Annotated in this window: 115 protein-coding genes, 4 tRNA genes and 3 rRNA genes (2 of these 122 running past the window's edge); 31 read left to right on the forward strand and 91 right to left on the reverse strand. The window is 62.1% G+C overall.

What is annotated here, in order from left to right; translation table 11 throughout:
• Positions 1-91: the 5' end (the start) of a DUF2017 family protein gene (locus BLT92_RS02650; RefSeq protein WP_092102877.1), read on the reverse strand. The gene continues 485 nt to the left of window position 1, outside the view; only the first 91 of its 576 coding nucleotides appear in the window; it begins with the start codon at positions 89-91; its stop codon lies beyond the left edge, outside the window.
• Positions 92-94: 3 nt separating this feature from the next.
• Entirely contained in the window at positions 95-400 is a 306-nt protein-coding gene (gene clpS, locus BLT92_RS02655) for an ATP-dependent Clp protease adapter ClpS (protein ID WP_092102880.1), read from the reverse strand.
• A gap of 52 nt (positions 401-452) precedes the next feature.
• Here clpS and BLT92_RS02660 point away from each other — a divergent pair, with 52 nt between their 5' ends.
• The gene (locus tag BLT92_RS02660; protein WP_092102883.1) at positions 453-1,772 is read left to right on the forward strand and encodes a nicotinate phosphoribosyltransferase; all 1,320 of its coding nucleotides are present in this window, start codon (positions 453-455) and stop codon (positions 1,770-1,772) included.
• An 11-nt stretch (positions 1,773-1,783) separates the two neighbouring features.
• Here the strand turns inward: BLT92_RS02660 and BLT92_RS02665 are convergent, their stop codons facing one another.
• Complete coding sequence (locus BLT92_RS02665; RefSeq protein ID WP_092102886.1) at positions 1,784-3,565, reverse strand: DEAD/DEAH box helicase; 1,782 nt, start codon at positions 3,563-3,565, stop codon at positions 1,784-1,786.
• A complete protein-coding gene (locus tag BLT92_RS02670; protein ID WP_092102889.1) occupies positions 3,566-3,820 on the reverse strand; it encodes a DUF3039 domain-containing protein in 255 nt (84 codons plus the stop codon).
• Positions 3,821-3,851: 31 nt separating this feature from the next.
• Between BLT92_RS02670 and BLT92_RS02675 the strand changes: the two genes are divergently transcribed.
• Complete coding sequence (locus BLT92_RS02675; protein WP_092102892.1) at positions 3,852-4,367, forward strand: flavin reductase family protein; 516 nt, start codon at positions 3,852-3,854, stop codon at positions 4,365-4,367.
• 126 nt (positions 4,368-4,493) lie between these two features.
• Here BLT92_RS02675 and gdhA read toward each other — a convergent pair whose 3' ends face one another.
• Positions 4,494-5,840, reverse strand: coding sequence for an NADP-specific glutamate dehydrogenase (gene gdhA, locus BLT92_RS02680; protein WP_092102894.1), 1,347 nt, complete (start codon positions 5,838-5,840; stop codon positions 4,494-4,496).
• 194 nt (positions 5,841-6,034) lie between these two features.
• Between gdhA and BLT92_RS02685 the strand changes: the two genes are divergently transcribed.
• Positions 6,035-6,640, forward strand: coding sequence for a GNAT family N-acetyltransferase (locus tag BLT92_RS02685; protein ID WP_092108710.1), 606 nt, complete (start codon positions 6,035-6,037; stop codon positions 6,638-6,640).
• Between the two features lie 124 nt (positions 6,641-6,764).
• Here BLT92_RS02685 and rrf read toward each other — a convergent pair.
• The 4 genes from rrf to BLT92_RS02705 all read right to left on the reverse strand — a co-directional run bounded on the left by rrf (position 6,765) and on the right by BLT92_RS02705 (position 13,400).
• Positions 6,765-6,883 (reverse strand): 5S ribosomal RNA (gene rrf / locus BLT92_RS02690).
• A gap of 162 nt (positions 6,884-7,045) precedes the next feature.
• A 23S ribosomal RNA gene (locus BLT92_RS02695) occupies positions 7,046-10,159 on the reverse strand.
• Between the two features lie 413 nt (positions 10,160-10,572).
• Positions 10,573-12,113: ribosomal RNA gene (locus BLT92_RS02700) — 16S ribosomal RNA — on the reverse strand.
• The 16S, 23S and 5S rRNA genes sit together here, the layout of an rRNA operon.
• A gap of 612 nt (positions 12,114-12,725) precedes the next feature.
• Positions 12,726-13,400, reverse strand: a complete 675-nt coding sequence (locus BLT92_RS02705; RefSeq protein WP_231938984.1) for an SOS response-associated peptidase — start codon at positions 13,398-13,400, stop codon at positions 12,726-12,728.
• Positions 13,401-13,452: 52 nt separating this feature from the next.
• Between BLT92_RS02705 and BLT92_RS02710 the strand changes: the two genes are divergently transcribed.
• The 5 genes from BLT92_RS02710 (at position 13,453) to BLT92_RS02730 (ending at position 18,271) form a co-directional block, all read left to right on the forward strand.
• Positions 13,453-13,968 carry a MarR family winged helix-turn-helix transcriptional regulator gene (locus tag BLT92_RS02710; protein WP_092102901.1) on the forward strand — a complete coding sequence of 172 codons (516 nt, stop codon included), beginning with the start codon at positions 13,453-13,455 and terminating at the stop codon, positions 13,966-13,968.
• 194 nt (positions 13,969-14,162) lie between these two features.
• Positions 14,163-15,329 (forward strand): acyl-CoA dehydrogenase family protein, encoded by a 1,167-nt coding sequence (locus BLT92_RS02715; RefSeq protein WP_092102904.1) that lies wholly within the window; start codon positions 14,163-14,165, stop codon positions 15,327-15,329.
• Position 15,330: 1 nt separating this feature from the next.
• Entirely contained in the window at positions 15,331-16,389 is a 1,059-nt protein-coding gene (locus BLT92_RS02720) for an enoyl-CoA hydratase/isomerase family protein (RefSeq protein WP_092102907.1), read from the forward strand.
• Positions 16,386-17,162, forward strand: a complete 777-nt coding sequence (locus BLT92_RS02725) for an enoyl-CoA hydratase (RefSeq protein WP_092102910.1) — start codon at positions 16,386-16,388, stop codon at positions 17,160-17,162. The genes BLT92_RS02720 and BLT92_RS02725 overlap by 4 nt, the downstream gene beginning before the upstream one ends.
• Before the next feature lie 140 nt (positions 17,163-17,302).
• Complete coding sequence (locus BLT92_RS02730) at positions 17,303-18,271, forward strand: NAD(P)H-dependent flavin oxidoreductase (protein ID WP_092102913.1); 969 nt, start codon at positions 17,303-17,305, stop codon at positions 18,269-18,271.
• 24 nt (positions 18,272-18,295) lie between these two features.
• On the opposite strand, the gene BLT92_RS02735 is transcribed toward BLT92_RS02730, so the two are convergent.
• Positions 18,296-19,345: an App1 family protein phosphatidate phosphatase gene (locus BLT92_RS02735; protein WP_092102917.1), complete on the reverse strand. Its 1,050-nt coding sequence runs from the start codon at positions 19,343-19,345 to the stop codon at positions 18,296-18,298.
• Positions 19,346-19,394: 49 nt separating this feature from the next.
• Positions 19,395-20,393, reverse strand: a complete 999-nt coding sequence (gene trpS / locus BLT92_RS02740; protein WP_092102920.1) for a tryptophan--tRNA ligase — start codon at positions 20,391-20,393, stop codon at positions 19,395-19,397.
• A gap of 120 nt (positions 20,394-20,513) precedes the next feature.
• Here trpS and BLT92_RS02745 point away from each other — a divergent pair, with 120 nt between their 5' ends.
• A complete protein-coding gene (locus tag BLT92_RS02745; RefSeq protein ID WP_197679659.1) occupies positions 20,514-20,909 on the forward strand; it encodes a DMT family transporter in 396 nt (131 codons plus the stop codon).
• The gene (locus BLT92_RS02750; RefSeq protein ID WP_092102923.1) at positions 20,906-21,238 is read left to right on the forward strand and encodes a DMT family transporter; all 333 of its coding nucleotides are present in this window, start codon (positions 20,906-20,908) and stop codon (positions 21,236-21,238) included. Before BLT92_RS02745 ends, BLT92_RS02750 begins: the two co-directional genes overlap by 4 nt.
• Positions 21,239-21,369: 131 nt before the next feature.
• On the opposite strand, the gene BLT92_RS02755 is transcribed toward BLT92_RS02750, so the two are convergent.
• On the reverse strand, positions 21,370-22,182 hold the full coding sequence (locus BLT92_RS02755; protein ID WP_172802543.1) for an exodeoxyribonuclease III: 813 nt from the start codon (positions 22,180-22,182) through the stop codon (positions 21,370-21,372).
• An 84-nt stretch (positions 22,183-22,266) separates the two neighbouring features.
• Here BLT92_RS02755 and BLT92_RS02760 point away from each other — a divergent pair, with 84 nt between their 5' ends.
• On the forward strand, positions 22,267-22,755 hold the full coding sequence (locus BLT92_RS02760) for a GNAT family N-acetyltransferase (RefSeq protein ID WP_092102929.1): 489 nt from the start codon (positions 22,267-22,269) through the stop codon (positions 22,753-22,755).
• 122 nt (positions 22,756-22,877) lie between these two features.
• On the opposite strand, the gene BLT92_RS02765 is transcribed toward BLT92_RS02760, so the two are convergent.
• Together BLT92_RS02765 and glyA are read right to left on the reverse strand one after the other, a co-directional pair.
• Complete coding sequence (locus tag BLT92_RS02765) at positions 22,878-23,765, reverse strand: bifunctional methylenetetrahydrofolate dehydrogenase/methenyltetrahydrofolate cyclohydrolase (RefSeq protein ID WP_092102932.1); 888 nt, start codon at positions 23,763-23,765, stop codon at positions 22,878-22,880.
• On the reverse strand, positions 23,765-25,039 hold the full coding sequence (gene glyA, locus BLT92_RS02770) for a serine hydroxymethyltransferase (protein WP_092102935.1): 1,275 nt from the start codon (positions 25,037-25,039) through the stop codon (positions 23,765-23,767). Before glyA ends, BLT92_RS02765 begins: the two co-directional genes overlap by 1 nt.
• Positions 25,040-25,206: 167 nt before the next feature.
• Between glyA and purU the strand changes: the two genes are divergently transcribed.
• Both purU and putP read left to right on the forward strand, forming a co-directional pair.
• On the forward strand, positions 25,207-26,058 hold the full coding sequence (gene purU, locus BLT92_RS02775) for a formyltetrahydrofolate deformylase (RefSeq protein WP_092102938.1): 852 nt from the start codon (positions 25,207-25,209) through the stop codon (positions 26,056-26,058).
• Positions 26,059-26,349: 291 nt separating this feature from the next.
• The gene (gene putP, locus BLT92_RS02780; RefSeq protein ID WP_092102941.1) at positions 26,350-27,870 is read left to right on the forward strand and encodes a sodium/proline symporter PutP; all 1,521 of its coding nucleotides are present in this window, start codon (positions 26,350-26,352) and stop codon (positions 27,868-27,870) included.
• 423 nt (positions 27,871-28,293) lie between these two features.
• On the opposite strand, the gene rplQ is transcribed toward putP, so the two are convergent.
• The 7 genes from rplQ to BLT92_RS02815 all read right to left on the reverse strand — a co-directional run bounded on the left by rplQ (position 28,294) and on the right by BLT92_RS02815 (position 32,958).
• On the reverse strand, positions 28,294-28,836 hold the full coding sequence (gene rplQ, locus BLT92_RS02785; protein WP_092102944.1) for a 50S ribosomal protein L17: 543 nt from the start codon (positions 28,834-28,836) through the stop codon (positions 28,294-28,296).
• A 23-nt stretch (positions 28,837-28,859) separates the two neighbouring features.
• Entirely contained in the window at positions 28,860-29,858 is a 999-nt protein-coding gene (locus tag BLT92_RS02790) for a DNA-directed RNA polymerase subunit alpha (protein WP_092102947.1), read from the reverse strand.
• 151 nt (positions 29,859-30,009) lie between these two features.
• Positions 30,010-30,414 carry a 30S ribosomal protein S11 gene (gene rpsK, locus BLT92_RS02795; protein WP_009884958.1) on the reverse strand — a complete coding sequence of 135 codons (405 nt, stop codon included), beginning with the start codon at positions 30,412-30,414 and terminating at the stop codon, positions 30,010-30,012.
• 51 nt (positions 30,415-30,465) lie between these two features.
• Complete coding sequence (gene rpsM, locus BLT92_RS02800) at positions 30,466-30,834, reverse strand: 30S ribosomal protein S13 (protein WP_092102951.1); 369 nt, start codon at positions 30,832-30,834, stop codon at positions 30,466-30,468.
• A 188-nt stretch (positions 30,835-31,022) separates the two neighbouring features.
• Positions 31,023-31,136, reverse strand: coding sequence for a 50S ribosomal protein L36 (gene rpmJ, locus BLT92_RS02805; RefSeq protein WP_009884960.1), 114 nt, complete (start codon positions 31,134-31,136; stop codon positions 31,023-31,025).
• 61 nt (positions 31,137-31,197) lie between these two features.
• Entirely contained in the window at positions 31,198-31,419 is a 222-nt protein-coding gene (gene infA / locus BLT92_RS02810) for a translation initiation factor IF-1 (protein ID WP_092102954.1), read from the reverse strand.
• Between the two features lie 276 nt (positions 31,420-31,695).
• Positions 31,696-32,958 carry an MFS transporter gene (locus tag BLT92_RS02815; protein WP_231938985.1) on the reverse strand — a complete coding sequence of 421 codons (1,263 nt, stop codon included), beginning with the start codon at positions 32,956-32,958 and terminating at the stop codon, positions 31,696-31,698.
• Between the two features lie 187 nt (positions 32,959-33,145).
• Here BLT92_RS02815 and BLT92_RS02820 point away from each other — a divergent pair, with 187 nt between their 5' ends.
• Complete coding sequence (locus tag BLT92_RS02820; protein ID WP_092102957.1) at positions 33,146-34,291, forward strand: MalY/PatB family protein; 1,146 nt, start codon at positions 33,146-33,148, stop codon at positions 34,289-34,291.
• An 18-nt stretch (positions 34,292-34,309) separates the two neighbouring features.
• Here the strand turns inward: BLT92_RS02820 and BLT92_RS02825 are convergent, their stop codons facing one another.
• Positions 34,310-35,194 (reverse strand): PaaX family transcriptional regulator, encoded by an 885-nt coding sequence (locus tag BLT92_RS02825; protein ID WP_092102959.1) that lies wholly within the window; start codon positions 35,192-35,194, stop codon positions 34,310-34,312.
• A gap of 79 nt (positions 35,195-35,273) precedes the next feature.
• On the opposite strand from BLT92_RS02825, the gene BLT92_RS02830 reads away from it, so the two are divergent.
• Positions 35,274-35,519 carry a hypothetical protein gene (locus tag BLT92_RS02830; RefSeq protein ID WP_092102961.1) on the forward strand — a complete coding sequence of 82 codons (246 nt, stop codon included), beginning with the start codon at positions 35,274-35,276 and terminating at the stop codon, positions 35,517-35,519.
• Between the two features lie 29 nt (positions 35,520-35,548).
• Here the strand turns inward: BLT92_RS02830 and map are convergent, their stop codons facing one another.
• The 27 genes from map to rpsL form a co-directional block, all read right to left on the reverse strand.
• On the reverse strand, positions 35,549-36,385 hold the full coding sequence (map, locus tag BLT92_RS02835) for a type I methionyl aminopeptidase (RefSeq protein ID WP_092102963.1): 837 nt from the start codon (positions 36,383-36,385) through the stop codon (positions 35,549-35,551).
• A complete protein-coding gene (locus BLT92_RS02840) occupies positions 36,382-36,948 on the reverse strand; it encodes an adenylate kinase (protein ID WP_092102965.1) in 567 nt (188 codons plus the stop codon). Before BLT92_RS02840 ends, map begins: the two co-directional genes overlap by 4 nt.
• 40 nt (positions 36,949-36,988) lie before the next feature.
• Complete coding sequence (gene secY, locus BLT92_RS02845; protein ID WP_092102968.1) at positions 36,989-38,290, reverse strand: preprotein translocase subunit SecY; 1,302 nt, start codon at positions 38,288-38,290, stop codon at positions 36,989-36,991.
• 288 nt (positions 38,291-38,578) lie between these two features.
• On the reverse strand, positions 38,579-39,031 hold the full coding sequence (gene rplO, locus BLT92_RS02850) for a 50S ribosomal protein L15 (RefSeq protein WP_092102971.1): 453 nt from the start codon (positions 39,029-39,031) through the stop codon (positions 38,579-38,581).
• A 1-nt stretch (position 39,032) separates the two neighbouring features.
• Positions 39,033-39,215: a 50S ribosomal protein L30 gene (gene rpmD, locus BLT92_RS02855; RefSeq protein ID WP_092102973.1), complete on the reverse strand. Its 183-nt coding sequence runs from the start codon at positions 39,213-39,215 to the stop codon at positions 39,033-39,035.
• The gene (rpsE, locus tag BLT92_RS02860; RefSeq protein ID WP_092102976.1) at positions 39,215-39,898 is read right to left on the reverse strand and encodes a 30S ribosomal protein S5; all 684 of its coding nucleotides are present in this window, start codon (positions 39,896-39,898) and stop codon (positions 39,215-39,217) included. Before rpsE ends, rpmD begins: the two co-directional genes overlap by 1 nt.
• On the reverse strand, positions 39,895-40,275 hold the full coding sequence (gene rplR / locus BLT92_RS02865) for a 50S ribosomal protein L18 (protein ID WP_092102979.1): 381 nt from the start codon (positions 40,273-40,275) through the stop codon (positions 39,895-39,897). Before rplR ends, rpsE begins: the two co-directional genes overlap by 4 nt.
• A 2-nt stretch (positions 40,276-40,277) precedes the next feature.
• Entirely contained in the window at positions 40,278-40,814 is a 537-nt protein-coding gene (gene rplF, locus BLT92_RS02870) for a 50S ribosomal protein L6 (protein WP_092102982.1), read from the reverse strand.
• Between the two features lie 16 nt (positions 40,815-40,830).
• Positions 40,831-41,229, reverse strand: coding sequence for a 30S ribosomal protein S8 (gene rpsH, locus BLT92_RS02875; protein ID WP_009883556.1), 399 nt, complete (start codon positions 41,227-41,229; stop codon positions 40,831-40,833).
• A gap of 69 nt (positions 41,230-41,298) precedes the next feature.
• Complete coding sequence (gene rplE, locus BLT92_RS02880; protein WP_092102985.1) at positions 41,299-41,868, reverse strand: 50S ribosomal protein L5; 570 nt, start codon at positions 41,866-41,868, stop codon at positions 41,299-41,301.
• Positions 41,868-42,236 carry a 50S ribosomal protein L24 gene (rplX, locus tag BLT92_RS02885; protein ID WP_092102988.1) on the reverse strand — a complete coding sequence of 123 codons (369 nt, stop codon included), beginning with the start codon at positions 42,234-42,236 and terminating at the stop codon, positions 41,868-41,870. Before rplX ends, rplE begins: the two co-directional genes overlap by 1 nt.
• Positions 42,237-42,238: 2 nt before the next feature.
• The gene (gene rplN, locus BLT92_RS02890; protein ID WP_009883559.1) at positions 42,239-42,607 is read right to left on the reverse strand and encodes a 50S ribosomal protein L14; all 369 of its coding nucleotides are present in this window, start codon (positions 42,605-42,607) and stop codon (positions 42,239-42,241) included.
• Positions 42,608-42,751: 144 nt separating this feature from the next.
• The gene (gene rpsQ / locus BLT92_RS02895; RefSeq protein ID WP_092102991.1) at positions 42,752-43,039 is read right to left on the reverse strand and encodes a 30S ribosomal protein S17; all 288 of its coding nucleotides are present in this window, start codon (positions 43,037-43,039) and stop codon (positions 42,752-42,754) included.
• Entirely contained in the window at positions 43,039-43,290 is a 252-nt protein-coding gene (rpmC, locus tag BLT92_RS02900; RefSeq protein ID WP_009883561.1) for a 50S ribosomal protein L29, read from the reverse strand. The genes rpsQ and rpmC overlap by 1 nt, the downstream gene beginning before the upstream one ends.
• A 2-nt stretch (positions 43,291-43,292) precedes the next feature.
• Positions 43,293-43,709 carry a 50S ribosomal protein L16 gene (gene rplP / locus BLT92_RS02905; RefSeq protein ID WP_092102994.1) on the reverse strand — a complete coding sequence of 139 codons (417 nt, stop codon included), beginning with the start codon at positions 43,707-43,709 and terminating at the stop codon, positions 43,293-43,295.
• 3 nt (positions 43,710-43,712) lie between these two features.
• Positions 43,713-44,528 (reverse strand): 30S ribosomal protein S3, encoded by an 816-nt coding sequence (rpsC, locus tag BLT92_RS02910; RefSeq protein WP_092102997.1) that lies wholly within the window; start codon positions 44,526-44,528, stop codon positions 43,713-43,715.
• Positions 44,528-44,914: a 50S ribosomal protein L22 gene (gene rplV, locus BLT92_RS02915; protein ID WP_092102999.1), complete on the reverse strand. Its 387-nt coding sequence runs from the start codon at positions 44,912-44,914 to the stop codon at positions 44,528-44,530. Before rplV ends, rpsC begins: the two co-directional genes overlap by 1 nt.
• A gap of 42 nt (positions 44,915-44,956) precedes the next feature.
• The gene (rpsS, locus tag BLT92_RS02920; RefSeq protein ID WP_092103002.1) at positions 44,957-45,238 is read right to left on the reverse strand and encodes a 30S ribosomal protein S19; all 282 of its coding nucleotides are present in this window, start codon (positions 45,236-45,238) and stop codon (positions 44,957-44,959) included.
• A 15-nt stretch (positions 45,239-45,253) separates the two neighbouring features.
• A complete protein-coding gene (gene rplB, locus BLT92_RS02925) occupies positions 45,254-46,090 on the reverse strand; it encodes a 50S ribosomal protein L2 (protein WP_092103005.1) in 837 nt (278 codons plus the stop codon).
• A 30-nt stretch (positions 46,091-46,120) separates the two neighbouring features.
• Entirely contained in the window at positions 46,121-46,420 is a 300-nt protein-coding gene (gene rplW / locus BLT92_RS02930; protein ID WP_092103008.1) for a 50S ribosomal protein L23, read from the reverse strand.
• Positions 46,417-47,070: a 50S ribosomal protein L4 gene (rplD, locus tag BLT92_RS02935; protein ID WP_092103011.1), complete on the reverse strand. Its 654-nt coding sequence runs from the start codon at positions 47,068-47,070 to the stop codon at positions 46,417-46,419. Before rplD ends, rplW begins: the two co-directional genes overlap by 4 nt.
• Positions 47,071-47,075: 5 nt before the next feature.
• The gene (rplC, locus tag BLT92_RS02940; RefSeq protein ID WP_092103014.1) at positions 47,076-47,750 is read right to left on the reverse strand and encodes a 50S ribosomal protein L3; all 675 of its coding nucleotides are present in this window, start codon (positions 47,748-47,750) and stop codon (positions 47,076-47,078) included.
• Positions 47,751-47,761: 11 nt separating this feature from the next.
• The gene (rpsJ, locus tag BLT92_RS02945; RefSeq protein ID WP_009379191.1) at positions 47,762-48,070 is read right to left on the reverse strand and encodes a 30S ribosomal protein S10; all 309 of its coding nucleotides are present in this window, start codon (positions 48,068-48,070) and stop codon (positions 47,762-47,764) included.
• A 519-nt stretch (positions 48,071-48,589) separates the two neighbouring features.
• A complete protein-coding gene (gene tuf / locus BLT92_RS02950) occupies positions 48,590-49,783 on the reverse strand; it encodes an elongation factor Tu (RefSeq protein ID WP_092103017.1) in 1,194 nt (397 codons plus the stop codon).
• A gap of 115 nt (positions 49,784-49,898) precedes the next feature.
• Positions 49,899-52,004 carry an elongation factor G gene (fusA, locus tag BLT92_RS02955; RefSeq protein WP_092103019.1) on the reverse strand — a complete coding sequence of 702 codons (2,106 nt, stop codon included), beginning with the start codon at positions 52,002-52,004 and terminating at the stop codon, positions 49,899-49,901.
• A 97-nt stretch (positions 52,005-52,101) separates the two neighbouring features.
• Entirely contained in the window at positions 52,102-52,572 is a 471-nt protein-coding gene (rpsG, locus tag BLT92_RS02960; RefSeq protein WP_092103022.1) for a 30S ribosomal protein S7, read from the reverse strand.
• On the reverse strand, positions 52,572-52,946 hold the full coding sequence (gene rpsL, locus BLT92_RS02965) for a 30S ribosomal protein S12 (protein ID WP_092015674.1): 375 nt from the start codon (positions 52,944-52,946) through the stop codon (positions 52,572-52,574). Before rpsL ends, rpsG begins: the two co-directional genes overlap by 1 nt.
• Positions 52,947-53,423: 477 nt before the next feature.
• On the opposite strand from rpsL, the gene BLT92_RS02970 reads away from it, so the two are divergent.
• Together BLT92_RS02970 and katG are read left to right on the forward strand one after the other, a co-directional pair.
• The gene (locus BLT92_RS02970; RefSeq protein ID WP_092103025.1) at positions 53,424-53,900 is read left to right on the forward strand and encodes a Fur family transcriptional regulator; all 477 of its coding nucleotides are present in this window, start codon (positions 53,424-53,426) and stop codon (positions 53,898-53,900) included.
• A gap of 78 nt (positions 53,901-53,978) precedes the next feature.
• Positions 53,979-56,186 (forward strand): catalase/peroxidase HPI, encoded by a 2,208-nt coding sequence (katG, locus tag BLT92_RS02975; RefSeq protein ID WP_092103028.1) that lies wholly within the window; start codon positions 53,979-53,981, stop codon positions 56,184-56,186.
• Between the two features lie 39 nt (positions 56,187-56,225).
• Here katG and BLT92_RS02980 read toward each other — a convergent pair whose 3' ends face one another.
• Positions 56,226-56,624: a glycosyltransferase gene (locus BLT92_RS02980; protein WP_157691307.1), complete on the reverse strand. Its 399-nt coding sequence runs from the start codon at positions 56,622-56,624 to the stop codon at positions 56,226-56,228.
• Between the two features lie 119 nt (positions 56,625-56,743).
• Here BLT92_RS02980 and BLT92_RS02985 point away from each other — a divergent pair, with 119 nt between their 5' ends.
• Positions 56,744-57,430, forward strand: a complete 687-nt coding sequence (locus tag BLT92_RS02985; protein WP_092103034.1) for a DUF1707 SHOCT-like domain-containing protein — start codon at positions 56,744-56,746, stop codon at positions 57,428-57,430.
• Positions 57,427-58,452 (forward strand): ATP-dependent 6-phosphofructokinase, encoded by a 1,026-nt coding sequence (locus BLT92_RS02990; protein WP_092103037.1) that lies wholly within the window; start codon positions 57,427-57,429, stop codon positions 58,450-58,452. Before BLT92_RS02985 ends, BLT92_RS02990 begins: the two co-directional genes overlap by 4 nt.
• Before the next feature lie 301 nt (positions 58,453-58,753).
• On the opposite strand, the gene BLT92_RS02995 is transcribed toward BLT92_RS02990, so the two are convergent.
• The 3 genes from BLT92_RS02995 to BLT92_RS03005 form a co-directional block, all read right to left on the reverse strand.
• Entirely contained in the window at positions 58,754-62,626 is a 3,873-nt protein-coding gene (locus BLT92_RS02995; protein ID WP_092103040.1) for a DNA-directed RNA polymerase subunit beta', read from the reverse strand.
• 68 nt (positions 62,627-62,694) lie between these two features.
• The gene (rpoB, locus tag BLT92_RS03000) at positions 62,695-66,174 is read right to left on the reverse strand and encodes a DNA-directed RNA polymerase subunit beta (protein ID WP_092103043.1); all 3,480 of its coding nucleotides are present in this window, start codon (positions 66,172-66,174) and stop codon (positions 62,695-62,697) included.
• A gap of 196 nt (positions 66,175-66,370) precedes the next feature.
• Complete coding sequence (locus BLT92_RS03005) at positions 66,371-67,429, reverse strand: GNAT family N-acetyltransferase (RefSeq protein WP_092103047.1); 1,059 nt, start codon at positions 67,427-67,429, stop codon at positions 66,371-66,373.
• Between the two features lie 24 nt (positions 67,430-67,453).
• On the opposite strand from BLT92_RS03005, the gene BLT92_RS03010 reads away from it, so the two are divergent.
• Positions 67,454-68,266, forward strand: a complete 813-nt coding sequence (locus BLT92_RS03010; protein ID WP_092103051.1) for an MBL fold metallo-hydrolase — start codon at positions 67,454-67,456, stop codon at positions 68,264-68,266.
• On the opposite strand, the gene BLT92_RS03015 is transcribed toward BLT92_RS03010, so the two are convergent.
• The 17 genes from BLT92_RS03015 to BLT92_RS03095 form a co-directional block, all read right to left on the reverse strand.
• Positions 68,238-69,395 (reverse strand): hypothetical protein, encoded by a 1,158-nt coding sequence (locus BLT92_RS03015; protein ID WP_092103054.1) that lies wholly within the window; start codon positions 69,393-69,395, stop codon positions 68,238-68,240. The genes BLT92_RS03010 and BLT92_RS03015 overlap by 29 nt on opposite strands.
• The gene (locus tag BLT92_RS03020) at positions 69,392-70,183 is read right to left on the reverse strand and encodes a hypothetical protein (RefSeq protein ID WP_092103057.1); all 792 of its coding nucleotides are present in this window, start codon (positions 70,181-70,183) and stop codon (positions 69,392-69,394) included. Before BLT92_RS03020 ends, BLT92_RS03015 begins: the two co-directional genes overlap by 4 nt.
• Positions 70,180-71,415 carry a hypothetical protein gene (locus BLT92_RS03025; protein WP_231938986.1) on the reverse strand — a complete coding sequence of 412 codons (1,236 nt, stop codon included), beginning with the start codon at positions 71,413-71,415 and terminating at the stop codon, positions 70,180-70,182. Before BLT92_RS03025 ends, BLT92_RS03020 begins: the two co-directional genes overlap by 4 nt.
• A 152-nt stretch (positions 71,416-71,567) precedes the next feature.
• Positions 71,568-71,951, reverse strand: coding sequence for a 50S ribosomal protein L7/L12 (gene rplL / locus BLT92_RS03030; protein WP_092103060.1), 384 nt, complete (start codon positions 71,949-71,951; stop codon positions 71,568-71,570).
• Positions 71,952-72,008: 57 nt separating this feature from the next.
• Positions 72,009-72,542, reverse strand: a complete 534-nt coding sequence (gene rplJ / locus BLT92_RS03035) for a 50S ribosomal protein L10 (RefSeq protein WP_092103063.1) — start codon at positions 72,540-72,542, stop codon at positions 72,009-72,011.
• 405 nt (positions 72,543-72,947) lie between these two features.
• On the reverse strand, positions 72,948-73,967 hold the full coding sequence (gene adhP, locus BLT92_RS03040; RefSeq protein WP_092108716.1) for an alcohol dehydrogenase AdhP: 1,020 nt from the start codon (positions 73,965-73,967) through the stop codon (positions 72,948-72,950).
• 85 nt (positions 73,968-74,052) lie between these two features.
• Positions 74,053-75,576, reverse strand: a complete 1,524-nt coding sequence (gene exaC / locus BLT92_RS03045; RefSeq protein WP_092103066.1) for an acetaldehyde dehydrogenase ExaC — start codon at positions 75,574-75,576, stop codon at positions 74,053-74,055.
• A gap of 126 nt (positions 75,577-75,702) precedes the next feature.
• Positions 75,703-76,971 carry a GAF domain-containing protein gene (locus BLT92_RS03050; protein ID WP_231938987.1) on the reverse strand — a complete coding sequence of 423 codons (1,269 nt, stop codon included), beginning with the start codon at positions 76,969-76,971 and terminating at the stop codon, positions 75,703-75,705.
• A 179-nt stretch (positions 76,972-77,150) separates the two neighbouring features.
• Entirely contained in the window at positions 77,151-77,849 is a 699-nt protein-coding gene (gene rplA / locus BLT92_RS03055; RefSeq protein WP_092103072.1) for a 50S ribosomal protein L1, read from the reverse strand.
• 64 nt (positions 77,850-77,913) lie between these two features.
• Positions 77,914-78,351 carry a 50S ribosomal protein L11 gene (gene rplK, locus BLT92_RS03060; protein ID WP_092103075.1) on the reverse strand — a complete coding sequence of 146 codons (438 nt, stop codon included), beginning with the start codon at positions 78,349-78,351 and terminating at the stop codon, positions 77,914-77,916.
• Positions 78,352-78,556: 205 nt separating this feature from the next.
• Positions 78,557-79,456 carry a transcription termination/antitermination protein NusG gene (nusG, locus tag BLT92_RS03065; protein ID WP_092103078.1) on the reverse strand — a complete coding sequence of 300 codons (900 nt, stop codon included), beginning with the start codon at positions 79,454-79,456 and terminating at the stop codon, positions 78,557-78,559.
• A 94-nt stretch (positions 79,457-79,550) separates the two neighbouring features.
• Positions 79,551-79,826, reverse strand: a complete 276-nt coding sequence (secE, locus tag BLT92_RS03070) for a preprotein translocase subunit SecE (protein WP_092103081.1) — start codon at positions 79,824-79,826, stop codon at positions 79,551-79,553.
• Positions 79,827-79,924: 98 nt separating this feature from the next.
• A tRNA-Trp gene (locus tag BLT92_RS03075) sits at positions 79,925-79,997 on the reverse strand.
• 126 nt (positions 79,998-80,123) lie between these two features.
• Positions 80,124-81,755 (reverse strand): metallophosphoesterase family protein, encoded by a 1,632-nt coding sequence (locus BLT92_RS03080; protein WP_092103084.1) that lies wholly within the window; start codon positions 81,753-81,755, stop codon positions 80,124-80,126.
• Positions 81,756-81,819: 64 nt separating this feature from the next.
• Positions 81,820-82,899 (reverse strand): UDP-N-acetylmuramate dehydrogenase, encoded by a 1,080-nt coding sequence (locus BLT92_RS03085; protein ID WP_092103087.1) that lies wholly within the window; start codon positions 82,897-82,899, stop codon positions 81,820-81,822.
• A complete protein-coding gene (locus tag BLT92_RS03090; RefSeq protein WP_092103090.1) occupies positions 82,896-83,339 on the reverse strand; it encodes a MaoC/PaaZ C-terminal domain-containing protein in 444 nt (147 codons plus the stop codon). Before BLT92_RS03090 ends, BLT92_RS03085 begins: the two co-directional genes overlap by 4 nt.
• Positions 83,336-83,785, reverse strand: a complete 450-nt coding sequence (locus BLT92_RS03095) for an FAS1-like dehydratase domain-containing protein (protein WP_092103093.1) — start codon at positions 83,783-83,785, stop codon at positions 83,336-83,338. The genes BLT92_RS03090 and BLT92_RS03095 overlap by 4 nt, the downstream gene beginning before the upstream one ends.
• A 278-nt stretch (positions 83,786-84,063) precedes the next feature.
• Between BLT92_RS03095 and BLT92_RS03100 the strand changes: the two genes are divergently transcribed.
• Together BLT92_RS03100 and BLT92_RS03105 are read left to right on the forward strand one after the other, a co-directional pair.
• Positions 84,064-85,788 (forward strand): biotin carboxylase, encoded by a 1,725-nt coding sequence (locus BLT92_RS03100; RefSeq protein WP_092103097.1) that lies wholly within the window; start codon positions 84,064-84,066, stop codon positions 85,786-85,788.
• Positions 85,789-85,845: 57 nt separating this feature from the next.
• Entirely contained in the window at positions 85,846-87,057 is a 1,212-nt protein-coding gene (locus tag BLT92_RS03105; RefSeq protein WP_092103100.1) for a serine hydrolase domain-containing protein, read from the forward strand.
• A gap of 10 nt (positions 87,058-87,067) precedes the next feature.
• Here BLT92_RS03105 and BLT92_RS03110 read toward each other — a convergent pair whose 3' ends face one another.
• The 11 genes from BLT92_RS03110 to BLT92_RS03160 all read right to left on the reverse strand — a co-directional run bounded on the left by BLT92_RS03110 (position 87,068) and on the right by BLT92_RS03160 (position 98,870).
• Positions 87,068-88,303 carry an MFS transporter gene (locus tag BLT92_RS03110; protein ID WP_092103103.1) on the reverse strand — a complete coding sequence of 412 codons (1,236 nt, stop codon included), beginning with the start codon at positions 88,301-88,303 and terminating at the stop codon, positions 87,068-87,070.
• Between the two features lie 33 nt (positions 88,304-88,336).
• A complete protein-coding gene (locus BLT92_RS03115; protein ID WP_157691308.1) occupies positions 88,337-89,503 on the reverse strand; it encodes an NAD(P)/FAD-dependent oxidoreductase in 1,167 nt (388 codons plus the stop codon).
• Between the two features lie 310 nt (positions 89,504-89,813).
• On the reverse strand, positions 89,814-91,223 hold the full coding sequence (locus BLT92_RS03120) for an FAD-dependent oxidoreductase (RefSeq protein WP_092103109.1): 1,410 nt from the start codon (positions 91,221-91,223) through the stop codon (positions 89,814-89,816).
• A gap of 28 nt (positions 91,224-91,251) precedes the next feature.
• Entirely contained in the window at positions 91,252-91,578 is a 327-nt protein-coding gene (gene fdxA / locus BLT92_RS03125) for a ferredoxin (RefSeq protein WP_092103112.1), read from the reverse strand.
• Positions 91,575-92,375, reverse strand: a complete 801-nt coding sequence (cobA, locus tag BLT92_RS03130) for a uroporphyrinogen-III C-methyltransferase (protein ID WP_092103115.1) — start codon at positions 92,373-92,375, stop codon at positions 91,575-91,577. The genes fdxA and cobA overlap by 4 nt, the downstream gene beginning before the upstream one ends.
• Positions 92,372-93,703, reverse strand: a complete 1,332-nt coding sequence (locus BLT92_RS03135) for a sulfate adenylyltransferase subunit 1 (protein ID WP_092103118.1) — start codon at positions 93,701-93,703, stop codon at positions 92,372-92,374. Before BLT92_RS03135 ends, cobA begins: the two co-directional genes overlap by 4 nt.
• On the reverse strand, positions 93,703-94,629 hold the full coding sequence (gene cysD, locus BLT92_RS03140) for a sulfate adenylyltransferase subunit CysD (RefSeq protein WP_172802544.1): 927 nt from the start codon (positions 94,627-94,629) through the stop codon (positions 93,703-93,705). Before cysD ends, BLT92_RS03135 begins: the two co-directional genes overlap by 1 nt.
• Complete coding sequence (locus BLT92_RS03145; protein ID WP_092103124.1) at positions 94,626-95,399, reverse strand: phosphoadenylyl-sulfate reductase; 774 nt, start codon at positions 95,397-95,399, stop codon at positions 94,626-94,628. The genes cysD and BLT92_RS03145 overlap by 4 nt, the downstream gene beginning before the upstream one ends.
• The gene (locus tag BLT92_RS03150; RefSeq protein WP_407922873.1) at positions 95,396-97,120 is read right to left on the reverse strand and encodes a nitrite/sulfite reductase; all 1,725 of its coding nucleotides are present in this window, start codon (positions 97,118-97,120) and stop codon (positions 95,396-95,398) included. Before BLT92_RS03150 ends, BLT92_RS03145 begins: the two co-directional genes overlap by 4 nt.
• A gap of 154 nt (positions 97,121-97,274) precedes the next feature.
• Positions 97,275-97,994: a sirohydrochlorin chelatase gene (locus BLT92_RS03155; RefSeq protein ID WP_092103127.1), complete on the reverse strand. Its 720-nt coding sequence runs from the start codon at positions 97,992-97,994 to the stop codon at positions 97,275-97,277.
• Positions 97,995-98,870, reverse strand: coding sequence for an aldo/keto reductase (locus BLT92_RS03160; protein ID WP_197679660.1), 876 nt, complete (start codon positions 98,868-98,870; stop codon positions 97,995-97,997).
• Positions 98,871-99,024: 154 nt separating this feature from the next.
• Here BLT92_RS03160 and BLT92_RS03165 point away from each other — a divergent pair, with 154 nt between their 5' ends.
• Positions 99,025-99,612, forward strand: a complete 588-nt coding sequence (locus BLT92_RS03165) for a hypothetical protein (protein ID WP_092108721.1) — start codon at positions 99,025-99,027, stop codon at positions 99,610-99,612.
• Here BLT92_RS03165 and BLT92_RS03170 read toward each other — a convergent pair.
• Positions 99,609-100,553: a squalene cyclase gene (locus tag BLT92_RS03170; RefSeq protein ID WP_092103130.1), complete on the reverse strand. Its 945-nt coding sequence runs from the start codon at positions 100,551-100,553 to the stop codon at positions 99,609-99,611. The genes BLT92_RS03165 and BLT92_RS03170 overlap by 4 nt on opposite strands.
• 97 nt (positions 100,554-100,650) lie before the next feature.
• Here BLT92_RS03170 and BLT92_RS03175 point away from each other — a divergent pair, with 97 nt between their 5' ends.
• Positions 100,651-100,902 carry a hypothetical protein gene (locus BLT92_RS03175; RefSeq protein WP_092103132.1) on the forward strand — a complete coding sequence of 84 codons (252 nt, stop codon included), beginning with the start codon at positions 100,651-100,653 and terminating at the stop codon, positions 100,900-100,902.
• Between the two features lie 54 nt (positions 100,903-100,956).
• Here BLT92_RS03175 and BLT92_RS03180 read toward each other — a convergent pair.
• The 3 genes from BLT92_RS03180 to BLT92_RS03190 form a co-directional block, all read right to left on the reverse strand.
• Positions 100,957-101,030: transfer RNA gene (locus BLT92_RS03180), tRNA-Met, on the reverse strand.
• Positions 101,031-101,057: 27 nt separating this feature from the next.
• Positions 101,058-101,130: transfer RNA gene (locus BLT92_RS03185), tRNA-Thr, on the reverse strand.
• 78 nt (positions 101,131-101,208) lie between these two features.
• Positions 101,209-102,009, reverse strand: coding sequence for a glycerophosphodiester phosphodiesterase (locus tag BLT92_RS03190; protein WP_092103134.1), 801 nt, complete (start codon positions 102,007-102,009; stop codon positions 101,209-101,211).
• 249 nt (positions 102,010-102,258) lie between these two features.
• On the opposite strand from BLT92_RS03190, the gene BLT92_RS03195 reads away from it, so the two are divergent.
• Complete coding sequence (locus tag BLT92_RS03195; protein WP_092103136.1) at positions 102,259-103,431, forward strand: hypothetical protein; 1,173 nt, start codon at positions 102,259-102,261, stop codon at positions 103,429-103,431.
• On the forward strand, positions 103,428-104,633 hold the full coding sequence (locus BLT92_RS03200) for a M20 metallopeptidase family protein (protein WP_092103138.1): 1,206 nt from the start codon (positions 103,428-103,430) through the stop codon (positions 104,631-104,633). Before BLT92_RS03195 ends, BLT92_RS03200 begins: the two co-directional genes overlap by 4 nt.
• On the opposite strand, the gene BLT92_RS03205 is transcribed toward BLT92_RS03200, so the two are convergent.
• Both BLT92_RS03205 and BLT92_RS03210 read right to left on the reverse strand, forming a co-directional pair.
• On the reverse strand, positions 104,630-105,133 hold the full coding sequence (locus BLT92_RS03205; RefSeq protein ID WP_172802545.1) for a DnaJ family domain-containing protein: 504 nt from the start codon (positions 105,131-105,133) through the stop codon (positions 104,630-104,632). The two genes, BLT92_RS03200 and BLT92_RS03205, sit on opposite strands and share 4 nt — an antisense overlap.
• A 123-nt stretch (positions 105,134-105,256) precedes the next feature.
• Positions 105,257-105,338: transfer RNA gene (locus BLT92_RS03210), tRNA-Tyr, on the reverse strand.
• 145 nt (positions 105,339-105,483) lie between these two features.
• Here BLT92_RS03210 and BLT92_RS03215 point away from each other — a divergent pair.
• The gene (locus BLT92_RS03215; RefSeq protein WP_157691309.1) at positions 105,484-105,975 is read left to right on the forward strand and encodes a YajQ family cyclic di-GMP-binding protein; all 492 of its coding nucleotides are present in this window, start codon (positions 105,484-105,486) and stop codon (positions 105,973-105,975) included.
• A gap of 74 nt (positions 105,976-106,049) precedes the next feature.
• Here the strand turns inward: BLT92_RS03215 and BLT92_RS03220 are convergent, their stop codons facing one another.
• From BLT92_RS03220 to BLT92_RS03230, 3 genes are all read right to left on the reverse strand, one after another.
• Complete coding sequence (locus BLT92_RS03220) at positions 106,050-106,661, reverse strand: TetR/AcrR family transcriptional regulator (protein ID WP_092103142.1); 612 nt, start codon at positions 106,659-106,661, stop codon at positions 106,050-106,052.
• Between the two features lie 71 nt (positions 106,662-106,732).
• Entirely contained in the window at positions 106,733-107,647 is a 915-nt protein-coding gene (locus BLT92_RS03225; protein ID WP_092103144.1) for a GTP pyrophosphokinase, read from the reverse strand.
• Between the two features lie 99 nt (positions 107,648-107,746).
• On the reverse strand, positions 107,747-109,165 hold the full coding sequence (locus tag BLT92_RS03230) for an FAD-dependent oxidoreductase (protein WP_092103146.1): 1,419 nt from the start codon (positions 109,163-109,165) through the stop codon (positions 107,747-107,749).
• A 139-nt stretch (positions 109,166-109,304) separates the two neighbouring features.
• Between BLT92_RS03230 and rarD the strand changes: the two genes are divergently transcribed.
• The 4 genes from rarD (at position 109,305) to BLT92_RS03250 (ending at position 112,391) form a co-directional block, all read left to right on the forward strand.
• A complete protein-coding gene (gene rarD / locus BLT92_RS03235; protein WP_092103148.1) occupies positions 109,305-110,219 on the forward strand; it encodes an EamA family transporter RarD in 915 nt (304 codons plus the stop codon).
• Between the two features lie 118 nt (positions 110,220-110,337).
• Positions 110,338-110,739: a GntR family transcriptional regulator gene (locus BLT92_RS03240; RefSeq protein ID WP_172802546.1), complete on the forward strand. Its 402-nt coding sequence runs from the start codon at positions 110,338-110,340 to the stop codon at positions 110,737-110,739.
• 3 nt (positions 110,740-110,742) lie between these two features.
• On the forward strand, positions 110,743-111,651 hold the full coding sequence (locus tag BLT92_RS03245; RefSeq protein ID WP_092103150.1) for an ABC transporter ATP-binding protein: 909 nt from the start codon (positions 110,743-110,745) through the stop codon (positions 111,649-111,651).
• On the forward strand, positions 111,648-112,391 hold the full coding sequence (locus tag BLT92_RS03250; RefSeq protein WP_092103152.1) for a hypothetical protein: 744 nt from the start codon (positions 111,648-111,650) through the stop codon (positions 112,389-112,391). The genes BLT92_RS03245 and BLT92_RS03250 overlap by 4 nt, the downstream gene beginning before the upstream one ends.
• A 9-nt stretch (positions 112,392-112,400) precedes the next feature.
• Here BLT92_RS03250 and BLT92_RS03255 read toward each other — a convergent pair whose 3' ends face one another.
• On the reverse strand, positions 112,401-112,775 hold the final stretch of the coding sequence (locus BLT92_RS03255) for a permease (RefSeq protein ID WP_231938989.1). 687 nt of this gene lie beyond the right edge of the window; the window shows 375 of its 1,062 coding nt (coding positions 688-1,062); its start codon lies beyond the right edge, outside the window — the gene reads right to left on this strand; the stop codon is at positions 112,401-112,403.

The following is a 112,775-nucleotide window of genomic DNA, read 5'->3' on the forward strand; positions in this document are numbered from 1 at the left end:
CCAGGTCGGTGAAGACGGTGACCATGAGGGATCGTTCGTTGTCCTCGAGTCTGAGGACAACCTCGTCCCCACTCGCGTCGATGGCTGCCATGTGTCAGTCGGATCCTGTTTCAGGTTGGCACGCGGCCCACAGGCCGTATTCGTGCATGGCTTGGGTGTCCCTCTCCATGGCTTCGCGTCCGCCCGTGGCAACGACGGAGCGGCCATTCTCATGGACTTCGAGCATCAGCGAGTGAGCCTTCTCGGTCGAATACCCGAAGTAGGCCTGGAAGACGTAGCTGACGTAGCTCATGAGATTGACGGGGTCGTTGAAGACGACGGTCTTCCATGGCTTTGCCTGTTCTGTCGCCGGTCGAATGTCGACCTCCGGTTCCAGAACTGGAGTCGTTGGATTGCTCACGTTTCCACCTTACGGCAGAACACTGACGCTGTCGTGACGTAGTATCGCGCCTATGAGTGATCTCACACGGACCGGTTCGACGGCTTTTTACACGGATCAGTACGAATTGACGATGGTCCAGGCGGCGCTGGAATCGGGTGCCGCTGACCGCAGGAGCCTGTTCGAAGTCTTCGGTCGCAGCCTGCCCATCGGTCGCCGCTACGGAGTTGTCGCCGGCACCGGCCGCATCCTCGAGATGCTCAGGGATTTCCGCTTCGGCGATGAGGAGCTCTCGTTCCTCAGCCGTGAGCAGATCGTCGATTCGAGAACCATCGACTGGTTGGCCGACTACTCCTTCTCCGGCAGCATCCGAGGATATGCGGAGGGCGAGATCTACTTCCCCGGCTCCCCACTGATGACGATCGAGTCCACCTTCGCGGAAGGGGTCATCCTCGAAACGCTCATCCTCTCGGCGATGAACTACGACAGTGCGGTCGCCTCGGCGGCGTCACGCATGGCCCAGGCTGCCGGAGATCGACCCTGCGCGGAGATGGGTGGTCGCCGCACCAACGAACATGCTGCTGTCGCCGCCGCCAGGGCCGCTGTCATCGGCGGGTTCGCCTCGACGTCGAACCTCGCCGCTGGGCTCAGGTATGGTCTGCGCACGATCGGCACCTCCGCTCATTCCTTCACGCTGCTCCACGATTCGGAGCAGGAGGCCTTCGCCGCCCAGCTCAGATCATTGGGCACCGACACGACTCTGCTCCTGGACACCTATGACGTCGAAGAGGCCCTGGCGACGGCTATCCGCTTGGCCGGTGAGAATCTGGGCGGGGTGCGCATCGACTCGGGCGACCTCGTCGAACAGGCCAGCGAAGTCCGGGCCGGCCTCGACCGCCTCGGCGCTCATGACACCAACATCACGGTCACCAGTGACCTCGACGAATATGCGATCGCTGCTCTCGCCGCCTCCCCCGTGGATTCCTATGGTGTCGGAACGCGAGTGGTCACCGGCTCGGGTGCTCCGGCCGCCGGGCTGGTGTACAAGCTTGTGGCCCGTGCCGACGAGTCGGGGGCCTGGACCTCGGTGGCGAAGAACTCCACCGGCAAACCCTCGCGTGGCGGCCACAAGGACGCCTTGCGCCTCATCGACGGTGCCATCGCGGTCGAAGAGGCCGTCGGCATCCCGACTCTGCCCGGAGATCTTGGCGATGGTCGTTCGCTGACGGTTGACCTCGTGGTCGATGGTGAGATCGACGAATCGTATATCGGTGCCGACGGCGTCACGAAGGCCTGTGCCCGGCACGACGAATCCCTGGCCGAGCTGCCCCGTTCGGCCAGGCGCATGCAGGACGGCGAACCGGCGATCCCCACGGTGTTCTATCCGAAGTGAGGGAGTTCTCCTCACTTCTTGCCGACGAACCAGCCTTGGAGCTTCTTGATCCGAGCCTGGATCTGTTCTCGGGTCGCCTGCGCCACGGCCGGTCCCCCGCAGGCCTTGCGCAGCTCGACGTGGACGGTTTTGTGCGGTGAGCCGGTCCGCCGTGACCAGGCACCGACGAGGCTCTGGAGCTGGTTGCGCTCCTCTTTCATCGCTCGGTGGTCCAGCTCGCTGGGCTCCGGCTCTGGTGCCGCTGGTGCGGACGCAGTCTTCCGCTTCGCCTGACGGGCCTGTTGGGTGCGCAGCAGCTCGTGGACCTGGTCGGGTTCGAGCAGGCCGGGAATGCCGATGAAGTCGAGTTCGTCCTCGGAGCCGATCGCTCCGCCGGTGCCGAACTCGCCGCCGTCGAAGAGCACCCGGTCGAAGAGCGCCTCGGCGCCGAGTGCTTCGAAGGAGCCAAGCTGATCAGATGCCCCCTCCTCGCGGTTCGCCTGTTCCATGGCCTGGTCGTCGAAGACGACGACATCGTTCTCGTCCTCATTCTTCGGTCGGTCCAGGGCGTGATCACGTTCGACTTCCATCGTGTTCGCCAGAGCCATGAGGATCGGGACGGAGGGCAGGAACACCGAGGCGGTCTCGCCGCGTTTGCGTGCACGGACGAAACGTCCGATTGCCTGCGCGAAGAACAGCGGGGTCGCCGATGACGTCGCGTAAACCCCGACGCACAGTCGTGGCACGTCAACGCCTTCGGAGACCATGCGGACGGCGACCATCCACCGGTCGGTGGAGTTCTGGAACTGCTCGATCCGCGCCGAGGCGCCCGCTTCGTCGGAGAGCACGACCGTGGGTGCCTCACCGGTGAGTTCGCGCAGCACCTTGGCATAGGCGCGTGCATTGTCCTGGTCCGTGGCAATGACGAGCCCACCGGCGTCGTGCACGGTCCGCCGCACCTCCGTCAGGCGCAGATCGGCGGCCTTGAGCACCGCCGGGATCCAGTCGCCGGCAGGGTCGAGTGCCGTCCGCCATGCCTGAGCATTGATGTCCTTCGTCGTCTCTTCTCCGAGCACGTGCGACATCTCGTCACCGGCTCTGGTCCGCCAGGACATGGCGCCGGCATAGGCGAGGAACAGGACTGGGCGGACGACAGAATCCTTCAGAGCACGTCCGTACCCGTAGGAGTAGTCCGCCACCGAGGTGCGAATGCCGTTCTCGTCGGGCGCATAGGTGACGAACGGGATCGGTGAGGTGTCCGATCGGAAGGGGGTCCCGGTCAGGGAGAGTCTGCGCACTGCAGGACCGAATGCCTCCCGGACAGCATCGCCCCAGGACAATGCGTCTCCTCCGTGATGGACCTCGTCGAGGATGACGAGCGTACGGCCCGCTGCGGTGCGGTTGTGGTGGAGCACCGGCTTGGCGGCCACCTGCGCGTAGGTGATGGCGACACCGTGATAGCCGGGGGCGTGTTTGCCCTGAGCGTTCTTGAACTGGGGGTCGAGTTTGATGCCGACGCGTGAAGCCGAATCGGCCCACTGCACCTTGAGGTGTTCTGTGGGTGCAACGACGGTGACTCTGTTGACGACTCGCTGCGCCAGCAGCTCGGCGGCGACTCGCAGTGCGAATGTCGTCTTGCCTGCGCCCGGTGTCGCGACTGCGAGAAAGTCCTTCGGCTGATCCCGAAAATACTGTTCCAGAGCCTCAGCCTGCCAGGCGCGCAACTTTCCGGCCGTTCCCCAAGCGGCACGCTCGGGAAAGGCCGGTGGCAGTTGTTCGGCAGCGGAGGTCCCTGGGAGACGTTCCGCGGCCATTTACTCCTTGGGTCCTTCAGACATCGTTGAGTAGATCTCTTTGCACCGCGGGCACACAGGGAACCGCTCGGGGTCTCTGGTGGGCACCCACACCTTTCCGCACAGGGCGATCAGCGGTGTGCCCGTGACCATGGATTCCATGATCTTGTCTTTGGGTGCGTAGTGGCTGAAACGTTCGTGGTCTCCGGGTTCAACACGTTGCTCGGACTGTTCACGCTCGATCGTTGCTGAACCACCTGATGCTGGATAGGTCATGGCTCCATTGTAGTTCCCTAGAATGAGTGCCATGGACAGAACTCACGAGGATTCCCTCACAGAACGCTACCGCGAACTCAGCGACGATATTGCTGCGGCCGTGGCTTTGGTCTCAGCCAAGCGCGGCAACGCCCTTCACGCGATCACCGTCGACTCGTTCCTCGATGTGTCCTATGATCCGCCGACCATGGCCGTCAGCATCTACGGCGGATCACGGATGATGGAGACGCTGGAGACGAGTGACCATTACGCCATCTCTGTGCTCAACTCCTCACAGCGAGACGTCTCCGAGCGGCTGGGCGCGCCCGGTCAACCGCTCTACGGTGCGCTCAAGGGCATCGACACGTTCCCCGCACCCCATTCGGGCCAGCCTGTGCTCACAGATGCGATCGCCTGGTTCGAGCTGCGGACGACGGAGGTCCTCGAAGTGGCTACTCATAGCCTCGTCGTCGGAGAGGTGGTGTCTCTGGGAGCCGGCGCCGACAGCAATAAAAGCAAACCATTGCTGCGGTGGCGCAAGGGCTACGGAACCATCGGGCCGCGCTGATCGGAGCTTGCGGATAAATGCCAGCGGCCCTCCGATCCTCCTCAGCTGCGTTGAAAGCTGTCGGAGGATCGGAGGGCCGCTGCGCGCCGGTCGGTCCCGGCCGCTTCCTGCAGCTCCTCAGTCAGCTCAGACGACGCCTTGTGCCAGCATCGCTTCGGAGACACGGGTGAAGCCTGCGATATTAGCACCGGCCACATAGTCACCCGGGGAGCCGAATTCTGCGGCGGCAGCGGCACAGCTGTCGTGGATGTCGCCCATGATCTCGGCCAGGCGAGCCTCGGTGAAGTCGAAGTCCCAAGTGTCGCGGCTGGCGTTCTGCTGCATTTCCAGAGCGCTGGTCGCCACACCACCGGCGTTGGCTGCCTTGCCCGGGGCGAAGAGCACGCCGGCCTCGGAGAAGGTCTTCACGGCCTCGGGTGTGCACGGCATGTTCGCTCCTTCGGCAAGGGCGATGACTCCGTTCCGGACCAGAGTCTGTGCCGAATCGGCATCGAGTTCGTTCTGGGTGGCGCACGGAAGCGCGACGTCGACTTCGACATCCCAGACGTTGCCGCCCTCGTGGTAGCTGGAGCGACCTCCACGTTCGTCGACGTATTCGGCAATACGACCGCGCTGTTCGAACTTGATGCGTTTGACGATGTCAGTGTCGATTCCGTCCGGGTCGTGGATGAAACCGCTGGAGTCGGACATCGTGATCACGGTGCCGCCGAAGGCTGTGGCCTTCTCCGCCGCGAAGACTGCGACGTTTCCCGATCCGGAGATCGCGATCGTGCGTCCGTCGATGTTCTTCTTCGCTGCTGAGAGCATGTCCTTGAGGAAGTAGACGACACCGAACCCGGTAGCTTCAGTGCGGACCATGGATCCGCCGTAGGACAGGCCCTTACCGGTGAGGACGCCGGCCTCGTATTCGTTCTTCATCCGCTTGTACTGGCCGAACAGGTAGCCGATCTCGCGCCCTCCGACACCGATGTCACCGGCCGGAACGTCACGGTATTCGCCGATGTGGCGGGAGAGCTCTGTCATGAATGATTGGCAGAAGCGCATGATCTCAAGGTCGCTGCGTCCCTTGGGGTCGAAGTCCGAACCGCCCTTGCCGCCGCCGATGGGCAGTCCTGTGATGGCGTTCTTGAAGATCTGTTCGAAGCCGAGGAACTTCACGATACCGAGGTTCACCGACGGGTGGAAGCGCAATCCGCCCTTGTAAGGACCCAGAGCGGAGTTGAACTGGACGCGGAACGCGCGATTGATCTGGACGACGCCCTGATCGTCAATCCATGGAACACGGAAGATGATCTGCCGTTCCGGTTCACAGAGACGCTCGAAGGCCGAGAGTTCGAGGTATTCGGGGTGTTTGTCAACGACAGGCCCCAAGGAATGGAGTACTTCCTGTACCGCTTGATGAAACTCCGACTCTCCGGGATTGCGATGGAGCACAGTGTCGAAGATTGGCTGCAGTGATGGATGTAAGCTCATGGGAACAACTTACCGTGACCCGCATAACATGAGCTGGTGCGACCGAATAATGGACAACACGGTGTCGGAAAGCATATGTGGTATAAGCCGAATCTTGGCGACTATCGGTAACAGACACTAACCGACGGTAGTATCAGGAGATGGAGTTGGAAGAAGTTTGGCCGCCATTTGCCCTGAGAATTCGCTGTGGCGACATGGAATTGTCCCCGGTTCGCGAATCCGACTATTCGGAATTAGCCGACATCGCCGACGGTGGGGTCCGCCAGCATAACCTACCGGCTTTTCTCGTCAATTGGGATTCGGGCACTCGTGAGGAAATCGCACGGTCCATGGCGCAGTATCAATGGAATACGCGAGCGAACTTCCAGGTCAATGATTGGACGATCGAGTTCACCGTCCGGGTCGGCAGTCGTGTTGTCGGTGTACAGGGTGTCAGTGCACAGCACTTTCCGCACACACGATCGGTGTCAACGGGCTCGTGGTTGGCCCTGCACGAGCAGGGTCAGGGGTACGGCACCCGGATGAGGAGGATCGCTGTGACGGCGTTTGCCGATCATTTCGACGCGGTCTCCTTCCACTCCGGATTCTTCGAGGGCAATGAGGCCAGTCGCAAGGTCTCAGAAAGGCTGGGTTACTCCCCCAACGGGGTGAAGACCATCGTCGCTCAGGACGGTTTGGCACATGTTGAGCGCCAAGTCATTCTGACAGCTGCGAATATCGAACGAGGTCCAGATCCGGTGGAAGTAGTCGGGGCCGAACAGGTCCGCCGCTTCCTCGGCCTCGAACTTTCGCGGGGGTAGACTCAAGAACCTCTTGCACCTGGGTCGCTCAGTTGCAGGCGAATCGTCGCCCCACCGTGTGAATGCAATAAAGAGGAGAGGACCACCCCGTCAAAACGGAATGACCCTCCCCTCTCAAAGAATATTGCGGCAGTCACCTACTCTCCCACAACCACCAAGTTGCAGTACCATCAGCGCGAATGGGCTTAGCTACCGGGATCGGAACGGTTAACCGGGCGTTTCCCCACCACTATCACCACCGCAAAACCAACAAACCACCACCACCCCAAGACTTCATCAATCTCAAAGGGCAGGTAGCAGTCCAAGAACCGCACAGCGAACGCGAACACCACACATAATGTGACCCGTAAAAACGTCTCGTAAAACCTACAGTGTTACCCGCACACACCAACCACCAAAAAAGTGTTGGATGAGTGATCGGCGTATTAGTACCAGTCAACTCCACACCTCACAGTGCTTCCATACCCGGCCTATCAACCCCATAATCTATAGGACACCTCACCCCCAAAACGGGGTTGGAAATCTCATCTCGAAGCAGGCTTCCCGCTTAGATGCTTTCAGCGGTTATCCTTCCCGAACGTAGCCAACCAGCCATGCACCTGGCGGTACAACTGGCACACCAGAGGTTCGTCCGTCCCGGTCCTCTCGTACTAAGGACAGGCCTCCACAAATTTCCTACGCACGCAGCGGATAGGGACCGAACTGTCTCACGACGTTCTAAACCCAGCTCGCGTACCGCTTTAATGGGCGAACAGCCCAACCCTTGGGACCGACTACAGCCCCAGGATGCGACGAGCCGACATCGAGGTGCCAAACCATGCCGTCGATATGGACTCTTGGGCAAGATCAGCCTGTTATCCCCGAGGTACCTTTTATCCGTTGAGCGACCACGCTTCCACAAGCCATGGCCGGGTCACTAGTCCCAGCTTTCGCTCCTGCTCGACACGTCCGTCTCACAGTCAAGCTCCCTTGTGCACTTACACTCGACACCTGATTGCCAACCAGGCTGAGGGAACCTTTGGGCGCCTCCGTTACTCTTTAGGAGGCAACCGCCCCAGTTAAACTACCCATCAGGCACTGTCCCTGAACCCGATCAGGGTCCGAAGTTAAGAAATCCAGTATAGTCAGAGTGGTATTTCACCAACGACTCCACCACAACTAGCGTCGTAGCCTCACAGTCTCCCACCTATCCTACACAAACCACACCGAATCCCAATACCAAACTATAGTGAAGGTCTCGGGGTCTTTCCGTCCTGCTGCGCGTAACGAGCATCTTTACTCGTAATGCAATTTCGCCGAGTTCGTGGTTGAGACAGCAGAGAAGTCGTTACGCCATTCGTGCAGGTCGGAACTTACCCGACAAGGAATTTCGCTACCTTAGGATGGTTATAGTTACCACCGCCGTTTACTGGGGCTTAAATTCTCCGCTTCACCCCCAAAGGGGTTAACGAGTCCTCTTAACCTTCCAGCACCGGGCAGGCGTCAGTCCGTATACATCGACTTACATCTTCGCACGGACCTGTGTTTTTAATAAACAGTCGCTTCTCTCTGGCCTCTGCGACCACCACCAGCACATCCCAGAGCAAGTCTGGTTCACCGGGATGGTCCCCCTTCTCCCGAAGTTACGGGGGCATTTTGCCGAGTTCCTTAACCACGATTCTCTCGATCACCTTAGTATTCTCTACCTGACCACCTGTGTCGGTTATAGGGTACGGGCAACACACACCCTCACGCCGATGCTTTTCTCGGCAGCATAGGATCACCAGATCACCCCACCAAAGTGGGGCGCCCATCAGCTCTCACACCATATGCGGGGACGGATTTACCTACCCCCACGTGCTACGACCTTAGACCACGACTACCATCGCGTGGCCTGGCTACCTTCCTGCGTCACACCTCGCGCTTACCGACTCCACACTCAGGTCCCACAATCAACACCAACACCCAGTCCGAAGACCAGAAGGGCATCTCTCGTGGTTAGTATCATATGTTTTAGTATTGTCGGTTGTGCGTCGGTACCAGAATATCAACTGGTTGTCCATCGACTACGCCTGTCGGCCTCGCCTTAGGTCCCGACTTACCCAGGGCGGATTAGCCTAGCCCTGGAACCCTTGGTCATCCGGTGGACGGGATTCTCACCCGTCTTTCGCTACTCATGCCTGCATTCTCACTCGTACCGGCTCCACCACTCGTTCACACGGCGACTTCACTGCCAGCACGACGCTCCCCTACCCAACACCCCACCATTACGGCTATACGGGATGCTGCCACAACTTCGGCGGTGTACTTAGCCCCGCTACATTATCGGCGCTCAATCACTTGACCAGTGAGCTATTACGCACTCTTTCAAGGATGGCTGCTTCTAAGCCAACCTCCTGGTTGTCTTCGCAACTGAACATCCTTTCCCACTTAGCACACGCTTAGGGGCCTTAGTTGATGGTCTGGGCTGTTTCCCTCTCGACAATGAAGCTTATCCCCCACTGTCTCACTGCCACGCTGAACCTTACCGGCATTCGGAGTTTAGTTGACGTCAGTAACCCGTTGGGGCCCATCAGCCATCCAGTAGCTCTACCTCCGGCAAGAACCACGTAACGCTGCACCTAAATGCATTTCGGGGAGAACCAGCTATCACAGAGTTTGATTGGCCTTTCACCCCTAACCACAGGTCATCCCCTCCATTTTCAACTGAAGTGGGTGCGGGCCTCCACGCGCTCTTACACACGCTTCACCCTGCCCATGGCTAGATCACTCCGCTTCGGGTCTAGGACACGCGACTCAAATCGCCCTATTCGGACTCGCTTTCGCTACGGCTACCCCACACGGGTTAACCTCGCCACGCACCGCTAACTCGCAGGCTCATTCTTCAAAAGGCACGCCATCACCCCAACAAGGAGGCTCTGACGGATTGTAAGCACATGGTTTCAGGTACTCTTTCACTCCCCTCCCGGGGTACTTTTCACCATTCCCTCACGGTACTATCCGCTATCGGTCATCAGGAAGTATTTAGCCTTACCAGGTGGTCCTGGCAGATTCACACGACATTCCACGAGTACCGTGCTACTCGGGCATATGCACAACGCCGGGGCCACATGTTTCGTCTACGGGACTCTCACCCACTCCGGTACTGTTTCCCACCAGCTTCGACTACACGCAACACACTCAACGTCTTGGCCATGCTGGACCAAATCACGCATACCCCACAACACCGTCTCAGCAACACCAGCACGCTTGACACTGACACGGTTTAGGCTCATCCGGTTTCGCTCGCCACTACTCCCGGAATCATGTTTTATTTTCTCTTCCTACGGGTACTGAGATGTTTCACTTCCCCGCGTTCCCCCCACACACCCTATATATTCAGATGCGGGTCACCACACTCTCATGCGGCGGGGTTTCCCCATTCGGACACCCTCGGATCACAGCCCGTTTATCGGCTCCCCGAGGCTTATCGCAGATTTCCACGTCCTTCATCGGCTCCTGATGCCAAGGCATCCACCATGCGCTCTTACACACTCACCACAACCACATTCATGGTCATCATGCGTGTGTGCGAAAATTTCACACTAAAGATTTCACAAGAAAAATCACATTACATAACAACACAACAAAGTTGTGTTGTTGATGCTCGCGTCCACTATACGATTCTCAAACCACTACCAAACACCACCCCGCAAACCCTGCGCGCTGCACAGGACTCACGGACTAGGTCGGTCCGTTGGATGAAACCACACACACAACCATTGCTGGCTGGATTGTGATTCCAGGACCCAATAACGTGTCAGTTCCTATTCGCCCACGCTCACCGCCACACGAGGCACATACCCCGAAGCGACGCTGTGTGAACGAGCCAGATAGATGATGTTCCACCCTTGAGCTCTCACCCAGTAACACGAATGGTCACTGCGATGAGGATCTTAATGTGTGCTCCTTAGAAAGGAGGTGATCCAGCCGCACCTTCCGGTACGGCTACCTTGTTACGACTTAGTCCCAATTGCCAGTCCCACCTTAGACGGCCCCCTCCCCACAAGGGGGTTGGGCCACCGGCTTCGGGTGTTACCGACTTTCGTGACTTGACGGGCGGTGTGTACAAGGCCCGGGAACGTATTCACCGCAGCGTTGCTGATCTGCGATTACTAGCGACTCCGACTTCACGTAGTCGAATTGCAGACTACGATCCGAACTGAGACTGGCTTTAAGGGATTCGCTAAAACCTCACGGTCTCGCATCTCTCTGTACCAGCCATTGTAGCATGCGTGAAGCCCAAGACATAAAGGGCATGATGATTTGACGTCATCCCCACCTTCCTCCGAGTTGACCCCGGCAGTCTCCTATGAGTTCCCACCATCACGTGCTGGCAACATAGAACGAGGGTTGCGCTCGTTGCGGGACTTAACCCAACATCTCACGACACGAGCTGACGACAACCATGCACCACCTGTACACCAACCCCAAAGGGGAAGGACTGTTTCCAGCCCGGTCTGGTGTATGTCAAGCCTTGGTAAGGTTCTTCGCGTTGCATCGAATTAATCCGCATGCTCCGCCGCTTGTGCGGGCCCCCGTCAATTCCTTTGAGTTTTAGCCTTGCGACCGTACTCCCCAGGCGGGGCACTTAATGCGTTAGCTACGGCGCGGAGAACGTGGAATGTCCCCCACACCTAGTGCCCAACGTTTACGGCATGGACTACCAGGGTATCTAATCCTGTTCGCTCCCCATGCTTTCGCTCCTCAGTGTCAGTTACAGCCCAGAGTCCCGCCTTCGCCACCGGTGTTCCTCCTGATATCTGCGCATTTCACCGCTACACCAGGAATTCCAGACTCCCCTACTGCACTCTAGTCAGCCCGTACCCACTGCACGCGCAACGTTAAGCGTTGCGTTTCCACAGCAGACGTGACCAACCACCTACGAGCTCTTTACGCCCAATAATTCCGGACAACGCTCGTACCCTACGTATTACCGCGGCTGCTGGCACGTAGTTAGCCGGTACTTCTTCTGCAGGTACCGTCACCACCAAAGGTGGCTTCTTCCCTGCTGAAAGCGGTTTACAACCCGAAGGCCGTCATCCCGCACGCTGCGTCGCTGCATCAGGGTTTCCCCCATTGTGCAATATTCCCCACTGCTGCCTCCCGTAGGAGTCTGGGCCGTGTCTCAGTCCCAGTGTGGCCGGTCGCCCTCTCAGGCCGGCTACCCGTCGTCGCCATGGTGGGCCATTACCCCACCATCTAGCTGATAGGCCGCGAGCCCATCCCCAACCGAAAAAACTTTCCACCATCCCTCATGCGAGGAACGGTCATATCCGGTATTAGACCCAGTTTCCCGGGCTTATCCCGAAGTCAGGGGCAGGTTACTCACGTGTTACTCACCCGTTCGCCACTCATCCACCCCGGTGCAAGCACCAGAGCTTCAGCGTTCGACTTGCATGTGTTAAGCACGCAGCCAGCGTTCGTCCTGAGCCAGGATCAAACTCTCCATAAAAAAATTATGTAACGAATCAATCCCAGCAAGACAGCCAACACACGATCACGGGGTGATCGTCGTTGACCCAAAAAAATCATGCCCACACACGCTGACATGACCACCCGGCGAAGGGCAGCCACAAATGTGTGGACATGTGATTGTCTTACCAGAAAATATTAATGTTTCTGGCATCACTATCTGTTCAAACAAACACGCTATTGGATTCTCAAACCACAAACACTCACCCGTCACCACACCAAAAAACAGTGCGTTCACCAGGGGTGTCAGTTTCATTTGTGTACTTTTCGCCTTGCGGCTCGCTGTACCAGCGGATATCTACTCTACAGTGTTGTTTCGACCTTCGCAACTTGAAGTTCATCTTCAATTCGCTGGGATCAAACCTGATCGGAGTGACCGTTGCCGTTCCTTGCGGGCTGGCAACTCGGTACACACTACACACATCCGAGACCGTGTGCAAAATGGGCCGATTCGACCCTTCCCAACAGAGAATTGGCCGCGGTCGGCGATGCTCTTCACCACCCCCTGCACCGTCGCCGATCTTGCCCTGCACGCCCAGCAGTTCCGCCTCGCTCTGCAGGGGTGCGCTCAGCCACCGGTGCAGACCTGCGCTCACGCCACCGGTGCAGTCAGCTCTGGGCCGTCGTTGCGGACGTTTCCCACGCTCCTGCCGACCTTGTGCCGAGTCACACTCGCTGGGTCGACCTGCGACAGGGTTGATTCCACCAGCGGAGGAACGTTGCTGCTCGGCACCGCGGGATCGATCCAGTCATCGACGGCGCCGCGGTTGAGGAAGACCGGCATCCGATGGTGCACATCCTGCAGATGCCCTGCCGCCTCCATCGTCAGAATCGTCGTCGACACCAACCAGGACTGGTCTGGCTGCTTCCAGAACTCGAAGAGGCCGGCCATGAAGAGCGGGCCGCCACCTGCTGCGGACATCATCCACGGTTGTTTGCCGTCTTCCGTGGTCTCCCACTCGTAGTAGCCGGGGACCGGAACTGCGCAGCGGCGCCTCTTGATGGACTGCCGGAACATCGGTTTCTCGAGGACAGTCTCCGACCGCGCATTGAATGCTTTGAACCCGATCTTCGTGTCCTTCGCCCACCCAGGCACCAATCCCCAGGAAGCAGTCTCCAGTCGCCGCGTCAGCTGTCCCTCATCATCCAATCGCTCGACGACGATAGGCACGAAGGAGCCTGGTGGCACGTTGTACCTGGGTGTGTAGTCATAGGAGACGACGTCAAGGCGAAGCTCATCGGCGAGATCTGCCGGATCGAGAGACATATTGAGTCGACCGCACATGCGCTTATCTTCTCACTTCACTACACTGTCGACAATGGCGGCGGAAAAGACATCAGCGAGCAGACTCGACCCGATCGAGGAGTCCAGGAAGCAGTGGCTCGCCCACGGGTGGAACGATTCCACCGATGGCATGACGACCGTGATCTCAGTGATGAGGGTCCATCAGCTGTTTCTCGCCAAGGTCGATGCCGCGCTCAAACCATTCGCGCTGACGTTCTCGCGATACGAGGTCCTCACACTTCTGTCCTTCACCAAGTCGGGGACATTGCCGATGTCGAAGATCTCGGCCCGCCTCCAGGTTCATGCCACGTCGACGACGAATTCGGTCGATCGGCTCGAGAAGGCCGGTCTCGTGAAGAGACGCAGCCACCCCGACGACCGTCGCACCACACTCGTCGAGCTCACCGACACCGGCCGTGCGCTGTCTTCACGCGCCACGGCCGCCCTCAATGACGAGGTATTCAGCTCACCTGCACTGGCCGGGGCCGACTTGGGCGGACTACTGCCCCATCTCGAATCTCTGCGGTCCGAACTCGAAGGCCGAGGCTGACGCTCCTCTTCTCTTCCCACTACGGGCCCTGCCTTTCCGCTGCGTCCCCTGCATCTCTCCCCTATCGGCCGACTCTGCGACGAAGCAGCTGTCCTGAATTAGTTGGACGTCCAAGTAATTTCTCCGTATCGTGGTTAACGTCATCACGTATGCGACACGCCTCAAACGTGAATAGCCCTATCCGTGGAGGAACAATGTCCCGCAGCACAGCAGCTGCCCTGCCGTTCGGTCTCACCGAAGAACAACAGACGATCTCCGGCATGGTGCGCGAATTCGCCGATTCCGAGATCGCTCCGCACGCTCTGGAGTGGGACGCCGAGCACCACTTCCCTGTCGACGTGATCAAAAAGTCCGCCGACTTGGGCATGGGCGGAATCTACGTCAGCGAAGAGGCCGGGGGCACCGGGATGGGCCGCATGGATGCCGCCCTCATCTTCGAAGCGATGTCGACGGGCTGTCCCTCGGTCGCCGCGTACATCTCCATCCACAATATGGTGGCCTGGATGATCGACAAGTACGGCAGTGCCGAACTGAAGGAGAAGTACCTCGCGCCCCTCGTGTCGATGGACAACCTCGGCAGCTATTGCCTCACCGAACCGAATGCAGGCTCCGACGCCGCCGCTCTGCGCACCTCGGCGAGAGAAGACGGTGACTCCTACGTCCTCAACGGCGTCAAACAGTTCATCTCCGGAGCCGGCGCCACCGAGACGTACCTGGTGATGGCGCGTACCGGCCAGGACGGATCGCGCGGAATCTCCGCATTCATCCTCGAAAAGGGCATGGAGGGCCTCTCCTTCGGCCCGAATGAACAGAAGATGGGATGGCGAGCTCAGCCGACCCGACAGGTCATCATGGAAAACGTGCGCGTGCCGAAGGAGAACCTCCTCGGCGAACCCGGTCAGGGTTTCAAGATCGCGATGTCCGGACTCGACGGAGGCCGGCTCAACATCGGAGCATGTTCGCTGGGCGGCGGGCAGTCTGCGTTGGAGAAGGCCATCGACTACATGGGCGAACGACAGGCCTTCGGCACCGAGCTCTCAGCTTTCCAGGCCCTGCGATTCGAGGTCGCGGAGATGCAGACCAAGCTCGAAGCGGCTCGCTCCCTCCTGTGGCGTGCCGCCAACGCCTACGACGCAGGCGATCCGAACACCTCACTGCTCTCGGCAATGGCGAAGCTGACAGCCACGGATTCGGGCTTCGACGTCGCCAATAGGGCACTCCAGTTGCACGGCGGCTACGGCTATCTGACAGAGTATGGAATTGAGAAGCTGGTGCGTGACCTGCGCGTCCACCAGATTCTGGAAGGCAGTAACGAAATCATGCGCGTGATCATTTCGCGCAAGAGCACAGGAGTGGGCTGATATGACAACTGAAGCTGCGGCACCGCCAAGCGAAACCTCCGTCATCACCTCGAGCCACAACAGGGTGGGACGCATCGAACTCAACAAACCGAAACTGATCAATGCATTGGGCCAGGACATGGTGGGCGCCATCGACGACGCTCTCAAGAGCTGGCGCAACGATGACTCGATCACAGCAGTCCTGGTCACCGGACGGGGCGAACGTGGGCTGTGCGCCGGCGGCGACATCAAGGCCGTCTACAACGACATCGTGGCCGGCACCGATGAGAATGCCCGGTTCTGGAATCGCGAATACAAGATGAACCATGCGATCTCCGAATTCCCCAAGCCCTATGTCGTGATCATGAATGGCATCACCATGGGCGGCGGGGTCGGGATCTCCTCTCACGGCTCACACCGCATCGTCACCGACTCCACGAAGATCGGAATGCCGGAGACCGGGATCGGCCTGTTCCCCGACGTCGGCGGCACACACCTGCTGGCCAACGCCCCGGGCGAACTCGGCACCCACCTGGCACTGACCGGACAGCCGGTCGGCGCCGGAGCCGCACTGGCCATGGGCCTGGCCGACTACTACGTGCTCGATGCCGATGTCCCGGGACTCATCGCCGAGCTCGAAGCCGGAGGTGATGTCGAGGAGACGATCACCCGCCACGCCTCCGAGGCTCCAGAGAACGAACTCGCCGAGGCTGCAGCCTGGATCAACGAGTGCTACGCCGCAGACCGCGCCGAAGACATCGTCGCAGCTCTGGCCGCGCATGCGAATCCCGATGCCAATGCCGCAGCGAAGCTGATCGGGACCAAGGCCCCCACCTCGGTGAAGGTGACCCTGGCCGCCGTCCGCAACGCCGGGAACATGTCCTTGGCCGAGGTCCTCGAGCAGGATTACCGGGCAGCCGTCGCGCTGACCCGGCGCCCCGATCTCAAGGAGGGCATCCGCGCTCAGGTCATCGACAAGGACCGCAACCCGCAGTGGTCGCCTGCCACGCTCTACGAGGTCAGCGACGAAACAGTCCACGAGATTCTCACCACCGATCACGAAGAGAAGGTGTTCGCATGAGCAACTACGAAACAATCCTCACATCCGTCGACCAGGGTGTTGCCACCATCACGCTCGATCGCCCGAAGGCTCTCAACGCGCTGAATATGCAGGTGCTCACCGACGTCACCGACGCTGCCACCGCATTCGATGCCGACGATGAGGTCAAGGCGATCATCATCACCGGCAGCGGCAAGGCCTTCGCCGCGGGTGCCGACATCAAGGAGATGTCCGACCTCAACTTCGCGACCGCGTTCAAGGCCGACTGGTTCGCCGGCTGGACCCGCCTGACTGACGTGCGCAAACCGGTCATCACCGCGGTCAACGGCTTCGCGCTCGGCGGCGGCTGTGAGCTGGCGATGATGGGCGACATCCTCATCGCGTCGACGAAGGCGAAGTTCGGCCAGCCCGAGATCAACCTCGGCGTCCTTCCCGGCATGGGCGGATCTCAGCGTCTGACTCGCGCGATCGGCAAGGCGAAGTCCATGGACATGTGCCTGACCGGCCGCATGATGGACGCCGAGGAGGCCGAACGCTCCGGTCTCGTCGCACGCCTCGTCGAGCCCGAGGAACTGCTTCCCACAGCAAACGAGATCGCGCAGACGATCGCGTCGAAGTCCCGCATCGCCTCGGCGATGGTCAAGGAAGCGGTCAACACCGCGTTCGAAACGACGCTCGAGCAGGGATTGCGCTACGAACGTCGCCTCTTCCACTCCACGCTGGCCACGAATGACCAGTCCGAGGGCATGGCCGCATTCGTCGAGAAGCGGGATGCGAACTTCACGGATTCCTGACCGCCGCGAAACGCGTATGGGTGCACCGATGGCGCAGACGAGTCGATCTCGTCTGCGCCATCGGTGTTTCTGCCCACATGATCACTTTTAACAATCGTTCAGTTAGAGTGGAAAACGACTATCCACCCACAGGAGGCACCATGAATTCTTTCGCCAATATTCTCCCCCAACTGCGGCTCCCGGTCCTCGGTTCCCCCATGTTCATCGCATCGGGCCCCGAGCTGGTCAAGGCCCAGTGCCAATCCGGCATCATCGGCTCCTTCCCCACCCTCAATGCTCGCCCGGCCTCGATGCTCACCGACTGGTTGGACGAGATCCGTGAATCCAACGCCGCGTTCACCGCAGCGAATCCGACTCGGCCAGCGGCGCCGTTCTCCGTGAACCTCATCGTTCACCGTTCGAACAACCGTTTGGAGTCTGACCTCGCCGAGGTGGTCCGGCAACAGGTACCCATCGTGATCACCTCGCTGGGCGCACGAGAAGAGGTCAATGAGGCCGTGCACTCCTACGGCGGCATCGTCCTCCACGACGTGATCAACAACAAGTTCGCGCACAAGGCCGTGGAGAAGGGCGCCGACGGCGTCATCGCCGTGGCCGCAGGTGCCGGCGGACATGCCGGGGCACTCTCACCGTTCGCCTTGGTCCAAGAGATTCGGTCCTGGTTCGACGGTCCGCTGCTGCTCTCGGGAGCGATCGCCCACGGCCGTTCGATCCTCGCGGCTCTGGCCGCCGGCGCGGACTGCGCCTACGTAGGCTCGGCCTTCCTCTCGACGACAGAGGCCAATGTCACCGAAGACTACAAGCAGATGATCGTCGACTCCGCGGCCGAGGACGTCGTCTACTCGAGCTACTTCACCGGGGTCAAGGGCAACTACCTGCGCGGGTCGATCACAGCCTCGGGCCTCGATCCCGACAACCTTCCCGACGCTGACCCGACGAAGATGGACTTCGGCACGAAGGAGGGCTCGGACTCGAAGGCGTGGAAGGACATCTGGGGCTCGGGCCAGGGCATCGGGGTCCTCGACTCCAAGTGCACCACTGCCGAACTCGTCGAGGACCTGGCGACTCAGTTCGAGGCCGCGAAGAAGGACTTCACCGCTCGCCTCTGAGGCGAGTTCAGCGAGTGAGCGAGTTCAGATCGTGGAGATGATGCCCCGTTCGGTCAGGCGCGATGACAGTCCTGCACCGTCCGGGGCATAGATCCACGGCACGCCCTGGCCCCGACCATGGCGCTTCGAACGTCCGCCGGCCCACACGGCTTCGCCGACGGTGAGCTGGCGGATGGCGACAGCGGCGACGTTGTCAGGGTGATTGTCCACGAACTCGCCGTAGACCTCTTCGTCCTTCTGCCCGTCATCGCCGATGAGCAGCCATTTCATCCACGGAAACTCTCGCGACAGCCGCTCCAGGGAATTGCGTTTGTGCTCCTTGCCGGAACGGAACACCCGAGTTGTCGTCGGTCCCCAGTCGGTGAGCAGCAGGGGGCCCATCGGGTAGAGATTGCGGGACAGGAACCGTTTGATCGTCAGAGCCGAGTTCCAGGCCCCGGTCGACAGGTAGACCATCGGAGAGTTGGGGCGCATATAGGTGATCCGGTCATAGAGAACTGCCATTCCCGCGACCGGCGACCTAGCATGCTCGCTGAGGACGAAGGTGTTCCAGGCGGCCAGAAACGGCCTGGGCAGGGAGGTGACCATGACTGTGTCGTCGATGTCGGAGATGATGCCGAACGTCGAGTCCTCACCGATGATCCGCACGGCCGCGGAATCGACGAGCGACCCGTCGGTCCACAGTTCGATCTCCGTCTCACCGGGTTGGAAGTCCCCTGGAATGACCGTATCGATGATGCCGCCCCTGTCGGCGGTGACCATGTGCTCCTCGTCGTTGACGCGCACCCATGCCGTGTCATTGGGCAGGGGCACATTGACGAAGGACTTCCAGCCCCGGATGCTGGCCTGCAGATCCGTCGCCGGCTGCCCGGTCGGTGTCAGGACCAGACGGCCGAGCACCCTCACCCACCCGGTCCCGCCATAGGTGTCATAGGCGATGACCGTGCGCTGATAGGTGTGATCGGTGGCGCGATTCTGCAGCCAGCCGTTGAAACGGTCTTCCATCCGTGCCGCGGTATGCAGCATGTCCGGTGTGAGATTCAGCGGTCCCTCTTCGGGTTTCTTCTTCGCCACGGTTCTTCCTTCACACTCGCACGTCAGGTCGGATCGGGTTGAAGTCGGCTCAGACGAATCCGACCTTGTCGTAGACGTCTCGCAGGGTCACCTCGGCGATCTCATTGGCCTTGGCTGCACCGGCATCGAGGATTGCCTGGAGCTGGGCCCTGTCCTGCAGGAGCTCTTCGGTCCTCTCACGAACGGGGGCGAGCGATTCGACGGCGATCTCGGCCAGGTCGACCTTGAGGTGGCCGTACATCTTCCCCTCGTAGTCGGCGACGATATCGTCCACCGGCCGCGAGGTCAGAGAGGAGTAGATCGTGAGCAGGTTGGACACTCCGGGCTTGGCCTGCGGATCGTAGGCGATCTCCTTGCCGTCATCGGTGACGGCGGATTTGATCTTCTTCGTCAGCGACTTCGCGTCATCGAGGAGGTCGATGCGGCCCTGAGGGCTGGGCAGAGACTTCGACATCTTCGCACCCGGGTTCTGCAGGTCGTAGATCTTCGCGGTCGCCTTGAGGATCTGTGCCTCGGGAACGACGAACGTCTCACCGAACCGATAGTTGAAGCGTTCGGCCAGATTCCTCGTCAGCTCGAGATGCTGACGCTGATCCTCACCGACGGGCACCATCTGCGGGTTGTAGAGGAGGATGTCGGCGGCCATCAGCGCGGGGTAGGTGAGCAGGCCCAGGGACACATGCTCCTGCTTGGCCGACTTGTCCTTGAACTGCGTCATCCGGCTGGCCTCACCCATCGAGGTGGTGCATTCGAGGACCCACGACAGTTGTGGGTGTGCCGGCACCTGGGACTGGACGAAGATCGTAGACTTCTCCGGATCGAGGCCCGCCGCAATGAACTGCGCTGCGGTGCGCAGGGTCCTCTCGCGCAGGTCCGTGGGGTCCTGCTCGACGGTGATCGCGTGCATGTTCGCGATGAAATAGAAGGCATCGTGTGACTCCTGATGCGCCACGAACTGCTGCAGAGCTCCGATGAAGTTCCCCAGGTGCAGGGAGTCGGAGGTGGCTTGAATGCCGGAAACGGTGCGTGGCAGAGAAGAAGTCGTCATGTGACTATGATGCCACTTCATCACCTCGTCTTCGCAGACCACCCCATGCGCGCCGAGGACGTTGAAGGGAGAGTCGCCGTCCCATTTCGGCCGCAGGTGCCCATGCTCGATAATTGTCCTGTGCGCAAATGGTTCTTTCTCTCTGGCGCCATCATCGCCGAGGTCACGGGTACTCTGGCGCTGAAAGGGGCCCTCGATTCCCCCGCCCTCTACTTCCTCGTGGCGCTCAGTTACGCTGCGGCCTTCGTGTTCTTGAGCCTCACGCTGCGCGTGGGTATGCCGCTGGGCATCGCCTACGGGATCTGGGGTGCTGCGGGTGTCGCACTGACCGCCGTGTGCTCCCTGATCATCTTCGCCGAGCCGCTGACCCCGGTGATGATCACGGGAATCGTCTTCGTCATGGCCGGAGTCATCCTCGTCGAGGCCGGCAATCGTGACGATGACGAGCACCTGGCTGCGCCGGATCTGCCCGCGGTCGAGCAAGGGGACGCGGTCGAGCCAGGGGACGAATCATGATCATCGGATGGATTCTGCTCGCCGTCGCGATCATTCTCGAAGTCGCGGCCACAATCAGCCTGCGAATGGCTTCGGTCGGCGGAAGCAGATGGTGGTATGCAGGCGTGGCAGCCGCGTACCTCGTCTCGTTCAGCTTGCTCAGCCTCACCCTGCGCACCGGCATCCCCTTGGGCGTGGCCTATGGGATCTGGGCCGCCACCGGGGTGGCACTGACCGCCTTGGCCGGTCGAGCACTCTTCAAGGAGAAGCTGACGCGGAAGATGCTCCTCGGCATCGGCCTCATCCTCATCGGCGTGCTGCTCATCGAGCTCGGCTCCTCATACGCCTGAGAGGCCCAGCCCCGGCGACATTGAGCAACCGTGAGCAACCCCACGGTCGTTGAGCACCCCACAGCGGGGTTGCCCAGCGGCCGAGGGGTTACCGAGAAGGTTCCTCCATCAGGTCTGGACTGTTCGTGACCCTACTTCGGGGCGGGCAGATCGTAGTCGATGACGAGTGGAGCGTGATCGGACCAGCGCTCGGCCCAGCTGTCGGCCTTGTCGACCGTGGCCTTGGCTGCCGCCTCGGCGAGTGTCGGCGTCGCCATCTGGTAGTCGATGCGCCAACCGGCATTGTTGTCGAAGGCCTGACCGCGCATTGACCACCATGTATAGGGGCCGTCGACATCGCCGCTGAGGCCGCGGTGCACATCGACGAAGCCCACCTCGCCGAAGAAGCCGTCGAAGTAGGCCCGCTCCTCGGGCAGGAACCCGGCCTTCTTGCGATTGGCCTTCCAGTTCTTCAAATCGCGCTCGGTGTGGCAGACGTTGAGGTCGCCGGTGATCAGCACGTGATCGGCGTGGTCAGCGAGTTCAGGCAGGCGTACGGTCATCCGGTCGAGGAACCGGTATTTGTCCTCCTGTTTGGGGGTGTCGACCTCACCGGAATGGACGTAGGCCGACACGAGAGTCAGCAGCGATCCGTCGCCGAGGCGGTAGTCCGTCTCCAGCCATCGACCGGCCCGATCGAAGTACCCGTCCGTTCCGAGCCCTTCGCGGGTTTCGACCGGTTGGGTGCGTGCCATGACGGCGACTCCGGCACGCCCTTTGGCATCGGCGTCGTGACTGATCGTGGTGTAGCCCGTGTCCTCGAGCACCTTGAGTGCGATGTCGTTGGCGGCCCGGACTTCCTGCAGCGTGATGAAGTCAGGCTTCGCACTGTTTACCCAGGTGGGCATCCCCTTTCTCCATGCCGCCCGAACTCCGTTGACGTTGACTGATGCAATACGAATCATGTGTTCTATCATGGCATGAGCGCACTACTCATCCGGGCCTGGGCGTTATACAGTGATGGAAAGAAACATATTTCAGGAGGCGCAATGGCCGTAGACGAGACTTTCGATTCTGAGCAGCTGAGCATCAGCCCGCTCGACGAAGTAGACGCCCGTGAGATGCGAGAGTTCCTGGTCGGTGCGCAGGAGAACTTCTGGGGAGATCGAGACTTGAGCGGCGATCACGACGCCTATTGGTTCCGCCAGTTCGTGACCTCGGGACTGGTCGCCAGATACCGTTCGGAGATCGTCGGCTACCTGCTCGGCGTCATCCCTCATGACGGCCCCGCGTACATTCACCTCGTTGCCGCCCGCACGGATTTCCGCCATCAGGGAATCGGTCGACGCCTGTACCAGCACTTCATTCAGCGCTCGCGGGATTTGGGTGTCTCATCGGTGCAGGCCGCAACCCTGCCGGATTCGTCCGCAGCGATCTCGTTCCACTCCTCGCTCGGGTTCAGCGGTGAACTCGTCGAGGACTATGCCGGTGCCGGAGATCCTCGTGTGTTCTTCGAGCTCAAACTCTTGGAGGAATGAGCCTTCTCGGAGCAGTGAGCCGAAGGGCGCACACGCACGAGTTCACACAGCACGACAGAGACCGACGGCCTCCCACACAGGTATGTGGGAGGCCGTCGGTTTCTCGAATCAATCCGCTTCGCTCAGACGTCTGCCACCGCTCGCTGAGCCACGTCGACGACATTCTTCAGCAGCAGTGCCCGGGTCATGGGCCCGACACCGCCGGGATTGGGTGAGACCCAAGCCGCCACCTCGGCGACGGCAGGATCCACGTCTCCGACGATCTTCGACTTCCCGGTCTCCGGATCCTCTTCGCGAGAGACTCCGACGTCGAGGACGATCGCGCCGGGTTTGACCGCATGGGCGGTCACGATCCGGGCCGACCCCGCTGCGGCGACGATGATGTCGGCCTGAGCCAGCAACTCGTCCAGATTCGTCGTTCCCGTGTGGGTCAGCGTCACCGTGGCGTTGTACTCGCGGCGGGTCAGAAGCGCACCGATCGACCGGCCGACGGTGACACCGCGGCCGACGACCACAACGTGCTTACCGGCCAGTTCGATCCCATTGCGCAGCATCAGTTCGATGACTCCGCGTGGGGTGCACGGCAGTGGAGTCGTGATCTCGCGATTGACGTTGAGCATGAGCCGACCGAGGTTGGTCGGATGCAGACCGTCCGCGTCCTTGGCAGGGTCGATGCGTTCGAGGACGGTGTCCGTGTCGATGTGGGACGGCAACGGCAGCTGCACGATGTATCCGGTGCATTCGTCATCGGCATTGAGCTCGTCGATGACCGACAGGAGCTCGTCCTGACTCACCGACTCCGGGAGGTCGCGTCGGATGGAATGGATGCCCACCTCGGCGCAGTCACGGTGCTTGCCGGCCACGTACCACTTCGATCCCGGATCCTCACCGACGAGGACCGTCGCCAGGCCTGGGACGATGCCCCGCTCGGCCAGGTTCGCCACGGTGGTCCGCAGCTCTTCCTTGATCTCCTTCGCACAGGCCTTGCCGTCAAGGATCTGTGCTGCCATCAGTACTGCTCCAGATCTTCGTAGAGGGGGAAGTTGTCGCTGAGCTTCTTGACCCGAGCGCTGAGTGCCTCGACGTTCGCACCGGGCTTGAGCGCCTCGGCGATGACGTCGGCCACCTCGGTGAACTCGGCATCGCCGAACCCGCGGGTGGCCAGCGCGGGGGTGCCGATGCGCAGACCGGAGGTCACCATGGGCGGGCGCGGGTCGAACGGCACGGCGTTGCGGTTGACGGTGATGCCGACCTCGTGCAGGAGGTCTTCTGCCTGCTGTCCGTCGAGAGCCGAGTTGCGCAGGTCGACGAGGACCAGGTGGACGTCGGTTCCGCCGGTCAGGACCGTGGCCCCGGCCTTGGCGACGTCGTCGGCCAGAAGACGCTCGGCCAGGATCTGTGCTCCGTGCACGGTGCGCTCCTGGCGGGCCTTGAATTCTTTTGCGGCTGCGAGCTTGAACGCCACAGCCTTGGCCGCGATCACGTGCATCAGCGGGCCGCCCTGCTGTCCCGGGAAGACTGCGGAGTTCAGCTTCTTCGCGTACTCTTCCTTGCCGAGGATGAAGCCCGAGCGGGGGCCGCCGATGGTCTTGTGCACCGTCGATGACACGACGTCGGCGAAGGGCACGGGGTTGGGGTGCAGGCCGGCGGCGACGAGGCCGGCAAAGTGCGCCATATCGACCCAGAGCTTCGCTCCGACCTCGTCGGCGATGTCGCGGAAGGCCTGGAAGTCGAGCTGGCGCGGGTAGGCGGACCAGCCTGCGACGATGACCTCGGGACGGTGTTCGAGCGCCCGCTCCCGCACCTTGTCCATGTCGATGCGGTAGGTGTCGGGATCGACTTCGTAGGAGGCGACGTCGTAGAGACGACCCGAGAAGTTGATCTTCATGCCGTGGGTGAGGTGACCGCCGTGGGCCAGCGAGAGGCCGAGCATCTTGTCACCCTGGCGAGCCAGCGCATGCATCACTGCGGCGTTGGCGGAGGCACCGGAGTGCGACTGCACGTTCGCGTATTCGGCTCCGAAGAGGCTCTTGGCCCGGTCGATGGCGAGAGTCTCAGCGACATCGACGTATTCGCAGCCACCGTAGTAGCGCTTTCCCGGATAGCCCTCAGCATACTTGTTGGTCAGCACCGACCCCTGTGCCTGCAGCACTGCGCGGGGCACGAAGTTCTCCGAGGCGATCATCTCGAGAGTCGAACGCTGGCGGCCCAATTCCTGGTCGAGGACTTCCGCGATCTGGGGATCGATGTCTGCAAGCGAGGCCTGCATCGAATTATCAGTCATGTGTACACTCCTGTGGCATCCAAAGTGATGATTGGGAAAGCGCGATCGGCCCGCGAACACCCGGAAGCAATGTTAACAGCGAACCAGATCACATCGTGGGGCTGCTCGCCATCCGGATGGTGAGCCCGGTTCAGGGCGCAGCGGGCCCGACCATTAGAATCGAGCCCATGAGTCGAGAATGGATCCTGCGAGTCACCTGCCCAGACGCAACCGGAATCGTCCACGCCGTGACCGGGGTCCTGGCCTCACTCGGCGCGAACATCACCGAGTCCCAGCAGTTCTCCTCCCCCGATTCCCTGCAGTTCTTCCTGCGGGTCCAATTCGTCACGAGCGATGATTCCGAGGCCGGGACCCTGGAGTCGACCCTCGCCGAGGCGGCCCACCGTTTCGATATGACTCTCAGCCTCCAGCCCGTGGAGAAGAAGACGAGAACCCTCGTCCTCGTGTCCAAGGCCGCGCACTGCCTCAACACGCTGCTGTTCCAGCAGAGCTCGGGTCAGCTGCCGATCGACATCGTCGGCGTCGCCGGCAATCACGACTCTCTGCGTGCGCTGGCCGAATTCCATGGCCACGACTTCCACCACATTCCGATCACCCGCGAGACCAAGGACGCCGCCGAGGCGAAGCTGAGCCGACTCGTTGCGGAGCTCGACGTAGAGCTCATTGTCCTGGCCCGCTACATGCAGATCCTCTCCCCCGATCTCTGCGCTCGGTTGGAAGGTCGCGTGATCAACATCCACCATTCGTTCCTGCCGAGCTTCAAGGGCGCCAAGCCCTATCACCAGGCACATGCCCGCGGAGTGAAGATCATCGGTGCCACCGCCCACTACGTCACTCCCGATCTCGACGAGGGACCGATCATCGAGCAGGATGTGGCCCGCGTCGACCACAACCGCAATATCGCCGACTTCGTCCAGCGCGGTCAGGACGTCGAAGCGGCTGTGCTCGCGAGGGCCGTGGCCTGGCACGCCGAGGGGCGGGTGCTCATGGACGGCCACCGCACGGTCGTCTTCAACTGATCGTGGTGCCCTGACGGTCGAGGAATCTCGGCGGCAATAGGGAGCCGAGAATAGGTCCGACGTCCACCGAGGCATTTATTCTGGCGCATACATTCTGTCGCCGCACATATTCTGCGGTGCCCGCAATCGGCATATGACAGGTGATATTCGACCGATTTGCACACCCCATGAGCGCGGGAAATCCGGGCCTCGGCGGCCCGTGAATGGTTGTTAGCATCTTCATAGACAATTCACACCCGGTGCGCAATCTGCTGTAGAGTCTCCCCGGCTTACAAAAGGAGACGACTAATAATGACGGAAACCACTTTCCGCACAATTGCAATCGTCCTGTACTTTGCAGGAATGCTGGCCATCGGCTGGTTCGCGTACCGCAAGACCAAGAACAGCCTCGACGAATACATGCTCGCAGGACGCGGGCTGCGCGCCAGCGTTGCAGCGCTGAGCGCCGGAGCCTCGGACATGTCGGGCTGGCTGCTCATGGGACTGCCCGGAGCAATCTACCTCTCGGGTCTGGTCGAAGCGTGGATCGCCGTGGGCCTGACAATCGGGGCCTGGGTCAACTGGAAGTTCGTGGCCCCGCGTCTGCGTGCGTTCACGGAGAAGGCCGGCGACTCGATCACGATTCCCAGCTTCTTCGAGCAGCGGCTGAAGGACAACACTCGGCTGCTGCGCATCGTCTGCGGTGTCATCATCCTGGTGTTCTTCACCTTCTACGTCTCGTCGGGCATGGTGGCCGCAGGCAAGTTCTTCGAATCGAGCTTCGGGCTGAACTATCTGGCCGGAATGCTCATCGTCGCGGCCATCACCATGGTCTACACCCTGTTCGGCGGATTCCTCGGTGCCACACTCACCGACGTCGCCCAAGGGCTGCTGATGTTCGTCGCACTCATCGCGGTGCCAATCGTCGCCGTCGTCAACGCCGGCGGACCCTCAACCGTCATCGCGAACGTCAAGGAGATCGACCCCAGCCTGCTCAGCCTCTTCGGCAGCGGGCCGTTCTGGGCCGGAGGCACCTATCTCGCGGTGATCTCCGCCTTGGCCTGGGGTCTCGGCTACTTCGGTCAGCCACACATCATCGTGCGGTTCATGGCTCTTCGGACACCGGCAGATGCCAAGGTCGCTCGTCGGATCGGCGTGGGCTGGATGGGCATCTCCGCCCTCGGCGCCATCGCCACCGCGATCGTCGGAATCTCGTACTTCTCCGAGCACGCCGATATGGAACCAGCCGACTCGGAGACTGTGTTCCTCGATCTCGCGCAGATCCTGTTCCACCCGTTCATCGCGGGTCTGGTTCTGGCTGCGGTGCTCGCGGCGATCATGTCGACGATCTCCTCGCAGCTCGTCGTCACATCCTCGGCACTCATCGAGGATCTCTACAAGATCGTGGCTCTGCGCACCGGTTCGAAGCGCACCCTGCAGGATAAGACCTATGTGCTGCTCGGACGCCTCGGCATCCTCGTCGTCGCGATCATCGCTGTTCTGTTGGCGATCTCGCCGTCGAACAGCATCCTCGACCTGGTGGCATTCGCCTGGGCCGGCTTCGGCGCATCATTCGGTCCGATTGTTCTGCTCACCTTGTTCTGGAAGAAGCTCAGCAACTGGGGTGCCCTCTTCGGACTCATCTCGGGTGCAGCAGTCGCGTTCATCTGGGGACAGGTCAGCACGCCGCTGACCGACTCGATCTACGAGATCATTCCCGGCTTCGCCGTCAACCTCATTGTGGCGGTCGTGGTCAGCAAGTTCACGTACAAGCCCAATGCGGAAACAGACCGCGAATTCGACGAATCTGTCGAGCTCTCACGCGTGAAGTGACAAACCAGCAGCCCGCCTGACGGGACAGCACCCGCTTGACGGGACAGCACCCGCCTGACGGGACAGCGCTTGTCAGGCGGGCCGGTTCGCAGACCCTGGGGACTGAGCAACGTCCCGCGGGCTAGCAGAATCACTGCAACCTACACTGAGCGGCTATTCCTCCACCAGCACGGGGAGGAATAGCCGCTCAGTGTTTCAAGACAGACCACTGGTCCGAAATAACGCCACAGAGAGGAACTGTAGGATCTCCACGTAAAGCCGGTCTGCAACAAGCGCGTTGCTCCTACTACGCTCCCCCGCCCGGGCTCATACTCCCCTGCTGCTCACGCAAGCCCTGCGCATACAGTTCGGAACACCCCTGTGAATACACTTCAGGCGGGCACCCAATCGGGTGCCCGCCTGAGATGCTGCGACTAAGAGGCCTTACTTGGTCTCTTCGGCGCTTTCGTCAGCTGAGTCTGCAGCGACCTCTGCGGTTGCGGCCTCATCGGATGCTTCCTCGGTGGTCTCGGCAGGAGCCTCGTCGACGACCTCTGCGGTCTCGCTCTTCGATGCTGCTGTCTCGGTGGCCTGCTCGGCTTCCTTCACAGTTGCCTGCTTCGGCGAGTAGGGCTCGAGGACCAGTTCGATGACAGCCATCGGAGCGTTGTCACCGGCACGAGGACCGATCTTGGTGATACGAGTGTATCCACCGGGGCGCTCGGCCATGGTCTCGGCGATCGAGGTGAACAGCTCGTGCACGATCGACTTGTCGCCGATCTTGCCGAGCACTCGACGACGAGCGGCGAGGTCGCCCTTCTTCGCTGCGGTGATCATGCGCTCCGCCACCGGACGCAGGCGCTTTGCCTTTGTCACGGTCGTGGTGATCTTCTTGTGCTCGAACAGGGCGGCAGCCATGTTGTTGAGCATCATGCGCTCGTGTGTTGGGGAGCCTCCTAGACGAGGACCCTTGGTTGGGGTTGGCATAGTGTCTTACTCCTAGGTCTTAATCAGTACTGTTCGTCTTCGACGTAGGACTGGTCCTCATCAACGAGACCGGGCTCGAACCCGGCGGGACTGTCCTTGAGGCTCAGGCCGAGCTCGTTGAGCTTGGCCTTCACTTCGTCGATCGACTTCGAACCAAAGTTGCGGATGTCCATGAGATCGGCTTCGCTGCGAGCAACGAGTTCGCCGACCGTGTGGATGCCTTCGCGCTTGAGGCAGTTGTAGGAGCGCACGGTCAGGTCGAGATCTTCGACGGCCAATGCCAGATCAGCAGCCAAGGCTGCGTCAACCGGCGATGGTCCGATCTCGATGCCTTCGGCTTCGACGTTGAGTTCCCGAGCCAGGCCGAAGAGCTCGACCAGGGTCTTACCCGCAGATGCGATGGCATCGCGCGGGGTCATCGACGGCTTGGTCTCGATGTCGAGGACCAGGCGGTCAAAGTCGGTGCGCTGCTCAACACGAGTAGCCTCGACCTTGTAGGTGACCTTGAGAACCGGCGAGTAGATCGAGTCAACGGGGACCCGACCGATCTCTGCATCCGCGTTTTTGTTCTGAGCGCTCGAAACGTAACCGCGTCCACGTTCGATGGTCAGCTCCATATCCAGACGGCCCTCACCATTCAACGTGGCGATATGCAGATCTGGGTTATGGATCTCGACTCCGGCAGGAGCCGAGACATCGGCGGCAGTCACGGTGCCTGGGCCCTGCTTGCGCAGGTAGGCAACGACCGGTTCATCGAATTCCGAGGACACGACCAGGGACTTCAGGTTGAGGATGAACTCGGTGACATCCTCCTTGACTCCCGGAACGGTGCTGAATTCGTGGAGCACTCCGTCAATTCGGATGGATGTGACGGCGGCACCTGGAATCGACGACAGCAGGGTACGACGAAGCGAGTTACCGAGGGTGTAGCCGAATCCTGGCTCGAGTGGTTCGATGGCGAACCGTGAGCGATTCTCGGAGACGACTTCTTCCGTGAGCGTTGGGCGCTGTGCAATGAGCACGTGGGCTTCCTTTCAGCGAACATCCGCTATATGACGTTCGCACTGCACGTCATGGCTTGAAGCCATGAAGAACGGTTCGGGTTATCTGGGAATCCGTTCTGCGACAGACGTCGGGCGCAGGCCCGTCATCTGTTGCAGATCCACGGAAGGATCAGCCGCGGCGGCGCTTGGTGGGGCGGCAGCCGTTGAACGGAACCGGAGTGACATCCTGAATGGTGCCCAGTTCCAGACCGGCGGCCTGCAGCGAACGGATCGCGGTTTCGCGTCCCGAACCTGGCCCCTTGACGAAGACGTCGACCTTCTTCAGACCGTGCTCCTGTGCGCGACGGGCAGCGGACTCCGCAGCCATCTGCGCGGCATAAGGGGTCGACTTGCGCGATCCCTTGAAGCCGACCTCACCTGAGGAGGCCCAGGAGATGACAGCACCGGTCGGATCAGTGATCGACACGATGGTGTTGTTGAAGGTTGATTTGATGTGTGCCTGGCCGGCAACGATATTCTTCTTGAGCTTGCGGCGAGGCTTGCGCACTGTAGCGGCGCGTGACTTGGGAGGCATGTGTTTTACTCCTGATCGAGGTGGCTGATGCTGGTCAACCGGGTGAGCATATTACTTCTTCTTACCGGCCACGGTGCGCTTCGGTCCCTTGCGGGTACGCGCATTCGTCTTGGTCCGCTGCCCGCGAACCGGCAGACCGCGGCGGTGACGCAGGCCCTCGTAGCTTCCGATCTCCACCTTGCGGCGAATATCGGCAGCGACCTCACGACGGAGGTCACCCTCAACCTGGAATGTGCCCTCGATAAAGTCACGCAACTGGACGAGCTCGGCATCGCTCAAGTCCTTCACACGGGTATCGGGGCTGATTCCCGTTTCCGTCAGGGTCTGGCGCGCACGGGTGCGGCCCACACCATAAATGTAAGTCAAGGCGACCTCCACGCGCTTTTCACGCGGGATGTCGACTCCGGCAAGTCGTGCCATAGGTACTGTCTCCTGTTGTAGTTCCGGAGGTGCTGATGCAGACCTGTCCTTGGTCTCCCAAGGTCCTCGGCCCCCGACCGAAGGTATCGTTCTGGCATTGCCGGAGAGGCAATGCAGATGGCGAGGTCTGCGCGGGTGTGGTGCTGCTGAAGCCCCTTACGGGTGCCTCTGTCTGCTCGAAGAGCTGCTCAACCCTGGCGCTGCTTGTGGCGCGGGTTGGAGCAGATGACGATGACCCGACCGTGACGGCGGGTAATCTGGCAATTCTCACAGATCTTCTTGACGCTTGGCTTAACCTTCATCGTTATTCCTTCTTCCGACCCTCACCCCTGCGCAGGGGTGGGTACGAATGATCGAAGATCCTTACTTGTAGCGGTAAACGATTCGTCCACGCGAGAGATCGTATGGAGACAGCTCCACGATGACCCGATCCTCGGGCAGAATTCGAATGTAGTGCTGTCGCATCTTTCCTGAGATATGCGCAAGCACCTTGTGCCCATTGCTCAGCTCAACCTTGAACGATGCGTTCGGGAGAGCCTCGACAACGGTGCCTTCGATCTCAATGACCCCTTCTTTTTTGGCCATATCGTTCGCTAACCTCGTATTCCCGCGAAAACTTCGCGTTCGACGTAATCGTGTATCGTCGATTGACCCCGACGACCCCATGGTCCGCAGCTCTGGCCCACCACATGAAAAGTTGCGGATGGCAGATGCCGCCCACAACAGAAAAAGGGTGAGTTGAGTGAGAACAGACCAATCAACAACCCTACACTACGGTGAAAGATTTTTCCACACGGTGCTGGCTTCCCGGGGTGAACTCCCTTACAATCGGTGTTCGTAATCGCCGAGGCGTCTCGCCGGTCACTCCGTATGCCGAGTTCCGTACCGAGCCCGGATGCTGAAGACGACGGCGACCGCGAGCACGACGAAGCCCATCAGCGTGATCGCCGCAAAGCCGCCGACGGCCAGCAGGGGCCCGGACATTGCCGCCAGTGCCGCGGCCCCGAAATTCATTCCCGCGTCGGAGACCCCCTGCACTGACATACGGTGCCCGGGATCGATTTCCTTGGTCAGCAGTGTGGAACCGGCGATGAGGCATGCGCTCCACCCCAGCCCCAAGACGAACAGTGCCACCGACAGACGGAGAAACGACGACTCACCGAGCGCATCGACGAGCCCGAGGACCAACGACACGGCGAACAGTCCGTGCCCGAAGAGAATCACCCGACCCGCGGAGTATCTGTCGGTGAGAAAACCGAAGACCGGGGACAACCCGTACATGCCGAGGATGTGTCCTCCGATCGTGATCCCGATCAGTTCGAGGCCGAGACCGTGATGGTCCATGTGCAGGGGCGTCATCACCATGGTGGCGACCATGATCATGTGTCCGGTGACCACCGAGAGAAGACCCATGAGAGCGGCCGGGGATCGTCGGATGGCCTGCCAGGTGCCACCTCGGCGAGGGGGTTCGCTGCTCGCATCGCGCGTGGCGGGTGTGATCCGGCGTAGGAACAGCACGCTGAGAAGAGCAAGCGCGAAACCCGCGATAGCGATGACGAACGGCCCGGACAGCGGGTCGAGGCTCAGGGCTTCGCCGAGGCCGGCACCGGGCCCGGACAGGTTGGGCCCGATGACGGAGCCGATTGTCGTGGCCCAGACGACCACGGACATCGCGGAACCTTTGAGATGGTCAGGAGCGGCATCTGTGGCGGCATAGCGGCCCTGCAGTCCCGCGGCCGTCGCGGCTCCGAAGCAGCCCATGCCGATGAAGAATGCGACGTCGAAGTCGACCAGTATCGCCAGCACGATGAGGATGGCGCCGCAGAGAGCGATCGCATAGGCGCTGGCCAATGCCAGTCGACGGCTTCTGTGTTCGGCCAGCTTCGCCAGCGGCACGGCAAGGAGCCCGGCACCGAGGATGGATGCCGTCTGGGCGAATCCGGCGAGCTCCGTGCGTCCGGTCAGGCGCTCGGCGAGGATCCCGCCGACGGCGAATCCGGTGGCGATGCCGATGCCAGAGAAGAGCTGCGCCAGGCTGAGCGCCCATTGATTCCGCCGGAAGACCGAGCGCTGTCGTGCGGGCATCGCGGCTTCCACCTCCCCGTGGTTCGCATGATTGGGCACTGATTCTCCGTTCCGGATCTACCTTAATGCGTCGCCGGGCCGAAAGGTTGCGGGAAGCGGTCGGATCTGTCCACCATCGACGACCTCGAGTCCGTGACCGTGCGTGTCGATTTCGCCCTCTCCGCCCTCCCCCGTCCTGCTAGCGTGAATGCAGACAGTCACGCAACGGCCATCGAAGGAGCATCACGTGCAGGACCTGGATTCGATCACAGAAGATTCACTCATCGCCAAGGGCGGCCGGAAGTGGTCGAGTTTCCCCGGCAGCCTCGGCGCGTTCATCGCGGAGATGGACTTCGGTGTCGCTCCTGCCGTGCGTCAGGCGCTGCGCGAGGTCGATGAGCGTGATCTCTTCGGCTATGCACCGCAATCGATCATCTCCGACCTCAAGTCGGCCACCTCGGCGTTCTGTGACGAGCGCTATGGCTGGCAGTTCCCGACAGATCACGTCGAGCTCGCCAGCGATGTCATCGCGAGCTTTCTGGGCATTCTCACGCACCTGACCCCGGCGGACACCCCGATCGTCCTACCGACGCCCGCCTACATGCCATTCTTCGACGTCGCCAAGGTGACCGGACGCGAGCTCGTCGAGGTGCCGATGATCCGGTCGGAGACCGATTGGTCAATGGACCTCGAGGCCATCGATGCGGCCCTGGTTCCCGGCGCGACCCTAGTTCTGTGCAATCCCCACAATCCGATCGGGAACGTGTACTCCGAGGCGGAGCTCCTGGCCCTCGCCGAGGTGGTCGAACGCAATGGTGCGCGTGTGTTCTCCGACGAGATCCATGCGCCCCTCGTCTTTGCCCCGGCCCGTCACGTTCCGTATGCGAGCCTGAATGGGACCACCGCATCCCATACCGCGACGGCGACCGCCGCATCGAAGGCGTTCAACATCCCCGGTCTCAAATGCGCACAGCTCATTCTCACCAGTGCCGATGACCGTGCGATCTGGGCGAAGAAGGGCAACTTCGTCTCGGGCGCCGCGTCGAACCCGGGCATTCTCGCCACCACTGCGGCATACACCCAATCCAGTGACTGGCTGGACGAGATCACGGCCTACCTCAAAGGCAATCGCGAGCTCCTGACCGATCTCGTCTCCACTCACCTGCCCAATGCCACGTACCTCCCGCCCGAGGGAACCTACCTGGCCTGGCTGGACCTGCGCGGATATGGTCTCAAGGCCGGACTGTCCGAGCATTTCAATGAACGCGCCCACGTCGCCATCACCGAAGGTCGTCTCTGCGGCGAGATCGGTGCGGGCCACATCCGCCTCAACTTCGCTCTCCCCCGGCCCCTGCTGGCGGAAGCGATCGAGCGCATCGCCTCTGTGCTGTGAGCCGAGGTCGCGGCCAGCTCAATCGCTGGGCAGCCATTCGATGAGATCGAACGTCGAACTGGAACCGGCGCGCTCCAGAAGCTGCTGATCGAATCTCAGGTAATACTCCAGATTGCACCGGTCCATCAGGGTGCGAAAACGCAGGGCCGGCTGCTCGGGTCCGACCAGCTCTGCCGGAAGTATCGGATGCGTCATGACCGCCTGGGCGACCTGGTAGTAGATGTCGAAGAACCTCACCAGCGACATCTCGGGCTGTCCGAGGCCCGGTCGGGTGTCGTTCAGGCTCAATGCGGCCAGGGCGTCCTCGAGAGGTGGCAGCTGCCCGGACGCAGCCTCCAGATCGAAGGCACGGGAGGTCATTCGCTTGGCCGCCTCGATGTCCTCGGGCCGAATCGTCGCGAATTCGCACCAGCCCGCTTCGACGACGGCGGGCAGCTGCGTTGCCAGCTCATGTGAGAGATCGGCGAAAGACAGCAGGACCCCTGGGCGCAGCTGCCGGTATCCGAGCATCCTGGCCACGTATTGGAATCGATCGCGCAGCGTTCGCGCGGTCTCTGGAATCGAGTACAGGGCGGAATGGAAACTGCCCTCGTACGTCGGTGCCTCGCGGTCGCCCGCGATGTCCATGAACCCAGACAGAATGCGCTCGCTCAGTCGATAGATCGAGACTCGTCCGAGCTTCTCGCTGGTCAGGAGGTTCCTGTGGACCATTCGCACCAGCTGATTGTGCACGCTGGAGGAAGAGTAGCCGTGTTCGTCGAGGATCCCGACGATGACGGGACCGGGAAGGCCCTGCGCTCGGAGACAGCCGAATGCAGAGATGACGTCAAAGGAGATGCGGGTCAGACGATAGCGATCGCCCACATCTGCCGTACGTTTCGTGTGATCGTGGACACCCGTCATGAGCAGATCCTAACGTGAAAATACAAGGATCCTGTCGAAACGGTCGGTCAAGTCGGCCACGAACACAAGGAGCACCGTCATGGGCGACGAAGCATACGAAACGAATCTGCGGGTATTTCAGGCGGCACGGACCTCCGCGGTCCTGACCGCGTCGATCACGGCTTTCATCACCTTCGCAGCCTTCATGATCGCAGGCTTCGACATTCAAGTCACTGCGGCGTGGATGTTCGCCCTGAGCCTCATGTCGGGTTCGGCACTGTTCGTCGTCATGCACATCGTGACAGCCAAGGACCTCAAGCGAAGGCAGAGGACGCCTCAGCCTTGAGTCGCAGTGGCTCCTGAGCCGTATCCGCCTCAGGTGCCGGCCGGAGGAACCGGTGTGATTCCGAACGGTGCCAGTCCGGCCGCTCCCCCATCCTCTGCGGTGAGTACCCAGACTCCCCCATCATGCTTGGCAACGCTGTGTTCCCAATGGCTCGCGCGAGATCCATCCTCTGTCACGACAGTCCAGTCGTCAGCCAGGGTGATGGTCTCGCTGCTGCCGGCAGTGAGCATCGGCTCGATCGCCAGGCACATCCCCGATCTGATATTCGGTCCGTTCGACCGGGCCCGGTAGTTCAGGACCTCCGGGGGCATATGCATTGACGTGCCGATGCCGTGGCCGGTGAACTCCTCGACGAGGCCCAACTCAGGGGCTTCGCGTGCGACATGATCATCAATCGCGTCACCGATGTCGCTGACCTTGGTTCCGGCTGCGAAGGCGGCTATGCCGACCCACATCGCCTTCTCCGTCGCCTGCGACAGTGCGATGTCCGCCTTCGACCCAGCGGCGTCGCCGCCGACGATCATGGTGAATGCCGAATCTCCATGGAATCCATCGACGATGGCTCCGCCGTCGATCGACACGAGGTCCCCGGATTCGAGGACCCTGTCTCCAGGTATGCCGTGCACGATCTCCTCGTTCACGGAGATGCACACTACGGCGGGGAAACCTTGGTAGCCCTTGAAATTGGACCGGGCCCCGGCCTCGGTGATGACAGCTTCAGCCGCAGCATCCACCTCGGCGGTGGTGGCTCCTGGGACTGCGGCTTCACGGGCCGCCTTTAGCACCTGCCCGGTGAGCAGTCCGGCTTGGCGCATCGTCGCCAGCTGCTGAGGAGACTTCAGCTCGATCCGGGGACCGAAGATCATCGAATGGAGGCGAGGATTCGATCGGTGATCTCTGACACCTCGCCGAGTCCGTCGACCTGGCTCAGCAGACCGCGTTGACGGTAGATGTCGGTCAGCGGCTGAGTCTGCTCGGCATAGACGTCGAGGCGGTGCCGGATGACGTCCTCACTGTCGTCACTGCGGCCCTCGGTCTGTGCACGCGCCAAGAGACGGGCGACGACTTCGTCGATGTCGGCAGTGAGTTCGACGACCTGCTCGATCTCATGGCCCTCGGCTGCGAGGATCCGATCGAGTTCGTCGACCTGTGCACTGGTGCGCGGGTAACCGTCGAGGAGGAATCCCTCGGCGGCGTCGTCTTGGCTCAGTCGATCGGCGACCATCGAATTGGTCACTTCGTCGGGGACGTACTCTCCGGCATCCATATAGCGCTTGGCGAGTGTGCCGAGTTCCGTCTCACCCTTCACATTCGCGCGGAAGATGTCTCCGGTCGAGATCGCCGGGATGTTCAGCGCTTCCGACAGTCGTGTTGCCTGGGTTCCTTTGCCGGCACCGGGTGGGCCGATCAGGATGATGCGTGAGTTCATAAGGTGTGTCCTTCCAATGGATTTGCGCGGCCGGGATCGGTCAGCGCAGCAGTCCCTCATAGTGCCGCTGCTGCATCTGTGCGTCGATCTGCTTGACGGTCTCGAGACCGACTCCCACCACAATCAGCAGCGAGGTGCCGCCGAAGGGGAAGTTCTGGTTCGCGTTGATGAGGACCAAGGCGATCAGTGGAATCAGTGCGACGAAGGCCAAGTAGAGCGAGCCCGGGAAGTTGATGCGGCTGAGCACGAAGCTCAGGTAGTCGGCGGTGGGCCGTCCGGCCCGGATGCCCGGAACGAAGCCACCGTACTTCTTCATGTTGTCGGCGACCTCCTCCGGGTTGAAGGTGATGGCGACGTAGAAGTAGGCGAAGAAGATCGTCAGCAGTGCGTAGGTCGTGATGTAGATCGGGTGGTCCCCGCGCGTGAAGTAGGTGTTGATCCACTCCACCCACTGGCTCTCGGGATCGAAGAACTGCGAGATCAGGCTGGGCAGGTAGAGAACCGAGGACGCGAAGATCACAGGGATCACGCCGGCCATATTGACCTTGATCGGGATGTAGGTCGAGGTGCCGCCGAACATCCGTCGGCCGACCATGCGTTTGGCGTACTGCACTGGAATGCGCCGCTGAGACTGCTCGACGAAGACGACGAGCGCCACGAGGACGAGGCCGACAGCCAGGACGATGAGGAAGATGTCGATGCCCTGTTCGCGGAAGATGGCCCCCAGCGACGAGGGGAAGGCCGAGGCCACCGAGGTGAAGATGAGCAGCGACATGCCGTTGCCGACGCCGTGCTCGGTGATCTGCTCGCCGAGCCACATGATCAGGCCGGTGCCTGCCACCAAGGTGATGACGAGGATGGAGATGCCCCACCAGGAGTCGTTGGTGATGAGGTCGTTGCAGCCTTCGATATTGCCGAAGAGAGCACCCGAACGCACCGTGGCCACGAGCGTGGTGGCATTGAGCACGGCCAGCCCGATGGTGAGGTAGCGCGTGTACTGGGTGAGCTTCGCCTGTCCCGAGGCGCCCTCTTTGTGGAGTGACTCGAAGCGCGGAATCACAACGCGCAGAAGTTGGACGATGATGCTGGCGGTGATGTAGGGCATGATGCCCAGAGCGAAGATCGACAGCTGCAGCAGTGCACCACCGCTGAACAGGTTGATCATCGCGAACCCGCCCTCATTCAGCTGCGGGGAGGCCACACATTCCTGAACCTGGGTGTAGTCGATTCCCGGCGAGGGAATGAAGGAACCGAGGCGGAAGATGACAAGAATGCCCAGGGTGAAGAGGAGTTTGTTCCTCAAGTCGGGCGTTCTGAAGGCCCTCCGAATTGCGCCGATCAAGCGTCCTCCTCATTGGGGGATGAAAAAGTCAGGGTCGTGAGAATACGACCTGGCGAATGAGACAAATACCTGCAAAAGACTATCAGGGTATGACCGTCAGGCTGAAACCGGACGACCCATTCGACGATGGCTGACGGCTGCTGTCTCCGCGACTGTGTCGAATCCAACTTCGGGGTGCGTCTGCGCGGTTCGCGGGTTCATGAAATCGGGCACAACGAAGGGGCGGTCACAGTGTGACCGCCCCTTGCTGGGAACCCTGATATTTCAGACCCGCTGTGCGGGTGCTGTTCAGGCTTCGCTGGCGCTTCCGCCTGCAGCCTTGATCTTCTCGAGTGCTGAACCCGAGAACTTGTCTGCAGTGATGTTCAGAGCCACGGTGATCTCACCGGTGCCCAAAACCTTGACGGGCTGTTTCGCACGCACAGCACCCTTGGCCACCAGATCGGCGACTGTGACGTCGCCGCCTTCGGGGAACAAGGATGACAGCTTGTCGAGATTGACAACCTGGAACGTCACCTTTGCGGGGTTCTTGAACCCGCGCAGTTTAGGCAGACGCATGTGCATCGGAGTCTGTCCACCCTCGAAGCCGTGCGGAACCTGGTAGCGGGCGTGTGTGCCCTTGGTTCCGCGTCCGGCTGTCTTGCCCTTCGAAGCTTCACCACGACCGACACGGGTCTTGGCAGTCTTCGCTCCGGGGGCAGGACGGAGATCGTGGAGCTTGAGTGAGTCGTCGTTCGACATATCAATCCACCTCTTCCACAGTCACAAGGTGACGCACGACGTTGATCATTCCCCGGATTTCCGGACGATCCTCGCACACCACCACATCGTCGATCCGCTTCAGCCCGAGCGAACGCAGCGAATCACGCTGGTTCGGCTTGCCACCGATATCGGACCTGTGCTGGGTCACTTTGAGTTTTGCCATCAGGATTTCGCCCCGCTTTCAGCAGCCGCCCGCAGCAATGCGTGAGGAGCGACTTCGTCCACAGGCAGTCCACGGCGAGCCGCGACCTGCTCTGGGCGCTCGAGACCCTGAAGGGCCTTGATCGCGGCACGAACGATGTTGATTGCGTTGGCTGACCCCAGCGACTTGGACAGGATGTCCTGAACGCCGGCAGCATCGAGGACCGCACGTACCGGACCACCGGCGATGACGCCGGTACCGGGAGCGGCCGGACGCAGCATGACGACGCCTGCTGCGGTCTCGCCCTGGATCGGGTGCGGAATGGTCTTCTGGATGCGAGGGACGCGGAAGAAGTTCTTCTTCGCCTCTTCGACACCCTTGGCAATGGCTGCAGGAACTTCCTTCGCCTTGCCGTAGCCCATTCCGACCATGCCGTCTCCGTCTCCGACGACGACGAGGGCGGTGAAGGAGAACCGACGTCCGCCCTTGACCACCTTCGACACGCGGTTGATCGTGACGACGTGCTCGATGAACTGGCTCTTCTCTTCGCGGTCACCGCGACCGCCGCGTCCACGGCCTTCACCGCGTCCGCGACCCTGGCCGCCCTGGCCACCTTGACCGCGACCACGTGAGGAGCGATCACTGTTGTTATCGGTACGGGTCTCAGCAGCTGGCTGCTGTTCCTTGTTCTCTTCAGTGCTCATAGGGCCAATCCTCCTTCACGGGCACCTTCGGCGATTGCCTGCACACGGCCGTGGTAGGCGTTGCCTCCACGGTCGAACACGACGGCTTCGATGCCGGCTTCCTTGGCGCGCTGGGCTACCAGCTCGCCGACCTTGTGGGCCTTGCCGGTCTTGTCACCCTCGAGAGTGCGCAGGTCAGCTTCCATAGTGGAGGCTGATGCCAAGGTCTTGCCGACGGTATCGTCGATGACCTGGACAAAGACGTGGCGCGTGGAGCGAGTCACTGAGAGGCGAGGACGTTCCGACGTACCGCTGACATGCTTGCGCAGACGAGCGTGACGACGTTTGCGGGCCGCAGCCCTGCCCTTGCCGTAGCTTTCCTTTTTCCCAAAGGCCATCTCTACTTACCAGCCTTTCCGACCTTGCGACGGACATTTTCTCCGGCATAGCGGACACCCTTGCCCTTGTAAGGTTCAGGCTTGCGCAGCTTCCGGATGTTGGCAGCGGTCTCTCCGACCAGCTGCTTGTCGATGCCGTGAACTGCCAGCTTGGTCTGTCCGTCGACCGTGAAGGAGATTCCCTCGGGTGGTTCGACGGTGATCGAGTGGCTGTAGCCCAGAGCGAACTCGAGGTTCGATCCCTTGGCCAGCACGCGGTAACCGGTGCCGACGATCTCGAGGGACTTCGAGTAGCCGTCGGTCACACCGACGATCATGTTGTTGATCATCGTGCGGGACAGTCCGTGCAGAGAACGCGATTCGCGCTCTTCGTCCGGACGGCTCACGGTCACGACGCCGTCATCGAGCGATACGCTGATCGGCTCGGCGATGGAGACGGACAGATCACCCTTGGGTCCCTTGACGGCGACATCCTGGCCGTCGATCTTGACCTCAACGCCGGTGGGGACGGAGATCGGGTTCTTGCCAATACGTGACATTTTCTTCTCTCCTTCCTTACCAGACGTAGGCGAGGACTTCCCCACCCACACCCTTCTTGGCGGCCTGCCGGTCCGTCAGGAGGCCTGACGACGTCGACAGAATGGCGATGCCGAGTCCACCGAGGACCTTGGGCAAGTTGGTCGACTTCGCGTAGACGCGCAGCCCGGGCTTCGACACACGGCGCAGGCCGGCGATCGAACGCTCCCGGTTGGGACCGAACTTGAGGTCCATGAGGAGGGTCTTTCCGACCTGAGCATCTTCGACGCTCCAACCGGTGATGTAGCCCTCGCTCTTGAGGATCTCGGCGATGTTTGATTTCAGCTTCGAAAACGGCATGCTGACGTCCTCGTGATAAGCCGAGTTGGCGTTCCGCAGACGTGTCAACATGTCTGCGACTGGATCAGTCATTGTCATTTGGGCTCTAGCCCTTCCTCGTTACGGTTTCCGCCCACGCGATGCGTGCTTGGACCTGCAACGTAGCGATTATTTGGTCTTGAACGGGAACCCGAGGTGGCGCAGAAGTGCACGTCCCTCGTCGTCGGTGTTCGCTGTAGTCACAACTGTGATATCCATACCTCGGACACGGTCGATCCGGTCCTGATCGATCTCGTGGAACATCGACTGCTCCGTGAGACCGAAGGTGTAGTTACCGTTCCCGTCGAACTGACGATCCGAGAGTCCGCGGAAGTCGCGGATACGCGGAAGAGCCAGAGAGATGACACGGTCGACGAATTCCCACATCCGAGCGCCGCGCATGGTGACGTGGGCTCCGATGGGCTGACCTTCGCGCAACTTGAACTGAGCGACGGATTTCCGCGCCCGAGTCACGACAGGCTTCTGACCGGTGATCAGAGTCAGGTCGTTGATTGCGCCTTCGATCAGCTTCGAATCGCGTGCTGCGTCACCCACACCCATGTTCACGACGACCTTGGTCAGACCGGGAACCTGCATGGGGTTTGCGTATTTGAACTCGTCCTGCAGCTTGGCCACGATGTCATCGCGGTATACCTGCTTGAGGCGTGGCGCTGGACGGCTCGTTGTTGTTTCCGTCATCAGATCTCCTCCCCGGTGCGACGCGAGACGCGAACCCGAACGGTCTTGTTGCGACCATCGCGTTCAACGGTTTCCTCGCGGTATCCGACGCGGGTGGGCTTGTTGTCCTTGGGATCAACGAGCGCCACGTTGGACACGTGGATTGGGGCTTCGTGAGTCTCACGGCCACCGGCGGTGCCGCCGGCCTGAGTCTGCGTTGCCTTCTTGTGTTTGATCACGCGGTTGATGCCCTCAACGAGGACGCGGTTGCGTTCCGGGTACACGGCAAGAACCTTGCCCTGCTTCCCACGATCGCCACCCCGTGACTCACGGGCGCCTGCAATCACCTGGACGAGGTCGCCCTTCTTGATCTTGAGCTTGTTCGCCATGTTCACAACACCTCCGGTGCCAGGGAGACGATCTTCATGAACTTCTTATCGCGCAATTCGCGCCCCACGGGTCCGAAGATACGGGTTCCGCGCGGTTCCCCATCAGTCTTGAGGATGACTGCTGCATTCTCGTCGAACTTGATGTACGAACCATCGGGACGACGGCGTTCTTTGGCGGTCCGAACGATGACAGCCTTGACGACGTCGCCCTTCTTCACGTTTCCACCAGGAATTGCGTCTTTGACGGTTGCCACGATGGTGTCACCGATCGAGGCATAACGCCGACCGGAACCACCCAGAATCCTGATTGCCAGGATCTGCTTGGCACCAGTGTTGTCGGCGACCTTGAGTCGCGACTCTTGCTGAATCACTATTTTCTCCTGTCGTCGCGCCGGTTCTCACGCGAATGCATGAGCCTTGCGGAACGGATTAATGACATTTCACCCCGTTCCCGGTAGCCGCCCACGATCTGCTCGAGATCGTGGGCGGGACCAGGTGGGAGGGGTGGCGTCGGCTTACTTGGCGCGTTCGATGATCTCGACGAGCCGCCAACGCTTCGCGGCCGAAACCGGCCGCGTCTCGGACACGAGGACGAGGTCGCCGACACCAGCGGCGTTCTCCTCATCGTGGACCTTGTACTTCACCGACTGGCGAAGAACCTTGCCGTAGAGGCGGTGCGTCTTGCGCTCCTCCACCTCGACGACGATGGTCTTCTCCATTTTGTCGGACACAACGTAACCACGCGCTGTCTTGCGAGTGTTGCGATCCGCAGGCGTGGCCTCGGGCTTGGTGGTCTCCGCCATCACTTGTCCTCTTCCTTAGCGTCAGCGGGATTCGGACGAATGTCCAATTCCCGCTCATTGAGCACGGTGTAGATACGAGCGATGTCGCGACGCACGGCCTTGAGGCGACCGTGGCTCTCCAGCTGGCCGGTGGCCGACTGGAAGCGCAGGTTGAACAGCTCGGCCTTGGCCTTCTTGAGCTCCTCGAGCAGACGCTCGTTGTCATAACCGTCAAGTGCGTCCATGGACAGGTTCTTCGAACCGATTGCCATACTCACTCACCACCTTCGCGGGCCACGATACGGGCCTTGAGCGGAAGCTTGTGGATCGCAAGACGCAGCGCCTCGCGAGCAACTTCCTCGGACACACCGGCGAGTTCGAACATGACCCGGCCCGGCTTGACATTGGCGACCCACCATTCCGGCGAACCCTTACCGGAACCCATGCGGGTTTCGGCCGGCTTCTTCGTGAGCGGTTGATCTGGGTAGATGTTGATCCACACCTTGCCTCCACGCTTGATATAGCGAGTCATGGCAATACGTGCGGCCTCGATCTGCCGGTTGGTGACGTAGGCGGGCTCTGTGGCCTGGATGCCGTAGTCACCGAAAGACACCTTGGTGCCGCCCTTTGCCGCGCCGCCCCGCTTAGGGTGGTGCTGCTTGCGGTATTTCACCCGACGAGGGATCAGCATGTGTCAGCCCTCCGATCCGGCCTCAGCCGCAGGGGCTTCGGCGTTGTTCTCAGTGGTACGGGCCTGGTCGTTCCGGCGGGGTGCGCCTTCCTGACCACGACCACGGCCTCCACGACCGCGCCCACGGCCACGAGGACCACGAGCAGCAGGAGCCTTGGCCTGTTCGGCAGCAAGCTCCTGGTCGGTCATATCGCCCTTGTAGATCCACACCTTGACGCCGATGCGTCCGAATGTGGTGTGTGCTTCGTGGAAGCCGTAATCGATGTTCGCACGCAGGGTGTGCAGAGGCACACGACCCTCGCGATAGAACTCGGAACGGCTCATTTCAGCACCGCCGAGGCGGCCGGAGCACTGCACGCGGATGCCCTTGGCACCTGCACGCTGGGCGCTCTGGATCGACTTGCGCATCGCACGGCGGAAGGCCACGCGGCTTGCCAGCTGCTCGGCAACTCCCTGAGCAACGAGCTGCGCGTCGATCTCTGAGTTCTTCACCTCAAGGATATTGAGCTGAATCTGCTTGCCGGTGAGCTTCTCGAGCTGACCGCGGATGCGGTCGGCTTCGGCTCCACGACGTCCGATGACGATGCCCGGGCGGGCGGTGTGGATGTCGACTCGGACACGATCACGCGTACGTTCGATGTTCACCTTGGAGATGCCAGCGCGCTCAAGGCCCTTGGTCATCATCTTGCGGATCTTCACATCTTCGAGCACGTAGTCGCTGTAGCGCTGACCCGGTTTCGTCGAGTCAGCAAACCACTTCGACTTGTGATCCGTGGTGATTCCGAGTCGGAATCCGTTCGGATTGATTTTCTGGCCCATTAACGGTTCCCCTTCCGGCTCTTGCGCTGAGGCAGGTCGTCGCCGCTGGCCAGGACCACTGAAACGTGGCTTGTGCGCTTCTCAATGCGGAAAGCGCGACCCTGTGCTCGCGGGCGGAACCGCTTCATGGTTGGCCCCTCGTCTACGAATGCTTCGGAGATGACCAGTTCGTTCTCGTCGAACGCAATGCCCTCCTCGTCGGCCCGGACTCGCGCATTCGCGACGCCGGAGGCAACGAGCTTGTAAATCGGATCTGATGCCGACTGTTCTGCAAACTTCAACACCGCAAGTGCTTCGGTCGCCTGCTGACCACGAATGAGGTCGATGACGCGCCGAGCCTTGCGAGGCGTGACGCGCAGGTAACGCGCCTTAGCCTTGGCTTCCATCGCTTCCTTCTCTCTTGTCTAGGATCGTAGGAGTGCCCCGCCTCAGCGGCGGCGACCCTTACGATCGTCCTTTTCGTGGCCACGGAACGTCCGTGTCTGGGCGAACTCGCCAAGCTTATGTCCGACCATGGCTTCAGTGATGAAGACTGGAACATGCTTGCGTCCGTCATGTACTGCGATGGTGTGTCCCAGGAAGTCCGGGATGATCATCGAGCGACGAGACCATGTCTTGATTACATTTTTAGAGTTCTTCTCGTTCTGAACAGCCACCTTCTGGTACAGATGTTCATCGACGAAAGGACCCTTTTTGAGGCTACGAGGCATAAGTCAGTACTCCAATCAGCGCTTCTTGCCGGTCCGGCGACGGCGCACGATGTACTTGTCGCTCTCTTTGTTCGGCCGGCGTGTGCGGCCTTCTAGCTGACCCCACGGGCTGACTGGGTGACGTCCACCCGAAGTACGGCCCTCGCCACCACCATGCGGGTGATCGATCGGGTTCATGACGACACCACGCACGGATGGGCGCTTGCCCTTCCAACGCATACGGCCTGCTTTGCCCCAGCTGATATTCGACTGCTCGGCATTGCCGACCTCGCCGATCGTCGCACGGCAGCGGGCATCAACATTGCGGATTTCGCCCGAAGGCATCCGCAGCTGAGCAAACCGGCCGTACTTCGCAACGAGCTGCACGGATGAACCGGCAGAGCGAGCGATCTTGGCACCGCCGCCTGGACGCATTTCAACTGCGTGCAGCACGGTGCCGACTGGGATGTTGCGCAGGGCAAGGTTGTTACCCGCCTTGATGTCTGCGCCCACTCCCGCTTCAACCTGTGCACCCTGCTGAAGATTCTGCGGGGCGAGGATGTAGCGCTTCTCGCCGTCTGCATAGTGCAGAAGAGCGATCCGCGCGGTGCGGTTCGGGTCATATTCGATGTGTGCGACCTTCGCCGGAACGCCATCTTTGTCATGGCGGCGGAAGTCGATGACACGGTACTGACGCTTGTGGCCGCCGCCCTGATGGCGAGTGGTCACGCGTCCCTGACTATTGCGGCCACCGCGCTTGGGCAGTGGGCGCAGAAGTGACTTCTCCGGTGTAGACCGGGTCACTTCGACGAAGTCGGCGACCGATGAGCCACGGCGGCCCGGGGTCGTCGGCTTGTGCTTACGGATTCCCATGAGTCTTGTCCTTCTTTTACGAAGGATCGCTTAGAGCGATCCACCGAAGATGTCGATCGATCCGTCCTTGAGGGCGACAATGGCACGCTTGGTGTCCTTGCGCTTACCCCAACCGGTGCGGGTGCGGCGGCGCTTGCCCTGACGATTCAGGGTGTTGACCTTGGCAACCTGCACATCGAAGATCGATTCAATGGCGTGCTTGATCTCGGTCTTGTTTGACCCCTGGTCGACGAGAAAGGTGTACTTACCCTCGTCCATCAGGCTGTAGGTCTTTTCCGAGACGACCGGTGCGACGATGATGTCGCGTGGGTCCTTGAAGTTCAGACTCATGATGCGTCCTCCGATTTGCGGTATCCGCCCAGGAACGTCTCCAGCGCTGACTCGGTGAACACGATGTCATCGGCGATCAGCACATCGTATGTGTTGAGCTGATCCGAGGTGAGGACGTGCACGTGAGACAGGTTGCGAACGCTGCGCTCGGTGAGCTCGTCGTCACGGTCGAGCACCACGAGGGTGTTCTTGCGATCGGAGAGGCCGGCCAGAGCGAGCTTCGCCTGCTTGGTCGACGGTGCTTCGCCGGTGATCAGGTTCTTCACAACGAAGACCTGATCGAGACGTGCACGATCCGAGAGAGCGCCGCGCAGTGCAGCGGTCTTCATCTTCTTGGGGGTCCGCTGCGAGTAATCGCGAGGAACCGGCCCGTGCACGATTCCACCGCCGTTGTACTGAGGAGCGCGGATCGAACCCTGACGGGCGTTGCCGGTTCCCTTCTGGCGGTAGGGCTTGCGACCGCCACCGCGTACTTCGGAGCGGGTCTTTGTCTTGTGTGTACCCTGACGGGCTGCTGCCAACTGCGCGACAACAACCTGGTGAATCAACGGCACATTGGTCTGCACGCCAAAGATCTCGGCTGGCAGGTCAACGGATCCTGTTTTCGCACCAGTGGCATCGACAACGTCGACTGTCTTGATATCAGTCATTACGTTCAGCCCTCCTTCGCGGCCGAGCGAACGAGAACGACCGCACCCTTGGGACCAGGTACGGCACCCTTGATGAGCAGGAAGTTGTTCTCGGTGTCCACGGCGTGGATCGTGAGGTTCTGGGTGGTGTGCTTGACGGCACCCATACGGCCAGCCATGCGCATACCTTTGAACACGCGACCCGGGGTCGCGGCTCCGCCGATCGAACCCGGCTTGCGGTGGTTGCGGTGCTGTCCGTGGGAGGCGCCGACACCGGCGAAGCCGTGACGCTTCATGACACCGGCGGTTCCCTTACCCTTGGTCTTAGCGGTCACGTCGACCTTGATCCCGGTGTCGAAGGTATCGACTCCGAGTTCCTGACCCAGTGCATAGTCAGCAGCGTCTGCTGTGCGCAACTCGACAAGGTGACGGCGTGGAGTCACGCCGGCCTTCTCGAAGTGGCCTGCAGTGGGCTTGTTGACCTTGCGCGGATCGATCTCGCCGAACGCGATCTGCAGTGCGGGGTAACCATCGGTTTCCTCGTTGCGGATCTGAGTCACGACGTTGCTGCCGGCGGCCACTACGGTCACCGGTACGAGATTGTTCTGCTCATCCCAAACCTGGGTCATACCCAGCTTGGTACCCAGAAGGCCCTTGACCTTGCGGGTGGTAGGGAGAGCTGATGAACGATTGTTCGCCATGTTTGCCTCCCTTAGAGCTTGATCTCGATGTTGACGTCGTCAGCGAGGTCGAGACGCATCAGCGAGTCGACTGCCTTCGGCGTCGGATCGACGATGTCGATCAGACGCTTGTGCGTGCGCATTTCGAAATGCTCACGGCTGTCTTTGTACTTGTGTGGCGAACGGATGACGCAGTACACGTTCTTCTCCGTTGGCAACGGCACGGGGCCCACAACAGTCGCACCTGCGCGAGTGACGGTGTCCACGATCTTGCGTGCAGCACTGTCAATCACAGCATGGTCGTACGACTTGAGCCGAATGCGGATTTTCTGTCCCGCCATGGCGTCGTCTCTTTCTTTAGTTGCTTCCGGCCATCAACCAGCAGTCGATCGAAATCGTCTGTGGTCTGTGCCGGCTGACCATGACCGACCCCCGAGGTCGGGCGTGTCGGCAAATCCTGACGGAGAATTTTTCAATCCCCAGGGAGGGCCGACGGCGCTTCTACTCATTGGCTGCTCGGTCCGAACCCGCTGTAACGCAGATTCATCGATCCGATAGTGTTCCGGGCTGTTCGCGGTATCTCTACCGCAGTGCAGGGGCCAACGCCCAAAACGCAACTTCACCATCTTGTCACATAGCACTTCATCCGCGCAATTCCAGGCATCTGTCCTGTGAGGCATATCATGCTCGCACGCCGCTGAGAGTCAGGCGAGTCACGCGCGAGTCAGGCGAGTCACGCGCCGAGGCGGTTCTTCGTTGTGAATGCACGTAACCCCGGTCCAATGGACCGGGGTTACGTATCGATCGTTCAGAACCGAAGTCCCGGACTCAAGGCCGAAACCTCAATGATCGACGGTATATCAGGCGGTGATCTTGGTGACTCGACCAGCGCCGACGGTGCGTCCACCCTCGCGGATTGCGAAGCGGAGGCCCTCTTCCATAGCGATCGGCTGGATCAGCTCGACCGTCATGTCGGTGTTGTCCCCGGGCATGACCATCTCGGTGCCCTCAGGCAGCTGGATGACGCCGGTGACGTCGGTCGTACGGAAGTAGAACTGAGGACGGTAGTTCGAGTAGAACGGGTTGTGACGTCCACCCTCGTCCTTGCTCAGGATGTAGACCTGACCCTCGAAGTTCGTGTGAGGGGTGATCGAACCCGGCTTCACGATAACCTGTCCGCGCTCGACGTCCTCGCGCTTGGTTCCGCGCAGGAGCAGTCCGACGTTCTCGCCTGCACGTGCGTCAGGCAGAGTCTTGCGGAACATCTCGATTGCGGTGACGGCCGTCTTGGACGACTTCTCCTTGATGCCCACGATCTCAATGTCATCGTTAGGCAGCAGGACGCCGCGCTCCACACGACCGGTGACGACGGTTCCACGACCGGTGATCGTGAAGACGTCTTCCACAGGCATGAGGAATGGCTTGTCGATGTCACGCTCCGGCTCGGGAACATTGTCATCGACGGCTTCCATGAGGTCTCCGATGGCCTTGACCCACTTCTCGTCGCCTTCCAGCGCCTTGAGAGCGGACACAGGAATGACGGGAGCGTTGTCGCCGTCGAAGTCCTGGCTCGAGAGCAGATCGCGCACCTCGAAGTCGACGAGCTCGAGGAGCTCCTCGTCATCGACCATGTCGGACTTGTTCAGCGCGACAACGATGTAGGGCACGCCAACCTGACGCGCGAGCAGAACGTGCTCACGGGTCTGCGGCATCGGACCGTCGGTAGCGGCGACCACGAGGATCGCGCCGTCCATCTGAGCAGCACCGGTGATCATGTTCTTGATGTAGTCGGCGTGACCAGGGGCATCGACGTGAGCGTAGTGACGCTTCTCGGTCTGGTACTCAACGTGCGAGACGTTGATGGTGATGCCGCGCTCCTTCTCCTCAGGTGCATTGTCCACCTGGTCGAAGGCGCGAGCCTCATTGAGATCTGGGTACTTTTCCGCCAGGACCTTTGTGATCGCTGCGGTCAAGGTGGTCTTTCCGTGGTCAACGTGGCCAATGGTGCCGATGTTGACGTGCGGCTTAGTCCTATCGAAACTAGCCTTTGCCACTGGGTTCCTCCTCGTGGTTGGCAAAAGATATGCGGTTCATATCTTAGACCTTTGTTGGTTATCTTTCATTCCGGTGAACATGTTCTTGCTCACCAGGGCGACCGGGGACCGGAGATTACTCTCCGCCACGCATCTTCTGGACGATCTCTTCGGCAACAGCCTTCGGGACCTCCGCATAGCTGGAGAAAGTCATCGTGTACACCGCACGGCCCTGGGTCTTCGACCGCAGATCACCGATGTAACCGAACATCTCCGACAACGGGACCACAGCCTTGACGACCTTCACACCGGAAGCATCGTCCATGGACTGGATCTGGCCACGCCTGGAATTCAGGTCGCCGATGACGTCACCCATGTATTCCTCAGGGGTGCGCACCTCGACGTCCATGACCGGTTCCAGCAGAACCGGCTTCGCCTTCTGGACGGCCTCCTTGAAGACCATCGAGCCGGCGATCTTGAATGCCATCTCCGAGGAGTCGACATCATGGTAGGCACCATCGACCAGTGTGGCCTTGACGCCGACCATCGGGTATCCAGCGAGGACACCGAGCTGCATGGCGTCCTGGATACCGGCATCGACGCTCGGAATGTATTCGCGTGGCACACGGCCACCCGTGATCGCATTCTCGAACTCGTAAATGTTATCGCCTTCGACCTCGAGAGGCTCGAAGGTGACCTGGACCTTCGCGAACTGTCCCGATCCACCCGTTTGCTTCTTGTGGGTGTAATCGAACTTCTCAACAGTGCGACGGATGGTCTCACGGTAGGCGACCTGCGGCTTGCCGACGTTCGCCTCGACCTTGAACTCACGACGCATGCGGTCGACGAGGATGTCGAGGTGAAGCTCGCCCATTCCGCGGATGACGGTCTGACCGGTCTCCGCGTCGAGTTCGACCCGGTAAGTCGGGTCTTCCCTGACGAACTTCTGGATGGCCGACGACAGCTTCTCCTGGTCACTCTTGGTCTTGGGCTCGATGGCCACAGAGATCACGGGTTCAGGGAAGGTCATCGACTCGAGAGCGATCGGAGCGCTCGGGTCGCACAGCGTGTCACCGGTGGTTGTCTCTTTGAGACCGATGAACGCGTAGATGTGGCCGGCGATGGCCTCTTCGACGGGGTTCTCTTTGTTGGAGTGCATCTGGAAGAGTTTGCCGACACGCTCTTTCTTGCCGCTCGTCGAGTTGAGAACCTGCTCGCCCGACTTCACCTGTCCGGAGTACACGCGAACGTATGTCAGCGTGCCGAAGAAGGCGTGAGTAGCCACCTTGAACGCGAGAGCCGAGAAGGGCTCCTTGACCGAGGGCTTGCGGATCAGCTTGTCGTCCTCGTCACGAGGGTTCTCTCCGACCATGGGAGGGACCTCGAGAGGCGAAGGCAGGTAGTCGATCACGGCATTGAGCATGGGCTGGACGCCCTTGTTCTTGTAAGCCGAACCGCACATGACCGGGAACGCCGTGGAGTTGACGACGAGAGAGCGGATTCCGCCCTTGATCTCGTCGATCGAGAGCTCTTCGCCCTCAAGGTACTTCTCCATGAGTTCATCGGTGGCGTCAGCAACATCCTCGACGAGCTGAGCACGGTATTCCACGGCCTTGCTCTGGAGATCCTCAGGGATCTCGATCTCGGTCATGTCCTGACCCTTCTTGGACTCATCGGGCCAGATGTAGGCCTTCATCTCAAGAAGATCGACGATGCCGGCGAAGTCGGACTCGGAACCGATCGGCAGCTGGATGACCAGCGGCTTGGCACCAAGGCGTTCGCGGATGGTGTCGACGGTGAAGTAGAAGTCAGCGCCGAGTTTGTCCATCTTGTTGACGAAGCACACGCGCGGCACGTCGTACTTGTCGGCCTGACGCCAGACGGTCTCGGACTGCGGTTCAACGCCTTCCTTGCCATCGAAGACGGCAACGGCGCCGTCGAGGACGCGCAGGGAGCGCTCAACCTCGACGGTGAAGTCGACGTGGCCCGGGGTGTCGATGATGTTGATCTGGTTGTCGTGCCAGTAGCAGGTGGTGGCAGCCGACGTAATCGTGATGCCGCGTTCCTGCTCCTGATCCATCCAGTCCATCGTCGAGGCACCGTCGTGGGTCTCGCCGATCTTGTAGTTCACACCGGTGTAGTAAAGGATGCGTTCGGTTGTGGTGGTCTTACCGGCATCGATGTGGGCCATGATGCCGATGTTGCGGACCTTGTTCAGGTCGGTGAGCACGTCAAGTGCCACGGTGTCTCTCTCTCACTCGATGATGTGATCGACTCCCCCGCTGCCCGGTCGGCAGACTCCGAGTGGTGCCTGCCGACCGGGTTCCTGGGAGGAATGATTACCAGCGGTAGTGGGCGAAGGCCTTATTGGACTCGGCCATCTTGTGGGTGTCTTCGCGACGCTTCACAGCAGCTCCGAGGCCGTTGCCTGCGTCGAGAATCTCATTCATGAGGCGTTCGGTCATCGTCTTCTCACGACGCTGGCGGGAGTAACCCACGAGCCAGCGCAGTGCCAGTGTCGTCGAGCGAACCGGACGAACATCAACCGGCACCTGGTAGGTTGCGCCACCGACACGGCGAGAGCGAACCTCGAGGGACGGACGGATGTTGTCGAGAGCCTTCTTCAGGTTGACGACCGGGTCGTTGCCGTTCTTCTCACGGGTACCTTCGAGAGCACCGTAGACGATGCGCTCAGCCGTCGAACGCTTTCCGTCGAGCAGGATCTTGTTGATCAGCTGCGTGACGATCGGCGAACTGAAGACCGGGTCAACGACGATCGGTCGCTTGGGTGCAGGACCTTTACGTGGCATTACTTCTTCTCCCTCTTCGCACCGTACTTGCTGCGTGCCTGCTGACGGCCTTTGACACCCTGGGTGTCAAGCGAACCGCGAACGATTCGGTAGCGCACACCTGGCAGGTCCTTGACACGACCGCCGCGCACGAGCACGATCGAGTGCTCCTGCAGGTTGTGTCCTTCACCTGGAATGTAGGCAGTCACTTCGATCTGGCTCGAAAGCTTGACACGAGCAACCTTGCGAAGAGCCGAGTTCGGCTTCTTGGGTGTAGTGGTGTACACACGCGTGCACACTCCACGACGCTGCGGGCTGCCCTTCAGGGCAGGAGCGTCGGATCCTGCGGAATTGACATGTCGTCCCTTACGGACGAGCTGCTGGATTGTCGGCACTAAGCGTTCTCCATTTGCTTCTCGATAGACCTAATTCCCAACGTTGGCCATGACGTCAGCCATGTCTGTGAACCGTGGGACATATCCGACTGAACACCGGGTGAAGCTTCACGCCCGATGCCAGTATCCGCGCGACGCAGTGAACCCTGCACTCGGGTGTGTCGCGAAGACACACAACCTCGGCAGAATGACACGTCGGCGGCCTGCATCTGACGAATTCTCACAATGGTCCGGATCTCACAAAACATCCGGCATGGTCATTCGCCGACACAGATAACACAATCAGTCGCGTCCTAGAATATCGTGGTCGTGTGCATCTGGTCAAAATCCGCGACTGTGCGCTGCGCGACACGCGTGCCACTCCCCCTGCGCAGGCAATCTCCGCGGACCGAAGCATGAGGCCGATGACGGTCAAGGCTCGTGCACGCACCCACTCCCTTCCTTGACCCATTCAAGAAAAGGCGGCAAGCTATAGCCGTGGCTGAGAACAAGCATGGACACGAATCGGATCCGACCGCAGCATTGCGGAACAGCTCCCTTCGCGTGACGAAGCAGAGGGTCGCGGTACTCGAGGCCGTGTGCGATCACCAGCACGCAGACACAGAGACCGTCATCCACGCTGTCCGAGAGCACCTCCCCGAGGTGTCGCATCAGGCGGTGTACGACTCTCTGCACACGCTCACCGAGGTCGGTCTCGTGCGGCGCATCCAGCCGTCCGGGTCCGTCGCCCGCTATGAAAGGCGCATCGGGGACAATCATCACCACCTCGTCTGCCGGTCATGCAGTCTCATCGTCGATATCGATTGCACGGTCGGACAGGCCCCCTGTCTGACCCCTTCGCACGACGCGGGATTCGTCATCGAGCAGGCCGAGGTGACCTTCTGGGGCCTGTGTCCCGATTGCGCCGCGTCCACATCGTCGTCGCGACACCCCGAACCCGCCTCGGCGGTCTGAGCCGATCCATCCCTTCGACAAGGCCACCACCTTGTCTTCAACCGAGCCCTGACTGGACTCGACTGTGAAAGGAACACAATGAACGAAAGCCCCACGGGCGGCTGCCCAGTCGCCCACACCACCTCGGCAGCGGCGCCCGCGCCCGAGACCGAAGCGTTGGCCCGCCCCAGCCAGGGTGATGCCAACTCCCATTGGTGGCCGAATCGCCTGAACCTGAAGATCCTGGCCAAGAACCAGCCGGCACGGGATCCCATGGACGAGGGATTCGACTACGACGCCGAGTTCGCCAGCCTCGACTACTATGCGCTCAAGGCCGACATCGAAGAGCTGCAGAAGACGAACGCCGACTGGTGGTCGGCCGACTTCGGACACTACGGTCCGTTCATGATCCGTATGGCCTGGCACTCGGCAGGAACCTACCGTGTTCAGGACGGACGCGGCGGCGGTGGCGAGGGACAGCAGCGGTTCGCCCCGTTGAACTCCTGGCCCGACAACGTCGGCCTCGACAAGGCTCGTCGGCTGCTCTGGCCAGTCAAGAAGAAGTACGGCAAGAAGATCTCCTGGGCCGACCTGTTCATCCTCGCCGGCAACGTGGGATTGGAGTCCATGGGCTTCGAGACCTTCGGCTACGCAGGTGGCCGCAAGGACGTGTGGGAACCCGACAACGACGTCTACTGGGGTTCGGAGACCGAATGGCTGGGCACCGACAAGCGCTATGTGGGTAACCGCGAACTGCAGAAGCCGCTGGCCGCGACGACCATGGGCCTCATCTACGTCAACCCCGAGGGCCCGGAGGGCAAGCCCGATCCGCTGGCAGCGGCGATCGACATCCGCGAAACCTTCGCCCGGATGGCAATGAACGACGAGGAGACCGTCGCGCTCATCGCCGGCGGACACACCTTCGGCAAGACCCACGGTGCCGGCCCAGAGTCCCACAAGGGCGGCGACCCGGAAGCTGCCCCGATCGAAGAGCAGGGACTGGGCTGGAAGTCCGATTTCGGCACGGGTCAGGGCAACGACACCGTCGGCAGCGGCATCGAGGTCACCTGGACCTACCACCCGACCCGCTGGGACAACGAGTTCTTCCACATCCTCTTCGCCTACGAGTGGGAGGTCTTCGAAAACGACGGCGGGCACCTGCAGTGGCGCCCGATCGACGGCGGTGGAGACGACATGGTCCCCATGGCACAGGGTGACGGTCGCCGCGAGCCCCGTATGCTCACGACCGACCTGTCCCTGCGTTTCGATCCCATCTACGGCGAGATCTCGCGGCGCTTCAAGGATGATCAGAAGGCCTTCGAAGACGCCTTCGCCCGTGCCTGGTTCAAGCTCACCCACCGTGACATGGGCCCGGCCACCCGCTATCTCGGACCCGAGGTTCCCACCGAAGAGCTGATCTGGCAGGACCCGGTCCCAGAAGGCACCCCTCTTGATGAGGCCGGCCTCGAGGCCGTCAAGGCCGCCGTACGCGAGTCGGGCCTGACCGTCTCCCAGCTGGTGTCCACCACTTGGGCTGCAGCGTCCACGCACCGCCGCTCGGACTTCCGCGGCGGCGTCAACGGCGGACGTCTGCGCCTCGAACCTCAGAAGAGCTGGGAGGTCAACGAACCCGCGAAACTGGCCGAGGTCATCACCGTCCTCGAGGGCATTGCCGCCGACACCGGCGCCTCCTTCGCCGATGTTCTGGCAATCGCCGGAGCCGTCGGCATCGAGACCGCAGCACAGGCAGCCGGACATGATGTCAGCGTCCCGGTGACCACGGGCCGCGGAGACGCAACCCAGGAGCAGACCGATGTCAACTCGTTCTCCTTCCTGGAGCCGACTCATGACGGATTCCGCAACTACCTGACAGAGAGCCTTCCGCTGTCGGCCGAGCACCTTCTCCTGGACAGGGCCAGCCTCCTGGGCCTGACCCCGTCGGAGCTGACCGTGCTCATCGGCGGACTGCGCGTCCTCGGCGCCAACTATGAAGACTCCGACCTGGGCGTCTTCACCGATCGCCCGGGCGAACTGACGAACGACTTCTTCGTCAATCTGCTCGAACTCGGCAATGTCTGGAAGCCGGTCGGCCCGTCCGAGACCGCCAACGTCTACGAGTGCTTCTCCCCCAACGGAGAGAAGCTGTGGACCGGCAGTCGCATCGACCTCCTCTTCGGCGCCAACTCAGAGCTGCGCGCCATCGCCGAGGTGTACGCCTCCGATGACGCCAAGGAGAAGTTCGTCAACGACTTCGTCAAGGCCTGGAGCAAGCTCGTCGAAGCCGATCGTTTCGATCTGCACCGTTGAGTCAGATCGACTGTCGCCGAGGCGGACAGCTGTTCACCCTCAGAACTGCAGACTGATTCGGAGACCAGCAGCGCACCTGAGGGACACTCCGGACAGTGAATCAGCTCCCGCGTAGATGACCATAGACTCCAGACGAAGATGCCCCCACCAGACTCGGTGGGGGCATCTTCGTTTCTGTATGCATCGCCCGACTTGAGTGGACTCAGCCAGCGTCGCACCGATCGCCGGAGTCGAATCGGTGCTCGCAGTGTCGGCGATGATGATCGTGACCTCGGTGGACCGCGCCGTGCCCGCAGCGAGCAGCTTCTCGATGGATGCAGCGAGGCCTGACTCCTCGTTGTACACCGGAACGACGAGGTCGACGGTCGTGACCGGGCGGGTGCGGGTGATGGCCGGTTCTGCCTGGGACTCCTGCCAGGCGATGCTGTGCTGTCTCATGCAGACAACAGTTCCGCTCCGGCTTATGCCCACCATTGGTCGAATCTGTGGCCAGCCTGTGGGATTTGTCGGTTCCTTCTCTCGCCTGCACAAGTGTGTCCCCCGCTACACTGGTCACCATGGCCAAAGAAGATTCCCCGAACTCTCCCGCGCCGCGCATACGCGCTTCAGACAAGGACCGAGATGCGGTTCTCGGCGTCATCGCCGAGGCTGTCAGCAGTGGTCGACTCGACCCGAACGAAACCGCCGAACGTCAGGACGAGGCGATATCCGCCAAGTACCTCGATGAGCTTCTGCCCCTCATCGTGGATCTTCCCGAAGGCCACGACCTCTATATGTCCTTACAGAGACAGACCGGCGGGGGTACGACCGCAGGCACCACGCTCGCTCGCCACAGCGGCCCCACTACCTTGGCACCGGTGGCCGAACCCGGCTCCGGGGAACCGATGAACTCCGTCGCGATCATGTCGGGCCGCGAGCTCGATGTCCCCGCAGGAACCTCGGACATCACCACCTACGCTCTGATGGGCGGCGACAACGTCGACCTCTGCGATGTCATGGGCCCCGGAGTGACAGTCTCGCTGACGTCGTATTCGATGTGGGCCGGCCACGACATCTATGTCCCCCCGGGAGTGCGAGTCCGCGACGACACGATCAACATCATGGCCGGCAATGAGATCCGCGGATCCGCCAAAGGCGACGGATCCAACGGGACGCTGATTCTCAAGGGAGTTTCCCTCATGGCGGGCCACGAAGTGCATTTGGCCAAAGGCTACCGAGCAAAGGATCAGGGGCAATTGGAATGAAGATAGGCGTACTGACTTCCGGCGGCGACTGCCCCGGACTCAACGCGGTCATTCGCGGAATCGTCCGCAAGGGCATCCGCTCCCACGACGATACGTTCGTCGGGATCCGCGACGGGTGGCGCGGTCTGCTCGAAGACGACGTGTTCAACATGTCGATGCTCGACGTTCGTGGGCTCTCCGGCCGAGGCGGCACCATCCTCGGCACGTCCCGCACCCACCCCTATGAGGGCGGCGGACCGGATCGGATGCGCGAGGTCATGGCTTCCCACGGCATTGATGCGATCATAGCGATCGGCGGCGAGGGCACGCTGGCCGGTGCCTCGCGACTCGTGGCCGAGGAGGGGCTCAACATCATCGGCGTCCCGAAGACCATCGACAATGATCTCAGCGGCACCGACTACACCTTCGGCTTCGACTCCGCCCAGGCCATCGCCACCGAGGCGATCGACCGTCTCAGGACCACGGCCGAGTCCCACCATCGGTGCATGGTCATCGAGGTCATGGGTCGCAACGTCGGTTGGATCGCCCTGCACGCCGGTATGGCCGGTGGTGCCCACGCGATCCTCATGCCCGAGTTCCCAGTTTCCTTCGATCAGATCGAGGAATGGGTGACCTCGGCCAGGGACCGCGGCCGTGCTCCCATCGTCGTCGTGGCCGAAGGCTTCATCCCGGAAGGTCTCGACGAACAGGTCGCAGACCGCGGTGTCGACAACAAGGGACGGACCCGCCTCGGCGGAATCGCGGACTTCCTGGCACCGAAGATCGAGGAGATCACCGGGATCGAATCCCGTGCCACCATCCTCGGGCACCTGCAGCGAGGCGGCTCCCCCACCGCCTACGACCGTGTCCTGTCGACACGGCTGGGCATGGCCGCGGCGGATCTGGCGCAGAATGGCGACTGGGGCAAAATGGCGAGCCTCAAGGGCACGGAGATCCACTCGGTCGACATGGCCTCAGCCGTCGATCGCCTCAAGTCTGTTCCGCTCCAGCGCTGGGAAGAGGCTCAAGTCCTCTTCGGCTAGACGCACACGAGGCCGCCGACTAAGACGCGCCTCACAGAAGCGGTCGCAGGCAAACGGTCGGTATGTCCTGGTCGAATAACTCGAGATACTCGACCAGGGCTTACCGACCGTTTGCTCTTCTGACGGGGCTCAGTGCCATAGTCCGAGGAACTTCTGTCCCAATGTATTTGCTCGTGGGTTCGCAGAAGCTGCTGGTGAATCACGAAGAGGGGCACCCACCATCAGGTGGGTGCCCCTCTTGCTATGCCTGTCGGCTCAGCTGGATGGCTCAGCGGCAGGGTGTCGACTCAGACGTCGCGCCTCAGCTGAAGGCGCCGTAGTCGTAGTCCTCCAGCGGGATGGCGGATCCGGAATCGGACCCGATGCCTGCGTAGAAGTCGCCGTAGCTGTTCGTGAACATCTCGGCCTTCGCCTCTTCGGTCGGCTCCACCACGATGTCGCGGTGTGTCTGCAGGCCGGTGCCCGCAGGGATGAGCTTACCGAGGATGACGTTCTCCTTGAGACCCATCAGGCTGTCTGACTTGCCTTCCATGGCGGCCTCGGTGAGGACGCGTGTCGTCTCCTGGAAGGACGCGGCCGACAGCCACGAATCGGTGGCCAAGGAGGCCTTCGTGATGCCCATGAGTTCGTCACGGGCCGATGCCGGCTGGCCGCCTTCGGCGACCACACGGCGGTTCTCGCCCTGGTAACGCCCACGGTCGACCAGCTCACCGGGCAGCAGGTTGGTGTCGCCCGACTCGATCACGGTCACGCGACGCAGCATCTGCCGGACGATGACCTCGATGTGCTTGTCGTGGATGCCCACGCCCTGCGAGCGGTACACCTTCTGCACCTGTTCGACGAGGAAGCGCTCGGCCTCACGACGACCACGAATGCGCAGCACCTGCTTCGGATCGACAGCACCGACGACCAGCTGTTCGCCGGCCTTGACGTTCTGTCCGTCCTCGACCATGAGACGGGCACGCTTGGAGACTGCGTGCTCGATCTCGTCGCCGCCGTCATCAGGGGTGATGACGACGAAGCGGGTCTTGCGGCTGTCGTCGACCTTGGCACGTCCGGTCGCCTCGGCGATGGGAGCGAATCCCTTCGGTGTGCGAGCTTCGAAGAGCTCGGTCACACGCGGCAGACCCTGGGTGATGTCACCCGAGGACGCCGCCGCACCACCCGTGTGGAAGGTACGCATGGTGAGCTGGGTTCCCGGCTCACCGATCGACTGGGCTGCGACGGTGCCGATGGCTTCGCCGATGTCGACGAGCTTTCCGGTGGCCATCGAACGCCCGTAGTGCATGGCCGAGATCTCCGTATCGGAATCAGCGGTGAGCACGGAGTGAACCTTGAGCTCCTCGATCCCGGCGGCGACCAGCGTATCGATCGTCTCTGCGGTCACGTCGGTCTTGCCCGGCACGATGACGTTGCCATCGGTGTCGGAGACGTCTGAGACCGTGAGTCGCCCGTAGAGGCTCGTCTCCGCATATTCGTGCGGCACGAGCTTGCCCTCGTGGTCACGCTCGGCCGCGGGCAGGGTGATGCCCTTGTTCGAGTCGGCGTCAGCAGTGCGGACGATGACGTCCTGCGACACGTCGACGAGGCGACGGGTCAGGTAACCGGAGTCAGCGGTACGCAGAGCGGTATCGGCCAGACCCTTACGAGCACCGTGCGAGGCGATGAAGTACTCCAGCACCGACAGTCCCTCACGGTAGTTCGAGACGATCGGTCGGGGAATGATCTCACCCTTCGGGTTCGTCACCAGTCCACGCATGCCAGCCAGCTGGCGGACCTGCATCCAGTTACCGGATGCACCGGACTCCACCAGACGCAGAACCGAGTTCTCCTCCGGGAAGTTCGTCCGCATGACCTGGTCGACCTTCTCAGTCGTCTCGGTCCACAGCTTGACCAGCTCGTTGCGGCGTTCGTCATCGGTGAGCGCACCGAGTTCGTACTGCTGCTGAACCTTCGTGTCGAAGGCCTCGGCGTTGTCGAGGATCTCGGTCTTGGCTTCGGGAGAGACCACATCGGACATCGAGATGGTGATGCCCGACCGGGTCGCCCAGTAGAAGCCGCCGGCCTTGAAGTTGTCCAGCGTCTGCGCGACATCGACCTTGGGGTATTCCTCAGCCAGGTAGTTGATGATGCGGCTGAGTGCCTTCTTGTCGATCGTGGAGTTCATGAACGAGTAGTCAGCAGGCAGGTAATCGTTGAACTGTGCACGACCAAGTGTGGTCTCCACATCCAGCGGATCGCCTGCCTCCCAGCCTTCGGGAACCTCGAGATCGTCGCCGGGAACGACGTTCTCAAGACGGATCGTGATGACCGAACCGAGGTCCAGCTCGCCCCGGTCGAAGGCCATGATGGCTTCGCCGAGGCCGGTGAAGGAACGTCCCTCGCCGGCCAGACCCTTGCGCACGGAAGTCAGGTGGTAGAGACCGATGATCATGTCCTGTGAGGGCATGGTCACGGGCTTGCCGTCCGAAGGCTTGAGGATGTTGTTGGCCGAGAGCATGAGCACGCGTGCCTCTGCCTGGGCCTCGGGGCTCAGCGGCAGGTGCACGGCCATCTGGTCACCATCGAAGTCGGCGTTGAACGCCGAGCAGACGAGGGGGTGCAGCTGGATGGCCTTACCCTCGATGAGCTGCGGTTCGAATGCCTGGATGCCAAGGCGGTGCAGGGTCGGTGCACGGTTGAGCAGCACCGGGTGTTCGGTGATGACCTCTTCGAGCACGTCCCACACCTGAGGGTGCTGACGCTCGACCATGCGCTTGGCCGACTTGATGTTCTGTGCATGGTTGAGATCGACCAGGCGCTTCATCACGAAGGGCTTGAACAGTTCCAGAGCCATGGTCTTGGGCAGACCACACTGGTGCAGGTGCAGCTGCGGACCGACGACGATGACCGAACGGCCCGAGTAGTCCACACGCTTGCCCAGGAGGTTCTGACGGAAACGTCCCTGCTTGCCCTTGAGCATGTCCGACAGTGACTTCAGCGGGCGGTTGCCCGGTCCGGTCACAGGACGGCCGCGACGGCCGTTGTCGAACAGTGAGTCCACGGCTTCCTGCAGCATCCGCTTCTCGTTGTTGACGATGATCTCGGGAGCACCGAGGTCCAGCAGACGCTTGAGGCGGTTGTTGCGGTTGATCACACGACGGTAGAGGTCGTTGAGGTCAGACGTGGCGAAGCGTCCACCGTCGAGCTGCACCATCGGGCGCAGTTCGGGCGGCACCACAGGAACAACATCGAGGACCATGCCCTCGGGGTTGTTGTCAGTGGTCAGGAACGCGTTGACGACCTTGAGACGCTTCAGGGCGCGGGTCTTGCGCTGGCCCTTGCCTGTCGCGATCAGTTCACGCAGCTTCTCGGATTCGGCATCGAGGTCGAACTCGAGCAGACGCTTCTGGATCGCCTCGGCGCCCATGGCGCCTGTGAAGTACAGGCCGAAGCGGTGGAACATCTCGCGGTACAGGCCCTCATCGCCCTCGAGGTCGTTGACCTTGAGGTTCTTGAACCGATCCCACACCTGCTCAAGGCGGTCGACCTCACGGTCGGCGTTCTTGCGCAGCTTGTCCATTTCCTTCTCGGCGACATCGCGCAGCTTCTTCTTGGCCGGGGCGGAACCGCCGTCGGCCTCGAGTGCTGCCAGGTCCTCTTCGAGCTTCTTGGCGCGACGATCGATGTCGGCGTCACGGCGGGTGCCGATCTGCTGCTTCTCGATGTCGATCTTGTTCTGCAGGCTGGGCAGATCACGGTGGCGGGAGTCCTCATCCACCGTGGTGATCATGTAGGCGGCGAAGTAGATGACCTTCTCGAGGTCCTTCGGCGCCAGGTCCAGCAGGTAGCCCAAGCGTGAGGGAACACCCTTGAAGTACCAGATGTGAGTGACAGGTGCGGCCAGCTCGATGTGTCCCATGCGCTCACGGCGAACCTTGGCACGGGTCACCTCGACGCCGCAGCGCTCGCAGATGATGCCCTTGAAGCGGACGCGCTTGTACTTGCCGCAGGCGCACTCCCAGTCACGAGTGGGTCCGAAGATCTTCTCGCAGAAGAGTCCGTCCTTCTCGGGCTTGAGTGTGCGGTAGTTGATGGTCTCAGGCTTTTTCACCTCACCGTGTGACCAGCCGCGGATGGATTCCGCAGTGGCAAGACCGATACGTAGCTCATCAAAGAAATTGACGTCAGGCACGTAAATCCTCTTTCCTGGCGATGAACATCTCGTTCATCGCGAAGTTGTGTCGGTTGAAGTGGAAGTCCTCAGACTTCTTCTACGGTCTGGGCTTCGCGGCGAGACAGGTCGATGCCCAGCTCTTCAGCTGCACGGTAGACCTCGTCTTCGCCGTCACGCATCTCAACCTCGGCTCCGTCCGACGACAGAACTTCGACGTTGAGGCACAGGGACTGCATCTCCTTGATGAGGACCTTGAACGACTCGGGGATTCCCGGATCGGGCAGGTTCTCGCCCTTGACGATGGCTTCGTAGACCTTGACGCGGCCTGGGATGTCATCGGACTTGATCGTCAGCAGTTCCTGCAGCGTGTAGGCCGCACCGTAGGCCTCGAGGGCCCACACTTCCATCTCACCGAAGCGCTGACCGCCGAATTGCGCCTTACCACCGAGCGGCTGCTGGGTGATCATCGAGTACGGGCCGGTCGAACGCGCGTGGATCTTGTCGTCGACGAGGTGGTGGAGCTTGAGCATGTACATGTAGCCGACAGCGATCGGGTACGGGAACGGTTCGCCGGAGCGACCGTCGAACAGCTGGGCCTTGCCCGAGGAATCGATGAGTCGATCCCCATCGCGGTTGGGAGTCGTCGAATCCAGCAGTCCGCGCAGCTCCTGCTCGTGTGCACCGTCGAAGACCGGAGTCGCCAGGTTGGTTCCGGCTTCGGCTTCGCGGGCAGCGGAGGGAAGGTCGGCTGCCCACTCGGGGCTGCCTTCGATCTTCCAACCCTGCTTCGAAATCCATCCGAGGTGGACTTCGAAGACCTGTCCGATGTTCATACGGCGGGGAACACCGTGCGGGTTGAGGATGATGTCCACGGGGGTTCCGTCGGACAGGAACGGCATGTCCTCAACGGGCAGGATGGTCGAGATGACACCCTTGTTGCCGTGACGACCGGCCATCTTGTCACCGATGGTGATCTTACGGCGCTGGGCAACGTAGACGCGGACCATCTGGTTGACGCCCGGCGAGAGCTCGTCGTCGTCCTCACGGTCGAAGACCCGGACGCCGATGACGGTGCCGATCTCACCGTGGGGCACCCGCAGCGAGGTGTCGCGGACTTCGCGGGACTTCTCTCCGAAGATCGCGCGCAGCAGGCGCTCTTCCGGAGTCAGCTCGGTCTCACCCTTCGGGGTGACCTTGCCGACGAGGATGTCGCCATCGGTGACCTCGGCGCCGATGCGGATGATTCCGCGATCGTCGAGATCGGCCAGGGCATCCGGCGAGATGTTCGGAATGTCGCGGGTGATCTCTTCGGCACCGAGCTTGGTGTCGCGAGCATCGACCTCGTGCTCCTCGATGTGGATCGAGGACAGAACGTCGTCCTGAACGAGACGCTGGGAGAGGATGATCGCATCCTCGAAGTTGTAGCCTTCCCAGGACATGAATGCCACGAGAAGGTTCTTGCCCAGAGCCATCTCACCGTTCTCGGTCGACGGTCCGTCGGCCAGGACTGTGCCCGACTCGACGCGATCACCTTCGTCGACGATGATGCGCTGGTTGTACGAGGTTCCGTGGTTGGAACGCTTGAACTTCGAGGCACGGTAGGTCTGCATCGTGCCGTCGTCAGCCAGCACTGTGACGAAGTCGGCCGACACCTCGGTGATGACACCTGGGCGGTCGGCGGTGATGACATCGCCGGCGTCGACAGCAGCACGGTATTCCATGCCGGTTCCCACGACCGGGGACTCCGACATCACCAGCGGCACGGCCTGACGCTGCATGTTCGCACCCATGAGGGCACGGTTCGCGTCATCGTGCTCGAGGAACGGAATCAGCGCGGACGCGACGGAGACCATCTGACGTGCGGAGACGTCCATGAAGTCAATCGTGTCGTACTGAACCAGCTCGGCTTCGCCGCCGCCGCCCTTAGGACGTGCGAGGACTTCGACTTCAGCGAAGCGCTGTTCTTCGGTCAACGGGGCGTTAGCCTGCGCGATGTTGAACTCGAGCTCATCATCGGCGGTCAGGTACTCGGTCTCGTCGGTGACGACACCGTCGACGACCTTGCGGTACGGCGTCTCGATGAAGCCGAACGGGTTGATGCGGGCGTAGGAGGCCAGCGAGCCGATGAGGCCGATGTTCGGGCCTTCGGGAGTCTCGATCGGGCACATACGTCCGTAGTGCGAAGGGTGGACGTCACGGACTTCCATGGCGGCACGGTCACGCGAGAGACCACCAGGTCCCAGAGCGGACAGGCGGCGCTTGTGGGTCAGACCCGCGAGCGGGTTGTTCTGATCCATGAACTGCGAGAGCTGCGAGGTGCCGAAGAACTCCTTGATCGCAGCCACCACGGGGCGGATGTTGATCAGGGTCTGAGGTGTGATCGCTTCGACGTCCTGAGTGGTCATGCGCTCACGAACGACGCGCTCCATGCGAGACAGACCCGTGCGGACCTGGTTCTCGATGAGTTCGCCGACCGCACGGATGCGACGGTTGCCGAAGTGGTCGATGTCGTCGAGCTTGACGTTGAGCTCGATGTTCTCGCCGTCACGGACACCCTTGGCGGTGTCCACGCCGGCGTGCAGGGACACGAGGTAGCGGATCGTCGCAACCACGTCATCGGTCGACAGGACCGAGTCGCTCAGCGGTGCATCGACTCCCAGCTTGCGGTTGACCTTGTAGCGGCCGACCTTGGCCAGGTCGTAGCGCTTGGGGTTGAAGTACAGGTTGTTGAGCAGGTTGCGTGCCGCTTCAGCGGTCGCCGGCTCTGCCGGGCGCAGCTTCTTGTAGATGTCGAGCAGCGCTTCGTCCTGGGTGTTGACCGTGTCCTTGGCCATGGTCTCGCGGATCGATTCGAACTCCCCGAACTCCTCGAGGATCTTCGCTTCGGACCAGCCGAGGGCCTTGAGCAGAACGGTCACGGACTGCTTGCGTTTGCGGTCGAGGCGCACGCCGACCTGGTCGCGCTTGTCGACCTCGAACTCCAGCCACGCGCCACGGGAGGGGATGATCTTCGCAGTGAAGATGTCCTTGTCGGTGGTCTTGTCGACGCTGGACTCGAAGTAGGCGCCGGGCGAACGTACGAGCTGGGAGACGACCACACGCTCGGTGCCGTTGACGATGAACGTGCCCTTGTCGGTCATCAGCGGGAAATCACCCATGAAGACCGTCTGGCTCTTGATCTCGCCGGTGTTGTTGTTCATGAATTCGGCGGTCACATACAGTGGCGCCGAATAGGTCATGTCGCGTTCCTTGCACTCATCGATGGAGTACTTGGCAGCTTCGAACCGGTGCTCCCGGAACGACAGCGACATCGATCCACCGAAGTCCTCGATCGGTGAGATCTCTTCGAAGATGTCTTCGAGTCCCGAGGTGGTGGCGACGGAATCGTCTCCGATTTCGATGGCCTCGGCGACGCGGTCCTGCCACGTTTCCGAGCCGATGAGCCAATCGAAGCTGTCTGTCTGCAGACCGAGCAGATCGGGAACCTCGAGCGGTTCGCGAATCTTCGCGAAGGAGATTCTCTTGGGGGCGTTAGCGGTCCTGGTGTTATCGTTGGCGGCGGCCAATGGGATCCTTCCGAGTGCTTCACCAATTGATAGGTCGACTGCCCACCCGAAGTCACATCACCGACCGCTGGAGTGTCAGATTTCGACACCGGGCGACAACGTGGTTCACTTGAGTGGAAATGAGGTGCCCCCCGCTATATGAAGGCACGCCACAGGCAGATCAACGCAAATATCAAGCCTATAGCAATCGGTCAAGTCATGCAAGACGCTTTTTCCACAGACCGACCCAGGCCCACGTTGCAAATCCCGCCCGGTCGTTGATGGCCAGCATCCACGAGTTCTCCACCGCGTTCCACGTGTAGATCCGCTCCACCTGGGTGGACTCCCCCACCGCCTGCTGGTTGGCGATCTTCAGCGCCGCTCCAAGTCCGTGACCGCGGTGGTCTCGCACCACGAGGGTCGACCCCTGCCAACCCACCCTCGGGCGATCGTCGAAGTGGGCGACCTCGGTGAAGCCGGCGGCGCTCTCCCCTTTGAGCGCGAGGGCGGTGGCAACCAGTTCCCGATTCTCCTCCCTCTTCGCGTCGAGGGCACGGACCCGCGCAGCATCCCAGGACTCTTCTTCGCCGAGCTCCTCGGCATCTGGTGTGTCCGTGGACATCTTCTGGTGTAGGAAGGCGATCTGTTCGAGCCGGTGCTCAGGAGTCGGCCCGGTCCAGGTCTCGATCGTGTAGCCGGCATTGAGGTCAACACGGGATAGCTTCGCAGCTGTCGCGGTCTTCGCCACGGAGCACCGTTCGAGCTGTTTGAATGCGAAGCCGTGATGGCTCAGGAAGGCAACATCCGGCTGAGCGGCGGTCACGCTGCCCGCTCCGGATTCTGCCGCGAGGTGGGCACCGCGCAGGTCGGCGTCGCGCGTCGCAGTCGGAATCTCGCAATAGCTGGTCAGTTGGGTGCGCCCCTGTGCCGCCAGGCTTGCTTCCATCTCAGCGAGCAGTTCGGAGCCCAGCCCCTGCCCGCGCAGCTCGGGGTGGACCGAGCACCACACGTCAGCGAGGTCGAGGTTGTCCCGAAGCGTCAGATAGGCGATGCCCGTGGCCACGATGGCCCCGCCGAGGCGACCGATCCACGTCTGATGCGTGACGTAGCCGTCGTCCGACAGCAGTTCCTGCCGTACTTCGTCGGACCGGGGATCGAAATCGGTACCGAGTCCCGAAGCCCGGTTGATGATGGTGGCGAAGTCGACCACCTCGGCGAGGACCTCGTCGATGTCAGCGGCGCTGCGAGATCCGGCAGGGATGTGAGTGATCTCCATGAGCGGACATTCTAGACTGCACCCATGGTCAATGTCAGTGTTCTCTCTCAGAATCCGGCCGCGGTCAACTGCGGAATCATCACCGGATCCCACCGCAGCCTCATCGTCGATTCGGGTCCCGGACCCAGCGCCGCGGACCGATTGGTCCGCAGAGCCCAGCAACTGAGCGTCGAAGTGACTGGCCGGGACTATCCCATCGATGCCGCAATCACCCACGACCACTGGGACCACTTCTTCGGCAACGCCACACTGGCCGCGGCAGGTGTCGAGACCTTCCACGTTTCCGAATCGTTCGCTCGAGACCAGGAGGCGACCGCGTGGATCGCCCTCGACGCCGTCCGCACTGCGCCCGAGACGGCAGAATTCGCATCCGAGCTCCCCGAAGACCCGAGCTCGTTCTTCGTCGACGTCACCCCCGTCGATGCGCCGGGGTCAGATTCGACCATCGACCTCGGCGACTGCCGCGTCGAGTTCCATGTTCTGGGCGGTCATTCCACGGCGGACCTCGTCGTGCGCCTGATCGATGCCGGCATCGTGTTCACCGGTGACCTCGTCGAAGAAGGCGATCCCCCACAGGCGGGCAACGATGCCTCACTGAGCGAATGGGTGGCCAGCCTCCGGACCCTGCTCTCGTTCAACGAGGCCACCGTGTTCGTGCCCGGACACGGAGTGCCCGTGGACCGAGGCTTCCTCGAACGTCAGCTTGCCGACATCGATGGGCTGCGGATGAATCAGGCCGACGCCGAGGTGGCTCTGCCCGCCCGTGCCATGCCCGGTGACCATGACCGGAGGCTCCCCCGCGAGCAGGTCATCTGCCCTGCCGATGGAGTGCAGTGACGAGATCCGAACCGATGGCGCCGAACAGCGTCTGCGCCCAGACACTCGTGCCTTCGACATAGGGGCGGTCACCGTCGAAGATCCACTGCAGCTGGTTGTCTGCGCGCAGGTCCTGCAGGCAGGAGCCGCACACTGGCACGCGGACGTTCGTCGAGTTCGCACCGACTCGCGTCCGTGCCTGTGCCTCACCGTGCAGAGGGTTGATCGTGCACAGGCTTTCGGGGAGCCTGCTCCCGGAACGGGAACTGCGCTTCTTATGCCCGCCTGGCCCCACCTCGGCGATCTCCCGTCCTGCCTGTCGCAGGAGCACCATAGCTCCGGCCAGATCGATGCGTTCTGAACTGTCGTCATCGACGATCCGCCGTGCGATCTGATAGGCGTCGAGGCCGCGTTCGACCTGCTCGGCGTCCTCTGTTCCCAGGTTCTGCGTCTGCAGATCCTCGATCTGCTCTGCGAGCTGCGTCGTGTCGGCATTGATGGTCTCGCGCAGTGACTTCCGCTGCAGGGAATCGACACGGTTCAGCAGCCGATCGGGCAGCTGGAACTGCTCCTGTGCTCGAGTCGCCTCGCGTCGCTTCCGCAGCGAGCGGGTGAACCAGATTCCGGCGATGACGAGCGCGAGGATGAGCACTGCCCCGCCGAGGAACATCGATGCGAAGGACCCCGATCCGTCAACGGTCTGAACCTCGCTGCCGGGTGCTTCCTGCCCCGTGACGGCTTCCTCCTGCTTGTATTCCTGCGGCTTCGCATAGAGGTCGAGGAGGATGTTGAGCTTCGTCGTCGACGGCGAGCTGTGGTTCCACTCATCGCGGGCAACTGACATCTGGTCCATCACCTGCATCTGCAAGTCGTGATTGTCTTCGAAATTCACATCGACCGCGAGCTGAGACTCACCATTGATCATGATGAACGAGCCTTCGCCTCCGTTGAATACCTTGATCTGCTCCAACACATCCCGGTCGAGGGAATGCTCGTCGACGGCGATGACGTAGACGTCGTAGTCCAGCCCCTCCGCCGTCTCCCGAGCTTGATCGACGAGATCCGCATTGAGGGTGCCCTCGAGCGCCCCGTCGATGTGGAACGGGTCGTCCTTGAGTGCCTCGGCGATCTGCTGTGCATCAGTTGTCACGAATTCTTCTTCCTCTTCTTGAACGCTCTCCAGCCCAGCGCGCCCCCGGTTCCCAGACCACCACCGACGATCAGTCCGAGTGCGGCACCCCCTACCGCCGCGCCACTCGAATAGGCCAGTGCCTTCGGAGGGGTGGAGGTGTCCTCATCAACGACGATCGGCTGCCCTTCCTCGTCGACATTCCGCGAGCCGCCGGGGGGCGCGTCTTCGACTTCGACTGCTTTGAGCGCTCGCACATAGGCCAATGCGACGGCAGAATCATTATCCTCGAAGTCGGTGTCCGCGGCCGAGATGGGTATCCGCCGGACGGCTCCTTTGTCGGCAACACCTTCGGCGCCAACGCCCCCGACAACGACCACGGTGGCACGTTCGTCGGGCAGTTCCGTGGCGATACGGGCAGCGAGAAGGTCTGCTTGTCCATCAGCATCATCGACCTGCGAGACGGCCAGGATCGCGACGTAGATCGGCATGTCAAGGCCCTCGACCTCGTCTCGGATCGTCGCCAGGCTCTCATCATCGACTTGGAATGCCTGATAGGGATCGATATAGACCGGATCGGACTGCAGGGACTCTGCGATCGTCTGGTACCGGCTCGGGTCGTAGTCCGGGTCGTATCGTCCCTCGATGCGATCGAGATAGATCGAGTCGACCGTGATCGTATCGCCCTTCTCCGCGACGATGCGTGCGTCCCTGGCCTCATCGAATTCGGAGAGGCTGTAGATCGCCGAACCGGTTGCCACGGCACCGAAGATGACAATTGCCGCGCCGAATTTCGCTGCCTGGTTCACCCTCGCCCTCCCGTCGCAGAGGCCGAGGCAGAGCCCAGGGACTCCAGCACAGCGTCCTCGAGCGGCTGGAAGCTGCCGAAGCCGGACAGCGCATACATATCGGAGCGCTGATAATAGGGCACGGGCTTCTTCGAACCGGGCCGTTTGGGCACCATGAGACATTCCGGCTCGTGCCCGTCGTTGATTTCGCGCCGACAGTGATCGCACATGTCGACCGTGAGCGTGGTTCCCTGCTGCTTGAGGGCGAACTGTTCGATCTTGTTCCGATGGTGGGGAAAGAGAAAGCAGAATCGAGGCGCCTCGGGCCCCGCCTTGCTCGATCCGCGTAACCGAGCACGCACCCACTTGTGCGTGGACAGCAGGTTCTCGACACCGAAGCGGTGCGCGAAGTCGACGCTGTCGGCCCAATCGGGATGAGCCTCGATGAGCGCGCGGAGCGCCTGCTGCACTCGACGTCCGCGGTCGTACAGCACCCACATCTCCTCGGTGGGGTCGTCCGGCTCGGGAAGCGGTTCGAGCGCATTGACCACACGCTCACGCAGCTGCTGCGACCGGACAGGATCGGGCTTCGTCGTCAGCGAGTTCCGCCAGGAGTACTTCGCACGGCGGCGCAGCACCCAGACGCTCAGTCCCAGGGCTGCAACGGCCGTTGCTGAGAAGACGAGGACATCAGGGTTGCCGTTGTCCAACCCGGTGGCCTCGATGTAGTCCTCGCTGGGATCGCCGGCATCACGAGTATCGAAGTCCGGCGGGGCCGGAGGCTCGGTACCGTTGGCTGCCGCGATGAGAATCTGCAGCTGATACGGCACGGCCAGTTCGACCGGCAGAAAATCGCCACTGGTCGACCTGGCGAGAAAGTCCGATCCCGGAGGTATCGCAGGTCCGTTCGCATCGACTAAGTAGGCGTAGGACCGGGCGGCGTCATCTGCCTGGCTGAAGAGGACGATGGTCTGCTCTTCGCCGTTGTCTCTATGCATGGAATATGCCAGATCAGAAGAGAAACGGGACCATGCGGCCTCCTCCGAGTTCGGCAGGGGCGGCATGATCGCGATGTACTGCGCAATGCCCGACTGCTCTGCTTGCTCCGAAGCGTGTTCGACCGCCGTCTTCTGACTGTCAGTGAGCCCGGGAGCAATGATCGGATCGATATACAAAGGATCGCTCTGCCAGGCGTCTCGGAGCGCGGAGCTCAGCCTCTTCAGCAGTGTGGTCTCGATGGTACTGTCAGTCACCACTCAAGAATAGGGCAGGGCGCTCTCAGCCTGGAATCTCAGCATGTTGCGGTCTTGTAACATCGCTGACTCGGACAGTGAATGCGAAGAACCCCACAGCATCGGCTGTGGGGTTCTTCGATGCGGCAGCAGTCAGGCTGCTGCCGTCGAAATCACTTGAGGGTGACGGTTGCGCCCGCGCCCTCGAGAGTTTCCTTGGCCTTGTCGGCGACGTCCTGGGACACGCCTTCGAGGACGGCCTTCGGTGCGCCGTCGACGAGGTCCTTGGCTTCCTTCAGTCCGAGGGAGGTGAGCCCACGAACTTCCTTGATGACAGGAACCTTCTTCTCGCCGGCCGATTCGAGGATAACGTCGAATTCGGTCTGCTCTTCAGCAGCTTCTTCTGCGCCAGCGGCAGGAGCAGCGGCAACTGCGGCAGCAGGTGCAGCAGCTTCAACTTCGAAGACCTCTTCGAACTTCTTGACGAAGTCCGAGAGTTCGATCAGGGTGAGCTCTTTGAAACCTTCGATGAGCTCTTCGGGGGTGAGCTTAGCCATGGTGGCCAGTCCTTCCTTTGGTGGTCACGTTGAGCGACCGGGTTTATGGGGTGATGCTCAGTCGTTCGAAGCAGGCGCGTTGTCCTGCTCCTCGCGGAGAGCGTCGACAGTGCGCACGGCCTTGACCATCGGAGCGGTGAACAGGTATGCCGCCTGGTGGAGGCTTGCCTTCATTGCACCAGCTGCCTTTGAAAGCAGCACTTCGCGAGGTTCGAGGTCGGCGAGTTTGTTGACATCCTCAGCACTGAGGACGGCACCATCCCAGTGGCCGCCCTTCAATACGAGCTGAGAATTCGCCTTGGCAAAGTTACGCAGTGCCTTGGCAGCCTCAGGTGGTTCACCGTTGACGAATGCGATCGCGGTGGGTCCGTTGAGGAACTCATCGAGATCGTTGATTCCGGCTTCTTTGGCTGCAATAGCAGTGAGCGTATTCTTTACCACGGCGTAGCTGACGTTCTCACCGAGTGAAACGCGCAGATCTTGCATCTGCGCAACGGTGAGACCGCGGTACTCGGTCAGCAACACAGCGTCGGAGTTCTCAAACTGCTGTTTGATCTCCTCTACTGCGGCTGCCTTGTCTGGCCTCGCCATGGTAGTTCCTTTCGTACAGTCGCCGATCGTGTCCCAACACCAAAAAAGCGCTCCACGCAGGCATGCGTGAAACGCTTCGGATGATGAGATCATAGGACCTCATCGGAAGAATCTCGTGCTCACCTGCGCAGGTCACTCCAGTGGAGTCTTCGTTTTGCGGGCAACAGAACTCGATTGCGAATCCTGTTGATTCCGAAAAGACCGACGGTCTTGGGTATTTGAAGTCTATCGAAGGTCCGCGCGGCAAGTCCAATCGACCGCAGAGATGCTGGACACATCGCTCGCTCTGCCGATCTCACCCTCTGCGGATCTCGACCTCTACGACAAGCCTGGCAACATTGCGGGCGCTGAGCAACCTGCAGAGAGGTTGCTCAGCGCCCGGAAGGTGGCTGAGACCGTATCGAGTCAGTATTCGATGACGACTCGACCGTCGATCTTGCCGTGGATCATCTCCTCCAAGACCGCATTGATGTCCTCGAGCGGACGCTTGCTGTAAGTCGGATGGATCTTGCCTGCCGCGTAGAACTCCAACGCCTCGACCATGTCCTGACGGGTGCCGACGATCGAACCGCGGATCGTCAGTCCTTTGAGGACGATGTCGAAGATGGGAGCCGGGAACTCACCTGGAGGCAACCCGTTGAAGACGATCGTGCCGCCTCGGCGGGTCATCGAGATCGCCTGCCCGAATGCCTTCGGATGCACCGCTGTGACAAGCACTCCGTGTGAGCCTCCGACCTTCTCCTGGATGATGTCGGCCGGCTCCTCAGCAAAGGCATTGACCGTGATCTCCGCTCCGTGCTTCTTCGCCAGCGCCAGCTTGTCATCGGCGACGTCGACGGCGATGACGCGCATCCCCATCGCCACCGCATACTGCACGGCGATGTGGCCGAGCCCGCCGATGCCGGAGATGACGACCCATTGCCCAGGCTTCACCTCGGTGCGCTTGAGTCCCTTGTAGACGGTGACGCCGGCACACAGCACGGGTGCGATCTCGTATGGGTCGGACCCCTCCGGGATGATGGCGGCGAACTTCGTGTCGACGAGCATGTACTCACCGAACGATCCGTCGATTCCGTAACCGCCGTTGACCTGCTGCTCGCAGAGCGTCTCCCACCCTTGACGGCAGTGCTCGCATGTTCCGCAGGCGCTCCACAGCCAGGCGTTTCCGATCATCTGCCCGACCTTGACATCTGTGACGTCGGGCCCGACCTTCTCGACGGTTCCGACACCTTCGTGGCCGGGGATGAGAGGAACCTTCGGTTTGACCGGCCAGTCGCCGTGTGCCGCGTGCAGGTCGGTATGGCAGACCCCCGAGGCGATGAGTTTGACCAATGCCTGGCCGGGTCCGGGCTCGGGGATCTCGTTGTCTCCGACGACGAGATCCTGTCCGAATCCCTCAACTACTGCTGCTTTCATTTCTGTCATCATTCGCTCCTTTGTGACGATGTTCTCTATCTCTGTGGTGGTCTCTCTTATCGCAGCACTTCTGGTGCGGTGCAGCGGTTTCTGCTCAGAAGAAGCCCTGCGCGTTCTCCGAGTAGCTGACCAACAGGTTCTTAGTCTGCTGGTAGTGGTCGAGCATCATCAGGTGGTTCTCACGTCCGATGCCTGAGGCCTTGTACCCGCCGAAGGCCGCATGCGCCGGGTAGGCGTGGTAGTTGTTGACCCACACACGACCTGCCTGGATGTCGCGGCCCGCGCGGTAGGCGGTGTTGCCATTGCGCGACCAGACTCCGGCACCCAATCCGTAGAGAGTGTCGTTCGCGGTGGAGATGGCGTCGTCGTAGTCACTGAAGGTGGCTACCGAGACGACAGGGCCGAAGATCTCCTCCTGGAAGATTCGCATCTTGTTGTTGCCCCTGAAGATGGTCGGCTGCACGTAATAGCCGCCGGACAAGTCCCCGCCGAGGTCCGCCCGGGCTCCACCGGTGAGCACCTCGGCGCCCTCCTGCCTTCCGATGTCGAGGTAGGACATGATCTTCTCGAACTGGTCGTTCGAGGCTTGCGCACCCATCATCGTGTCGGTGTCGAGAGGGTTGCCCTGCACGATCCTCTTCGCCCGTTCCGCAACCGCCTCGAGGAAGGGATCGGCGATCGATTCCTGGACCAGTGCACGGGACGGGCAGGTGCAGACCTCGCCCTGGTTGAGGGCGAACATGGTGAAGCCTTCCTGGGCTTTGTCCCAGTAGGCGTCATCCTTGGCATTGACGTCATCGAAGAAGATGTTCGGGGACTTACCACCGAGTTCCAGGGTGACCGGGATGATGTTCTGCGAGGCGTACTGCATGATGAGGCGGCCCGTGGTCGTCTCACCGGTGAACGCGATCTTCGAGATCCGCTTGTTCGATGCCAGGGGCTTGCCCGCTTCGAGGCCGAAGCCGTTGACGACGTTGAGGACTCCATCGGGAAGCAGGTCCGAGATGAGTTCCATGAGGACGAGGATCGAGGCCGGAGTCTGTTCGGCAGGCTTGAGGACAATGGCATTGCCTGCTGCCAACGCTGGGGCGATCTTCCACACGCCCATGAGTATCGGGAAGTTCCAGGGAATGATCTGGCCGACCACGCCGAGCGGCTCATGGAAGTGATAGGCCACCGTGTCGTCATCGATCTGCGAGAGGCCGCCCTCTTGCGCCCGGATCGCCCCGGCGAAGTAGCGGAAATGATCGATGGCCAGAGGAATGTCGGCGTTGAGGCATTCGCGGACTGCCTTGCCGTTGTCCCAAGTCTCCGCCACCGCGATCATCTCGAGGTTCTCCTCGATCCGGTCAGCGATCTTGTTCAAGATCACGGCGCGTTCCGCGGGTGAGGTCTTGCCCCAGGCCGGAGCCGCCTTGTGCGCGGCGTCGAGTGCGAGCTCGATGTCCTCCGAGGTGCTGGCGGGCACTTCGCAGAACGTCTTACCCGTGATGGGCGTCGGGTTCTCGAAATAGTTCCCATTGACGGGAGCGACCCACTGTCCGCCGATGAAGTTCTCGTACCGTGACTTGTAGGTGACGAGCGATCCGTCTTGACCAGGCTGAGCGTAAACAGTCATTGCAACTCCTTTGATGCGTATTCGGCGATCGGATGTCTGTCTCCGATTGCTCCACACGCTACGCAAGGCAACGTTGCAAGTGGGTTGCATCACACAGGAAGAGCTGCCAGTTGCAGCTCCTCGGACTCAGTATCCGAGGGCCTCGAGTCGCACGACGGCCGCGTTGCGTTCGGGTGCTTCGGGTGGGGCCAGGCGCAGCACCGACATCAGCACCTCCGAATCCTCGCGAGCTTCGGCCAATCCCGCATAGCGCCACACCTGCTGCCAAGTTCCATTCTGCAGCAGACTCTCCCGAATCAGCGCTTGCAGTTCAGCACCGATCTCCCGAACGCCGGGCGCATCGGATTCGGGCAGCACCTGCCCCTGATAGAAGTTGAGCGCGGTCTCGACGTCCCCTTGGGCCAGGCCCCGGTGCGTGCGTTCGACGTCGCTGTCGATGTCTCCCCGCAGTCGGTAGGGGCGGGCATCAAGGCGCAGGTCGCCGAGGTGGTCAATCGTTCTGCGCAGACGCGCGATCTCCGCCCGGACAGTGACTTCACTTCCACCGAGCGCCCACAGCCGGTCGGCGAGCCCGGCGCTGCTGATGCCGCCGGGGTTGCGCGCCAGGAGCAGCAGGATCTCAGCATGTCGTCCCGACAGCGTGATTCGGGTGCCATCCGGGCCCGATAGCTGGGGACGAGCCCCGGTGACTTCGAGGTAGGCACCGTCACCGGTACCGACAGACAGCCCACCGGAGTCCGGGGTGTAGAGCTTCGACAATCCGACGCCGGCGGCCTGAGCCGTGGAGTTCAGCAACGGCAGGACGATGGACGATACCGCGTCATCGCCGCCGGTGACGTCGATGATGCCAAGGACGTGACCGGTCAGCGGATGGGTCACGGGCACTGCACTGCAACTCCACGAGTGCACCTCTGCGGAGAAGTGCTCGGCCTGACTGATCTGCACGGCACTGCGCGAGCGCAGAGCGAGTCCGGGGGCGGAGGTTCCCATCACGTCCTCCGACCAGTCAGTGCCTGGCAGGAAGCCCATGGATTCGGCACGGCTGCGGACGGCGCGCTCACCCTCGACCCACAGGAGACGCCCCTGCTCATCACCGAGCGCCACAAGCAGCCCTGCCTCCTTGGCGGGTTCGATCAGATGCGACTGCAGCAGGCCCATGATGGAGTGGAACGGATGACGGCGCCTCACCTCGGCGAGCTGATCGGCCTCATAGGCCATGCGCACACGTACTCCACCCGGATCACGAAGACGGCCAAGGGATCGATTCCAGGACTCGAGGACGGCGGGGCGGACTCCCGGGCCCGAACTCTCCGGAGCGGTCAGTGATGCCAGATTGTCATGGGCACGACGGACGATGCGCTGATAATCATCGCGAAGTAGCGGAGTCGAATGCATGGCGGAGCTGTCCACCCCCATCGGCGGTTGGCACACAGTGGTCTTCAGTGATCACAATCTATCCGCGATACCTCCTCCGGGCAAGGCCGAATGATGGTTGCCGGGGAACAGAAAGGGCGGGAAGTGATCGCTCACTTCCCGCCCAGAACTGCTGAACGCGGTTCAATCCCTCAAAGGGATCAGACTACGCGCATCGACGAAGAGTCGATCGGAACGGCAGGACCGTTCGATGTCGTCACGGTTGCCTTCGAGACGTAGCGGCCCTTCGACGAGCTCGGCTTCAGACGCACGATCTCGTCGATGGCCGCCTCGAAGTTCTCCCGCAGCGCTTCCTCGGAGAAGGAGACCTTTCCGATGATGAAGTGCAGGTTCGAGTGCTTGTCGACGCGAAATTCGATCTTTCCGCCCTTGATCTCGGTCACGGCCTTGGCGACATCCATGGTCACGGTGCCGGTCTTGGGGTTCGGCATCAGGCCACGAGGACCCAGAACCTTACCCAGACGTCCGACCTTGCCCATCATGTCAGGGGTCGCAACAGCCGAGTCGAAGTCGGTGAAGCCATTGGCCACCTTCTCCAGCAGGTCATCGGAGCCGACGAAGTCAGCACCTGCTTCACGGGCAGCTTCAGCACGGTCGCCGGCAGCGAACACCAGGACCCGAGCGGTCTTACCGGTACCATGCGGAAGGTTGACGGTGCCGCGCACCATCTGGTCCGCCTTACGTGGGTCAACACCCAGGCGGAGGGCGACCTCGACGGTGGCATCGTACTTGGCCACCGTGGTCTCTTTGGCCAGTGCGATTGCCTGAGCCGGTTCGTATGTCACATCTGCGGCGATCTTCTCTGCCGCGGCCTGATAGGCCTTTGAACGCTTTGCCATCTGCTTCTCTCCTTGCAGTCGTGGTCCGGGCTGCGCGAGCCCTACCACAGTGAAATGTCTGGTCTCAGCCCTTGACGTCGGTGGTCACGCCCATGGAGCGAGCAGTGCCGGCGATGATGCGGTCAGCCTGATCCAGGTCATTGGCGTTGAGGTCGGGCATCTTCACATTCGCGATGTCGCGAACCTGATCGGCGCTCAGGTGAGCAACCTTGTCGGTGTGAGGAGTGGCCGAACCTGACTTCACGCCTGCAGCCTTCTTGATGAGTTCTGCAGCCGGTGGGGTCTTGAGAATGAAAGTGAACGAACGGTCTTCGAACACAGTGATCTCGACGGGAATGATGTTCCCGCGCTGGGATTCCGTTGCGGCGTTGTAGGCCTTGCAGAATTCCATGATGTTGACGCCGTGCTGGGCAAGCGCCGGACCAATCGGAGGCGCCGGGTTAGCGGCACCTGCCTGAATCTGGAGCTTGACGAGGCCGGCTACCTTTTTCTTGGGAGGCATATTCGGTCCTTAATCTTGAAGTGTCGATGCACCAGAGAAATACGGCGCATCGTTCGATCACGACTTCCGATGAGAGTCGTGATCAAACCACACCAGTATTCCATGCCCGCAGACCCCGGAGCAAATGCCGGAGAGCGGGATCACTGGTGGTGAATGGCGCAAGGGCCCGGTATTCACCGGACCCTTGCTGATGTTGAGAATCGACTCAGAGCTTGGAGACCTGGTCGAAGCTGAGCTCGACGGGAACGTCGCGTTCGAAGATCGACAGCAGCACAGTGAGCTTCTGCGATTCCGGACGGATCTCCTGGATCGTTGCGGGGTGGCCTTCGAAGGAGCCCTCCTTGACGAGCACGGACTCGCCGACCTCGTACTCCACCTCGGTGATGGGGGCGGACTTCGCTGCCTGCTCAGCCTGCACACCTTCAGCGGCGGCGGCCTCGGCCTGGCGCTCTTCGAAGATCGGAGCGAGCATCGTGAAGACCTCGTCGATGGACAGAGGAGTCGGGTCGTAGGCGTTGCCCACGAATCCGGTCACGCCCGGGGTGTGGCGGACCGCGCCCCAGGACTCATCGGTGAGCTCCATGCGCACGAGCACGTAGCCCGGGATGCGCACTCGACGGACCTGCTTGCGCTGTCCGTTCTTGATCTCGACGACATCTTCCATCGGCACCTGGGATTCGAAGATGAACTCTTCGAGGTTGAGGCTGATGGAACGGTTCTCGAGGTTCTGCTTGACGCGGTTCTCGTAGCCTGCGTAGGAGTGGATGACGTACCAGTCACCCTCCTGCATGCGCAGTTCCGACTTGAACTCCTCGGCCGGGTCGACCTCGTCGTCGTTAGACTCCGAGTCGTCGGACTCCGGCTCATCGTCAGCGGAGGCGGTGTCTTCGGAATCGGCTGCGCCCTCTTCGTCCGCGTCGACCTCGTCTGAGGTCTCATCGGCCGAGGCTTCCTGAGCGGAAGCATCCTCGACCGGTACGTCGTCGGCGCTCACAGGGGAGGTTTCGTTGTCCACGTCTTCCACCACTGGTGCAACGCTCGACTCCTCTGGAGCAGCGTTCTGTGTCTCAGGGGTTTCCTGTTCAGGTGAACTGGTATCCGACACCGATCAATTCCTCGCTTCGCGTGTAGTGATTCCCATTTGGGAGAGATGGGTCTGCAACGTGTTTGAAATCCAAGTGATCACCGCTGGGGGCGATTCACCACAGTGGCCACAGCGGCGTTCCGCCGAAGACGAATCCGACGAGCTTGCCGAACACAAGGTCGAGGACCACCACGAAAAGCATCATGAAGAGGATGAAGCCCAGCACGACAAGGGTGTAATTGACCAGTTGCTTACGTGTCGGGGTGACGACCTTCTTCAGCTCCGCAATGACTTCGCGGAAGAACTGCAGAATTCGTCCGAAGAACCCGAGCTGCTTACGACTGGTGCCCTTGGGCGCATCTCCAGTCTTCTTTGCCGGTGTGTCGCTCACACGTCCTCACTCGGTCGGTTTCCATTGGGACAGCACAATTGTTCAAGTCCGTCGAGGACGGCATTTCGCCGATAAGACTCAAGCAGATATCAACTGCGCAGGGGTGACAGGACTCGAACCTGCAACCTACGGTTTTGGAGACCGTTGCGCTACCAATTGCGCCACACCCCTTCGATTCGACACCCTCGATTCCTGTCGCCCGAGTCGTGCCCAACCACGAGAAACGAGCATACCGCCTGCGACCGCCGTTAGTCGAACCGGCAGCCGAAGCCAGCCGGAATTCGACTTCCCTGCCTCTCATCCACCCCCGGTCGAGGGCTCCGTCTGCGGCGGCTGCGCGATGAGCGGCACAGGCCGAGGGAAGGTCTTCCAGGGATCGATCGTGACCGTCTTGTCCGGGCTGACCGTGACGATCTGGACGTCGATGGGTCGCTTGGTCCGATTGTCCACGCGCAGGATGCTCAGCTCGGCATCCATCTTCAGCGGCCCCGGGGTCAATGCATTCGCCAGGGCACCACCTGTCGTCGAACTCACATAGCGGACGCCGCTTCCCAGGGTCTCCGGTCCGACTCGTTTGTGCCAGTGGCCGCTGAGGCTGTATTTCGCGCAGCCGGAGCGCAGGGACGGCGCCCCGATTCGCGCATCGTGGATGAGCATGATGTCGAAGTCGCTCGCGCAGGCCTCGGTGCGCAGCTTCTGCGCATACTGATCAGCGGTGAGATCGGTTTCGAGCTGCGGCCCGGATCCGAACACGGTCCGCCGGGGGTCCGGTCCGCCGAAGAACGTCACCCCGCTCATCTCCGCGCTCGAGTCCTCGAGGACCTTCCAGCCCGCGCTCCTCGCATGATCTGTCGTCTCTCTGGAGTCGTGGTTGCCCTTGACGATCATCCGCGGCAGCTTCTCAGGCAGCTCGTCGTCGAGCACGTCGAGACAGTAGTTCTCCGCCGAGGTGCCCGTCATCGTCACGTCTCCCCCGTCGATGTAGGCATCGGCATCGCTCATCCGAGCCACCTCGCCCACCACCCGGGCCATTCCGATGTTGCAGTGCAGATCCGAACCGAACACGAACGTCGATACGTCAGCGTTCAGCGACTGGTCAGCCCCCATCGGAGGAGGCACCGTCCCCCGGTCCGACCAATTGCCCGTCAGCGGACGAGTGGTCCACTGTGTGCGCAGGTTGGCCAGCACCTGGTCGTAGAAGGCGTCATTGTCCTCGGCGAAGTCCTTGACCGCTGTGAACGCGGTATTGATGACCCCGCCGAGGCGGCCCGTGACCTGTGCGCCCGCCAGCGGGGTCCCGTCGAAGGCAGGATCGGCAACGAGAGGTTGGGGACGTGTGAGGACGGCTGTTCCCACACTCGCCAGAACGAGGACCGTGACCAGACCGATACCGATCAGCTCCTTGCCGACCAGGGCCCTCCCGATTCCGGCCAGCCGCACGGGCCCGAGGATGAAGGCCATCGCCACAGCCACACCGCTGAGGAGGCACACCGCAAGGGCCCACCGGGCCAGGATCTCCGCGGTCATGCCGTCAACGACCTCGTCGACCTGCGCCTGCGGGGCCGAGAACAGGGAGGCGTAGGAGGCGATGTCGCCGCCCAGCGCGTCGACTGTTCCTCCTCCGACGCCCTCGCCCGATTCAGAGGCGGGGTCGGACGAGTCTCCGTCGGATCGCCGTTCGGAGGCACCTGCGTGTGACTCGTCCTCATCTCCTCCGGAGACCGGGATCTGTCCGATGTCAACGGTGAGTCCGAGCCCCAGCGGCAGATACTCATCTGCCGGGACGAGCAGTTTGCCCAGCGGGCCGAAGTCGACGGTCAGCCGGGAGTCGGCCGTGATCTGGTAGCGGGCCTCGTGCGGACCGAAGCTGAGATCTGCGCGTGCGGAGAACAGCGCCCAGGGCAGGGTCACCACTGCGACCACTGCCATGAGGATAAGCAGGGCTGACGTTCTACGAGAGGCTGACACAGGCAACCATCCTAGGGAACAGAACCTACAGAGAGCAGGCGATGAATGTGGGCTCGGGCTCCAACACGATGCCGAACCTCTCATTGACCCCGTCGACGACTGCGCGTGCGAGTTCGAGCACATCGTCCGTCGCCGCCTGACCGCGGTTCGTCAGGGCCAGAGTGTGTTTGGTCGACAGGCTCGCCCGCCCCTGACCGACGCTGAAGCCCTTGGCGAATCCAGCGTGTTCGATCAGCCAGGCGGCCGAGGTCTTCGTCCGTCCTTCGACCGTCGCTCCGGTCAGCGGGTCAGTGACCGGGTAGCGGGGAGCCTCGGCCGGCAGCTCGTCAGGGTCAGCGACGATCGGGTTCGTGAAGAACGACCCGGCCGACCAGGTGTCGTGGTCGTCGATGTCGAGGACCATGCCCTTGGACCGGCGCAGGGAGATCACACTGGTGCGCACCAGCGAGGCCGGCACACTCTCTCCGATCTCGACGTCCAGCGCCGAAGCCAGCTGTGCATAGCGCACGGGCAGGGAGTCCGGGCTGCGCTGGAGGTCGAAGGTCACCGACAGCACCAGGAACTGGGCTGCGCCCGTTCTCTGCTGCGCTCGTTTGAGCGCCGAGGTGCGGTAGCCGAATTCGAGTTCGACGGCGCTGAGGTGGCGGACCTGGCCGGCGAGGCGATCGAAGACCTCGACCGAGGTGATGAGTTCGGCAACCTCTGTCCCGTAGGCACCCACGTTCTGGATCGGTGTCGCTCCCACGGAGCCGGGAATCCCGGACAGTGCCTCGAGGCCCGAGAGACCGCAGCCGAGGGTGAAGGCGACGAATTCGTCCCAGTTCTCCCCCGCCTCGGCGGTGACACGGGTTTCGGTCTCCGAGGTCTCGGTCATCGTCACGCCCTCGGTCGCGACCACGCACACATCGCCGTCGAAGCCGGCGTCGGAGATGAGCAGGTTCGACCCGCCCCCGATGAAGAGGACATCGGCATCGGGGCGTGCGGACAGGCTCAGGGGGTGTTCGCGGGAGAACTCGATGAGGGTGTCCCTGGTCTCCGCGATGCGCAGATTCGCCGCCGGACCGCCCAGGCCGAACGTCGTGAAGCCTGCCAGGTCCTTCGTCACCGCGAGACTCGGATCTGGGTGCGACTGAGCACATCCTGGTCCCCGGACTTCACCGTGACGTCGAGGCGGGCGGTGCCCACTGCCGCGTCCACGGCTCCGACGACGGCAGTCATCGACAGGGTGGCGGTCGGGGTCGCCGGTGTCCCGGATTCGGCGTCGGGGACGAGCACCGGCGCGGAGAATCGCGTCCGGTAGTCGACGATCGCACCCGGGTCACCGATCCACTCGACGACGGGGGCGACGACGACAGCCATTGAGAGCATGCCGTGGGCGATGACTCCCTCAAGACCCACCTCGGTGGCGAATCGTTCGGACCAGTGGATCGGGTTGTGATCGCCCGAGGCGCCGGCGTAGTCGACGAGCGAGGCCCGCGACAGTGGGATCTCGGCTTCGACGACGGTGTCTCCGATGGTCAGTTGGGAGAAGTCGGTGACGCTCATTCTCCGTCTCCTCTCACGACGATGGTCGAGGTCACGGTGACGATCGGCTGCTCGGCGGCGTCGGTGATCTCCGTGCGGGTGGTGATCATGGCGTTGCTGCCAGCCGCCCGCACGCCGTCGACGTGTGTGGTGGCGGCCAGGCTGTCGCCGGCGACGATGGGTCGGGTGATGCTGAATTGCTCCGAACCGTGAACGACCTTGGAGAAGTCGATGCCGGACTCCGGGTCGCTGATGTAGGCCGCTTCGGACTTCTGCGCGATGATCACGGCGAAGGTGGTCGGTGCCACGACATCGTGATACCCCAGGGCGGTCGCCGCCTCGGTCTCGAAGTGGTAGTCGGCCTTCGCGTTGGTGGCGAGCGCGAATTCCGCGACCGCCTCCCGCGACACCTCATAGGGGCGTGGCAGGGAATAGCTGGTTCCCTGCTTATCGGTATTCACCGGCATAGTGGCTCTCTTTCGAAAAGTCGTCGTGATCCCAGCCTAGCGGCCCGCCACCACGCGAGAGGAATTCACCGACCGGTGGGTTCGGACACGGATTTGACCCCGAATTCGCATTGGGTTCACCCAATTGGTCCACCATCGTCCTCAGCCCTCGAAAACTGGTATATGTTGTCCTCATCACGTTTGACGTTCGGTATTCGACCATCCTCCGAGACGACGAAGAAGGACGGCTCAAGTGATCGTGAGCAGCAACGCCAGAAGTCTTCACAAGGAGTAATGCGATGACGAACAGCCCTGCAGACGCAAGCACGTCGAAGCCTGCCGCGAAGAAGCGTGTGGTCAAGGACGCGGTCGCGGTTCCGAGCACTGGCCGAGCGGTGAACTCGGCCGAGGGTCCTGCTCCCGATGCAACCGCGGGTGCGCCACCGGCGGCACCGGCCCCAACCCCCGCCTCGGCGACTGATCCGGCAGATGTGGAGGTGCATGTCGGCACCGATGCCGCCTATGCGGGCGAGGAGGCCGAGCGGGTCCAGATCCGACGGCCCCTGCGCAACATCTCCGAGGTCCGACACTTCTTCCGCACCAACATCACCCCCATCTATTTCATCGGGGCGACACCGTTCAATCTCCTCGGCCTCGACCGGTGGGTTCGCAACTTCTCCTACATCACGTACTACGACGGCTGGGACGGCGGGCATCCCCGCGTCTTCTCGCCCCGGTACAAGCCGTTCGTCGAATTCGACAGCGGCGAGGCGATCAACAACTGGCTGCTCCTCAACGCCGAGGTGCGCGCCCATATGACGAGCAATGTGCCCCATGGCGAGCGGCCCAAGGTCGCCATGGTCTTCTTCGATGAGGAGACCGAGCGCATCTGCCGTGAGCTGGGCTATGACCTCATCCTGCCCTCGGCGGATCTGCGCAATCAGCTCGATTCGAAGATCGAGACGACGAAGCTCGGCAATGAGGCCGGCGCGTTCTCCGTGCCCAATGTGCTCACCACGGCGGACACGTATGCGCAGCTCAACAGTGAGGCGGAGAGGGAGAACCTGGGCACCGACCTCGTCGTCCAGACCCCCTACGGTGATTCCGGAAAGACGACGTTCTTCATCGCCGCCGAGGCCGACTGGAACCAACACAAGCACGACATCATCGGCGAGCAGCTCAAGATCATGAAGCGCATCAACAACACACCCGTGGCGGTGGAGGCCGTGATCACCAGCAGCGGAGTCGTCGTCGGCCCGTTCCTCACAGAATTGGCGGGCTTCGCGGAACTGACTCCCTACAAGGGCGGCTGGTGCGGCAATGAGATGACCCCCGATGTACTCACGGCCGACCAGCGCACACGGGCCAGGGAACTGGTGCGGCGCATGGGTGAAGGTCTGCGCAAGCGCGGCTACCGCGGCTTCTTCGAGGTCGATGTGCTCGTCGATCTCGACACCGACGATGTCTGGCTCGGCGAGCTCAATCCGCGCATCTCCGGCGCCTCGGCGATCACCAATGTCACAGCCGGCGCCTATGCCGACGTCCCGCTGTTCCTGTTTCATCTGCTCGAATACCTCGACGTCGAATTCGACCTCGACGTCGATGAGATCAATGAGCGCTGGGAAGAGCTCTCCGGGGCTGATGAGTGGAGCCAGATGGTCATCAAGGAGACCGCTGACATCACCGAGTACATCACCCACTCACCGTTGACCGGTCAGTACTACCTCGACCAGTACGGGACTCTGACCTACAAGCGCGCCGCTCTTGACTGGCATCCTCTGCAGAACGGCAATGAGGTCTTCTTCCTCCGCATCTACGGGGCAGGAGAATACCGGTGGAAGGGTGCCGATCTCGGTGTGCTGGTGACGAAGAATCCGCTCCAGACGAAGGCCGGGGGCCCGAATGCGCTGAGCATCAGGGCCAAGCACTTCATCGATTCGGTCCGTGCGATGTATGCCGGTGTGCCCGTCGCCGCGGAGGACCCCTCCCCCGCATTGGGTGGCCCGGGTGCGAAGGGAGACTGACACCTGCGGTGGTAATCTCGTCACGGACTGCACGAAACGACTGCGAAGAGGTGGAGAGTGACTGAGACGTCACCGGATCAGACCGTGCCCGTCGAGCCTGTCATCGACAAGGACAACTGGCAGGATGCCGACAATGTCCGCTGGTCGTTCCAGCACGTCGATCAGGTGTTGCCCACGACTCCGATCTCGCGCGGGACCGGGCCTGTGGCCGAACTGCCCGTGGCTCTGCAGGACCTGGGCGAGGTCGAGGTGCCCAAGACCGAGTTCTCGGAGGCTCGCAGCGTGCGCAGCGTCATCGAGACCAGCGACACGGATGCTTGGATGGTCATGCACAACGGCACGGTGCTCACCGAGGAGTATTTCTCCACGATGGGCCCTGAGACCGAACACCTCCTGATGTCGGTGAGCAAATCACTCGTCGGCACGGTGGCCGGGGTGCTCGTCGGCGCAGGAGACCTCGATCCGAACCGGCGCATCACCGAATACGTTCCCGAACTCGCCTCCTCCGGGTACGCCGGAGCCACTATTCGCCACATTCTCGACATGCGCTCGGGAATCAAGTTCTCCGAGAACTATCTCGACCCGCAGTCCGAGGTCAGACAGATCGAGGAGGCCATCGGCTGGTCGGAGTCGAAGCCCGAGGGACAGCCGACGGGAATGTATGAGTTCCTGACCACGCTCGAGGCGAAGTCCGAGCACGGTGGTGTCTATCAATACCGTTCGTGTGAGACCGATGTGCTCGGCTGGGTATGCGAGAAGATCGCAGGCGAGAGCATGCAGACACTCATGTCACGCGTACTGTGGTCGCGGATCGGAGCCGAACACGATGCGCTCATCGCCACCGACCAGTACGGCGTGGGCATGTTCGACGGCGGCATCAACACCACTCTGCGCGATCTGGCCCGCTTCGGTTACCTCTATTCGAACCGTGGGATCTCACTCACTGGCGAGCAGGTGGTGCCGACCTCGTGGATCGGCGACACGCTCACCGGCGATGCTGACATCCGGCAGGCCTTCGCCGACGGCCCGGACGACAATCGGATGCCCGGTGGTATGTATCACAACCAGTTCTGGTTCCCCTTCCCGGACTCGCATGCCTTCTTGGCCCTGGGCATCCACGGTCAGATGATCTACATGAATCCGGGAGCCAACTTCGTCGGCGTCAAGCTCTCCAGCTGGGGTCTGCCGCAGGATGCGCGCAAACTGTTCCCGACGATCCGCGCCTTCGACGCCCTGGCCAAAACGGTCAGTGCCCCAGTCGTCGACTGAGCAGACTGGCCTAGAGCCGAATCCGCACACTGCGGAACGGTGAGAACCACAGCCCGACCGCCGTGAGCGCGAAGATCACGGCGGCGACGATGAGTGTGAGTTCTGCGCTTGTCGCTGCCGCGAGGACTCCGGCGAGCGGAGACACTATGACGATCACGGCGCGGTTCATCGACCGCATCGTCGTGTTCGTCCGGGCTTGGAAGGCATCAGGAGTGATCGACTGTCTGTAGGCCATCTCGTGCGAGTTGCTCAGTCCGATGGCGAATCCGTGCAGGAAGACTCCGGCGAAGAGGATGAGCATGCGCGGCTGCCATCCATCGAGCGGTGACGCCAGGAGCAGGACAAGGGCGCCCGCGGCCGAGCACACGTGGGCGAGGATGACCGCACGCCCGTTGCCCAACCGCTCCCCCACTTGTGGTGACGACAACGCGCCGATGATTCCGCCGAGTCCACCGCCTGCCATGACGATGCCGAGCCAGAAGACGTCGATCCCGATGTCGTTGAGGAAATAGTCCACGCTCACCGCGGCGAGGATCGCCTGGGCAGCGAACCACACATGTGTCCACACCGCGAGGTCGCGCAAGCTCGGTGTCGAATACACCCATTTCAGCCCCGCCCCGATCTCCCTGCGCAGGTTCGGTTTCGCCGATTCGTCTGGCCCTGGCCGCTTCGGTTCCTCAATCCGGATGAGGGCGACGACAATTGCTGAGAACACGAAGGTGCCGACATTGACGAGCATGGCGAATGGGGCGGCGATGACCGCCAGCAGTCCGCCTCCGATGGCCGGGCCGGCCGTTTCCGCCACCGCATTCGTCCCGTCGATTCGGGCGTGGGCCGACTGCAGGCCGCGGGGCGGAATGAGGCGGGGCACGAATGCCTGCGAGGCACTGTCGTTGACCAGGGTCGCCGTTCCCAGTAACGCTGCGATCAGCAGCAGTGCGCCCAATTTCAGCAGATCCACAGACCACAGCACCGGAATCGCGCACAGCAGCAGAGCCCGGACGAGATCGCTTGCGATCATCACCGGCCGGCGTCGGACTCGGTCGATGAGTGCGCCCAGCACGAGCCCGAAGAACAGGTAAGGAAGCCACCTCGCGGCGTTCATCCACCCCAGGCCCACGGTTCCCGCGTGCAGGTACTCGACCACGATGACCTGTAGGGTCAGGAGGGTGATCCAGCTGCCGAAATTCGAGACGGTTTCGCCCGCCCAGAACCAGCGAAAGGCTCGGGGCAGCTGCGCACTCATGACTTCAGGCTAGCAAGGCATCGTCTCTCCGGGTCACAGCGCCAGGTGAGCGATTTCGGGTGCTTCCTCGCCCAGGATCGCTCTGGCCATTCCGTCGCCGATGAGCGGACCCATCGTCAGCCCGCCCGCACCGAATCCGGAGGCCAGCCACAGACCGCTGGCACCGGGGACGGCTCCGGCATAGGGCAGTCCGCCGGGGCGTGTGGACATGGGCCTGACTCCGACCCTCGTCTCCAGGACGGTTGCCTCGGCCAGCCCGGGAGCGATCCGCAGCGCATCGTCGAGCACCTGCCTCTGCCCGGCCGCCGTCGCCCGGACGTCGAATCCGACGCCGTCCTCACGAGTGGCGCCGATGACGACCCTGCCTCCGTCGAACGGCGTGATGTAGTGGTGGTCGAGCGGATGCACGGTCGGCCATGGTGAGGTGTTGGTCCGGTGCAGGCCCAGGTGGACCACCTGTCCGCGCTGCGCGGTGATCGTCACGGTGTGGCCGAGCCGCTCGAGGATCTCTGAGCTGCGCGCCCCACCTGCGACGACGATGGCATCGAAGTCCTCCACCGCCGAGGTGGTCGCCACCGTCCACGTGCCAGCGCCGTTGGTGGAACCGTCGTTGGTGGAGCTGCCGTTGGTGGAACCGGGACGTCCGGCGGTGACGATTCGCGCCGAATCGTTCACAAGTCGGGCGCCGTATGTCTTCGCGCCTGTCAGGATGGCGTCGCGCAGGGTGCGCCCGTCGACCCTGCCGCCTCCGCTGATGAAGAGCCCCGTCATGTTCGGACCGATCGGCGGGAACACCTCCGCCAGATTCGCGGAGTCCATGTCATGGACCTCGCCGGCCACCGGCCCGGCGGCCGCGGCACGCTCGCGGATGAGTCGGGCCGCCTCGGCGAGCATGTCCGGATCGTGGTTGACCACGAGTGCACCCGACCTGCGGTACCCCAGGTCGGGGATGCCGAGGTCACTCAGGCGGTTGAGGAAATCCGGGTAGAAGTTGCCGCCGGCCGCATAGGTCTCATAGTAGGGTCCAGTGCTCGTCGAGACCCAGGGGGCGATGATCCCGGCGCTGGCGGCGGTCGCCTGACCAGCCTTGGCGTCGTCGAAGACGGTGACGCTGACATCGCGTGAGGCCAGACCGAAGGCGACCGATGCACCTGCGATTCCGCTGCCGATGACGGCAACCCGGGCTGATGTGTCGGTCACGGCAGTGCGTCTCCTCTGACGATTCCAATCGTTGTTGTACTCCCCCGAGCCTACGCTCCGCAACCGGCACCATGACCCACCCGCAGGACTTCGACCTACCCGCGGCACTACGACCTACAGTTAGTGCTGCTTCATCCGCCGCCCCTCACACACAACCGATCATCACGCGCGCGGCCCCATGAGCCTCTATTCCTACACCTGCAACGGTAGGAACAGAGACTCACGGGCCGCTCAGTGCTCGCAGAGCGCGCGGCAGGGGCGCGGCGCTTGGCGTGAGGCTCAAGGCGCGAGGCTCAGGTGCTGACTCGGCTCAGGTGCCAGAGTGGGATTCGCTCCTCACCTGATCGCGGGCCTCGGCCAGCATTCCCTCGCGGGTAGCGATCTTCACACGCTCACGCCCCTCAGCCTCGCCAAGAGCCTTCTCCGCTACCTCCAGTCGGTGGTAGCCCTCCCAGTCTGCGAAGTCGACTCCCTTGGCCTCGAGGAGTTCGACGATCGAGTCTTCGTCGGGGAACAGCGGCTCGGTGAGTACGCCGGCGGCGCGGTCATCGAGGATGTGCCCGATCGTCTCGAGGGCATCGCCCTTCGTGTGCCCGATGAGTCCGACCGGCCCGCGCTTGATCCACCCAGTCGTGTACACACCCTGGACGACATCGGCTTCAGCCGCAGAAGCCTGCTGTTCTGCGTCGACGACCCGACCCTCGTGATTCGGGATCACACGCTTGGCCTCGTCGAAGGGCAGCTGCGGCAGAGGTGTGCCGGCATAGCCGACGGCGCGATAGACGGCTGTGACGTCCCAGTCGATGAACTCGCCCGTGCCTGTGACTCCCCCGGTGCCGTCGAGCTCCTGGCGTTCCGTGCGCAGCCCCGTCACTGCATCCTCGCCGAGGATGGCGACCGGAGAATGGAGGAAGTGCAGGTGCAGACGACGCTTGGCTCCGACCGGCTCACGCATCGTGAAGTCGGTCAGTGTCTTCGCGACCTGCTTGGTCTGGTTGCTCGCCTCGATCGCGGCCAGCGATCCCTCATCGAACTCGAAGTCCTCGGGATAGACGATGACATCGACGTCCTTGACCTGGCCAAGCTCGCGCAGCTCCAAAGGCGTGAACTTCGCCTGCGCAGGACCGCGCCGACCGAACACGTGAACGTCCGTGACCTGCGAAGACTTCAGGCCCTCGTACACATGATCTGGGATCTCCGTCGTATGCATGTCATCGGCCTGCTTCGCCAGCACCCGAGCCACGTCGAGAGCCACATTTCCGTTGCCGATGACCGCAACCTTCTCGGCATCCAGCGGCCATGTCTGTCCCACATCAGGATGCGAGTCGTACCAGTTGACGAAGTCCGCAGCACCATAGGAACCCGGCAGATCCACACCAGGAAGACTCAACGAAGCATCGATGAAGCAGCCGGTGGAGAAGATCACCGCATCATAGCGATCCGTCAGCTCGCCCAAGGCGATGTCGGCACCGTACTCGACGTTCGAGAACAGGCGGATGTCACCACGGTCGAGGACCTTGATCAGGGCATTGATGATGCCCTTGATGCGTGGGTGGTCAGGGGCGACTCCGTAGCGGACCAGTCCGAACGGGGTCGGCAGACGGTCGAAGAGGTCGATGCTGATCTCGAAGTCACGATCGGCTTTGGTCAGAAGGTCGGCAGCGTAGATGCCTGCGGGTCCGGCGCCGATAATGGCCACGCGGAAGGGATTCGTCGTCATGGTTCTCCTCTGGTCTTCCTCAGGCGAGTCAGTCGTCAGTGTTCTGGGGCGGCAGTGCCGCGATGAGGGGGTGGTCGGAGTCGATGACGCCGTGCGCGGCCGCTCCTCCCGGGGATCCGATGGTGTCGAAGAAGTCGACGTTCGCCGAGTAGTACGCCTCCCACTCCTCCGGGACGTCATCCTCGTAGAAGATGGCCTCGACGGGGCACACGGGTTCGCAGGCGCCGCAGTCGACGCACTCGTCGGGATGGATGTAGAGGGAACGAGCACCTTCGTAGATGCAGTCGACCGGGCATTCGTCGATGCAGGCACGGTCTTTCAAGTCCACGCAGGGCTGGGCGATTATGTAGGTCATGGGTTCCTCGTGAGTTCTGGCTCGGATGCTTCCGCCTGTGCGAAGGCACCGATGGCGTAGGGGCTGCGGGTCACGACATCGCCGGCGACGACGATGGCCGGCGAGCGCACACCTCGGCGGGCAGCTTGAGACGCGATCGTGTTCAGCGTCCCGATCGTCACCCGCTGGTTCTCGCCGAACCCGTCCTCGATGATGGCGACGGGGCAGTCGCTTCCGCGGGCACCTCGGGCCAGGATCATCGCCGAGTGGGCCAGTGTGCCGATGCCCATGAGCACGACGACCGTGTGGTCACGTCCTCCCCCGAGCTCGGACAGCTGATCATGCCCGGTGATGACCGTGTAGGCGGTGGCCAGGCCCCGATGTGTCAGTGGTATCCCGGCGACTGCGGGAACCGAGTTCGCACTCGTCACACCGGGCACGACCTGGACTTCAACGCCGGCGGCGATGCAATGGGCAACCTCCTCACCACCGCGTCCGAAGACGAACGGGTCTCCTCCCTTGAGGCGGACCACCCGTCTGCCCAGCTGAGCCTGTTCGACGAGTATCTCGTTGATCCGGGCCTGCGGCACCGGGTGGTGGCCCGGGTGTTTGCCGACGTCGATGATCTGCGCCGCGAGTGCTTCGCCCCGTTCGACCTCGAGCTGGTCGATGACCGTGCGGGCGCCGAGGCGGTCGGCGACGATGACCTCGGCCGATTCCAAGGCACGCAGCCCCTTGACGGTGAGCAGTCCCAAATCGCCGGGGCCTGCCCCGATGAGGAGGACGCTGCCGGGGGCTTGGCGGGTGAAGAGACTCATCCCAGGCCTTCTTCCGCAGGGGTGTGGATGCCCGCGGCCACGGTTGCTCCGGTCTGCGGGTCGATGATGAGGAAGCCGCCGGAGCGACCGTGCTCGCCGAAGTCCGCCACCGGCAGTGCGGTGGCCAGCTTCACCTCGGCGATGCCGATGTCATTGCCGGCGAGCACCTCGGCGGGTTCGGACGCCGAGGTCGCGAAGTTCCGCCTCGACTCGATCGTCACGATGGCCTTGACCGTCGAAGTCCCGGCTTTGACGAGCACTCGGTCACCCGAACGCAGACCCTCGGCCGTGAACGGGAAGACCTCGGCGCGCACGATCTTCCGCGGCTGGGGCAGGGTGCCGGCCGCAGCCAGGACGGTGCCGCGTGCGGTGTCGATGTCATCCGCCAGTCGCAGCGCCACCGACAGCGGTGCACCCGCCGACTCCAGGGGCCCATCGGCTGTGTCGATGCCGATGACCGTCGTCGTCACCCCGGCGGGATGAACATCGATCTCATCGCCGAGGTGGACCCGCCCTGAGGTGACCTGCCCGGTCACCGCCCGGTAGTCCCGGAACTGTTCTGGGTCGAGTCCCGGTGCCAGGCCGCCCTGGGGCCGAAGGACGGACTGCACATCGAGGCGGAAGGGTTCGAGATCGGCGGTGTCCTCCTCCTTGCTGGGGAGGGTTTCGAGCAGTTCGAGCAGGGACGGTCCCGAATACCAGGGAGTGTTCTCCGAGGCGGCTGCCACGTTGTCCCCTGCCAGTGCCGAGACAGGAATGAGGTGGGCGGTGTCGAGCCCGATCTCTTCGGCCAGTTCCTTGACCTCGGCCTCGACCTTGGCATAGGCGACATGATCGTAGCCGAGGAGGTCGATCTTGTTGATCGCCACGATCACGTGCGCGATGCCGAGACGCTGGACGACTGTGAGGTGACGCCGGGTCTGCTCGGTCGCTCCGGTTCGCGCGTCGATGAGGACGACCACGGCGTCGGCGGTCGTGGCCCCGGTGACCATGTTGCGGGTGTACTGGACGTGGCCGGGGCAGTCGGCGAGGATGAACGATCTTCTGTCGGTCGCGAAGTATCGGTAGGCGACGTCGATCGTGATGCCCTGTTCACGCTCGGCCCGCAGACCGTCGGTGAGCAGAGCGAAGTCGAACTCGCCGCCGACGAATCCGCGTTCGGCACTGGTGCGGGTCACGGCTTCGAGCTGGTCGGCCAGGATGGCCTTCGCGTCGTGGAGCAGGCGGCCCACGAGGGTCGATTTGCCGTCATCGACGGAACCGGCGGTGGCGAAGCGCAGCAAGGTCGTCGTCTGCGTCGCGGCGGTGGTGTCGGGTGTCGTCGTCATCAGAAGTATCCGTCCTTCTTTCGGTCTTCCATCGCCGCTGCCGAGATTCGGTCGTCGGCGCGGGTCGCTCCGCGTTCTGTCACAGTGGTCACGGCCACCTCGGCGAGGACGGAGGCGATGTCGCTCGCGTCCGATTCCACGGCGCCGGTGCAGCTCATATCGCCGACGGTGCGGTAGCGCACCGACTTGCGGACGACGTCTTCGCCGGCGCGTGGGGTCGAGAACTCGCCCGTGGACCACCACATGCCGTCTCGGTTGAAGACCTCGCGCTCGTGGGCGTAGTAGAGGTGCGGCAGGGCGATGTTCTCGCGTTCGATGTAGCTCCACACATCGAGTTCGGTAAAGTTCGAGATCGGAAACACGCGGACGTGTTCGCCGACCGAATGCCGACCGTTGTAGATGTTCCACAGTTCGGGCCGCTGATTGCTCGGATCCCACTGTCCGAACTCATCGCGCAGGGACAGGATGCGTTCCTTGGCCCGAGCCTTGTCCTCATCCCTGCGGGCTCCGCCGAACACGGCGTCATAGCCACCGGCCGCGATCGCGTCGATGAGCGGCTGGGTCTGCAGGGTGTTGCGGGTGCCGTCGGCGCGTTCGCGCAGGCGGCCGTCATCGATGTAGTCCTGGACCTTGGCCACGGACAGCTCGATGCCGTAGCGAGCCGCGGTCTCATCACGGAACTGCAGGATCTCGGGGAAGTTGTGGCCGGTGTCGACGTGGAGCAGCCCGAAAGGGATCTTGGCCGGCCAGAAGGCCTTGGCCGCCAGGTGGAGGACCGTCACGGAGTCCTTGCCGCCGGAGAACAGCAGCACGGGCTTCTCGAATTCGGCCGCGACCTCGCGGATGATGTGGATCGCCTCGGATTCGAGGACGTCGAGGGTGGACAGTGGTTCGTTGATGGACAGGGGTGCGTGATCGATACTCATACGTGGAGCCCGCATTCTGTTTTGTTGGTGCCCGCCCAACGACCGGCTCGAGGGTCCTCGCCCTCGGCCACGGGGCGGGTGCAGGGCTGGCAGCCGATGGACGGGTAGCCCTGCGACAGCAGTGGATTGACCGGCACGTCGAAAGCGCCGGAGTAGTCGAGGAGGTCATCGAATGACCATGCTGCGACGGGGTTGATCTTGACCAGCCCGTTCTTCTCATCGAAGGTCACCAGCGGTGTGTTCGCCCGAGTCGGTGCTTCGTCACGGCGGACCCCGGTGAACCAGAGTTCGTAGCCGGCCAAGGACTTCTGCAGGGGTGCGACCTTGCGGCGGGCACAGCACAGACCGGGATCGCGGTTGAACAGCTCGACTCCGAATTCGGCATCCTGCTGCGCCACGGTCTGCTCCGGGAGGACGTCGACGATGTTGACGTCGACCTTCCGGGCCACCTCGTCGCGGGTGGTGTAAGTCTCCGGGAAGTGATAACCGGTGTCGAGGAAGAGCACGTCGACGCCGGGCAGGTACTGGGCGACGTAATGCGGCAGAGCCGCATCGGCCATCGAGCAGGCCACGGCGCAGGCGGAGGTGTCGAAGTTCCTCGACACCCAACGGATGACATCGGCCGGGTTGGCCTCGGCCACGCCGTTGCCGGGATCACCGGCGAGTTCTTTCGCTCCCGCCTCGGCGAGGGCCTTGAGTTCATCGACGCTGCGACGCTGGCGGGTGGGCGTGGGCAATGGTTCTGCGGTGCGCGTTTCCGTGGTGCTCATACCAGTTCCTCTTCCTCGACGCGGAGCGCCCATTGGGAGAAGGTCTCGGCATCGGAGCGTCCGTCGAGGAAGCGGCGAACCATCTTCTCGACGTACTCCTCAAGACCGTCGACGGTGACCTTGAGTCCACGCACGGTGCGCCCCAGACCGGCTTCGTCACGGTCCTTCGAGGCCAGACCTCCGCCGACGTGAACCTGGAAACCGGGGACCTGCTCGCCTTCGTCGGTGGTCACGATCTGGCCCTTGAGTCCGATATCGGCCGTCTGGATGCGGGCGCAGGAGTTCGGGCAGCCATTGAGATGGAGGCTGATCGGGTGAGGCAGGTCGATATCGGCGAGACGCTCTTCGAGCTTGGTGACGGCGTCGATGGCTGTCTGCTTCGTCTCGACGATCGCGAGTTTGCAGTATTCGATGCCCGTGCACGCCATGACCGAACGCCGGAAGAGATCTTTGCGGCTGGACATGCCCAGGCCATCGAGGCGGGCGACGACATCATCGAGATCGGCCTCGTCGACGTCGAGTATGAGGATCTTCTGCATCGGGGTCAGCCGGATACGGTCGACCCCGTACTCTTCGATCAGATCAGCGATCTGGTGGAACAGAGTGCCCGAGGCGCGACCTGCGACCAGGCTGGTGCCGATGAAGTATTTTCCGTCCTTCTGCCGGTGGACGCCCACATGGTCTCCGGCGACCATCGGCTTCGGCGGAGGCGGGCCGTCCGCGAGTCGGTAGCCGAGGTACTCGGTTTCGAGGACGTCGCGCAGCTTCTCAGGCCCCCAGTCGGCAAGCAGGAATTTCATGCGTGCTTTGTTGCGCAGACGACGATAGCCGTAGTCGCGGAAGATCTCTGTGACGCCGAGCCAGACATCGACGACCTGGTCGGGGGCGACCCAGGCGCCGAGGCGTTCGGCGAACCGGGGGACGACGGACAGGGCCCCGCCGACCCACAGGTCGTAGCCGATGCCGTGTTCGGGGTGCTCGACGGCGACGAAGGAGCAGTCGTTGATCTCGTGGACGACGTCCTGGCTGGGGTGGCCGGTGATCGCGGTCTTGTACTTCCGCGGCAGGTTCGACAGGCTCGGGTCGCCGATGTAGCGACGGGTGATCTCCTCGATCGCGGGAGTGGGGTCGATGAGCTCATCGGCGGCGATCCCGGCAACCGGCGAGCCGAGGAAACCGCGCGGAACATCTCCGCAGGCCTCGGTCGTCTGCATGCCCACGGCCTCCAGGCGGCGCCAGATCTCGGGCACGTTCTCGATCTCGACCCAGTGCAGCTGGATGTTCTGGCGGTCGGTGAGGTCCGCACTGCCACGAGCGAAGTCTTCGGCGATCTGGGCGATCGTGCGCAGCTGCTCGAGGTTGAGCGCGCCGCCGTCGGTGCGGATGCGCATCATGAAGTATTCGTCCTCGAGCTCGTGGGGTTCGAGCTTGGCGGTGCGGCCGCCGTCGATGCCGGGCTTGCGCTGTGTATACAGCCCCCACCAGCGGAAACGCCCATGCAGGTCGTCCGGGTCGATCGAGGCGAAGCCGCCCTTCGAATACACCTCTTCGATCCGGGTGCGAACGTTGAGGCCATTGTCCTCGGCCTTGTCGATCTCGTTTTTGTTCAACGGTTCCTGGCCGTCGACCTTCCATTGGCCATTGGGCTTCTTCGGCCTGGCGGACTTCGCGGAGGCCCGCGAATTCGGGCCTTTCTTGATTTCATCTACCTGTGCGGACACGATCGTCTCCAAACGCTGCGGTGAACCTTTGGTGAGTCACGCTACAAGAAAGAAAGATTGCTCAACAAATCGTCTCACTCAGCGGCGTCATTTCATGACACAGTCCGTCACAATTCGCACTGCGACGATCCGAGCCGACAAGGACGGTGCCGAGTCAGAGAGCTGAGATGATGCGGTCGCGAACGATGTCGACCAACAATGACGGGGTTTTCGCACTCTTGTAGAGCAGCGGCGGGGCGAGGGCATCAGGCGAATCTGCAACGATCGTCTCGGTCAGATCCTGGAAGAATCCCGGCGCCAGGAGATAGCTTGAGAGCACTGCTCGAACCCCGGCCCGGCGCTTCTGCTCAACAATATCTCGGAGTCGGTCTCCGCCGCCGGCATGGAAGCCCACGGAGACGGGCCGCGAGAGCTCTTCGGCCAGAGATGCGGCCATGTCCTGACAGGCCGCGTTCGCCCTGTCATCACTCGACCCGGCGGCCGCGAGCACCACGTGGTCACTCTCGTCGAGGCGAGGAAGGCGTTCGGCCAGGATCCGTGCCAGGCGCGGGTCCGGACCCAGAGTCGCGGCCAGGCGAATATCGGCCCCCACTCCACCGCCCGCCTCACGGATGGCCTCGACCAGGTCGACGTGGACGTGATAGCCGGGTGAGAGCAGGAGCGGCACGAGGATGACCGGTCTCTCGCGCACAAGGGCAGAGAGCACCTCGGCGACGTCGGGGTGCTGCACATCCACGTGACCGAGCATGACCTCGTCGGCCAGCCCGCGGGCGCGCAGATCCTCGGTGACAGCTTGGGCGAGCGCCTCGATGACCGCACTCCCCTCTGCCGACGACGTACCGTGGGAGATGAGGCCGATCGCAGGCTGCGGCATTCAGATCACCTCCAGCGGCGTCGGCGCAGTCGGTGCGGGGAAGGCCGAGTCGATGTCGGCGAAATCCCGGCTCGTGAGATCGAGTTCAGCGGCTTCGGCATTCGCGCGCACATGCTCGGGTGTGGATGCCTTCGGAATCGCGATGACGTCACCGGACCGGATCGCCCAGGCCAACAGGATCTGGGCTGTGGTGGCCTCGTGACGGTCGGCCACCTCGGCGAGGGTGGGATCGTCGAGCAGTCGCCCCTGCTCGACGGGCGAATACGCCATCGTCGTGATGTGCGGCCGACTGCTGCGATGATTGGGGAGGAGGTCGAATTCCGGGCCGCGCCGGGAAGGATTGAGCAGGATCTGGTTGACCAGGGGCGCGGAGGACAGCGCCCCGATCTCTGCCGGGTCGAAGTTGCTCACGCCCCAGGCTCCGATGAGTCCCCGGTCGCGAAGTCGGTCGAAGGCGGCAATCGTGTCATCGACAGGATGCGCACCCGGCCAATGCAGAAGGTAGAGGTCGATGCGCTCGGTGCCGAGGACGGCCAGCGACCGTTCGCAGGCTTCGATGGTTCCGGACTCCGAGGCGTTCGTGGGCAGCACCTTGTCGACGAGGAAGACCTCATCACGCACCGACGCGATCGCCTCCCCCACGAGGCTCTCGGAGCGCCCGGATCCGTACATCTCGGCGGTGTCGACGAGAGTCATGCCCAGCTCGATGCCCTCTCGCAATGAGGCGATCTCGGTCTTTCGCCGCTCGGGTTCATCGCCGATGTGCCAGGTGCCCTGGCCCAGGAGCGGAAGAGTTGTGCCATCGGCCAGCGTCGTCGTGGGGATCATCCGGTCATCGTAGTCGAGGCGCGGCCGCTGCTGAACCCGCGGCGTCATGTGGCTGGATCGACACATGTGTCTCCGGATGTGAACAGCCGGAGTCCTTTGTCGGGGGAGATGTGATGGCAGAATCGACTGTGCACGAACGACGCCCGTGATCACCATGTGATCCGCCACAGGGCACCACCGACCTTCTACGAGGAGTATGACGATGAACCCGATGCCCCAGGCAGCCTTCTCGCCCCGCACGATCACCGCCGCGGCGGGTGTCGCCCTCGCTCTGGCCCTCACCGGCTGCGGCGGCCAGGGAACGGACGACCCACCGGAGAAGACCGACGAGGCCGCCCAAACAGAGGAGTCCGGCGATTCCGGGGGCATGCAGGGCACGGCCGCGCCGAGCGAGTCCGCGGGTGCGCCGGCGGCCGACCCGAGCGAGTCGGCTGAGTCCGAACCCAGCGAGTCCAAGCCAGAGGATCCCCACGCCGATGCTGCGAAGGCCACATCATGGGCCAGCGACAGCGGGATCAAAGTCGGCAAAGAAGGCGACGGGGTCATCCCCAAGGAATCCCTTGTGGCTGACCTCGACGATCTCTTCACGAACAAGTTCGATATGAAGGTCAAGAAGGTCAAATGCCGTGACGATATGAAGGTCATCGATTGGTGGGGGCTGACAAGCTGCGAGGTCCACACGAAGGAGAAGACCTACTTCGGGTCGATGACACTCGTCGATCACAAGGACAATATGATCAAGTACGAGGTCAAGTTCCCCGGAATCGACAAGAGCGAAGTCGACTTCTAGAGGCTGTCCCACCAGTTCAGGACTCGCAGAGCCTGAAAGGTCACCCACTTCGATGGCTGACCGCTCGGTGCATCGACGTGGAACCACACGTCACCGTCGAGCCTGTGCCCCTGGAGCCAGGTTCCGTCCGCCTGACGCTGGGATCTGATGTTCTCCATCACCTCGGCCATCCGCGGGTCCGCTCGAGTTCCATCGGCCGCGGCCGCCGCTCGGAAGTAGTCGGCGGCCGCCAGCACGTGGTAGTACGCTCGCCGAGGATGGGCGAGGCTGAATACGCGAGAGTAGAATGGCTGCCCGGTCGAGCGGCGCCGAAACAGATCGCGCTCGAGCAGGTATTCCTCTCCCCCGGCACGAGCCTCAGCGACCCGAGCAGCATCACCGGTGCACAGCTGATAGTCGAGAAGCCCGATCAGGGTGTTCAGCGTTGAGTGGAACGACGAGACGAATGAACCCTCGACGCATTCGCAGTTCCATCCCCCGTCGTCGAGCTGGTGCTTGAGGAACCAGTCCACGATCGCGTCGACGTCGGCTCCCAACCACAGTCCGTTCGACAGAGTCATCGCATTGATGCAGCAGTCGACCTCTCCGCCCCAGTAGGGCAGATCTTCGTACTCCCAACGCACTGTGGAGAGCTTCTCGGCCGTTCCCTCCGGCACCGAGGCGTCGACTCCCCATTCGCGCAGTTGGTTGAGCGCCCATGTCGTGGCCGTCCACGGCTGCGGGCGCTCATCGTCGAAGCTGAAGTCTGCTGGGAAGTAGGCCCCACCGGCCCATTGCCCGTCGGGATCCTGATGGCGCAGCAGTGAGCCGCCGAAGCCTTCGCCGCTGACCCGATTTCGGGTCTCCCGCCAGGAGTCGGCGCCGAGGAGGTCACGTTCGACCTGCCAGCGCAGAGCAGGGTCGGAGTCCAGGAGCCAGTTGCCGAGACGAGTGTCGATCATCGTTGATTCCCCAGTTGGGCAAGAGTTTGCACCGAGTCTATATCCGATTCATCTTCCCGCATCTGTTGCGGCTCGAACGCATGTAACCTTGCTTTTAATGAAGCAGACGAGAACGCCCAGACAGCGCAACTTACGAGAATCCATCATCGTGATGGTCCTCGTCCTGTGCGTCCATGTCTGCTTCAAACTGCTCGGCTGGGGTTCACAGGACCTGTCATGGTCGCAGGTCATCCTGGTCGCACCCGTATCCGCTGCCATCTACTGGGCGCTGAGCAGTTCATTTCGGAAGTTCGTCGAGGAGGACGTGGCTCCGAGGCCGACACCCCGAAACCGCCGAAGTCAGCCGTAAGTCGTGAATCGCAAAGAACCCCCACCCGATGGATGGAGGCTCTTCGGAAGTGAGTAGCGGGAGGGGGACTCGATCCCCCGACCTCACGATTATGAGTCGTGCGCTCTAACCAGCTGAGCTACCCCGCCCCAGCGCCGCATTTTAAGCGGCACGAGAGCCCCGAAAGGGATTCGAACCCTTGACCTTCTCCTTACCATGGAGATGCTCTACCGACTGAGCTATCGGGGCAACAGGTAAGAATTTACACGGGTTCGCGCAACGAGGGCAAATCGGGGTTCAGTGACGTCTCTCACAGCTCGTCGACGTTCACTTCACCGGGTCGAATCGACCTGCCAGGAACCCCTGTAGACGACCGGGCTGGTTGGTGATGATGCCATCAACCTCGGCGTCGAGGAGCTCGCGCCATTCGTCCATGGAATCGGCCGTCCAGACGAAGACGCCCAGGTCGTTGTCACGAATCTCAGTGACGATGGATCTGCGCATGGAGAAGCCCTTGAACGAGGGATTGATCGCGACCGCGCCCAGCGCCCGCGCGACCTCGATGTCCTCCGGGCGTGGGACCATGCGCAGAAGGAACCGTGAGACCATCGGCAACATGTCTCTGCAGGCAGCCAGCGTCTCGGTGTTGAATGACTGCACGACCATCCTGTCAGCGGTGCCCGTTCCCACGACGAGCTCGGAGATCTGAGCCACCGCACCGGAGGACCACTCCCCCTTGAGCTCGAGCAGGAGTTCACCGCCTCGGTGCTGGATGTCTCGCATCACAGCCGCCAGCGTGGGAATCCGCACACCGGTGAATCCCGGCCCCATCCAGGATCCCGCGTCGACGAAGGAGAGCTCTTCGGCCGTCAGATTGACCACCGGGCCCTTCCTGTTCGTGGTCCGATCGAGGTCCGGGTCATGGAGGATGATCGGAACCCCATCGGCACTCGTCGAGGTGTCGACTTCGATGAAGTCGACGTCGAGAGCACGGGCGGCGTCCACCGCGGCGAGGCTGTTCTCCGGCGCCACAGCGGAATAGCCGCGGTGAGCAATCACCAAGGGGCGCTTCGACGAACCGGGCCGCTCGGGGATGCCTCGTTCGTGCAGGAACTGCAGAAAACTCATACGCCCAGACTATGCCCTGCCTCGGCCCTCGCCTCAATCCGAACGCATTCCGTCTCCGCGCTGAGCACCGCACACGGAACAGTGATCCTTGCCCTGAAGTCTCTTCAATATCTTGAATGCTGAGAAAGGCATAAGCACGATCTGAAAACAGGCAATAACGTATTCTCTGTGAGGCACCTCATATCGTCGCCGTCGAGGGTATGACTGACGACCTCACCCACAGTGCACACCACCGTTGAAAGGATCGCTATGGAAGGCATCTATGCTGCCGCGATCGTGCTCGGCTTCATCGCCCTCGGCGAATTGGTCTCGATCTGGTCCAAGGCCCGGATCCCCAGCCTGCTCGTGGCGATGCTCAGCATCTTCATCTTCGCGAAGATCGGCATCGTCCCGGACACCATCATCGATGACTCGATGCTCGCCCAGGTCTATACCATCCTCGTCGCACCGCTGCTCTTCCACATGGGTACGCTCATTCCGCTGCGGGTGATGCTCAAGCAGTGGCGCTCGGTCGTCATCGCGCTGGCCGGAATGGCTGTCGCCGTCGGACTCATCTTCCTCATCATCGCACCCATCTTCGGGTTCGAGGCATCGGTCGCAGGTGCAGGACCCCTGGCCGGCGGCATCGTCGCCACCAGCCTCACGACCGAGGGTCTGACCGCCAGCGGGGCGGCCTCGGCGATCATCGTCCTCCCGGCTCTCGTGCTCATGCTGCAGTCCCTGCCGTCGATGCCGCTGACGAACTACCTGCTCCGCCGCTACGCGAGAAAGCTGCGCGACAGCGGCGAACTCCACGAACTCGCCGCGGCCCACCACGCAGAGGAAGAGAACGCCGCGACGAAGAAGAAGCTGGTGACCCTGCCGGCCTTCCTCGTCGACAATCAACTGTTCATGCTCTTCCTCATCCTCGTCGGCGGTTCGATCGCGACGCTGCTGGCCGTCCCGACACACATCCCGTCCTCGATCCTCGCCCTCATCCTCGGCATCGCCGCCACTGCGATCGGCCTGTCCCCGGACAAGGCGATGGAACGGTCGAACTCCTTCGGCATCGCCATGTCCGGCGTGATCGCGATCGTCATGGCCCCGCTGGTCACGGCCTCGGTCCAGGACGTCATCAACGCGTTCCTGCCCACCATCTCGATTCTCATCATCGGCATCATCGGCATCCTCGGCGGTGGTTACATCGCCACGAAGCTGCTGCGGTGGAAGGCTCCACTGGGCATGTCTGTGGCCCTGACCGCGATGTACGGATTCCCCGCCGACTACCTGCTGACCAATGAGGTCGCTCGCTCCCTCGCCCGCGATGACGATGAGAAGGAAGCTCTCCTCAACGTCATGCTGCCGCCGATGCTCGTCGGCGGCTTCACCTCGGTCAGCTCCGGCTCGGTCATCATCGCCAGCGTCCTGGTCGGAATTCTGTGAGCACGCTCCTGAGCGAAGCGAGTGCCCTCCTGCCGCAGCTGCAGGACCTGCGCCGCCGACTGCACGCCCGCCCCGAGATCGGCCTCGACCTCCCGCACACGCAGGCCGAGGTTCTCAGTGCACTCGAGGGCCTCGACCTGGAGGTGAGCACGGGAGCCGGGACCACCTCGGTGGTGGCGGTCCTCCGGGGCACACATCCGGACAGATCTGCAGATGCTCCTGCCGTCCTCCTGCGCGGGGACATGGACGCCCTGCCCATCGAAGAACTCACCGACGAGCCGTTCAAGTCGACGAACGGGAACATGCATGCCTGTGGCCACGACCTGCACACCGCTGGTCTCGTCGGTGCCGCAAAGCTGCTGCACGCGCATCGGGAGTCACTCGCCGGTGATGTCGTCTTCATGTTCCAGCCCGGCGAGGAGGGCTGGAACGGGGCCTCGGTGATGATCGACGAAGACGTGCTCGACGCGGCAGGCTCCCGGGCGATCGCCGCCTTCGGCGCTCACGTCCATATGGGAGACCGGGGCATCGTGTCGACGAAGCCCGGGACTCTGCAGGCAGGTTCCAACGTCCTCCGCATCACCCTCCACGGACGCGGGGGCCACGGGTCCCAGCCGCAGTCGGCAGTCGACCCGGTCCCGGCCCTGGCCGAACTCGTCACCGCCCTGCAGAACATGATCAGCCGTCGTATCAACGCCTTCGACCCGATTGCCTTGTCTGTGACACAGCTGAAGGCAGGTGAAGCGGTCAACGTCATCCCCGCCTCGGCGAGCCTCGGTGCCACCGTGCGCACGCTGTCACAGGAGTCATTGGACATCGTGCGCACCCAATCGACGCAGCTGGCCAGGGGCATCGCCGAAGCCCACGGGTGCACCGCCGAGGTGGACTTCGAGGTGCAGTATCCCGTGACGGTCAACGACGAGACCGAGACTGCATGGACCATTGACCAGGTCGGCGGTCTGCTGGGCGAGGACCGGGTGGTGGTCGCGGACCAGCCGATCATGCCCAGCGAGGATTTCTCCTTCGTCCTGCAGGAGGTTCCGGGCACCTACATGATGCTCGGCGCCAAACGCACGGACGTGCCCGAGGAGAAACAGGGCGACAACCACTCCCCCTTCGTCATATTCGATGACACCGTGCTGGGAGATCAGGCCGCGCTGCTGGCGCACCTGGCCCTCGAACGGCTGCGCGCAGAGGTCTAGCTCCGCTTCCTCTGCCACCACCGCCGAGGCGGTCTACCCGGACCTTCCGTCGGGGCCGTGGACGGGTTCGTCGTTTCGCGACGAGCGATCCGACGCTCGCGCCAGGCGGCGACCTCGTCCTCGATCTTCCGCGGCGGGGTGAAAACGGGCGGGCCCTCACGCAGGTCCATGACCGCGTCGCGGACTCGACTGTTGAACCCGGCAAGATAGTCGCGGACCTCGGTCTCCTTCGAGAATGCATCGAGGGTGTCCTCGAGGATAGCGTTCTCCTTGCGCAGCTGAAACGCGGCGGGAGCGACGCCGCTGATGCCCTCACCATCCATCTTCGCTTTGATCCACCAGTCGGGATCCTCGGAGTTGTGGAGACCGGTCAGGGGTTTGCCCAGGCCGGGGAGATCATCGAAGTCGCCGCGTCTGATGGCGGCTTCGAGTGCGGATTCGACGATCGCATTGCGATCCTCGAGTGAGTTCATGCGGCGAGGAGCGTCTTCCTCATTCATCGGGGTGCCTCCGTTGCACTGTCCTGCGCACTTTTCTACACGCTGGCGCGGATCCGCGCAATGGAGGTGAATGTGAAGAAGCCCTGTGATCAGGTGATGATCACAGGGCTTCTCCCGTCTGCGTGGCAGATGAAGGATTCGAACCTTCGAAGGCAATGCCGGCTGATTTACAGTCAGCTCCCTTTGGCCGCTCGGGCAATCTGCCGCAGTGTGCGCTCGATGAGCACGTGAAAATACTACAAGCACCCACCCGGTTTCACCAACTCGATAGACCCAGGTCACAATTGCGGGACTCGACTAGACTCTGTGACCAGATAGTCGTCCGTCCTCTCACCACAAAAGGAGCATTCATGGCCAGCGAATCCTCATTCGACGTCGTCAGCAAGGTCGACCGGCAGGAAGCCGACAACGCACTCAATCAGGCGGCCAAGGAGATCAACTCCCGCTACGACTTCCGCGGCACCGACGCCTCGATCGCCTGGACCGGAGAGGCCATCCAGATGAAGGCCGTCAGCGAGGACCGCGTCAAGGCGATCCTCGACGTATTCCAGTCCAAACTGGTCAAGCGCGGCATCTCCCTGAAGTCGCTCGAGGACGGCGAGCCCTACCCTTCGGGCAAAGAGCACCGCATCGATGCCACCCTCAAGGAAGGCATCGACAAGGATAACGCGAAGAAGATCTCAAAGTTCATCCGCGACGAGGGCCCCAAGGGCGTCAAGTCCCAGATCCAGGGCGACGAGCTGCGCGTGAGCTCGAAGAAGCGCGATGACCTCCAGGAAGTCATCGCGCTGCTCAAGGGCAAGGATCTCGAGCTCGACCTGCAGTTCATCAACTACCGCTGAGTCACCGCTGCGACTCGAACCGAGCCTCACGCCGGCGCTCGGGCCGAGGCGAGGCAGGCCCTGGCCCATCGGGCTCACCGCGTGTACGTCGACCACATCGCTCTCTGCGAGAAGTCGGCGATGCGCAGCAGTTCATCACGCCCGACACCGCGGTTCGATTGAGCGGACACGCCCTGCCAGATCGTCTGCACGAAACCGGTGACGACCTCGGCGTCGGTTCCGCCCAGGATCTCGCCCTCATCGATCGCTCGGCGGATCCGGGCCCGGAGAAGGCGCTCGTTGCGTATCAGCATGGCCAATATGTCCCCGCGCGCCTTCCGCGTCGCGGGGCCCTCGGCCATCACTGCGCTGGTAATGAGACAACCGGGATGCGAGTCGGCGGGCTGAGTGATTTCGATGATCGATTCTCTCAGCAGCACATCGATGGCAATTCTGATGGACTGCGCCGCCAGCGCCTTCTCACAGATGATCGTGTACCGCCGGGCGTAGAAAGAAACAGCCTCCTCGAACAGCCCCGCCTTGCTGCCGAAGGCCGAATACAGACTCGATGTCGAGACGCCGATCGCCGAGGTCAGATCTCTGGTCGAGGTTCCGCTGTAGCCGCGACGCCAGAACAGTCGTGCGGCCGCGAGCACGGCCGCGTCCCGATCGAATTCGGGAGGTCGCCCACGGGTGTTCACGTCCATTCTCCGATTATAGATCAGCTGCTCCACAATGAGATCTGGAGCAGACGATCCACAATATGCCCCGGGCCCGTTCAGGCCAGCGCCACCGGGATGTAGTAGAGACCCTTCGAGTCCTCTTCGACGGTGGCGCGCAGGCGGTCATCAACACTGACGAAGTCGTTGACCTTGATCGTGCCCTTGGAATCACTGAGCTTGCGAACGGCAAAGGCAGGAATGAGACCCTGACGCCCGTGCCCGTCGACGGCCAGAGCGTACTTCGGACCTGTGGCCCTCACCTTGACCTCGATGGTGTCATCGGTGCCGGTGAGCACATCGGTGTCCAGATCGGGATTCGTCAGGGCAGAGAGCTCGACTGCGAGGGTATCGGCCATATCATCGACCGTTGCGAGCATGTTGGCCATGGCGCGGGCGAACTCACCATGCAGCTCACTGGGCTTCATCGCCGCCCCCGGTTTGTACATGTCTTCATGGGTCAGCTCACCCCAGGCGTCCTGGAGTCTGGTCTTGACCTGGATCTCCGCGAAGACCGGGTCACCCTGATCGGAGGGAATCTGCAGTGTCACGTGGCAGGCCCGGTAACCGCTGGGCTTGGGCGGATCGACGTAGTTCTTCTGCTCGATGAGGACGAAGGCACCGAGCTGCTGCGGATCCCTGAGAGAGTCAAACATCATCGTCTGATCGCGCGGCGATTTGCACAGCACCTTGACTCCGACGATGTCGCGGATGTGATCCTCCACGTCGCGAGGAGTCGAAATCCGCAGCTCCGGATCGTCGGCCGACTTCTCGACGAGCTTCGCCAAGGTGCGGGCCGGGTCCTTGATGCGATGCCCATCGACGTCCAGGCGGGAGATATCCTTGTCCTTGAGAAGCCCCTTCTGCTGCTCCTTGAGCCAGTGCTTGATCCGCACGGCGGCGGATTCCCAGGCGTCGCGCCGTTGCGCATAAGCCTGCGAGACCACTTCTCTCATTGCCGAATCCGGGCTCACCGTACCTCCTCTGCCGCAGGGCTCATCACTGCACCCATCAAACCACGAGCGCGCCACCGATGCGGTGACGCGCTCGCAGATTTCAGCGTTGAGTTGAGGTCAGTGACCCGATGCGGGCTGGCCGACCGCTTCCGCCTGGAGGTGACTGCGGGCCTCGGCGAGCATCCCCTCGCGCGTCGCGATCTTCACACGCTCACGCCCTTCGGCTTCACCCAGAGCCTTCTCGGCTGTCTCGACGCGGTGGTAGCCCTCCCAATCGACGTAGTCGACACCCTTGGACTCGAACAGCTCAACGATCGCACTGTCATCCGGATATACCGGATCGGTCAGCACACCAGCGGCCCGGTCATCGAGGATGTGACCAATCGTCTCCAGGGCATCACCCTTGGTATGACCGATCAGACCGACAGGGCCGCGCTTGATCCAGCCAGTCGCATACACACCCTGGACCACATCAGCCTCGGCGGAGGCCTTCTGATCGTCTGCGTCGACGACCCGACCCTCGTGGTTCGGAATGACTCCTCTGCCCGAGTCGAACGGCAGCTGCGGCAACGCAGTGCCTGCATAGCCGATGGCCCGATACACGGCGCCGATGTCCCAATCATGGAAAGTACCGGTACCGACAACGCCACCAGAACCATCGAGTTCCATCCGTTCCGTGCGCAGCCCCGTGACCTTCTCCTCGCCGAGGATGGCGACCGGAGAATGGAGGAAGTGCAGGTGCAGACGACGCTTGGCTCCGACCGGCTCACGCATCGTGAAGTCGGTCAGTGTCTTCGCGACCTGCTTGGTCTGGTTGTTCGATTCGATCGCTTCCAACGACCCATCATCGAACTCATAGTCTTCGGGATAGACGATGATGTCGACGTCCTTGACATGGCCAAGTTCACGCAGCTCAAGAGGGGTGAACTTCGCCTGAGCAGGACCGCGCCGGCCGAAGACGTGTACGTCCGTGACCTTCGAGTCCTTCAACCCCTCGTAGACGTGATCGGGAATCTCAGTGGTGTGCATGTCATCGGCCTGCTTCGCCAGCACCCGAGCCACGTCGAGAGCCACATTTCCATTGCCGATGACGGCGACCTGCTCAGCATCCAGCGGCCATGTCTGTCCCACATCAGGATGCGAGTCGTACCAGTTGACGAAGTCCGCAGCACCATAGGAACCCGGCAGATCCACACCAGGAAGACTCAACGAAGCATCGATGAAGCAGCCGGTGGAGAAGATCACCGCATCATAACGGTCCGTCAGCTCCTCCAGATTGATATCAACGCCGTATTCTACATTGGAGAACAGGCGGATGTCTCCCCGATCGAGGACCTTGATCAAAGCGTTGATGATGCCCTTGATCCGCGGATGATCCGGAGCCACCCCGTAGCGGACCAACCCGAACGGAGTCGGCAGACGCTCGAAGAGATCAATGCTGATCTCGAAGTCACGCTCGGCCTTGGTCAGCAGATCGGCCGCATAGATCCCGGCAGGACCGGCACCCACTATGGCCACACGGAAGGGACGCGTCATTCTCACACCTCTCTAGTAAGTCATCTCCAATTGTATCGGCAATGAAGGACCTCCTAACAAACACGTGACGAAACTCGCATTCCCATCCCATCTGTCAGACCGGGGCGGAATCCGGCCGCGACATCATTAGACTCTGCATGTGAGCCCAGATCCGAGCCCAGACGAGAACGCCATCCGCAGATCCGGACTGGTCAACGGCCTCTCCGCCTACCTGCTGTGGGGTCTCATCCCGCTCCTGTTCGCGGCCGCCGCACCGACCGGAGCCCTCGAACTCGTGTCACATCGCGTCATCTGGTCACTGCTCTTCTGTGCCGTCCTCCTGATCTTCACCGGCGGCTTCCAACGCACGTGGCAGGTCGTCCGGTCCGGTCGCACATTCTGGCTGCTGGCCTTGGCCGCTATCCTCATCGCCATCAATTGGACGGCGTTCGTCTATGGGGTCGAGACTGGCCACCTCGTCGAGGTGTCACTGGGCTATTACCTCAACCCCCTGATCTCCATCGGCCTGGGTGTCATCTTCCTCGGTGAGAAGCTGCGCCCCCTGCAGTGGACTGCCGCCGGGTTCGGACTGATCGCCGTCATCATCGTCGGCGTCGGCCTCGGCCGCATGCCGTATCTCTCGTTCACGGTGGCCCTGTCCTTCGGACTCTACGGACTGGTGAAGAACAAGGTGGGCAATCGGGTCGGCGCCCTGGAGGGAATGACCGTCGAGTCCGCCGTGCTGGCCGTACCCAGCGCCATCTTCCTTCTCATCCTCGGAGCTCAGGGGCTGTCCACATTCACCGGATTCGGGGCCAGCCACGTCATCATCATCCTTGTCACCGGTCCGGCAACCGCGATTCCTCTGATCCTCTTCAGCGCGGCGGCCAGAAGGATCCCCTTGTCCTGGGTGGGCATGCTGCAGTACATCACTCCGACGATGCAGTTCATCACCGGCGTCTTCATTCTCGGAGAGATGATGTCGACAACCCGCTGGGTCGGCTTCTTCGTCATCTGGATCGCGGTGCTCCTTCTCTGCATCGACCTCGTCCGCCACAGTCGCCGCAAGCTGTAGCCGCTCCAGCTGCGCAAGCTGTAGCCGCCGGACCAGAACTCCTCACATGATCTCTTGACACGACTCTTGGTTCCATGGTTAGTTGGTTCAGTAACTAACCAACACACATGGAGCTGATGTGATCGACGAAGCCAAGCCACTGTTCGCACAGATCGCCGAGCAGGTCGAAGACTCGATCATCAACGGCACCCTGCCGGAGATGTCCCGAGCACCATCGACGAACGAGCTCTCAAGCTTCTACTCGATCAACCCCGCGACTGCGGCCAAGGGAGTCAACCAGCTCGTGGCCAAAGGTGTCCTCGAGAAACGACGCGGCATCGGAATGTTCGTGAAGGAAGGAGCCCGAACATTGCTCATCAACGAATACAGGACCGCCTTCTCCGACAACTTCATCGCACCACTCCTCTCCGAAGCGAACAGGCTCGGACTCGAGCGCGATGATGTCATCACACTCATTGCCGAACGCTCCCAGGAGATCGGCACCTCCCACACCCTCGACCCGACCGCTACGAAGGGATGAAAGATGACCTCCGTCATCGACGTACGCGATCTCACGAAGACGTACAAGCAGACCGCCGCTCTCGACCACGTCAGTCTCTCGATCGAAGAGGGCTCGATCCACGGCCTCCTCGGTCGCAACGGCGCAGGAAAGACCACACTGATGTCGATCCTCACCGCACAGAACTTCGCCACCAGCGGAGTTGTCGAAGTATTCGGCGAGCAGCCTTATGAAAACGCCCGGGTGCTCAATCGAATGTGCTTCGTCAGGGAGAGCCAGAAGTATCCCGACGATGCCAACGCCAAGCACGCCCTGTCCACAGCCCCGCTGTTCTTCCCACGATGGAATCAGGATCTCGCCGATCAGCTCATCAGCGACTTCCGCCTGCCGATGAAGACCCCTATCAAGAAGCTCTCACGCGGACAGCAGTCGGCCATCGGAGTCATCATCGGTCTGGCTTCGCGAGCTGAGATCACGTTCTTCGATGAGCCCTATCTCGGCTTCGACGCCGTCGCTCGGCAGATGTTCTACGACCATCTCATCGCCGATTACGCCGAACATCCGCGGACGATCATCCTGTCGAGCCATCTCATCAACGAGGTGGCCGACCTCATCGAGAATGTCATCGTCATCGACCAGGGTCGGATCATCATGGACGAGTCCACTGAGACAGCGCGAACACGTGCAGTCAACGTCGTCGGCGATGCCGACGCCATCGAACGCCTCGTGGCCGACCGCGAGGTCATTCACAGCGAATCCCTCGGCCGCGTGACATCGACAACGATCCTCGGTCAGCTGACTGACGCCGACCGTGAGTTCATTTCCGCAGCAAACCTCGACCTCACACCGGTCTCCCTTCAGCAACTCATCGTGCGCGCCACGCAGGAGGGCACGTCACTCAATGACACCGCAGTCAGGAGTCTGCAATCATGACCACCGCAGCCGAAACCTTCAGTCCTCAGCCCACCGGCCATTCGAGGAGTCGAACCCTCGGCGTCGTCAAGCTCCAATTCATGAACACCCAGACCTTCGTTTGGGTACCGGTCCTCGTTCTCGGCGGTGCCTGGCTGGCCACCCTGCTGATCTATTGGATCATCTCCGCCTCCGGGGTCGAGGGGCCGATGTTCAGCGGCGGGTCGCAGGCACCTCTGTGGTACTTCGCGGTGGTCGGTGCGCAGGCGATGAATCTGACTTACTACTTCTCTCAGGCGATGAGTCTCACGCGCCGCGAGTTCTACCTCGGTTCGCTGGCCGCTGCGGCGATCAGCGCCCTGGGAATCTCAACGGTCTTCGTACTCCTCGGGCTGTTAGAACGGGCCACCGATGGCTATGGCATCAACGGATACTTCGCCTATCTTCCTTGGATATGGGCCGAGGGCCCGTTCGCCGCGGGCCTGACCTACTTCGTCCTGACCATGCTCACATTCATCCTCGGCTTCTGGTTCGCCATCGTGAACAAACGTTTCGGGCCCCTCATCCTCACCACGGTGCTGATCTCCATTGCACTCCTCCTGCTCGGGGGTGCCGCGCTGGTGAGCCTCAACAGTGCCTGGTCGGACGTGTGGATGTGGTTCGTCGAGACCCAGAGCCTGGGACTCACGCTCTGGGCACTCGGAGTCTGCGCGGTCTTGTCCATCGGTTCGTACCTCACCCTGCGCCGGCTGACCTCCTGAACAGGAGCCTCAGCTGGCGAGCATGAGGACGACCCCGGAGAGTACCCCACCGATCGCCACGGCACTGCCCATCGCCGAGGTGGTGCGCCAGCCGAGTGACTTTCCGACCATGACCATGGACGGAATGCTCAGAGCCGGAAGCGCAATCAGCAGAGCTCCGGTGACGCCCGCACCCACTCCGACGCCGAGCAGCGCGATGATGATGGGGATCTCCCCGCCGGTGGGGATCACCAGGAGCGTGGCCACAACAGCGGCGATGAGCACCGCGATGGCACCCACCTGAGCTTCGAGCCCGTAGACACCCGACAACCAGGGACTGATGAGCCCGATGACGAAGACCAGGGCGAGGTGCTCGGGGACGAGGATGAGAGTGAATTTCGACAG

Source organism: Brevibacterium picturae (assembly GCF_900105045.1).
GTDB classification, from domain to species: Bacteria; Actinomycetota; Actinomycetes; order Actinomycetales; family Brevibacteriaceae; genus Brevibacterium; species Brevibacterium picturae.

What these genes read in the sequence shown, in the direction of transcription:
- BLT92_RS02660 (WP_092102883.1), top strand. Translation starts at nt 453, where the DNA reads ATGAGTGATCTCACACGGACCGGTTCGACGGCTTTTTACACGGATCAG.
- BLT92_RS02665 (WP_092102886.1), bottom strand. Translation starts at nt 3,565, where the DNA reads ATGGCCGCGGAACGTCTCCCAGGGACCTCCGCTGCCGAACAACTGCCA.
- BLT92_RS02670 (WP_092102889.1), bottom strand. Translation starts at nt 3,820, where the DNA reads ATGACCTATCCAGCATCAGGTGGTTCAGCAACGATCGAGCGTGAACAG.
- BLT92_RS02675 (WP_092102892.1), top strand. Translation starts at nt 3,852, where the DNA reads ATGGACAGAACTCACGAGGATTCCCTCACAGAACGCTACCGCGAACTC.
- gdhA (WP_092102894.1), bottom strand. Translation starts at nt 5,840, where the DNA reads ATGAGCTTACATCCATCACTGCAGCCAATCTTCGACACTGTGCTCCAT.
- BLT92_RS02685 (WP_092108710.1), top strand. Translation starts at nt 6,035, where the DNA reads ATGGAATTGTCCCCGGTTCGCGAATCCGACTATTCGGAATTAGCCGAC.
- BLT92_RS02705 (WP_231938984.1), bottom strand. Translation starts at nt 13,400, where the DNA reads ATGTCTCTCGATCCGGCAGATCTCGCCGATGAGCTTCGCCTTGACGTC.
- BLT92_RS02710 (WP_092102901.1), top strand. Translation starts at nt 13,453, where the DNA reads ATGGCGGCGGAAAAGACATCAGCGAGCAGACTCGACCCGATCGAGGAG.
- BLT92_RS02715 (WP_092102904.1), top strand. Translation starts at nt 14,163, where the DNA reads ATGTCCCGCAGCACAGCAGCTGCCCTGCCGTTCGGTCTCACCGAAGAA.
- BLT92_RS02720 (WP_092102907.1), top strand. Translation starts at nt 15,331, where the DNA reads ATGACAACTGAAGCTGCGGCACCGCCAAGCGAAACCTCCGTCATCACC.
- BLT92_RS02725 (WP_092102910.1), top strand. Translation starts at nt 16,386, where the DNA reads ATGAGCAACTACGAAACAATCCTCACATCCGTCGACCAGGGTGTTGCC.
- BLT92_RS02730 (WP_092102913.1), top strand. Translation starts at nt 17,303, where the DNA reads ATGAATTCTTTCGCCAATATTCTCCCCCAACTGCGGCTCCCGGTCCTC.
- trpS (WP_092102920.1), bottom strand. Translation starts at nt 20,393, where the DNA reads ATGACGACTTCTTCTCTGCCACGCACCGTTTCCGGCATTCAAGCCACC.
- BLT92_RS02750 (WP_092102923.1), top strand. Translation starts at nt 20,906, where the DNA reads ATGATCATCGGATGGATTCTGCTCGCCGTCGCGATCATTCTCGAAGTC.
- BLT92_RS02755 (WP_172802543.1), bottom strand. Translation starts at nt 22,182, where the DNA reads ATGATTCGTATTGCATCAGTCAACGTCAACGGAGTTCGGGCGGCATGG.
- BLT92_RS02760 (WP_092102929.1), top strand. Translation starts at nt 22,267, where the DNA reads ATGGCCGTAGACGAGACTTTCGATTCTGAGCAGCTGAGCATCAGCCCG.
- BLT92_RS02765 (WP_092102932.1), bottom strand. Translation starts at nt 23,765, where the DNA reads ATGGCAGCACAGATCCTTGACGGCAAGGCCTGTGCGAAGGAGATCAAG.
- glyA (WP_092102935.1), bottom strand. Translation starts at nt 25,039, where the DNA reads ATGACTGATAATTCGATGCAGGCCTCGCTTGCAGACATCGATCCCCAG.
- purU (WP_092102938.1), top strand. Translation starts at nt 25,207, where the DNA reads ATGAGTCGAGAATGGATCCTGCGAGTCACCTGCCCAGACGCAACCGGA.
- putP (WP_092102941.1), top strand. Translation starts at nt 26,350, where the DNA reads ATGACGGAAACCACTTTCCGCACAATTGCAATCGTCCTGTACTTTGCA.
- rplQ (WP_092102944.1), bottom strand. Translation starts at nt 28,836, where the DNA reads ATGCCAACCCCAACCAAGGGTCCTCGTCTAGGAGGCTCCCCAACACAC.
- rpsK (WP_009884958.1), bottom strand. Translation starts at nt 30,414, where the DNA reads ATGCCTCCCAAGTCACGCGCCGCTACAGTGCGCAAGCCTCGCCGCAAG.
- rpsM (WP_092102951.1), bottom strand. Translation starts at nt 30,834, where the DNA reads ATGGCACGACTTGCCGGAGTCGACATCCCGCGTGAAAAGCGCGTGGAG.
- rpmJ (WP_009884960.1), bottom strand. Translation starts at nt 31,136, where the DNA reads ATGAAGGTTAAGCCAAGCGTCAAGAAGATCTGTGAGAATTGCCAGATT.
- infA (WP_092102954.1), bottom strand. Translation starts at nt 31,419, where the DNA reads ATGGCCAAAAAAGAAGGGGTCATTGAGATCGAAGGCACCGTTGTCGAG.
- BLT92_RS02825 (WP_092102959.1), bottom strand. Translation starts at nt 35,194, where the DNA reads ATGACGGGTGTCCACGATCACACGAAACGTACGGCAGATGTGGGCGAT.
- BLT92_RS02830 (WP_092102961.1), top strand. Translation starts at nt 35,274, where the DNA reads ATGGGCGACGAAGCATACGAAACGAATCTGCGGGTATTTCAGGCGGCA.
- map (WP_092102963.1), bottom strand. Translation starts at nt 36,385, where the DNA reads ATGATCTTCGGTCCCCGGATCGAGCTGAAGTCTCCTCAGCAGCTGGCG.
- BLT92_RS02840 (WP_092102965.1), bottom strand. Translation starts at nt 36,948, where the DNA reads ATGAACTCACGCATCATCCTGATCGGCCCACCCGGTGCCGGCAAAGGA.
- rplO (WP_092102971.1), bottom strand. Translation starts at nt 39,031, where the DNA reads ATGTCGAACGACGACTCACTCAAGCTCCACGATCTCCGTCCTGCCCCC.
- rpmD (WP_092102973.1), bottom strand. Translation starts at nt 39,215, where the DNA reads ATGGCAAAACTCAAAGTGACCCAGCACAGGTCCGATATCGGTGGCAAG.
- rpsE (WP_092102976.1), bottom strand. Translation starts at nt 39,898, where the DNA reads ATGAGCACTGAAGAGAACAAGGAACAGCAGCCAGCTGCTGAGACCCGT.
- rplR (WP_092102979.1), bottom strand. Translation starts at nt 40,275, where the DNA reads ATGGCCTTTGGGAAAAAGGAAAGCTACGGCAAGGGCAGGGCTGCGGCC.
- rplF (WP_092102982.1), bottom strand. Translation starts at nt 40,814, where the DNA reads ATGTCACGTATTGGCAAGAACCCGATCTCCGTCCCCACCGGCGTTGAG.
- rpsH (WP_009883556.1), bottom strand. Translation starts at nt 41,229, where the DNA reads ATGACAATGACTGATCCAGTCGCAGACATGTTGACACGTCTGCGGAAC.
- rplE (WP_092102985.1), bottom strand. Translation starts at nt 41,868, where the DNA reads ATGACGGAAACAACAACGAGCCGTCCAGCGCCACGCCTCAAGCAGGTA.
- rplX (WP_092102988.1), bottom strand. Translation starts at nt 42,236, where the DNA reads ATGGCGAACAAGCTCAAGATCAAGAAGGGCGACCTCGTCCAGGTGATT.
- rpsQ (WP_092102991.1), bottom strand. Translation starts at nt 43,039, where the DNA reads ATGGCGGAGACCACCAAGCCCGAGGCCACGCCTGCGGATCGCAACACT.
- rpmC (WP_009883561.1), bottom strand. Translation starts at nt 43,290, where the DNA reads ATGGCAATCGGTTCGAAGAACCTGTCCATGGACGCACTTGACGGTTAT.
- rplP (WP_092102994.1), bottom strand. Translation starts at nt 43,709, where the DNA reads ATGCTGATCCCTCGTCGGGTGAAATACCGCAAGCAGCACCACCCTAAG.
- rpsC (WP_092102997.1), bottom strand. Translation starts at nt 44,528, where the DNA reads ATGGGCCAGAAAATCAATCCGAACGGATTCCGACTCGGAATCACCACG.
- rplV (WP_092102999.1), bottom strand. Translation starts at nt 44,914, where the DNA reads ATGGAAGCCAAGGCTAAGGCGCGTTACCTGCGCGTCACGCCTCGCAAG.
- rpsS (WP_092103002.1), bottom strand. Translation starts at nt 45,238, where the DNA reads ATGCCTCGTAGCCTCAAAAAGGGTCCTTTCGTCGATGAACATCTGTAC.
- rplB (WP_092103005.1), bottom strand. Translation starts at nt 46,090, where the DNA reads ATGGGAATCCGTAAGCACAAGCCGACGACCCCGGGCCGCCGTGGCTCA.
- rplW (WP_092103008.1), bottom strand. Translation starts at nt 46,420, where the DNA reads ATGAGTCTGAACTTCAAGGACCCACGCGACATCATCGTCGCACCGGTC.
- rplD (WP_092103011.1), bottom strand. Translation starts at nt 47,070, where the DNA reads ATGACTGATATCAAGACAGTCGACGTTGTCGATGCCACTGGTGCGAAA.
- rplC (WP_092103014.1), bottom strand. Translation starts at nt 47,750, where the DNA reads ATGGCGAACAATCGTTCATCAGCTCTCCCTACCACCCGCAAGGTCAAG.
- rpsJ (WP_009379191.1), bottom strand. Translation starts at nt 48,070, where the DNA reads ATGGCGGGACAGAAAATCCGCATTCGGCTCAAGTCGTACGACCATGCT.
- rpsG (WP_092103022.1), bottom strand. Translation starts at nt 52,572, where the DNA reads ATGCCACGTAAAGGTCCTGCACCCAAGCGACCGATCGTCGTTGACCCG.
- katG (WP_092103028.1), top strand. Translation starts at nt 53,979, where the DNA reads ATGAACGAAAGCCCCACGGGCGGCTGCCCAGTCGCCCACACCACCTCG.
- BLT92_RS02980 (WP_157691307.1), bottom strand. Translation starts at nt 56,624, where the DNA reads ATGAGACAGCACAGCATCGCCTGGCAGGAGTCCCAGGCAGAACCGGCC.
- BLT92_RS02985 (WP_092103034.1), top strand. Translation starts at nt 56,744, where the DNA reads ATGGCCAAAGAAGATTCCCCGAACTCTCCCGCGCCGCGCATACGCGCT.
- BLT92_RS02990 (WP_092103037.1), top strand. Translation starts at nt 57,427, where the DNA reads ATGAAGATAGGCGTACTGACTTCCGGCGGCGACTGCCCCGGACTCAAC.
- BLT92_RS03005 (WP_092103047.1), bottom strand. Translation starts at nt 67,429, where the DNA reads ATGGAGATCACTCACATCCCTGCCGGATCTCGCAGCGCCGCTGACATC.
- BLT92_RS03010 (WP_092103051.1), top strand. Translation starts at nt 67,454, where the DNA reads ATGGTCAATGTCAGTGTTCTCTCTCAGAATCCGGCCGCGGTCAACTGC.
- rplL (WP_092103060.1), bottom strand. Translation starts at nt 71,951, where the DNA reads ATGGCTAAGCTCACCCCCGAAGAGCTCATCGAAGGTTTCAAAGAGCTC.
- rplJ (WP_092103063.1), bottom strand. Translation starts at nt 72,542, where the DNA reads ATGGCGAGGCCAGACAAGGCAGCCGCAGTAGAGGAGATCAAACAGCAG.
- adhP (WP_092108716.1), bottom strand. Translation starts at nt 73,967, where the DNA reads ATGACAGAAATGAAAGCAGCAGTAGTTGAGGGATTCGGACAGGATCTC.
- exaC (WP_092103066.1), bottom strand. Translation starts at nt 75,576, where the DNA reads ATGACTGTTTACGCTCAGCCTGGTCAAGACGGATCGCTCGTCACCTAC.
- BLT92_RS03050 (WP_231938987.1), bottom strand. Translation starts at nt 76,971, where the DNA reads ATGCATTCGACTCCGCTACTTCGCGATGATTATCAGCGCATCGTCCGT.
- rplA (WP_092103072.1), bottom strand. Translation starts at nt 77,849, where the DNA reads ATGGCAAAGCGTTCAAAGGCCTATCAGGCCGCGGCAGAGAAGATCGCC.
- rplK (WP_092103075.1), bottom strand. Translation starts at nt 78,351, where the DNA reads ATGCCTCCCAAGAAAAAGGTAGCCGGCCTCGTCAAGCTCCAGATTCAG.
- BLT92_RS03080 (WP_092103084.1), bottom strand. Translation starts at nt 81,755, where the DNA reads ATGGCAGTGGTCGCAGTGGTGACCCTGCCCTGGGCGCTGTTCTCCGCA.
- BLT92_RS03090 (WP_092103090.1), bottom strand. Translation starts at nt 83,339, where the DNA reads ATGAGCGTCACCGACTTCTCCCAACTGACCATCGGAGACACCGTCGTC.
- BLT92_RS03095 (WP_092103093.1), bottom strand. Translation starts at nt 83,785, where the DNA reads ATGCCGGTGAATACCGATAAGCAGGGAACCAGCTATTCCCTGCCACGC.
- BLT92_RS03100 (WP_092103097.1), top strand. Translation starts at nt 84,064, where the DNA reads ATGACGAACAGCCCTGCAGACGCAAGCACGTCGAAGCCTGCCGCGAAG.
- BLT92_RS03110 (WP_092103103.1), bottom strand. Translation starts at nt 88,303, where the DNA reads ATGAGTGCGCAGCTGCCCCGAGCCTTTCGCTGGTTCTGGGCGGGCGAA.
- BLT92_RS03120 (WP_092103109.1), bottom strand. Translation starts at nt 91,223, where the DNA reads ATGACGACGAATCCCTTCCGCGTGGCCATTATCGGCGCCGGACCCGCA.
- fdxA (WP_092103112.1), bottom strand. Translation starts at nt 91,578, where the DNA reads ATGACCTACATAATCGCCCAGCCCTGCGTGGACTTGAAAGACCGTGCC.
- cobA (WP_092103115.1), bottom strand. Translation starts at nt 92,375, where the DNA reads ATGAGTCTCTTCACCCGCCAAGCCCCCGGCAGCGTCCTCCTCATCGGG.
- BLT92_RS03135 (WP_092103118.1), bottom strand. Translation starts at nt 93,703, where the DNA reads ATGACGACGACACCCGACACCACCGCCGCGACGCAGACGACGACCTTG.
- cysD (WP_172802544.1), bottom strand. Translation starts at nt 94,629, where the DNA reads ATGAGTATCGATCACGCACCCCTGTCCATCAACGAACCACTGTCCACC.
- BLT92_RS03145 (WP_092103124.1), bottom strand. Translation starts at nt 95,399, where the DNA reads ATGAGCACCACGGAAACGCGCACCGCAGAACCATTGCCCACGCCCACC.
- BLT92_RS03155 (WP_092103127.1), bottom strand. Translation starts at nt 97,994, where the DNA reads ATGCCGCAGCCTGCGATCGGCCTCATCTCCCACGGTACGTCGTCGGCA.
- BLT92_RS03160 (WP_197679660.1), bottom strand. Translation starts at nt 98,870, where the DNA reads ATGACGCCGCGGGTTCAGCAGCGGCCGCGCCTCGACTACGATGACCGG.
- BLT92_RS03165 (WP_092108721.1), top strand. Translation starts at nt 99,025, where the DNA reads ATGAACCCGATGCCCCAGGCAGCCTTCTCGCCCCGCACGATCACCGCC.
- BLT92_RS03170 (WP_092103130.1), bottom strand. Translation starts at nt 100,553, where the DNA reads ATGATCGACACTCGTCTCGGCAACTGGCTCCTGGACTCCGACCCTGCT.
- BLT92_RS03175 (WP_092103132.1), top strand. Translation starts at nt 100,651, where the DNA reads ATGAAGCAGACGAGAACGCCCAGACAGCGCAACTTACGAGAATCCATC.
- BLT92_RS03190 (WP_092103134.1), bottom strand. Translation starts at nt 102,009, where the DNA reads ATGAGTTTTCTGCAGTTCCTGCACGAACGAGGCATCCCCGAGCGGCCC.
- BLT92_RS03195 (WP_092103136.1), top strand. Translation starts at nt 102,259, where the DNA reads ATGGAAGGCATCTATGCTGCCGCGATCGTGCTCGGCTTCATCGCCCTC.
- BLT92_RS03205 (WP_172802545.1), bottom strand. Translation starts at nt 105,133, where the DNA reads ATGAATGAGGAAGACGCTCCTCGCCGCATGAACTCACTCGAGGATCGC.
- BLT92_RS03215 (WP_157691309.1), top strand. Translation starts at nt 105,484, where the DNA reads ATGGCCAGCGAATCCTCATTCGACGTCGTCAGCAAGGTCGACCGGCAG.
- BLT92_RS03220 (WP_092103142.1), bottom strand. Translation starts at nt 106,661, where the DNA reads ATGGACGTGAACACCCGTGGGCGACCTCCCGAATTCGATCGGGACGCG.
- BLT92_RS03230 (WP_092103146.1), bottom strand. Translation starts at nt 109,165, where the DNA reads ATGACGCGTCCCTTCCGTGTGGCCATAGTGGGTGCCGGTCCTGCCGGG.
- BLT92_RS03245 (WP_092103150.1), top strand. Translation starts at nt 110,743, where the DNA reads ATGACCTCCGTCATCGACGTACGCGATCTCACGAAGACGTACAAGCAG.
- BLT92_RS03250 (WP_092103152.1), top strand. Translation starts at nt 111,648, where the DNA reads ATGACCACCGCAGCCGAAACCTTCAGTCCTCAGCCCACCGGCCATTCG.